We start from the raw sequence: 101,218 nt of genomic DNA, 5'->3' as shown, positions 1-101,218 counted from the left end.
GTGTGAGCGAAAGCCATGCGGGTTTTTTTCGTTCCGAATTAAGTTTTAACGGCGCTGTCCAATTCCGGAAAACGCCTGCAAAATTAGTTCAGGTGCTTCTTCATGAAGACGCTCAACGGATCGTCGCGATAATCTCCGTAGCGCTCGCACCGTTCATATCCGGCGCGCCCATAAAACCCCAGCGCGTCCGGCTGGGAGGGGCCCGTTTCCAGCATCAGCGTATCCAAACCAGCCTCCCGCGTGGACGCTTCCAGCAGCGCCAGCACCTTTCCTGCTACGCCGATTCCGCGCTGCGCCGGCGCCACGTACATCCGTTTTAACTCCGCATACTCGTCATACAGCACCACCGCGCCGCACCCGATCGCCGCACCGTCGACATCGCGGGCCACCGCAAAGCGCACGTTCGGCTGCTTCAATGAAGTCAGATCCAGGGCATAGCGGCTCTCGGCGGGATAAAGCGAGTCCTGATAGGCATCCAGGTCCGCGATCAGCTGGATCACTTCCGGCTGATCGGGCGTTTCGATGGCGATATTCATAGGCGGTCCTCAAGCGAATAATGGGAATTCAATTGTGCACTAGAATATCCGCATGCGTATCCTCATCATCGAAGACAATCCCGACATCGTCGCCAACCTCTACGGGTTTCTGGAACCCAAGGGCTACATCCTCGACTCGGCAGCCAACGGCTACGCCGGCCTGGCCCTGGCGGCCCAGAATTCCTACGACGTCGTGGTGCTCGACGTCATGCTGCCCGGACTGACGGGCCTGGACATCTGCCAGAAACTCCGCGGCGAACTCAACAGCGCCATTCCCGTGCTGATGCTGACCGCGCGCGACACCCTGCAGGACAAGGTCGCCGGCTTCGACAGCGGCGCCGACGATTACCTGGTCAAGCCATTTTCCCTGGTGGAACTCGACATCCGCCTCAAGGCCTTGCTGCGCCGTGCCAACGGCGCCGTCAGCGGCGCCACCATCCTGCGCGTCGGCGAGCTGAGCTTCAACACCGGCACCTACGAAGCCGCACGCGCCGGCGTACCGCTGGCCCTGACCAAAACCGGCTACACCATCCTCAAATGCCTGATGCGCGATTCGCCCAAGGTCGTGCCGCGCCACGTCATCGAGCACGCCATCTGGGGCGACGACCGGCCCGACAGCGACGCCTTGCGCACCCACATCCACGCCTTGCGCCAGGCCCTCGACAAACCCTTTCCCGCCGCCATGCTGCGTACCGTCCCCGGCCTCGGCTTCAAACTGGTGAACCCCGATGACACCGCGTGACTCCCTGCGCCACCGCATCGCGGTTGCCTACCTGCTGTTCGCGCTCGGGTCCTCGCTTTTCCTCGCGATAATCGCCATCGTGGCCGTCGAAGGAATTGAGGTCCACCTGGTCGACAACCGCCTGACGGAGGCCGCTGCCTGGGCGGCGCCACGCCATGCCGGCGGCTTGCCGGTCGCCATGCCCGCCGGCCTGAGCTTCTACCATGGCGCATCGATTCCGGTGCCACTGCGCAATCTCCCCGACGGCGTCGGCGAAGTACACGTCGACGGTATCGGCCTGCACGTGCTCGCTGGCAAAGATGCGAGCGGTAACTACGTCGTGGTCGATCACGAAAGCGACTACGAAAAGGTCGAACTGGTCGTCTATTCGATGTTCGGCGTCGGCTTCATCGGCATCATGCTGTTCTCGCTGTTTCTGGGTGGCTTCATCGGACGCCGCTTCGTCACCCCGATCACGACCCTGGCCAATGCCGTGCGCGAAAATTCCTCCGAATTGCCCCTGCTGGAACGCCACGACGAACTCGGCATCCTGGCGCGCGCCTTCGCCGCCCATACCAGCGAACTGCGCCTTTATCTTGAGCGCGAGCGCCTGTTCACGGGCGACGTGAGCCACGAACTGCGCACGCCGCTGACGGTGATCACCGGCGCCGCTGAAATCATCATGGCCCAGGCTGACGCCAACCCCGCCACCGCCGCCGCGGCCGAGCGCATCCTGCGCGCCGCCAACGAAGCGGCCGCCTGCGTCAATGTCCTGCTGACCCTGGCGCGCTCGCGCGACCGCATCGCCCATCCCGTCACCAGCATCGACCAGATCGCCCGCGCCGAAACCGAGCGCTCCCAGCCGCTGGTCGCGGGCCGGCCGGTGGCGCTGCGTTTCCTCGGCGGCCCGGCTTTCGCCATCGCCGCCCCGCCCGAACTGCTGGTGGCCGCCGTCGGTAACCTGATCCGCAACGCCTGCCAGTACACCACGCACGGCGAGGTGTCGGTCCGGCTCGGTGACGGCACGGTGCGGGTGGAAGACACCGGCCCCGGCTTGCCGCTCGCCGTGCGCGCCACCTTCGGCCAGGGGCAGGGCGCCGCGCCCGGCGCGGGATCGGCCGGTGCCGGCCTCGGCCTGGCCCTGGTGCGGCGCATCTGCGAGTATCTCGGCGCCACGCTTGCCTTCAGCGAACGCGAGGGCGGCGGCAGCGTCTTCGAGATCCGCTTCAATATGGCCTTAACGAAATCTTAACGCCCGGTTGACGCGGGCTTGATGTTCTCAACTGTATCTTCGGTCGCGTGTGCCGCCTTGCCGGGCGGCGCCTTCACCCTGGAGCATTTGTTGAAATTGAACACCGCACCGCGCATCCACGCTTCCTTGCTCATCCTGGGCGCCTCGATCTTCCTGCTCACTGCCTGTAACGGCAACTTCTGGCGCACCTTTTTCAGCGCCACCGGCGGTGTCAGCCTGTCGCACCTGCCGCTGCACCTGGCCAGCTTTCTCTTGCTGGTCTTCTTGTTCAATGCCTGCCTGAACCTCATCAGTTTCCGCTTCATCGTCAAACCGGTGCTGGTCGTCCTGTTCATGGCGACCTCGGCCACGTACTACTTCATGAACGAGTACGGCACCGCCATCGACAAGTCGATGATCCAGAACCTGCTCGAAACCGATGTCCACGAAGCGCTCGAACTGCTGAACTGGAAACTGCTGCTGACCATCACGGTGCTCGGAATTATCCCGTCGCTGCTGGTTTGCCGCGCCGACGTCCGCTTTTGCGCAGGCAAGCGCGGCCTGATGCTGCAGGCCGCCAATATCGGCGGCTCGCTGCTGATGGCGTCCGTGTTGCTGTTCCTGTTCTTCAAAAGCCTGGCGCCCGCCCTGCGCGAGCACCGCGAACTGCGCTATCTGCTGGCGCCCACCAATTACATCCAGGCCATCAATGGCTACATCAAGCAGCAGCGCGCCCAGGCGCTGGTGATGGCCCCGCTGGGCATGGACGCGACCAAACGCGTGGTGGGCAGCGGCAACCGCCAGCGCTCGGTGACCCTGATTGTCGTCGGCGAGACGGCGCGCGCCGCCAATTTTTCGCTCAACGGCTACGCCCGCGCCACCAATCCGAAACTGTCGGCACAGCCCGGCCTGCTCAATTTCACCGATGTGCAATCGTGCGGCACGGCCACGGCCGTCTCGGTGCCCTGCGTCTTTTCGGCCCTGGGACGCGAAAACTATTCCGACGACAAGGCCCACGCCCAGCAGGGCTTGCTCGATGTGCTCTCCCACGCCGGCTTCAGTGTCCTGTGGCGCGACAATAATTCCGGCTGCAAGGGCGCCTGCGACCGGGTTGACTACGAAGACTTGTCGAAACCTGAAACCGGCACACAAGCAAGCAAGCGCTGGTGCGTCGACGACGAATGCTTCGACGAACGCCTGCTCGATGGCTTGCCCGAGCTGATCCGCAAGGGGCGCCAGGACATGGTCATCGTGCTGCACCAGAAGGGCAGCCACGGCCCGGCCTACTGGAAACGCGCCCCGGCCGCCTTCCAGCGCTTCGGCCCGGTGTGCCAGACCAACCAGCTCGAATCGTGCTCGCGCGAATCGATCGTGGCCGCCTACGATAATTCGATCCTGTACACCGACCACTTCCTCAACCAGGCCATCGAATTGCTCAAGGCCAGCGCCGAAGAGGAACGGATCAACACGGCCATGCTCTACTTTTCCGACCACGGCGAATCGCTCGGCGAACACAATATGTACCTGCACGGCGCTCCGTACGTGATTTCCCCGGCCGAGCAGCGCGCAGTGCCGTTCATGCTGTGGCTGTCGGACGGTTTCCGCTCGCGCTTTCACATCGACCAGCGCTGCCTGGCGGCCCGCACCGGCCAGGCGTTCTCGCACGACAACGTGTTCCACTCGGTACTGGGCATGCACAGCATCGGCACCGCAGTCTACAATCCCGGCCTCGATATTTTCGGCCCGTGCACGCATGAGACATAATCGGCTGGGCTCGGCGCTTGCCCTGGCCGGGCGCCGCCATGCTCGGCCTGGGCTTCGCCCTCGGCTGGGTGCAGCAATTGCGCGGCGCTCACTTCCTCACCCACACCCTGTGGTCGATGTGGTGGACTTGCCTGATCGTCAGCATATTGTATGTGCTGCTGATCGACCGCCGGAGTGCGAATATTCAACTTTCTTGAATCCAGCGGGCGCCATTCTCCGTATAAGGCTGTGTGCCGCGCATGTTGCGCGTCCGTACCTACTGGGAGAACCCGATGAAACGCATTTCCGTTGGCATGATTGCCGTCCTGTTGTCGACCAGCTCTTTCGCCGCCGACCCGGCACCGATCGCCGTCCCGGCTGGCAACACGCTCGCCCTGACCGTGCTCGGCGCGGGCGACCTGGCCTACGAGTGCAAGGTCAAGGCCGGCACCCCCGGCGCCCACGAATGGGTCTTCGCCGGCCCCACCGCGGTCCTGTACGACAAGACCAGCAAGGCCGCGATCGGCAAATACTACGCCGGCCCGACCTGGGAAGCGAACGATGGCAGCAAGGTCGGCGGCAAGCAGCTCGGCGTGAGTCCGTCGGGCAATGCCGCGTCGATTCCATTGCAACTCGTGCAAGCCGCGCCAGCCACCGGCAGCGGCGCCATGACGGGCGTCACCTACATCCAGCGCATGAATACCAAGGGCGGCATTGCCCCGGCCGATGCTTGCGGCGCCGACAATCTGGGTGCGAAGAAAATGGTCAAGTACGAAGCGGACTACCTGTTCTACAAGACGTCCTGAGCGGCCAACCACGCGCGCAGGTCCGCCAGCGGGCGGGCCGCATCAAGCTCGTTGAAAATTTCGTGATACAAGTCGTCGTACACATGCAGCTGCGCCAGGCCGGGCGGCAAGTGCGCGGCGAACCGGCGCACCCCGGCCGGGTCGACCAGATGGTCGTCGCCGGCGGCCAGCAGCAGTGCCGGCACGGCCAGCTTGCCGGCGTTCGCCTGGCAATACGCGACTGAGCGCAGCATCGAGCGCATCAGGCGCGCACTGATTTTTCCGTGCACCAGCGGATCGGCTTCGTAAGCGGCCACGACCTTGGGATCGTGCGACAGCCAGCGCGGCGGCAGTCCGTTCGGCACCGCCAGCGACGGCGCGACCGCGTGCAGCACATCGAGCAACAGCATTTGCAGGCGCGACAGGCGCAGCCCCAGCGCAGGCGAGGACAGGATCAGCCCGCGCAGGGGCGACACGCCTGATAAGGCAAAGCGCGCCGCGAACAGTCCGCCCATGCTGTGGCCGAATAAAAAGGGAGGCAGGCGAAAGCGCGCGGCGAAATCGTCGATGACGATCTCGGCATCTTGCAGCAGCGGATCGCCGTTGATGACGTCGCCGCGTTTTCCTTGCGAGCGGCCATGGCCGCGGTGGTCGTAGCAGCGCACCGACAGGCCGCATTCGTTGAAGAAGGCGGCCAGGTGGCGATAGCGTCCGCTATGTTCGCCCAGGCCATGCATGATCACCACGCTGGCGCGCAGCGGCGACGCCGGCAGCAGATAATCGCTCACGAACAGCGTTGTGCCGTCGGCAGCAACGAGCTGGTGGCTGTGCTGCGCCACCAGCGCCGGCATTACACGCCCCAGACGACGTCGTGACCGCCGGCCTTGGCGGCGCGCAGCATTTCCACCAGGGGGTAGGCGCGCGTCGAGAAACTGACCGCCTGAATTTGTTCGTGGTCGGTATCGTCGCCATCTTCGTTGTGATGCGCGTGGACATCGCGCTCGACATCTTCCGACACCGAATGCTGGCGGCTCTCTTCGATTTCCTTTTCGAGAACCTGCAAGGCATGCGGCGCTTCCGCTGCCGTGATCACACCCCGGTCGACGTCTTTGTGGAGAAGGTCGAGGATGCGTTTTGCGTGTTCCTTGTACATCAGAACTTCTGATGCTGCTTTGGAGGTAAAGGTAATTAACATAGGAACTTTCTAATTATGCGTACGTAGTGAAACGATAACACGAACCGGCGCTATCGGTCGTGCCGCCTGGCCTCGCGTGCGCCATGTCAAACGGGTTTCTTGCGCAAAAAACGCGCCGTTGCCGCGAACGCGATCAGCAGCAGCACGTTCAGGGCGGCCCCGACCACGACCGGCGCTTGCCAGCCGGCCACGGTCAGGCCGTACGCCAGGATATAGCTCAGCGTGGCCCAGCCGGCCCCGGTCAGGATCTCGGCGATGGTGCACACCAGGTTGCCCTTGCTGCGGACCTTGAAGTCGCCGCGCAGCGCCGGCCGGCTGCACCATGCCACCACCATCGCACTGTTGAGCGCGCACAGGGTGCAGGTCAGCAGGATGGCCGCGGCCGCCGCCGGCTGGCGCAAGGCCAGCCAGCACAGCGGCAGCAAGGCCACGGCGATCGGCGGGATCACCACCGCGGCCAGCTTGGCGCGCCGGATGGTGCCCTGGCTGCAGGGCGCGCCGCGCAGCATGTCGGGCGCGTCTTCCGCCGAGATCACGATCCAGCTCAGCGAGGCGCTCAGCGCGCCGCACAGGAACGCCAGCGCCGCCGCCACCGCCGGCAGCGCCGCTGCGCGGCCGAACAGCAGCGGCATGAACAGGGGCAGCAGGTACATCAGCTGCAATCCCACCTGCGCGATCAGCTGCGGGTCGCGCCAGATCAGGCGCCACTCCTTGACGAGGATGGTACGCGTCAGCCCGCGCCCGAAGCGAAAGCGCAGCCCGCCCGGCGGCGCCTTGGCCACGCGCACCGCGCCGGCCGCCTGCTGCACCCCATGCACGAAAAAGCCGTGCGTCAGGCGCGCCGTCAGCCAGAACACGGCGCCGCCCACGCCTATCATCAGCAGCGCCGGCAGCGGCATGCCCAGCGCGGCCTTGGCCGGCAGCCAGGCGATGCTGTCCGCGCCCAGCGCCGCGCCATGGTCGAACAGCGGCAGCAGGCGCTTGACGAAGCGCTGCAAGGCCGGCCCGAGCGCGCTGTTGTACGCCTGCGCCAGCAAGAATATCGCGGCGCCCGACACCGCGCCGAGCAGCTGCGCCGTCACGCGCGTGCGGCGCACGCCCAGCGAGCGCACCAGCGCCAGCGTGAGCAGCATCGATACCGACGACGACACCAGCGCCATGCCCACGATGGCCGGATAGATGCCCAGCCAGCGCAACTGCCCCAGCGCCACGCCGGCATGCGCGAACGGCGTGAGGAAAAACAGGTACAGGGTGCAGCTGGTGGCGCTGATCGCCGCCAGGCGCACGGTGAACACGCTGCGCGACGGGATCGGCGACGACAGCAGCAGGTCCAGGTCGCGCCGCTCGAACAGCGCCGTGACGCTGGTGTTCAGGCCAGTCGACAGCATCATCGTAAACAGCCCGGCCATCGCCGCGCTGACCATCAGCAGCAGTTTGTGGGTCGGCGCGCCCGTGGGCAGCCTGGCTTCCATGAGCACCGTAAAGGCGAAGCCGTGCATCAGCAGCGCCAGAACGAGCCACACCGCGACCGTCTTCTTGTTCACGCCGGTGCGAACCGTATCCTTGCGCGCGCCCAGGATGTCGAACATGAACAGGCGCAGCTCGTGCCGCAGCAGCCACAGGGCGCTGCCGGCGCGCGCCATCAGCCTTTCCCCGTCAGGTGCAGGAACACGTCTTCCAGCGTGCCGCCCTGGGCCTGGCCGCGCAGCTGGTCGAGCGTGCCCTCGGCGATCAGGCGCCCGTGCTGGATGATGCCGATGCGCTGCGCCAGCCGCTCCGCCACTTCGAGGATATGGGTGGTGAGGATCACCGTGCCGCCGCCGTCCACGTGCGCCAGCAGCAGGTCCTTGACCTGGCGCGCGGCGGCCGCATCGAGCCCGGTGAGCGGCTCGTCGAGAATGAGCAGGCGCGGTTCATGAATCAGCGCCCCGGCCAGCGCCAGCTTTTGCTTCATCCCGCGCGAAAAGCCATCGGTCAGTTCATGCGCGTGCGGCGTCAGCTCGAGCCAGTCGAGCATGCGGCGCGCGCGCGGCTCGGCTTCATCGGCTTCGATGCCCCACAGGCCGGCCACAAATTCCAGGTACTCGGTCGGTTTCAGTTTGGCGTACAGCAGCGGGTCGTCCGGCAGGTACGCCATGGCGCGCTTGGCGCCGGCCGGATCGCGCGCCAGGTCGACGCCGAGCACCTCGATGCGGCCGGCGTCGGGCGCCAGCAGCCCGGCCACCATGCGCAAGGTGGTGGTCTTGCCGGCGCCATTCGGCCCGAGCAGGGCATACAGCTCGCCGCGCCGCACCGTCAGGTCCAGATTGTCGACCGCGGGACGGCCGAAATGCTTGACCAGACCAGTGAGCCGGAGTGCGTCGCCGTTATCGGTGCTCATGTACTTGGGGTCCCGGGTTGTGCGCGGTTGAGGAGGAAGAAGGCCAGCGCGCCGGCCTGCAGCAGCACCGCGACGGCGAGCGTGGCGCGGAACGCATCGGCGGCGAGCACGCCGTGCGCCTTGAACAGGTCGACCGCCACCCCGAAGCCCCACTGCGTGGCAAAGGCGCCGATGAATAGCTGCAGGTTGTAGGCCGAGTTGGCGCGCCCGGCCAGCGCGGCCGGAAATGCCAGCCCGACGTGCGACTGCACCAGGGTGGTGACCGGCACGCAGGCCGCCAGCAGCAGCCAGAGCAGCCAGGCCATCGGCGCGCTGGTGAACAGCATGGCCGCCTGCGCCAGCACCATGCCGCCGATCCCGATGCCGATGATGCGGTGCGTGTTCCAGCCGCGCGCCACCAGGCGCGGCGCGGCCCAGCCGAGCGCCAGGTAGGACAGCAGCAGTACCAGATTAAACGCGAACAGGATCTGGCCGGTCTGCTGCGCGCTCTTGCCCAGCACCGTCATCATCCACGGTCCGGCCCACAGGGTTTGCAGGGCGAAGAAAATGCCGTGATTGAGCAGGCCCGGCACGCCCATGCGCCAGAAATAGGCGCTGCCGAAAATGCGCCGGTAGCCGCCATCGGGCGCGGCGTCGCCTGTTGCGGCGCCGCCCTTGGCCGCGCCGTCGTCGAACTGGCGTTCGACCTCGCGCAGCAGGAAAAAGATCGCGCCGGCGACGGCCAGCAGCAGCGCCGCGACGACCCAGAAAATGCCGCGCCAGCCCAGCGCCGGCAGCGCCAGGGTCACCGGCACGGTGGCCGTGAGCGCGCCCGAGGTGCCGGCCACCAGCATCCAGCTGGCCAGCTGGCTCTGGCGCTCGAGCGGGAACCACTGGCGGTACGCCTTGAAGGCGGCCATCAGGCAGGCCGACACGCCGATGCCGATCAGGGCGCGCCCGGTCCACAGGCCGGCCAGCGAACTGCTCGACGCAAACACGGCAGCGCCCAGGGCGGCGCACAGCAGCAGGCTGGCCTCGGTGCGGCGGGCGCCGTATTTGTCGAGCCACACGCCGAGCGGCAGCTGCATGGCCCCGAAGCTGACGAAATAGGCCGACGACAGCAGCCCCAGGTCGGCGTTCGACAAGTGCATCTCCGCCACCAGGGCCGGCGCGATGACGGCGTTGACCGCCCGCAGCGCGTACGACAGCAGGTAGCCGAAGGCAAAGCACAGGAACACGCGCGCCGCGCGCGCACCGCTCAGGGGGACTGTCACGCGCTTACTGCAGCTTGAACGACGACATGAACATATCGACCTGTTCCTGCGAGATGTCCTTTTCCTTGCCCATCACGATGACCTGGTAAAAGCGCTTGTCGCGCGCTTCGAAATGGCCCACCAGGCGCATCGGCACGCCTTTCTGCACGCCGCTGGCGTCGATGTCGATGGCGCTGCTGCGCGCCGTGGCGCTGCCGGCGGCGGCCGAGGACTTGCCGCTTTTTTCGCTCTTGATGGTGGCGCCGATATTGCGCACCAGCGCCGTCTTCATGGCCGCCACCGCCGCTTCGGCCTTGTCGGCGTCGGGCGCCACGCCGCTGCCGACGGCGAACATGGTGCCGTCGACCTGGGCCGCCGTCATGGTCATCTTGACCTTCATGCCATCGAGGTCGACCTCGCGCGCATGGGTAGCCGGTTTGTCGGGGAACATCACGCGGAAGGGCGCGTCCTGGCTGCTGTAATCGCGCCAGTTGTATTGGGGACTGCACGCGGCCAGGGACAGGCTCGCGAGCAGGGAGAGCAGGAGGGGTTTGAGGTGGGAGGTTCGCATGCCTGAATGTTAGCAGGAATGCGCACCGCCTTGATCGCTACGGAGCCGTTTTGCTGGTGCGCAGCAGCGCGTACATATTGTCGCTGAACGGCGTGGTGTCGAGCGCGCTCATGCGCACCACGTCCAGGCCGGCGCGCGCGGCGATGGCGCGCAAGGTCTTGGGCGTGAAGTAGTTCACATGGTCGGGCCAGCGAAAGCCGCTCCAGCGCGGGCCGCGGATCATCCGGTTGTAGCAGGCGAAATTGGGCACCTTGACGATGATGGTGCCGTCCGCCTTGAGGCGCTTGCGGCAGTTTTCCAGCACTTCGAGCGGACTGGCTTCGTGTTCGAGATAGGAGGCCATGACGATGACGTCGAAATAGTCTTCGTCGAAGCGCAGCACGCCATCCTGGGCCGAGGCGTGCACGCAGCGCCCGCCGAGGGGCCGCAGCTTGTCGTCCGACAGGGTCGACAGCGCGCGCGAAATTTCCACCCCGTGCGGCGCCACGCGGCTGCGCAGGGCAGGCGGCAGGGAGGTCATCAGCGTTTGCAGCAGTTCGCCCCAGCCGCAGCCGACGTCGAGCACATTGATGCGCGCCGAGGGCGAGGCGGCGATCAGCTGGTTCAGGATGCCCAGCACCTTGTTGCGCTTCAGCACCTTGGCGCGGAAGCGCTTGAGCATGGTGCTGAAGGCGTAGCGGATCGGTTCGGCCTGCTTGCGCGCGGCCGATTCCTTGCTGAAGGTCACTTCGTAGGCGTAGGTTTCGCTCAGCTCTTCGTAGGCGGGCGGATTGGCCAGGAAAATGATGTCCGTTTCAGCGCATTGCTTGAGCACCCAGGGTGCCGGCGCGTAGTCCAGGTCGTGTTCGCGGCCTTGTGCGGCCAGTAAAGGAGAAATGCGCAACGGTGTGGCTTGAACCAAGGTAGGTCCCCCGACAGGGTTTGCTGGCCGCCATCGGATTGCGCGGCGGGTCCGTGGACGGCGCGGCGTTGGCGCTGGTGCCCGATATGCATACTACCATCACGAAATCTTCCGTGCATGCAATTTTGCAAACAGGTTTCGCACGATGCTTCTCGGCATTACTGGGCGGCTGCCCGATCCGCGATCTCGACGATGAATTGCGGGTCGAAGTGGACATTTTCGGTGCCGCCGGCGCGGTTTTTGTAGCCGCAGGGATTCGACACGACCCGGCACTTGCCCACCATGTAGTCGACCGGTTCGTGCATGTGGCCGTGCACCCACAGGTCGGCCTGGCTCACCAGCTCGTCGAGGCGCGATGCGTAGGCGGCCGAGAAGCGCGAGTGCCGGTACTCGTCCGGCACCGACTGCATCGATGGCGCCATGTGGGTGACGACCACGGTGGGGCCGGCGAACGGCTCGGCCAGCCGGGCGCGCAGCCAGGACGTCTGGACCGCGTGGAACTGGGCCGTGTCGGCGGCGCGCAGCTTGCGGTAGTTTTTCTGGGCCAGGCGGATGCGCTTGTAGTCGTTCATTACCGCTTCGGCTTCGCGCATGGCCGCCTGGCGGTCGTCGTCGCCGAACAGGCGGAAATCGGTCCACAGGGTGGCGCCCAAAAAGCGCACATTGCCGATGATTTTTTCGTCGCACGAGAGGAAATGCACATTGCCGGCCTCCATGCAGGCTTCGCGCAGTTCGCCTTGCACGCTGTCGAGATTGTGGCCGTAGCCTTCGTGGTTGCCGTGCACGTACAGCACCGGCAAACCGGCGAAATTGCGCGCGGCCCAGGCTACCGCCCTGGCTCCGGTATCGATATCGCCGGCCATGATGACGACATCGGGACGGCTCAGGGCCGGGTCGATGCGGGGCGCGTCGTCGCGCCAGAGTTCGTGATGCAGATCGGAAAGAATAAGCAGGCGCATGGACGGCACGATCGGGAGACGGGATATGCATACTAGCCTATCGGGCCGCTGGCTGAAACCTGGAACAGCCGCGGAGAGCCAAACACCGCTCCTCGAGGTACACAAACCTGCCGCTACTGGCCCTGAATTGGGGCGCCGGCAGACGCGTATCGATCCCCGCGGGCTGGCTGAAAAACGGGTTTTTTCGGTGCCCGCGCGGCGATCGTCGATAGCCGGGAAAAACCCGCCGCGCTGCAAAGGCGGATGTCGGAGGCAAGCCGAAAACAGCGCCGATAAATATGCCGCGACCCGCCGCAATGTCAGCCGCAAGCGCTGCCGTATTTACTTTTCGTCTAATCCGCCCGAATTAGGAGTTACTTAAAACGGTACTCGATGAATAAACAGGGTTTGCGCAGCGAAGTTAATTGCAACTTGGAAAACACCACCAACGTCGGGCAAAACCCGCGCAAATGTCGCCTACCTCGGGCTTTTTCTGATCGCAAAGGGGTGTTCTGATTGCCGGTTAATCCATGGCGGGTGGAAAATGACACAGGGTTGCGGCATCATTTGTTGTTTTCTAGATATATGTACAACATGAATAATTGACAGGAAACCGGGCGTGGTGGTTATATATGCAATCGATGATTTGAACACGACAAATCACACGAACGCGTCCGAGAGACGATTGCAAATATAATTAATCCATGACCGTTTTGCATCACGAGAGCAAAACGCGTTCATATACTTACAAAATGAGGAGCTTTGCAATGATGGTGGAGACAAGATTGTCGCGGTCGATTCGGCTGATGTTTATTGGTGGTATTGCCCTGAGCATGCAGATGGCAAATGCGCAGACCGCAGGCGACAGCATTCAGAAAGTGGAAATCACGGGTTCGAGCATCAAGCGCGCCGAAGCGGAAACCATTTCGGTGGTGCAGACGCTCAGCCGCAAGGACATCGAGCAAACCGGTAAAACGTCGATTGCCGAAGTCGTGCGCAGCATTTCCGCCGACAACAACGGCAGTATCAGCGGTTCCTTCACCAACGGCTTTGCCGGCAGCGCATCGGGCGTGTCCCTGCGCGGCCTGAGCGTGAGCTCGACCCTGGTGCTGATCAACGGCCGCCGCACCGCGCCGTACGGCTTTGGCGATGACGGCCAGCGCAGCTTCGTCGACTTGAATTCGATCCCGCTCGACGCGGTCGATCGCATCGACATCCTGAAAGACGGCGCCTCGGCCATTTACGGTTCCGACGCGATCGCCGGCGTGGTCAACGTGATCCTGCGCCAGAACTATGTTGGTAAAACCATTTCCGCCAGCGCCGGCACTTCCGGCGAGCGCGACGGCACCGTGACGAGCATGTCGGGCGCCATCGGCTTCGGCGACCTGGACAAGGATAAATTCAACGTCTTCGCGACCCTCGACGCGAAGCACCAGAAAGAAATCAAGCAGAACAGCCGCGAAAAATGGCTGGGCCAGGCGGATGCACGTCCATGGGGCGGCCGCGACCAGCGCAACGGCCACACCAGCGCCGGCAATGCGGGCGGCAGCAGCTTCCTCGGTACCCTGCGCCCACTGAACGCTGCCGGCGGTCCTGCCGGCGGTGTCAAGAACATGCCAGGCAGCTGCGATCCGATCAACCAGGATCCAACCGGCGGTACGGCGCATGACAACACCGGCGGTGGTTGCCTGTGGGATCCGCTCCAGTTCGCGACCATCCAGCCCGAAACCAAGAACCTGAACCTGTTCGTGCGCGGCACCCTGGCGCTGGGCGAAAACACCCGTGCCTACAGCGAAGTGGGCGTGTTCAAGTCGGAAGCGATTACCCGCACCACCCCGTCGGGCCTGACCGGCGCCGGCTTCGACCTGGTCAATGCACGCGTCAACAACACCAGCACCGGTCCGGACCAGCTGGTCATGCCGGCCAACCACCCCGACAACTTCCTCGGCGTTGCCGCACGTCCACGCTGGGTCGATGCATCGCGTCCACGCGCCTCGGACCTGGAATCGACGGTCACCCGCGTGCTCGCTGGCGTCAAGGGTAACATTGCCGATTGGGATTACGACACCGGCGTGCTGTACGCGGAAAGCAAGACCGACAAGACGCAAAACGGCTACTACCGTACCAGCGCGCTGCGCCAGGCGCTGAACAACGGTACCTTCCGCATCGGCAAAGGCGTCATCAACACCCCGGAAGTGCTGGCGCTGGTATCGCCAACCCTGAACAACTCGGGCGTGACGAAAAGCACCTCGTTCGACTTCAAGGCATCGCGCGAGCTGATGGAACTGCCGGGCGGCAAGATGGGCATCGCCGTCGGTGCTGAGTACCGCAAGGAAAAGACCGACAGCCAGTCGACCCCGTACACGGACATCAACGATATCGCTGGTCTCGGCTATTCGGCATCGAAGGGTTCGCGCGACGTGACCGCGCTGTACACCGAGCTGGCCGTGCCGGTCCTGAAATCGGTGGAACTGCAGTTTGCGCTGCGTACCGATGATTACTCCGATTACGGCCGTTCGACGACGCCGAAAGTGGGCTTCAAGTTCACCCCGACCTCGAACTTCGCCCTGCGCGGTACGTATGCGGAAGGCTTCCGTGCGCCAAGCGCCGCCGAAAACGGCGACAGCGCAGTGGCAGCGTTCACCAACATTGCGAACGATCCGATCCGTTGCCCGGTTACCAAGCTGGCCCTGGACTGCTCGACCCAATCGGTTGGCGCTATCACCATCGGCAACAAGAACATCAAACCGGAAGAGTCGAAGAGCTACAGCCTGGGCATGGTGCTCGAGCCGGTCAAGAACGTGAACCTGTCGCTCGATCTGTGGCAGATCGTGCGTACCGGCGAAATCAACGGTTCCGATCCTGGCGCTGTCGTCGACAACCCGGCCGGCTACCCTGATGCGCAAATCGTGCGCGGCGAAGCCACCACCAACTTCCCGAACCTGCCGGGCCAGATCCTGATGGTCAAGGCACCGTACCTGAACGCCGGTAAGACCAAAACCAACGGTGTCGACCTCGACCTGCGCGGCCGCATCAACATGGGTTCGAGCGGCAAGCTCAATTCCGGCATGACGGTCACCTACATGAAAGAGTTCACCCGTACCAATGCCGACGGCACGGTACTGGAGTTCGCTGGCACCCACGGCGACATCAACCTGTCCGGTAACGGCGGCACGCCGAAGACCAAGGTCCGCTTCACCCTGGGTTGGGAAAATGGTCCGTTCCAGCTGACCGGCAACGTCAACTACGTCAGCAGCATCAGCAACACCAACCAGGTTGGCGGCGAATGCCTGGACGTGGATGAAAACGACGTCGCCCTGCTGAACTGCCGCATCGCTTCGTTCACCACCATGGACACCTTCGGCAAATGGGCATTCTCGAAGAACTTCGAACTGACCGCGTCGATCAGCAACCTGTTCAACAAAAAAGCACCGCTGGACGTGCAGACTTACGGCCGCATCAACTACAACCCGTCGCTGCACCAGACGGGCGCGGTTGGCCGTTACTTCACGTTGGCAGGACGCTACACGTTCTAATAGTCAGTTAGTCGTACCGCAGCCGGATCGGCTGCCGTCCACTCTTCGGGGTCGGACGGCGGTTGCTCCGGCTGTTTTTTTTTCGCCCGCGAGTTCGCGCAATGAGCGCGATGCCGGATGGGCTGAACAGCAAGCTGAAAATCGTCTCGTTCGCGTGGCCAGTCAGGGCTTACCCGTACGTTACAATCCCTCAAAGTGAATCGGCAATCATCAGTATTTTCGCGGAGACATATGAATCAACCGGAAACGGTGGACAGCTTGTCCGCTTTGGCTAACACGGATCTACAAGGCGAATTTATCGCTACCCTGCATCCATCCAGCGCGACATTCGTCAATCCGTTCGTCCGCCAGGTTGGCCCAGCCGACATCATCGACAGAAATACGGTCTGTGGGACCGGTGAGGCGCAACATGGCGCATGAGCGCATCGCGTTTCCCATGCCGGCCTCGTGCGAGGTCGTGTTCGACGTCTTTCACTACCATCAGTGGCGTGCGCGCTGGGACAGCCTGGTGTCGCACACCGAGGTCGACGGCGGCGCGCCTTGTCCCTATGTCGGCGCGGTCAGCGAGAATGTCGGCGGCGGCCTGCTGCGCGCGCTGTCGATGCGCACCGAGTTCGTCAGTTACCAGCGCCCGCGCCTGGCGGCGGCGCGCATGCTCGGCACGTCGTTTCCTTTTTCCAAGTGGGCGGCCTCGATGAAACATGAGAGCGCTGCCGGCGGCGGCTCGGTCCTGATCTACACCTACAACATCGAAGCCGGTCCGCGCATGCTGCGCTGGCTGATCGAACCGGTGGTTCACCATGTATTCCGGCGCCAGACAGTCAAGCGCTTCGAGCGCATGCGTGCCTTCCTGGCCACTAACGCCAGCGAGGTGGAAGCGTGGCAGCGCGCCTGTCACGGCGCGGGCTCGACCGGTGCGCAGTAAGGCCTTTGTCCAGAGCGCTCGCTCAGGGTTCGCGCAAGCCGCGCCGTAACTGGATCGCTTCTGAAATGTGTTCGGCAAGAATGACTGGCGCATCGGCCAGGTCGGCGATGGTGCGCGCCACTTTCAGCACGCGGTGATACACGCGCGCCGACCAGTTCAGGTGCAGCATGGCCTTGCGCAGCAGCAGCTCGCCGGATTGGTCGAGGCGGCAATGGCGCTCCACTTCCCCCGTGATCAGCGCCTGGTTCGGCTTGCCCTGGCGCGCCAGCTGGCGCTGGTGGGCGAGCGCCACGCGCGCGGCGATGCTGCTGCTCGCTTCGCCATCGGCATCGGCCAGCAGGGTGTCCGGCTGCAGCGCCGCTACTTCGATCTGGATATCGATGCGGTCGAGCAGCGGCCCGGAAATCCGGCCCTGATAGCGCAGTACCGCGTCGCTGGTGCAATCGCATTTTCCGGACGGGTGGCCGAGAAAGCCGCAAGGGCAGGGGTTCATCGCGGCGATGAGCTGAAAGCGCGCCGGAAAATCGGACTGGCGCGCCGCGCGCGAAATCGTCACCCGGCCCGATTCCATCGGCTGGCGGAGCACTTCCAGCACGCGCCGGTCGAACTCGGGCAGCTCATCCAGAAACAGCACACCGCAATGCGCGAGCGAAATTTCGCCGGGGCGCGGCACCGCGCCGCCGCCCACCAGGGCCACGCCGGACGTGGTGTGATGCGGGCTGCGGAAGGGCCGCACCTTCCAGTTTTCCGCCGAAAAGCCCCCGGTGAGCGACTGCACCGCCGCCGATTCCAGCGCTTCCTGATCCGTCATCGGCGGCAGCAGGCCGGGAAAGCGCGACGCCAGCATGGTCTTGCCGGCGCCGGGCGGCCCGACCATCAGCACGCTGTGGGCGCCGGCCGCCGCCACTTCGAGCGCGCGCTTGCTCGAGCGCTGGCCTTTGACGTCGCAAAAATCCGGATAGTCGGGCAGGCGCGTGACCGCGCGCGGCTGATGGCGGCCGAGGCGGCAGGCGTCATCGCTGGCGCTCAAGTGGGCGCATACCTGCAGCAGGGTAGCGGCCGGGTAAATGACGGCGTCGGCCACCAGCGCCGCTTCGTCGGCATTGGCTTGCGGCAGGATGAAAGCGCGATGCGCGCCGGCTTCGCGCTGCATGGCGAAGGTGATCGCCAGTGCCCCACGGATCGGCCGCAGTTCGCCCGACAGCGACAGTTCACCGGCAAATTCATAGCGCCCCAGTTCCCGCGACGGAATCTGGCCCGAGGCGGCCAGGATGCCGATCGCGATCGGCAGGTCGAAGCGGCCCGATTCCTTGGGCAGGTCGGCCGGGGCCAGGTTGACGGTGATGCGGCGCGCCGGGATCTGGAACCCGGCATTTTGCAGCGCGGCCTGCACGCGGTCCTTCGATTCGCGCACTTCGGCGTCGGGCAGGCCGACGATGGTGAATTTGGGCAAGCCGTTCGCCAGATGCACTTCGACGCTGACGGCGCGCGCTTGCATGCCGGACAAGGCGCGGCTGCGTAACACGGCAAGGCTCATGGAATTCCTGATGAATGCGTGGAATTGCCGATGGTGCAGCCTGCCGTGCATGTTGCAGTTGATGCTAGCCAAAGGTGCGTGAGGCCGTGCTGGTTTGCGCCGCGCAGCCCGCCTGTCAATCAGCGCATGGCGTCAGCAAAGAGCGCTTGCCGGATGGTTTGTACCGCCCCCATTGCAGGTATTGGGAGATCCATCCTTAACAGCCAGCATTGAATCGGTCGCTTTGCGTGTCAGATGCGGCGCTTGTCAGATTGAACAGGCGCCGCGCCCGTTCACCGGCTTAGCTGAATGGTCCGTTCATTGGACTAGTAGCGCAGGATTGCCGCCACATTGCTGGCACCGGGCATGGACGCCTGGGGGATCACCAGCGTCTCCCCATCATGCAGCAATACCAGCTCGGTCACGTCGTTGAGCACGTCTCCCACCCTGGGGTCGTCAAAGTCATCGCTTTTGCATACCTGCATTGAGGCCACATCGATCCTTCCCGGGATCCTGGCCTCGGCGCTCACAAGGAGGGTGTCGACCCGGCCTTCAAGCGCGGCCGTGACTGTGTCATCGAGGGCTTGAGCGCCCAAGCCCTTGGCCTGCGCCACGTGGAAGGCGTCCACTGCCAAGGCGATTTCCTTCGCATATGCAGGCGCGATCGCTTGCCATGCTTTTTCGCGCAGCTGCTCGGCGGACAGTGCGCCCGGGTCGATGCTGACGCCGTCGGGGAGCAAATGGGGGTTCTTGCTGAGGCTGCGAAACTCGCCCTGGTATTGGGCCAGGCATACCAGCACCAGCGGCACGCCGGCTGGCTTGGAACAGTGCTCGGTAATGGCGTCGTCGACCACCCGGAAGAAGCGCAGCGTGTCGACCTCGACCTCATCTTTCTTGCTGCCATGCCCATGGCGCATGTCGCCGCCGCCGGCCGGCCCCATGCCGTAGGAGGACACCTTTTGATACGGTTCGGTCAGTTCCGAACCGAGCGCCGCTTCGACCGTGCGTGGTACGGGGGCGGGCAGGTCGACCTCCTCAAGCGTATCGCGGTTGCCTTCGTACAGCCTCACGTCTACGCGTGTCAGGCACAGTACCTGGAATCGGTCGGCCGTGTGCAACTGGCGCAGCAAAGGCTTGATATGCCAGGTGTCGGCCACGACAGTAAAGTCTTCCACGGGCCGCAGCAGGTGCAGGACGTGCGACTTTCCGGCTGCGCTCAGCACAACCAGCCCGTTTTGCGTGTGCTGCCAGAACTGCTTATCGTGCTCGAGCTTGCGAAACGGCGCCAGAAGTTCAGCACGTTGCTGCTCCGGAGCGTCGTTCAGCGATTTTTCCAGTTGCTCGACGAGGTGGCGGAAACGAAGCGGGTCGCCCGCATTGTCAGGGTGGTGGCGGTGGGTTTGCAGGTAAAGGGAGAGGCACGGCCCATCCTGCTGCTTCATCAGATCAAACAGCAGCTCGCGCGTAAGCATTTGCATGTCGTTCTCCTCATGTTTCTGGTTCTTCCGGGGGGCTATGGCGGATCGACGCATGGCGTTTCTCGGCGCCGCCGCTCTTGCCCAAGGTTGTCTTGATGGCACGGTGCAACTGACCAGCAGCTGCGGTGATGGCCTGTTCAATGGTCGGGGCGCGGCTTTCCACTGCCACCGGCTGCGAACCTTTGATCCGAGCCTCAAGCAGGCAGCGCTTGTCGTCCTCGCCTCCCCTGGGGCCGTTAACGTCGTTTAAATGCACCTCCACGCGCGTAATGGCGCTTGCCACGTGCTTAAGCTCTTGCTCCAGATCGGCCTGCACCCGCGCCAACAATGCTGGAGAGGCGACGATACGGTTATCGCTGTTGAGTTGGATTTGCATGATATTCCCCCCTGTCGTGGTGAGCGAAGATCGAGTCTATCAAAGAGCGCTTTTCGGCGATGCGCGGCAGGAATCGCAATGGTCCCTGGAAATGCTCGCACATTTGCTGTCGTCATTGATGGACCTCGGCCGGGCAATCAGTTGAAGAGGACGATGTTGTGGGCGCGTCCGCCGGCCCGGATGCAGGAGGCCCGGCGCACCGGGCCTCCTCTGCTTACTTCTCGCCGCCCTTGCGGGTGATGAACAGGCTGGCCACACAGCTTGCTGCAATGAGCACGGCCACGACGGTCAGCGACGCTTGCACCGGCACGTGATACCACGGCATGATCAGCATTTTCGTGCCGATGAAGGTCAGTACCATTGCCAGGCCATACTTGAGCAAGTGGAAGCGATCGGCCACATCGACCAGCAGGAAGTACAGTGCCCGCAGTCCCAGGATGGCAAACAGGTTCGACGTGAACACGATGAACGGATCGGTCGTAATGGCGAAAATCGCCGGAATCGAGTCGACCGCAAACACCAGGTCCGTCACTTCAATGAGCAGCAGCACCAGGAACAGCGGCGTGACGTAGCGCAGTCCATCCTTGGTGATGAAAAACCGCTCACTATGGTCACCCTCGGCGACACGCAAGTGTCGGCGTGCAAAGCGCAGTATCGGGTTGTTGGCCACGTCGGGCTCCTGGTCGACCGCGACCAGCATGCGCAGGCCGGTAAAGAGCAGGAACGCACCGAACAGATACAGGACCCAGCTGAACTCGCTGACCACCCACGCACCCGCGGAGATCATCACTGCGCGCATGACAATCGCGCCCAACACGCCGTAGATCAGGACGCGCCGCTGATACTGTTGCGGTACCTGAAACGCGGTAAAGATCAGCAGGAACACGAACACGTTATCCACCGACAGCGCTTTCTCGATCAGGTAGCCCGAGAAAAACTCCAATGCCTTTTGGTCCGCGATCTCCGTGCCTACCGTGCCCTTCAGGTACCACCACAGGCCGCCGTTAAACAGCATGGCCAGGCTGACCCACACCAGCGACCAGATGCCTGCCTCCTTCACGCTCACCTTGTGCGCCTTGTTGCCTCCGAAGACGAACAGGTCGAGGGCGAGCATGACGAGCACGAAGACGATAAAAGCTGCCCACATGGGGGCGCTTGCAATGGTTTCTAAACCGTTCATGGAATGCTCTCCGTTGTCCTTGGTGGCTTAGCTTGCCGCATCGTCATCGCGGTTGCGCATATCGTCGTCGGTGCCCATGTCCAACGGCCGGTTCGCCGGCAGGCGGGTGTGGGTAAAGTCACGCTTGCGCTCGACCTGTCGCACCACCGCGCGATCGGCGCGCTCCGCGGCGCGGTCGATGGCGCTGTAAAGATCGGCTTCCGTATCTTCGATAATAACTTCTTTGCCCCCGCCGAGCTGCACCTGAATCTTGCAGCGTTTGTCGATGCCGCCGCGCGGGCCGTTAATGTCGGATAGCGACACGGCAAGCTTGCGCATATGCTGGCCGGCCCAGCCCAAGGCGATGGCCAGGCGCTGCTCGGTGTACGAACGCAATGCCTCGGTGAGTACAAATCCGTTTGCCTGAATGGTGACGCGCATGATTTCCTCCTGTTGGGTTAGTGGATTCACTATAGTTCGTGGAAAAGCATCGTACAATTCGAATATAATGTGCTGTCAGATCGATTAAATCGATGTATTGAAGGCTCCCATGTCATCATTGAATTTCAAGCACCTGCGCTACTTCTGGATGGTGGCGAAAACCGGCAGCATCGCCAAGGCTGCAACGCAGCTGCATCTCACGCCACAGTCCATTTCCGGCCAGCTCTCCGAATTTGCCGACACGCTTGGCGTGGAGCTGTTCCGCCGCGTCGGACGCAACCTGGAACTGACCGAGACCGGGCGACGCATCCTGAGCTACGCCGAAGACATCTTCAGTACCGGCGATGAACTGCTCGACCTCGTGCGCGACAAGACCTTCACCACGACGATTACTTTCCGTGTCGGCTGCGCCGATTCGGTATCAAAACTGATTGCATGCCGGCTGGTGGAACCGGCCCTGAAACTGGGGGAACCGGTCAAGCTGATCTGCCGCGAAGGCAGGCTCGCCAGCCTGGTGGCGGACCTGGCGGTGCACCGGCTCGACCTCATCATTGCCGATCGGCCCATGCCGAGTCACCTCAGCGTACGCGGCTTCAATCACCTGCTCGGTGAAAGTGGCATGACCGTGTTTGCCACCGCGGCGCTGGCGAAGGAGCTCGGTGAAGGATTTCCGGCTTGCCTGAACGGCGCCCCCATGCTGTTGCCTGGCGAAGACTTCGCCATCCATCAGCGCGTCTTGCAGTGGCTGGAAAAGAGTCAGGTTCATCCGCGCGTGGTGGGTGAGTTCGATGACAGCGCGATGATCAAGGCCTTCGGCCAGTCCGGAGCGGGGGTGTTTTTTGCGCCGACCGTGATTGCCCGCCAGGTCAGCGATCAGTACCGGGTGGTGCCGCTCGGCCAGGTCGATTCGCTGGTCGAACAGGTGTATGCCATCACCACGGAACGCCGGATGAGCCATCCTGCCACGTTGGCAATCAGCACAATGGCGCGCAACACACTGTTTGCCTGAGCTGATGTCCGCGCCGTGTTTCGACGGCCTTGCCACCTGTTTCAGCCGGGCTGGCGCCGGTGCCCGCATGGGCTGGGAACCACGTAAAACAGCCCCCGCCGACTTAGCGCATACAATGTATCCATACACCCGCCCCGCATCAACGCGACCGGCGGCGTTCGCACATGCTTTCAGAGAACAGGAATATCGATGGATTTTGACGTAGCGGCATGGGAAAAAGAGATCGGCCGGCCAGTACCACCCCTCATGGCCAAATTCTTCACATGGCTCGCGCCCTATGAATATGGCGACCTTGGCTACTTCGAGCTGGCGCCGGAAAATCTTGCTGGCGGTACCGCCTGGGTAGGCATGGAGCACTGGGGCGCCAACACCTGGGGCTTCATCAGCCTGCCCGACGGCTCCCTGATCGGCCTGTGCGAAGCGGTGCAGCCGCCGGCCGTCGTGCATATCGGTTCCGAAGGCGAACTGAGAACCCTCTCCGAATCGTTCGAAGCTTTCCTGCTGGCCATCGACGCCGGTGAAACCGACACCGAGATCGATCTCGGCGACGACGAACTTGAACCGGAGCAGGTTGCTGCGCGCAAGGCATTCAAATCCTGGCTCAACAAGAGCAAGATCGCCGCGCCGGCCGTGAGCGGACAGTTCGACTTTTCCGCCTACGCCGCCGGCGATCCGCCCGAACGCCGCGCGCCGCCCACGCAGCAGGGCGCCGCGCCCGTCATGGACCCCGGCTACCTGAGCCACATCGACGGCATGGGCGAGCGCCTCAAGATGCTGTGCAGCCTGGTGGGCCGCACCGCCGCCGATCCCGAACTGTGCGCCGTCGCCGACCAGATCTTCGGCAAGGCGCCGCCCCAGTCCATCGGCAATGCCAAACACGACGACAGCATCTGGCTGACCGCGAAAAAGGCCGACGTCAGCTTTCTGTTCAGCCGCAAGGTGCTGAACCCGAACTACGCGCCAGTGCCGATCAGTAACAAGGCCATCTGCCCGTTCCTGGAAAGCGTGTTTCTCGGCGACGCCTACAGCGAGCCAGTCCTGTTCGGTTTGCATGGCGACGCACTGTGGGACGCCATTGCGCAGCGCCTGCCGCAACAGTACAAGGAAACCGTCGATGAGGACGGCGAAGTCGAAAAGGCGTGCACCTTGCCGCTCGATCCTGCGCGCGACACCGAACTGAGGCTGTGGATGAACAATGGCCGCACCAATGCCTGCGTGCAAATCGCGCAGGGACGTGAGCTCGCCCGGCCCGAAGCGGCCAAGCAGATCAACAGCGGCGCGGGCCTGTTCATGCAATGGGCGCTGGAAAACGGCTGGCTCGAACGCGCCATGTTCCCCGGGCAGGACGAGCTCATCGACTCCATGCGCCGCAGGGAAGCGCGCCCGTCGCAGCTGGTGCAACTGGCCCTGACGCGCGGTCTGTGGGATACGCACCTCACGGACGAGCCCGGCCTGCGCCAGTTTGCCTACATTTACTTCCACAACATGGACGGCATCTGGATCAATGCCGATCTGAAGACCATGTTCGGCAAGCGCCAGGGCCAGTACGGTCATGACGAACCGGTGCTCGACGACGATCCGGTCGAGATCTACGACGCCCTGTTCGCTCTCTTCACCAAGCAGTTTGCGAGCTGGAAGCAAGCCAATCCCCAGGAACTGGGCTAAGGTTCTTCGGACCGGACTGCAGCGGACCACGCTCACGGCAGCGCCGGTCGCGCTGCCGCGCTAACCGAGGTCCCACACCTCGACAGTCAGCGCCTGCGCTTGCACGCAGGCCGCAATCTTGTCCTGGGCAGTGTGACATTTCCGCTCCAGTTGGCGGCGGTGATGTCGGGCCACCCGGCCATGCCATGCAAGCGGCGGAGCTATGCTATTAATCTGATTATCTATGTCAATTGCCTATATTGACTTGGGTTAACACGATTGTTATATTCGTCCAAAAATTACATTTGGATAACTTTAAGCGTCGAGACACAGCGTGACCGTACACGGCTCCGGGCTGATCAATCTATCCATCCATCCCAACCGTTCTGCCGGAGTTCCGCATGCCCCCCGTCAATCATCGCCCCGCCTTGTCCATCCTGGCGCTGTCCATCGCGCTTTCCGCCTGCGGTGGATCATCATCGTCGAATAAAGTGGGGCCGGACGCGCGCGCCTCGGTGAATCTGCCGTCGGCTGCTCCGGTGGCCGCGCCAGTGCCGGCGGCTGTTCCCGACAGCGTGCCGGCCGCCGGCCCGCCGGAAGCGGCTCCTGCTTTGCCTGGCGCCGTTCCGGTGGCCGATGACAGTCCGGTTGGCGACCCCGTAGTCACCAAACCGGTCATGGTACCGACGCCGGCTGTGCTCATCCCTGTGCCGTTCACGCCGCCAGTCGTCACGCCGCCGGCGGTCACCCCGCCTGTCGTCAAGCCGCCGGTCGTCGTCACCCCGCCCGTCGTCGCTCCACCTGTGGTCACTCCGCCCGCGGTCACGCCCCCGGTCGCTACGCCGCCGGCTGTGGTCCCGGTCGCCGTGCCCGCTGCCTGGACCACGGGCGTGACCAGCTTCGTGCACCCCGGCATTGGCTACAACGCGGCCGACCTGGCGCAATACAAGGCGCACGTGCTCGCTGGCGAGGAGCCGTGGGCCAGCGGCTACCACCATCTCGGCGGGCGCACGCCCCTGAACTACGCGATGCTCGGCCCTTTCGCCATCGCCAACCGCAATTTCGACCTGAACCGCGGCGCCTTCGAGCGCGACATGCAGATGGCCTACAACCACGCCCTGATGTGGTACGTCTCGGGCAACAGCGCGCACGCGGAAAAGTCGATCTCGATCCTTGACGCCTGGGCCACCACCAACATCTCGCTCGATGGCGTCGAGGCGGCGCTGATGCTGGGCGACTATTCCGGCCGCGCCATCATCGCCGCCGATATCCTGCGCGGCCTGTATCCCGGCTGGACCGCCACCCACACGGCGCACATGAAGTCCTGGCTCGAGAATGTCTGGTGGCGCCGCCTGCAGGTCGGCGGCAGTTCCGCGATCGGCACCGCGCTCGGCAACGGCAGCCTGCTCAAGCCGTGCAACCAGGGCGGGCTGGCGCTCAAGGCCGCGCTGGCGGTGGCGGTATTCCTCGACAGCCCGCTCAAGTTCGACCAGGTCATCAACGCCTACCTCAGCGATCCGGGCGGACTCGACCAGATCATGTCGAATGGCGAGGTGGGCGATACCGGCCGCGACCAGGGCCACGCACACGGCCAGATCGCCACCTACGGCGCGATTGCCGAAACCGCCTGGAAGCAGGGCATCGACCTGTATTCGCTGCGCAACAACCGCTTGCTGGCGGCCGGCGAATACTATGCCAACTACAACCTCGGCAAGCCGTTCACCTTCAATCCGGTCTCGTGCGGCTACGGTTACTACACCCAGATCGGCGCGCAACCCCTCCAGACCATGCCGGCCAACCTGTTCGAGACCCTGTACACGCACTATGTGGTGCGCAAGGGCCTGAAGGCGCCGAATGTCACGCAATACCGCGAGCTGGCCAAATCGCGCGGCGAAGCCGGTCCGTACAGCGGTCCCTACTCGGGCCAGATTTATCGCCGCACCAACGACAGCTCGACCGCACGCGCTGTAACGTTCCCGTTCACCGCACCGGTGATGACGGCGGCGACCAGCTTCACCCAGGCCGACCTGGGCAAGGTCCAGACGCCGGGCAGCGCCACCAATACCGGCGCGAACTGGAAGATGACGGCCTCCGGCGCCGGTGCCGAGAAGGGCTATCACTTCGCGTACAAGGAGCTCAAGGGCGACGTCGAAGTCATCGCCACCGTCACCGATCCGGGGGCGCTGAGCACCGGCGTGGCCGGCATCATGATCCGCAGTTCGCTCGATGCACGTCCCGCCACGGCGGCCGCCCAGATTTACGTGGCGCCAGCCAGTTCCGGCAACGGCACGCATCTGTTCTGGCGCGTCGGCACGCAGCACTACGGCGGCTACCATGCGGCGCGCCGGTTCACGTCGGCGGTGGCGCCGATGTCGCTCAAGCTGGTGCGGCATGGTAATTTCGTCTACGCCTACCTGTCGAGCAATGGCGGGACCGACTGGTCGGCCATCGGCACCATCATTTATCCGGAGCTGTCCGATACCTTATATGTCGGCATTTTCACGGCCTCGGGCGATCCGGTGGCCACCACCACGGCCAGTTTCGAGAACGTGAAGACCGGATCGAAGCCCGGCAGCCTGGTGGCGCCACCCACCAAGGTCAGCGCCAGCGCGCGCAGCGGCGGTGTCGCGGTGCAGTGGGCGGCCAGCCCGTTGGCGCGCAGCTACGATGTGTTGCGCGCGACCAACTCAAGCGGGCCGTTCGAGCGGGTCGGCACCGAGCTGACCGGCACCAGTTTCGTCGACGCTGGCGCCACCGGCAATGCGGCCTACTTTTATGTGGTCAAGGCATCGACTTACAGCGGCCTGAGCGCGCCATCGGCGGTGGCGAGCGTGCAGGCGCGCTAGCGCAGGCAAAAAAAAAGCAGCCGGATCGTTTCCGGCTGCAAGTATCTGGTGCCGGTGTTCGAGGTCACCGGACTAACCTGTGGGAAATGCAGAGGCATGTCACCAACAGCGTCAGAATAATCCTCTCAGATGACCGGAGCATGACGTAAGGCGAACGGCAGCGCTTCGTGCAACGCTTCCTGCGGCGCGGCGCGGCGCGGCGCGGTGCGTTGCCGGCAGCGCCATGCGGATCGCTTCAGGTCAGGCTGATGGCGTCGAAACCCTGCGCTTCCGGCGGCCCCGCCAGCAGGGGCATGACCGCGACGATCGGCCCGCGGTAAAATTCGGGTGCGCCGGGCCGACTTGTGCTGGCGAGACGGGGGACGGCAACGCGTCTGCTGCCAGCCAGTTGCCAGCATGTCGATTTTCTCCCACACCGCAATCATTTTCATCGATAGGCATGCATGCACCTATTCCTGCTTGTAGCGGGATGTCTGTTTCCGTTGATCAGCTGGCTAACCCTGTTACTCAGCTATATCGTTGCACGCGGCGGTCGCAGCTCATCCGGTATATATATCCCCTTTGTCGGGCCAGCGCTGCTCAGCATCTGGCTGGTGCGGGTCGACGCTCCGCATTGGACGCTTCCACTCCCTTGGATTGCCGATATCGGCACCGTGTTCTTCCTTGTATGGCTACCACGCCTTGCCCGAGAAATTTGGCAAACCAGTCGATTTACGCGGCTCTACAAACTCACTGGCAGCGACGGAAATGAATCGGTCGTCATCTCGTTTCACCGGGGTGGGAATTACTTGCTACAGAAACATTGGTACCGTCCAGCTGGCGAGCCGGGGATGATCGCGATAGGCGAACCGGGCACTTTCTCAAGCCAGCAGGGCATCGTCAGCCTGTGCAGTCATACCGGACGCCAGCGCTATCTTGTGCCCGAAGGCGCAGTCCATGCCGTCACCGATGCAGGCGAAAGTGATGAGCTTCAACTTCAGGGCTGGCGGCTTTTGAAAACCACCGGCTGAGGGCAGGGCGCAAGCCAGGTGCCAACATCTTGAAGAACGGCGGTGCACGCGACGCTGCCAGCTGCAATGGCAATCGCGGCATGCATGTCGATCATGCTGCGAACGACTGCGCGCCGTGCAACGCGTCGCGTCGCCGGAAGCACCATAGGAACTGCTTTATGTCAGGCTGATGGCGTCGAAACCCTGCGCTTGCGGCGGCCCCGCCAGCAGGGGCATGACCGCGACGATCGGGCCGCGCAAGGCCGGGTCGCTGTCACCGGCGAGGCGGTCGGCTTCGGTTTCCCACAGGGTAATCGACATGCCTTTGCCGCTGGCCGGATCGGTCAGGAGAAAGGTTGACTTGAATCCTTGCAGCTGTTGAAGAACCGGCAGCACCGAATCGTTGTACAGCGCCACGATCTCGGCGAGTTTTTCCGGCTTGGCTTGAACATGGGTAACTCTTGCGAACATGATGTGCTCCTTGGGATGAAAAACGACCGGTACGGGCACCGCTGCGTCCGAACCATACAGTGTGTATGGTTGCACTATACACGATGTTTGGGCACTGCCGGGTTTGCTGGCGGTAAGCTATGATGCGAGCGCATCGCACCGCATGCCGCGGCGCCGTCCTTGGCGCCGGCGTCGTATTTTTTGGAGCCGCCATGCCATCCCCCCGTTCTCCCGGAAAAAATCGTTTATCGCGCGATACCTGGCTCGACTTCGGCCTGGCCGTGTTGCGCGACGACGGCCCGCAAGCCTTGAAGGCCGATCCGCTGTGCAAGCGCATGGGGGTGAGCAGGGGAAGTTTTTATTGGCATTTCGACAGCGCCGGCAGCTTTGCGCTGGCGGTGCTGGAGCGCTGGGAATCGATCGCCACCGACCAGATCATCCGCGCCATTGAAGAGGCTGCGGATGATGCGCTGGCGCGGCTGCGTCTTTTGTTGACGAATGTGGGCGAACTCGATATCGGCCTTTACCAGGCCATCAACACGCTCGGCGCGCAAGATCCGGGCGCGGCCCAGGTGCTGCGCCGGGTGCACGAGCGCCGGGTCGCGTTCGTGGCGAACTTGCTGGCCGGGCTTGGTTTCGACGCGGCCGAGGCAGCCACGCGGGCGCAACTGATCTACGCCTGGGCCATGGGCGAATTACTCACGCGCGAACCGGGGCGCAAAGCCTTTTCGGCAGCCCAGATCGATGCGGTCGAACGCTTGCTGATGCGGCGCTAGCGCCGCCGCAGGTTCAGACTCTGACTCAGACCTGCGGCTTGGTGGGCACCAGGCGTTCTTCGAGCTCGGTGACGCGCTGTTCCAGTGCTTCGAGCTTGGCGCGGGTCTTGGCCAGCACCTGCGCCTGGATATCGAATTCCTCGCGCGTGACCAGGTCGAGCTTGGAAAAGCCCTGGGTCATCATGCTCTTGACGTTCTTCTCGATATCCTTGGCCGGCGAACTCTCGATGGCCTGGTTGATCTTGCCCTGCAAGTCGTTGAAAAAGCTGTTCATGTCCATCGCAATCCTCGTGAAATCGGTGGCGCACCGCAGCGGTGCGCCAGGTGGGCCAGTTTGGTGCATTCGCGCCGGCCGCGACCGGAATCGCGGATCTTTTACTGTTTATTAACAGCAAGTTGGGGACGCCGGGCGCAAAAACAAGTTGCGGCCGGGCGCAATCGTAGCTGGCATGACTTCTGCTAATGGTTAAGCAGTGTGCATGCTCCAGGCTACATTTTAAACCCCAACCGCCGTCTCAGTTAAAAAACCATAAGGGAACCGTCATGAATAAGCTGTCTACTCCGTTGTCTCTCGCCGCTGCGCTGACCCTGGCGCTGGCAACCCTGGGAGCGCCGCTGGCCCAGGCTGCCGACGCGCCCGCGCCCGACAATGTGGTCAGCTTCAACGCTGCCCTGACCAGCGACTACCGCTACCGCGGCCTGTCGCAAACCCGCATGAAGCCGGCCGTGCAGGGCGGGGCCGACTACACCCACACGCCGAGCGGCGCCTACGCCGGCGTGTGGGCCTCGACCATCAAGTGGACCAAGGACCTGGGGGGCGATGGCGATGTCGAAATCGACCTGTACGGCGGCAAGAAGGGGGAAATCACCAAGGGCATCAGCTACGACGTGGGCGGCCTGTACTACGGCTACCCGTCCAACGGCTTGCATCCGAGCGCCAACACGTTCGAGCTGTACGGGCAGGTCGGCATGGGGCCGGTGTCCCTGAAGTACTCGCATTCGACCACCAATCTGTTCGGCACCACCGACAGCAAGGGCAGCGGCTACCTGGACCTGAGCGCCAATCTCGACCTGGCCACCGGCCTGGTGCTCAACCTGCACGTGGGACGCCAGCGCGTGGCCCACAACGATGCGCTCAGCTACAACGACGCCAAGATCGGCCTGACCAAGGACTTCGGTTTCGCCACGGTCGCGCTGGCCGTCATCAGCGCCAATACCGACATGTATATCAGCCCGGTCAACGGCAAGGACCTGGGCCGTTCCCGCGCCGTGTTGACCGTGTCAAAAACTTTCTAAGAGGCCAGCCATGAAAATGATCACCGCCATTATCAAACCCTTCAAGCTGGACGAAGTGCGCGAAGCGCTCTCGGCCATCAACGTGCAAGGGATTACCGTTACCGAAGTCAAGGGCTTCGGACGCCAGAAAGGCCATACCGAGCTGTATCGCGGCGCCGAGTACGTGGTCGACTTCCTGCCCAAGACCAAGATCGAGGCGGCCGTGGACGACGCCATCGTCGAACAGGCCATCGAAGCCATCGAAGGTGCCGCGCGCACCGGCAAGATTGGCGACGGCAAGATTTTTGTCTATAACCTGGAACAGGTGGTGCGTATCCGCACCGGCGAAACCGGTAACGAAGCACTTTAAGGTGAGGGGAACACTGATGAATAAAACGATAACAAAGTGGCTGGCCGGACTAGCGGTGCTATGCGCCATCGGCGGCGTCTTGCCGGCCTCGGCCCAGGATGCGCCCAAGCCGGATACGACCGCCGCGGTGGTTACACCGGTCGAGGCGCCCGCCACCACCGCGGTCGCGCCGGCCGCCAGCACGGCCAGTGCCGCCGACCCGGCCGCCGCCGCGCCGGCGCCGGTGCCGCATAAAGGCGACACTACCTGGATGTTCATTGCCACCGTGCTCGTGGTCTTGATGACGATTCCCGGGCTGGCGCTGTTTTACGGCGGCCTGGTGCGCACCAAGAACATGCTGTCGGTGCTGATGCAGGTATTCGTGGTGTTTGCGCTGATCATCGTGCTGTGGTGCATCTACGGCTACTCGCTGACCTTTACAGCAGGAAATGCCGTGATCGGCGGCTTCGACCGGGCTTTGCTGACCGGTATCTTCGACCCGGTCAAGGGCACCTTCGCCTACGCCGCCACCTTCAGCAAGGGCGTGGTCATTCCGGAGTTCATTTATGTCGCCTTCCAGGGCACGTTTGCCGCGATTACCTGCTGCCTGATCGTCGGCGCCTTTGCCGAGCGCATCAAGTTTGCCGCCGTGATCGCCTTCATGGTGCTGTGGTTCACCTTCGGCTACCTGCCGATCGCCCACATGGTCTGGTTCTGGACCGGTCCGGACGCCATCACCGATGCCGCCTCCCTGGCCACCGAAACCGCGAAAGCCGGCTGGCTGTTCCAAAAAGGTGCGCTCGATTTCGCCGGCGGCACCGTGGTGCACATCAATGCGGCAGTGGCCGGCCTGATGGGCGCCATCCTGATCGGCAAGCGCGTCGGCTACGGCCGCGAAGCCATGGCCCCGCACTCGCTGACCATGACCATGATCGGCGCCTCGCTGCTGTGGGCCGGCTGGTTCGGCTTTAACGCCGGCTCGGCACTGGAAGCGGGCGACATCGCCGCGCTGGCCTTCATCAACACCCTGCTGGCCACCGCCTGCGCCACCCTGTCGTGGGTGTTCGGCGAGTGGATCACCAAGGGCAAGCCATCGATGCTGGGCGCCGCCTCCGGCGCGGTAGCCGGCCTGGTGGCGATCACCCCGGCGGCCGGCTTCGTCGGCCCGATGGGCGGCTTGGTCATTGGTTTGCTGGCTGGTATTATCTGCCTGTGGGGAGTGAACGGCCTCAAGCGCCTGATCGGCGCCGACGACTCGCTCGACGTGTTCGGCGTGCACGGCCTGGGCGGTATCCTGGGTGCCTTGCTGACCGGCGTGTTTGCCGCGCCATCCTTGGGCGGCCAGGGCATTTTCGACTACGTTGCCAACAAGGCATCGGCGGAATACTCGATCGGCGGCCAGGTCATCACGCAGCTGACCGCGGTCGGCACCACGATCCTGTGGTCGGCGGTGGTGTCCTTCATTGCCTACAAACTGGTGGACCTGGTGATCGGTCTGCGCGTACCGGAAGAAGAAGAACGGGAAGGGCTCGACATCACGAGTCACGGCGAATCGGCCTACCATTCCTGATTCACATTTTTGCTCCGGCCCGCGCAAGCGGGTTGTTCCAGGCGCCCCGCGGGGCGCCTTTTTGCTTTCCGCGACGCCGCAGGACTTTAAAACGCCGGTTCCGCCCCGATTTGTGCAGTTCATCATTATCACCAAGCAGTCTTTAAGGACGTCTTACTCATGGTTCCCCACCTCGTCACAGCCCTCACTGGCCCGCTGCTCGACCTCGAAAAGAAAATCCTGGCGGCAACGCCGGCCATTGAGCGCTGGTTCCGGATGGAGTGGCAGGAACATACGCCGCCGTTCTATTGCTCGGTCGACCTGCGCAACGCCGGCTACAAGCTGGCCCCGGTCGATACCAACCTGTTTCCTGGTGGTTTTAACAATCTTGCCACCGAAATGCTGCCGCTGGCGGTGCAGGCCGCCATGGCTGCGATCGACAAGTATTGCCCGGATGCCCGCAACCTGCTGCTGGTGCCGGAAGGCCACACCCGCAATCCGCACTACCTGCAGAACGTGGCGCGCCTGATGCAGATTTTCCGCCAGACCGGGCTGCACGTGCGCCTGGGTTCCCTGTCGCCCGAGATCACCCAGCCCACGCCGCTGGCGCTGCCGGACGGGAACATGCTGGTGGTCGAGCCGCTGGTGAGGTCAAGCAACGGGCGCCGGGTGGGGCTGAAGGATTTCGATCCCTGCACCATTTTGCTGAATAACGATTTGTCGGCCGGTATTCCATCGATCCTGGAAAATATCCACGAGCAGTCGCTGCTGCCGCCGCTGCACGCCGGCTGGGCGCTGCGCAGGAAGAGCAATCACCTGGCCGCCTACGATGAAGTGGCCAAGAAGTTCGGCAAGCTGATCGATGTCGATCCGTGGATGGTCAACCCCTTCCACAGCAAATGCGGCGCGATCAATTTCGACGAAGACCAGGGCGCGGAATGCCTGGCCGACAATGTGACCATGCTGCTGGCCAAGATCCGCAAGAAGTACAAGGAATATGGGATCAAGGAGCAAAAGCCGTTCGTGATCCTGAAACCCGATGCCGGAACCTATGGCATGGGCATCCTCACCATCAAGGATGCCAGCGAAGTGCGCGAACTGACGCGCGCCCAGCGCCAGAAGATGTCGGTGATCAAGGATGGCGTGGAAATCAGCGACGTCATCATCCAGGAAGGCGTGCCGACCTTCGAGAACATCAAGGATGCGGTGGCCGAGCCGGTCGTGTACATGATCGACCGCTATGTGGTGGGCGGGTTCTACCGGATTCACGCCGAGCGCGGGATCGACCAGAACCTGAATGCACCGGGCTCGCAGTACGTGCCGTTGGCGTTTGCCCAGCAGCATGCCGTGCCGGACCTGAAAGCCAAGCCGGGAACGGCGGCGCCGAACCGCTTCTATGTGTATGGCGTGGTGGCACGGCTGGGGCTGATTGCGGCGTCGCTCGAGTTGGAGCGGACGGATCCGAATCCCGAAGTGTATTGAGGAAAGGGCGTCCCCTGGGGAGTGCATGCGTTCCCCAGGGGACGCATGCGCGCGCCCATCCAGACTCATCCCAAGCCAACATTGGCGTTTCCGGCTAAAATCAGTCATTACCCCCGAATGGAATCGCCCATGAAAATCGCTTTCCTCGCCGATCCGCTGTCCGGCTTCAAGACGTACAAGGATTCGACCTTCGCCATGATGCGCGAGGCGGCACGGCGCGGCCATGCGGTTTACGCCTTCGAGCAGCGCGACATGGCCCTGGAAGAAGGCGCGGTCAGTGCCGACATCGCCCAGATCACCCTGACCGGCGACGCCGACGACTGGTACCGCGCCGCGCCCAAGGCGGCGATGCGCCTGTCCGAGTTCGATGCCGTCATCCAGCGCAAGGACCCGCCGTTCGACATGGAGTACGTGTACGGCACCTACCTGCTCGAACTGGCCGAACAGCAGGGCGCGCGCATCTTCAACAAGCCGTCCGCGATCCGCGACCACAATGAAAAGCTGGCGATCGCCCAGTTCACCGAATTCACCTCGCCCACCCTGGTTACGTCGGATGCGGCGCGCCTGCGCGCCTTCCACGCCAGGCACGGCGACGTGATCTTCAAGCCGCTCGACGGCATGGGCGGGGCCGGCATCTTCCGCATCGGCGCCGACGGCATGAACTTGGGTTCGGTGATCGAAACGCTGACCCTCAATGGCGCGCAGACCATCATGGCGCAGCGCTACATCCCCGAGATCGTCAAAGGCGACAAGCGCATCCTCGTCATCGACGGCAAAGCGGTGCCGTTCGCGCTGGCGCGCATCCCGCAGGGGACTGAAATTCGCGGCAACCTGGCCGCCGGCGGCATCGGCGTGGCGCAGCCCCTGACCGCGCACGACCTCCACATCGCCGAAAGCATCGGCCCCTTGCTGGCCGAGCGCGGCCTGTTACTGGTAGGATTGGACGTGATCGGCGAGTGTCTGACCGAAGTCAATGTCACCAGCCCGACCTGCTTCCAGGAGATCTTCGACCAGGCGGGCTTCGACGTGGCGGCGATGTTCATCGACGCCGTCGAGCGGCGCAGCCAGGGAAAGTAAGGCAAACATATTATGGTAGGTATTCTGTTGATGACCCATGCGCCGCTCGGACAGGCGTTCATCGCCGCGGTGGCGCACGTGTTCCGCGGCCCCACCGAGCATTTCGAGGCGATCGACGTCACTGCCGACCAGGACCTGGCCGAGGTGAACGAACTGGCGCGCCAGGCGATCTGCCGCCTCGACGACGGCACCGGCGTGCTGGTGATCACCGATATCAAGGGCGGCACGCCGGCCAACTGCTGCAACTCGCTGGCCGACGCGGGGCGGGTTGAAGTCATCGCCGGCATCAGCCTGCCGATGCTGCTGCGCGCGATCACCTACCGGCGCGACACGCTCGACGTGGTGGTCGAAATGGCGCTGGCCGGCGCGCAGAGCGGTGCGGTACGGGTCGACAATCGTATCAGGGTAGGACCGGCGTAAAAAGCGATTGGGCGGTGGCTGCGGCCACCGGGTGTGCGAATGTGCAGGATCCGTGTGAAGAGACGACAAAAAAATGATTCAACAAGATCTGGAAATTATCAACAAGCTTGGTTTGCATGCGCGCGCCTCGGCCAAATTCACGCAGCTGGCCGCGAAGTTTTCGAGCGACGTCTGGCTCACGCGTAACGCGCGCCGCATCAATGCCAAGTCGATCATGGGCGTGATGATGCTGGCGGCCGGGAAGGGCGCCAAGGTCACCCTGGAAGCCGACGGCGCCGACGAAAAGGAATGTGTCGAGGCGCTCGCCGCGCTGATCAACGACAAGTTCGGCGAAGGCGAGTAATGCCGGTCGGACGCACCTCCAGCGTATCATCCATGGCATCGTTCACGCTGCACGGCATTCCTGTGTCGCGCGGGATCTCGATCGGCCGCGCGCACCTGCTCACGCCCGCCGCGCTCGACGTCAAGCATTACCTGGTGGCCGAAGAGCACCTGGAAGCGGAAGTGAAGCGCTTGCAGGATGCCCTGGCCGAAGTGCACCGCGGCCTGCAGGCGCTGTGGACCGACCTGCCCAAGGACGCGCCGACGGAACTGGGCGCGTTCATCGACGTGCACGCGCTGATTCTGTCGGACCCGATGATTTCGGAAGCGCCGCTCGATATCATCCGCACGCGCCACTACAACGCCGAGTGGGCGCTGGTGACGCAGATCGATGAATTGTCGGCGCAGTTCGACGAGATTGAAGACCCGTATCTGCGCGAGCGCAAGGCCGACATCCAGCAGGTGGCCGAGCGGGTGCTGAAGGTATTGATGGGCACCGCCCAGCTGGCGCCGGCGCCCGTGACGGACGAAGAATTCCAGCCGCAGATGATCGTCGTCGCGCACGACATTTCGCCGGCCGACATGCTGCAGTTCCGCGACCGCTCGTTCATCGGTTTCGTGACCGATGTGGGCGGGCAGAACTCGCATACGGCGATCGTGGCGCGCAGCCTCGATATTCCGGCGGCGGTCGGCATGTCGCAGGCGTCGCAATTGATCGAGCAGGATGACTGGGTGATCATCGACGGCGATGCCGGCGTTGTGATCTGCAATCCGAGCACGCTGGTGCTGGAGCAGTACCGCGCGCGCCAGGCGGCCATGCTCAAGGCGCGCAAGAAGCTCTCGAAGCTCAAGAAAACCCCGGCCATCACGCGCGACGGCACCGTCGTCACGCTGCTGGCCAACATCGAGCTGCCGGACGATTGCCCGCACGCGCTCGAATGCGGGGCCGAAGGCGTGGGCCTGTTCCGCTCCGAGTTCCTGTTCATGGGCCGCAGCGGGCAGGCGCACAAGATTCCGAGCGAGGACGAACAGTTCGAGCAGTACCGCAAGGCGGTGGTGGCGATGAAAGGGCGGCCGGTGACGATCCGCACGCTCGACATCGGCGCCGACAAGCCGCTCGACCAGACCGAGCACACCGCGCTCAATCCGGCGCTGGGACTGCGCGCGATCCGCTATTGCCTGGCCGAGCCGCAGCTGTTCCTGACGCAGTTGCGCGCGATCTTGCGGGCCTCCGCGTTCGGCAAGGTGCGCTTGCTCATTCCAATGCTGTCGCACGTGTTCGAGATCGACCAGTGCCTGGCGATGGTGGAGCAGGCCAAGGCGCAGCTGCGCGAGGCGGGGCAGAAGTACGATACGGCGATCGACGTGGGCGCGATGATCGAGATTCCGGCGGCGGCGCTGTCCTTGCCGATGTTCGTCAAGCGCATGAACTTCCTGTCGATCGGCACCAACGACCTGATTCAGTACACCTTGGCGATCGACCGGGTCGATTACGAAGTGGCGCACTTGTACGATCCGCTGCATCCGGCGATTTTGCAGCTCATTGCGATGACCATCATGGCCGGCAAGAAGGCGGGAATCGATGTGGCGGTGTGCGGCGAGATGGCGGGCGATGTGAAGTTGACGCGCCTGTTGCTGGGCATGGGGCTGCGCGAATTCTCGATGCATCCGGCGCAGCTGCTGTCGGTCAAGCAGGAGATCTTGAATTGCGACCTGACGACCATCACGCCGCAAACACGCAAGATCTTGCGCACCACCGAGCCGCATGCGATTGTGGAGGCGGTGCAGCAGTTGCAGGTGATTTGATCTTAATCGCAGTATCCTGTCACCACCAACCTCAATACCGTCGTTCCCGCCGAGAGCCGCCTTGGCGCGGGAACGACGACGTAGCGGTTTTAACTCATTTTTTCGAATCTCATGTCATCCATTGGAATAGTCTCCCCGCAAGCGATGCGCTTTGCCGAACCGCTGCGGTTGCAGGGCGGTGGTGCGCTGGCCGAGTACACCCTGGTGTACGAAACCTACGGCACCCTCAACGCCGACAAATCGAACGCGGTGCTGGTCTGCCACGCCCTGAACGCCTCCCACCACGTGGCCGGCACCTACGAGGGCGATCCGAAAAACACCGGCTGGTGGAACAATATGGTCGGTCCGGGCAAGCCGCTCGACACCGACCGCTTCTTCGTCATCGGCGTCAACAACCTCGGCTCCTGCTTCGGCTCCACCGGCCCGATGCACCTCAATCCGGCCACCGGCAAACCCTACGGCGCCTCCTTCCCGGTGGTGACGGTGGAAGACTGGGTGGCCGCGCAGGCGCGCCTGGCCGACGCCCTCGGCATCGTGCAGTTCGCCGCCGTCATGGGCGGCTCGCTCGGCGGCATGCAGGCGCTCGCGTGGAGCATCATGTTCCCCGACCGCCTGCGCCACTGCGTCGTGATCGCCTCCACCCCCAAGCTGTCGGCGCAGAACATCGCCTTCAACGACGTGGCGCGCCAGGCCATCCTGTCGGACCCGGATTACCGCGGCGGCGACTTCTACGCGCACGGCGTGGTGCCCAAGAACGGCCTGCGCGTGGCGCGCATGGTCGGTCACATCACCTACCTGTCGAACGACGACATGGCCGAAAAATTCGGCCGTAAACTCCGTAACGCCGCCGAAAACAACGACTACAAATTCGATTTCGGCATCGACTTCGAGATCGAGTCCTATTTGCGCTACCAGGGCGACAAGTTTTCGGAGTACTTCGACGCCAATACCTACCTCCTGATCACCAAGGCGCTCGATTATTTCGACCCGGCGCGCGAATTCGGCGGCTCGCTCACGCGCGCGCTGGCCGGCACCAGGGCCGAATTTTTCGTCGCCTCGTTCACCACCGACTGGCGCTTTTCGCCCGAGCGCTCGCGCGAGATCGTCGAGGCGCTGGTATGCAACCGGCGCCGCGTGACCTACGCCGAAATCGACGCCCCGCACGGCCACGACGCCTTCCTGCTGGAGGACCAGCGCTACATGAACATGGTGCGCGCCTACTACCAGCGCATCTGGGAAGCCATGCCGGTGAAAGGGCAAGCATGAATTTTGAAGACCTCTCCAGCCTGCGCCCCGACCTGGCGTTCATCGCGCACTGGGTGCCGGAGCAATCGCACGTGCTCGACGTGGGCTGCGGCGACGGCGCCATGCTGCGCTATCTCCAGAGCGGCAAGGGCTGCACCGGCTACGGCATCGAGATCGCCGACGAGTCGCTGCTGGCCAGCGCCCGGCGCGGCATCAACGTGATCCAGCAGGACATGGAAAAAGGCCTCGGCCTGTTTTCCGATAATTCCTTCGACACCGTCCTGTGCCTGTCGTCGCTGCAGATGATGCAGCACGTCGAGGCGCTGCTGCGCGATATCGTGCGGGTGGGCGCCGAAGCGATCGTCTCGTTCCCCAATTTCGCCTACTGGCCGCACCGCGTGGCGCTGCTTCGCGGCCGCATGCCGGTGTCCAAGTCGCTGCCGTACCAGTGGTACGACACCCCCAACGTGCGCTGCGCGACGATTTACGATTTCGAGGAACTTGCGCAAGAATGCGGCCTCGAAGTACTGGAGCGGGTTGCGCTGGCCGACGGCAAGCCGGTGTCCTTCCTGCCCAACCTGCGCGGCAGCCTGGCCGTGTTCCGGCTGCGCAAAAAGACGTAACCGGCGGCGTGAGCGGCCGTGAACCTTATCGTGTGCGACTCTACGGGATTTCCTGCGATGATGGTGTTATCAAATATATAGCAGGAATTGAAACATGCATAAGATTAAACCTATTCTCCTGGCCCTGACGCTCGGCGCCTGCACGGTCCTGGCCAGTGCCCAGCCGCTGCCGGAGCCGATCAAAGGCAAGACCGCGAAGGCCGCGGTGCAGGACGGCATCCAGGTGCGGCCGATGCCGCGCTACCGCGTGCTGGCCTCGGCCGAGAAAATGGACCAGCAGGCGGCGCAGCAATATACGCAGCTGATGGGCCAGGCCCAGCAAAAGGGGGCGCTGGTGCCGGACGACCATCCGCAGGTGGTGCGCCTGCGCACCATTGCCAAACGGATCATTCCGCACGCCACGCGCTGGAATCCCGAGGCCGCCAAATGGAAGTGGCAGGTCAATCTGCTGTCGTCCAAGCAAATCAACGCCTTTTGCATGCCGGGTGGACGCATCGCGTTTTTCAGCGGCATCCTCACCACCCTGAACCTGACCGACGATGAAGTGGCCGCCATCATGGGCCACGAAGTGTCGCATGCCCTGCGCGAACACGGGCGCGAGCAGATGGTCAAGTCGACCGCAACCAATGTCGGCGCACGGGTGGGCGGCGCGGTGCTGGCGGCGGTGCTCGGCATCGATCCCGGCATTACCGATACGGTGGCCCAGTATGGCGCGCAGTTCGCCTCGCTCAAGTTCTCGCGCGACGACGAACGCGAAGCCGACCTGATCGGCCTGGACCTGGCCGCGCGCGCCGGCTACGATCCGCGCGCCGGCATCATCCTGTGGCAAAAAATGGCAGCGGCGGGCGGCGGAGCGCCGCCGGCGTGGCTGTCGACCCACCCGGGCGGCAAGGAACGCATCGGCCAGATGGAAGCGCACATGAACGTGCTGCTGCCCCTGTATGCGCGCAGCAAGAACACCTCGGTCGCGCAATTGCCGCCGTACCGTAGCAGCGCGTCCAGGTAAATGGGACGGCAGGCCGACGCCAATGCGCTTGTTCCGCTGCCGGTCCGCGATGGTGTCGCACCGAGTTATTTATGGCTGGACGAACACCCGCTTGACGGCGCGCTGGCGTTTCTCACCAGCCATTTCGCCGAGGTGGGCGAGGCTGTCTGGCGCGACCGCATGGCGCGCGGCGAGGTGGTCGACGGCAGCGGCGCCGTGCTCGGCCCCGACAGTATTCTGCGGCGCGGCATGCGCATCTGGTATTACCGCGAGCTCAAGGCCGAGACGCCGATCCCCTTCGAGGAACAGATCCTGTTTCACGACGACCATCTGCTGGTGGTCGACAAGCCGCATTTCCTGCCGATGACACCGGGCGGGCGCTTCCTGCATGAAACCTTGCTGGTGCGGCTGAAGAACAAGACGGGCCTGGCCCAGCTGACCCCGATTCACCGGCTCGACCGCGAAACGGCCGGGGTGGTGATTTTTTCGCACCAGGAAGCGACCCGCGGCGCCTACCAGTCGCTGTTCCAGAAACGCAGCGTGCACAAGGTGTACGAGGCGCTGGCCGCGCCCTTGCCGGGCCTGACCTTTCCGCTGGTGCACCGCAGCCGCATGGTGGAGGGAAATCCGTTTTTCCGCATGCAGGAAGTCGACGGCGAGCCGAACTCGGAAAGCGTGATCGATGTGATCAGGCCGCAGGGTGACGCCATGCTGTACCGCCTGCAGCCGCATACGGGCCGCAAGCACCAGCTGCGGGTGCACATGGCCGCGCTGGGTGCGCCGATCGTCAACGACGCCTTTTATCCCGCCGCGCTGCCGTGCAAGGGCGACGACTTCGCCAACCCGCTCAAGCTGCTGGCGCGCAGCATCGGCTTCGACGATCCCTTGAGCGGCAAGGCGCGCCGGTTCGAGAGCCGGCGCACCCTGTAGCGGGGCGCTAGAGGCGGTAATCGATGATCAGCGGGGCGTGATCCGAAAACCGCTCATCCTTGTAGATGAACACTTCCTTGGCCTGCGCGGCGATGCCGGGGGTTGCAACGTGATAATCGATGCGCCACCCGACATTCTTGGCGTAGGCCTGGCCGCGGTTGCTCCACCAGGTGTATTGCTCGGGGCGCTTGTCGATGCCGCGGTGCACGTCCACAAAGCCGACTTCATCGAACACCCGCGTCAGCCAGGCGCGCTCTTCCGGCAGGAATCCCGAGTTCTTCTTGTTGCCTTTGAAATTTTTCAGGTCGATTTCATTGTGGGCAATATTCCAGTCGCCGCAGATGACCACTTCGCGGCCTTCGGCGCGCAATTCCAGCAGATGCGGCAGGAACAGTTCCATGAAGCGGAACTTGGCTTCCTGGCGTTCCGGCGACGAGGAACCGGACGGGCAATAGACTGAAATGATGGTCAGGTTGCCGAAATCGCAACGCACATAGCGGCCTTCGGCATCGAATTCCGGGCTGCCGAAGCCGGTGCGCACGGCGTCGGGCTTGGTCCGGCTGTAGATACCGGTGCCGGAGTAGCCTTTTTTCTCGGCGTAATGGAAATGGCCGTGATAGCCGCCCGGCATCAGGAATTCCTCGGTCATGTCGGGCAACTGCGCCTTGAGCTCCTGGACGCAGATGAAATCGGCGGTCTGGGTGGCCATCCAGTTGAAGAAGCCCTTCTTGTGGGCGGAGCGGATCCCGTTCAGGTTCGCGGAAATAATTTTTGGCATGGTTCCAGGGGGTGTGGAGGGTGGCGTAAAATAGCGCCACTTTTCTATATGAACAAATGAGGTCGTCGTGAATAATTTGCGCCAACAGTTTATCGCGTTTTCGGTGTCGGCGGGCGTGTTGCGCTTCGGCGAGTTCACCACCAAGGCTGGCCGCCTGTCGCCGTATTTCTTCAACGCCGGTCTGTTCCATGACGGTGCCACCCTGGCCCAGCTGGCGCAGTTTTACGCGCAGACCCTGATCGATTCGGGGATCGAGTTCGACATGCTGTTCGGGCCGGCGTACAAGGGCATCACCCTGGCGTCCGCCACCGCGGTGGCGCTGGCGGGCAAGGGGCACAACACCTCGTTCGCCTACAACCGCAAGGAAGCCAAGGACCATGGCGAGGGCGGCACCATTGTCGGCGCCAAGCTGGCGGGCAAGGTCGTCATTATCGACGATGTGATTTCGGCGGGGACGTCGGTGCGCGAATCGGTCGACATGATCCGCGCCGCCGGGGCCGAGCCGTGCGCCGTGCTGATCGCGCTCGACCGCATGGAGCGTTCGGGCAAGGATGGCGAATTGTCGCCGAGTTCGGCGGTGCAGCAGGTCAGCCAGGAGTTCAATATTCCGGTGGTGTCGATCGGGAACCTGGAGGATTTGTTTACTTACCTGAACGCAGCCGGAGCCGATCCGGAGATGGCGCGGTTCAAGGACGCGGTGGCAGCGTACCGGACGCGCTACGGGGTGTAACACAGCGGCGCCGTGAGCACGCGCATTAGCCCGGCTGGTCTGCGGCATGCTCGCGTGCGGGCGGCGATGCTGCTGTATTGCGGATCTTGCACGTGAATATATAGCCGCGTTCGAACTCCTCATCGAAATAGCGATCTTTTCTTATTTTCACCATGCCGTGCTCGACGTCGTACGCTTCCAGAAGGTCTTCCAGCTCCTCGTCGTCCGTGTCGACGATCGCTACTCTGGCAATCAGGACGCGTTCGGAGTCGTCACAGACAGCGTAGTATTTGTCGACGATGTACTTGATTGCGTTCGGATGTTCATCTCGATCGGACCAGGTCGACGAGACGACCAGATTCCAGGATTCGGTGGGGGACCATCGTTTAAGCAGCCCAAAAAAAGTCAGTTCGCCCTTTTCTTCGGATATGTCGCGTTCGATGACTGCTAGTTTGTCCAGTAAGCCCTTCAGTTTGTCGCTCATAAATTCCTCACAAGGAACGATGCGGCGGCCACGCGTGCACGCGCTATCTCTTCAGTGACGCAACCTGATGCGCGATAGCGGTCCTCTGGCGACCACTCTGAAATGTTGGACCAGTAGTAATCATATTTAGTTCGGACTTTTTTATGAAGGCCGGTCAGGTCGAGCAATGTTTCAAGATGGTGAGTGCGAAGTGAGGTATATTTTTCGAACTCTTTGCGCGTTTCGGGATATCCCTTCCAATCCAAGTGGACGCAAATCCTCGCCTTCAGGATCAGCTCGACGGCGTACCCGCTAAGGTAGGATGATCCGTCGAATTGTCGTGCGATAAGGAGAGCGGTGGCCTCGCCCAGACGCGTGCGGGCAAGCGTTTCAAGATCGGCGACGGTGAGCATGATGGGTGACCAGCAGGATGAGGACTACCCAGTCTGACGGGAAAAACGAACGCTTCTCTGCGCGTTCTCAATCGCGCTCAGCTCTGCGGTAACTTCGGCGCAGTGCCGGCCACGCCCGCCAGTGCCTGCTCGCGGCAGACCCGGTCCACCGTTTTCAGCAGCACCGGCATGCGGTGCGGCCCGTGCATGGCCGCGATGTGTTCCCTGGCCTCGGCCAGCTCAAGCCCGATGCAGGTGATGAACAGCGGCTTGATGCTGTCGCCGCGCAGCAGCTTGTAATCGTCGCCAATGCCCGCGAACGAGGTTTTCGCCACGCCGATGACCTTGGTTTTCCCATCCAGCGCATCGTACAGATACTTGCCCAGGCCGGCATGCGCATGCCCGTCGAGGAACACAAAGCCATCGATGACAATGTACTCCGGAAGCTGGTCGAGTTCGCCGACCAGGGCCAGGATGCACGGCAGCTCGCGCTTGTAGAATTCCCCCGGAACATACTCGCCGACGCCGGCCTGCTTTTTGCAGATAGTCGCCGCTGGCGTCAAGGCATCCCAGCGCTCGAACAGCAGGCCCGCGGCATAGCCGCAATCGGCATCGTATTGCACGTCCACTGCACATATCATCAGGCATTTCTCCTTGGCGAAACGAAGCCGGCCGTCAATATTGCTTAACCGAGGTCTGACCCCGGTTGAGCAACATTGACGGCCGGTATGGATGCGAACTATGTCGCAGAGCCTACGGCAGGTATCAGCCCGCCAGTTTTTTCTTGAGCAGCTCGGTCAGCTCGGCCGGGTTGGCCTTGCCTTTGGATGCCTTCATGGCCTGGCCGATCAGCGCGTTGATAGCCGCTTCCTTGCCGGCGCGGTATTGCTCGACCGATTTGGCGTTGGCCGCCAGCACGTCGTCGACGATCTTTTCCAGCGCGCCGCTGTCGGAGATGGTCACCAGATCTTTTTCCTTGATGACCACGTCGGCGATGTTTTCATCGTTCGACTTGGCTTCCCACATGCCCGCAAACACTTCCTTGGCGCTCTTGGTGGAAATCGTGCCGTCGGCGATGCGCTTGATCATCAGCGCCAGTTGCGATGCTTCCACCGGCGAATCGGCAATGTCGACGTTTTCGCGGTTCAGGGTCGACGCCACGTCGCCCATCAGCCAGTTGGCCGCGGTCTTGGCTTGTTCCTTGCCGGTTTTTGCGACCACCGCTTCGAAGTACGCAGCCATCTGTTTCGATGAGGTCAGGAACAGGCTGTCGTATTCCGGCAAGCCGTAGTCGCCCGCGAAGCGCGCCCGCATCGCGGCCGGCAGTTCCGGCATGTCGGCCTTGATGCGCGCGACCCACTCGTCGGAAATGAGCAGCGGCGGCAGGTCCGGATCGGGGAAGTAGCGGTAATCCTGCGCATCTTCCTTGGTGCGCATCGAGCGCGTTTCCTTCTTGTCCGGGTCCCACAGGCGCGTGGCTTGCTGCACTTTGCCGCCATCTTCGATCAGGTCGATCTGGCGCCGCACTTCATAGGCGATCGCTTCTTCCATGAAACGGAAGGAGTTCAGGTTCTTGATCTCGCAGCGCGTGCCCAGTTCGGTCGTGCCAACCGGACGCACCGAGACGTTGACGTCGCAGCGGAACGAGCCTTCCTGCATGTTGCCGTCGCACACGCCCAGCCACACGACCAGGGTATGCAGTGCCTTGGCATACGCCACGGCCTCGGCCGCGCTGCGCATTTCCGGCTCGGACACGATTTCCAGCAGCGGCGTGCCGGCGCGGTTCAGGTCGATGCCGGTCATGCCTGCGTAATCTTCGTGCAGCGACTTGCCGGCGTCTTCTTCCAGGTGGGCGCGCGTCAGGTTGACGGTTTTGGTCTGGAACTGGCCATCTTTTTCGAAGCCGAAGGTGAGCTGGCCGCCGATGACGACCGGATCGGCGAACTGGCTGATCTGGTAGCCCTTGGGCAAATCCGGGTAAAAGTAGTTTTTGCGCGCAAACACCGACTCCGGCGCGATTTTCGCGTCGACCGCCAGGCCGAAACGGATCGCGCGTTCGACCGCGCCGCGGTTCATCACCGGCAGCACGCCCGGCAACGCCAGGTCGACCGGGCTGGCCTGGGTGTTCGGCTCGGCGCCGAACTGGATCGAACTGCCGCTGAAAATCTTGGAGTTGGTCGTGAGCTGCACGTGGTTCTCAAGACCGATGACGACTTCCCATTGCATAGTGTTCTCTTTTCTTGTCAGGTTGCCGGTGCGCACACGGTGCGCACCCGGCGAAATCAGATGCCGGCCGGCGCGCGGGTGTGCCAGTCGGTGGCCAACTGGTACTGGTGGGCAATATTGAGCAGCTTCGCTTCGGCAAAGTAATTGCCGATGATTTGCAGGCCCACCGGGCGCTTGCTGTTCTTGTCGCCCTGGCCGAAGCCGCACGGGACCGACATGCCGGGCAGCCCGGCCAGGCTGGTCGAAAGTGTAAAGATATCGGCCAGGTAGTTGGCCACCGGGTCGTTGGTCTTGTCGCCCAGGTCCCAGGCGACGGTCGGCGCGACCGGGCCCATGATGACGTCGCAGGTGTTGCCCAGCGCGGCCTGGAAGTCGTCGGCGATCAGGCGCCGGATCTTCTGGGCTTGCAGGTAGTAAGCGTCGTAATAGCCATGGCACAGCACGTAGGTGCCGACCAGGATGCGGCGCTGCACTTCGGGACCGAAGCCTTCGGCGCGCGACTTGCGGTACATGTCTTCGAGGTTCTTGTATTCGCTGGCGCGGTGGCCGTAGCGCACGCCGTCGAAGCGCGACAGGTTCGACGACGCTTCGGCCGGGGCGATCACGTAATAAACAGGAATCGAGAGCGCCGTTTTCGGCAGCGAAATGTCAACCAGGGTTGCACCCAGTTTCACAAATTCGTCGAGCGCGGCGCGCACTGCCTGTTCGACGTCGGCCGCCAAGCCTTCGCCGAAATATTCTTTTGGCAAGCCGATGCGCAAGCCCTTGAGCGGTGCGTTCAGGTCGCGCGTGAAGTCTTCGCGCACATTGCCCTGTTCGGGGCTCAAGCTGGTCGAGTCGCGCGGGTCGAACCCGACCATCTCGTTGAGGAGCATGGCGCAGTCTTCGGCGCTCTGGGCGATCGGGCCGCCCTGGTCGAGCGAGGACGCGAACGCGATCATGCCGAAGCGCGATACGCGCCCGTAGGTCGGCTTGATGCCGGTCACGCCGCAAAACGCGGCTGGCTGGCGGATCGAGCCGCCGGTATCGGTGGCGGTGGCGGCCGGCGCCAGGCGCGCGGCAATCGCCGCGGCCGAGCCGCCCGAGGAGCCGCCCGGCACGGCCAGCGTGTCCCACGGATTCTTGACGGCGCCGAAGGCCGAGTTTTCGTTCGACGAGCCCATCGCGAATTCGTCGCAATTGAGCTTGCCGAGGGTGACCATGCCGGCGTGGTTGAATTTGTCGACCACGGTGGCGTCGAACGGGCTGGTGTAGTTGGCCAGCATCTTCGAGCCGGCCGTCGAACGCCAGCCCTTGGTGACGAAAATATCCTTGTGCGCGATCGGAATGCCGGTCAGCGGGCCGGCATTGCCGGAGGCGAGGCGCACGTCGGCGGCGCGGGCTTGTTCAAGCGACAAGGCTTCGTCGACTTGCAGGAAGGCGTTCAGGTCGCTCGCTTTGGCGCGCTGCAGGAAGTGGGTGGTCAGCTCGGTGGCTGAAACCTGTTTCGCGTGCAGGAGCGCGGACAGCTGTTGAATGGTTTTAGTATGCATGGCGGATGCTCGGCTGACGTAATGACTCGGTAAAGGACGCGCTGGGCGCGCCGCGCGGACGACGAGGGCGGGGACCGTTATTCGATCACTTGCGGCACCAGATACAGGCCGTCCTGGGTCTTCGGGGCCGGCGCCTGGTAGGCTTCACGGGCGTTTTCCTCGGTCACGACGTCGTCGCGCAGGCGCAGCGGCAGCTTGCCCAGGATGGCCGCGAGCGGGTGCGACAGCGGCTCCACGCCGCTCGTGTCGACTTCCTTCATCTGCTCGGCCAGGGCGAAAATGCCGTTCAGTTCCGCCAGCGCGATGTCGGCGTGGGCCTCGTCCATCTCGAGTTTGGACAGATAGGCGATTCGATTTACATCTGATAGTGTCAGGGACATGAAATTTGCGCGGCGCGGGCCGCGTTCAAAATGTGGTGGACGAATAGTGAAGTTTCGATAACAGAGCGCTAAAGCCGATAAAAGCTTCCTAAAGGCCCTGATTTCACAGGGGGAATACGCGCGCAAAACACCGGTTTTTCAGCGATTAACGCGCAAATTATAAGGTAGAATGGCGGGCTAATGCGTTGTCGGCGCCGAATAGGAGTGGCCGCAGCATGCAAACGGCCGTGCCGGTGCGGGAAGGTAGCGCGCGGCGGCTGTTTATTTCGTAGCGTTTTTCTACTCTTTTTAATGCTTACGCGCAGCCCGTTGCGCATCAGGACACTCATGTTTGGTTTTTTACGCAGCTACTTTTCCAGCGATCTGGCCATTGACCTCGGTACGGCGAACACCCTGATTTATGTGCGCGGCGAGGGCATCGTCCTGGACGAACCTTCCGTCGTTGCGATCCGCCAGGAAGGCGGCCCGAACGGCAAAAAGACGATCCAGGCAGTCGGCAAGCAGGCCAAGCAAATGCTCGGCAAGGTCCCGGGCAATATCGAGGCGATCCGCCCGATGAAAGACGGCGTGATCGCCGACTTCACCGTCACCGAGCAGATGCTCAAGCAGTTCATCCGCATGGTCCACAATACCAAGGTCTTCCGTCCTTCCCCCCGCATCATCATCTGCGTTCCCTGCGGTTCCACCCAGGTCGAGCGGCGCGCGATCCGCGAATCGGCGCTCGGCGCCGGCGCTTCCCAAGTCTACCTGATCGAAGAACCGATGGCAGCGGCCATCGGCGCCGGCCTGCCGGTGTCGGAAGCGACCGGCTCGATGGTGGTCGACATCGGCGGCGGCACCACCGAAGTGGGCATCATTTCGCTGGGCGGCATGGTCTACAAGGGCTCGGTACGGGTGGGCGGCGACAAGTTCGACGAAGCCATCGTCAACTACATCCGCCGCAACTACGGCATGCTGATCGGCGAACAGACGGCCGAAGCGATCAAGAAGGCCATCGGTTCGGCCTTCCCCGGTTCGGAAGTGAAGGAAATGGAAGTGAAGGGCCGCAATCTGTCCGAAGGCATCCCGCGTTCGTTTACCATTTCGTCGAACGAGATTCTCGAAGCGCTGACCGACCCGCTCAACAACATCGTCTCGGCCGTCAAGAACGCGCTCGAGCAGACCCCGCCGGAACTGGGCGCCGACATTGCCGAAAAAGGCATGATGCTCACCGGCGGCGGCGCCCTGCTGCGCGATCTCGACCGCCTGCTGATGGAAGAAACCGGCCTGCCGGTGCTGGTGGCCGAAGACCCGCTGACCTGCGTGGTGCGCGGCTCCGGCATGGCGCTCGAGCGGATGGACAAGCTGGGTTCGATTTTCTCGTACGAGTAAGTCCGAGCCCGTCGCGCGTCGCGTTAGCACGTAGCGAGCCGCGCCCGCGCCGGCTTGCACTGCCGGCGCAGCCGGCGTACCGTTCAGATCTTCGGCTTGCAATGCGTTGTACAACCCGGACAGACCAGGTTGGACAATGTGTGCAAGCCGCAGGTCTGACCCCGTGCCGCACCGGGACAGGTTGTTAGCACCGATTATTGGATTTCATGGAATACAGTCCTCCGCCACTTTTCAAGCAAGGCGCCCCAGCCCGGGTCAAGGTGACGGTTTTCGCGTTTATTTCGATCGCCCTCCTGATGGTCGACGCCCGCCTCCATGCGCTGGCCACGGTGCGCCAGGTGGCCGGCACCGTCCTGTATCCGCTGCAAATGGCGGCCCTGATGCCGCGCGATGCGCTGGCCGACATGGGCAGCTACTTCTCTTCCATTTCCTCGCTCAAGCAGGAAGTGCGCGACCTTCAGGTCGCCCAGGTCGCCGTCGCCGAAAAACTCCAGCAAGCCCAGCTCCAGAGCGCGGAAAACGCCCAGTTGCGCAAACTGATGGGCGCGCGCGAGCATGTGCCGGTCAAGACCATGCTCAGCGAGATCCTGTACGACGCGCGCGACAGTTCCAGCCGCAAGATCGTGCTCGACCGCGGCAGCCAGAACGGCGTGGCGCTCGGCCAGCCGGTGATCGATAACGCCGGCGTGGTCGGCCAGGTCACGCGCGTATTCCCGTTCACCGCCGAAGTGACCCTGCTGACCGACCGCGAACAGGCCATACCCGTGCAGGTGCTCAGAAATGGCTTGCGCAGCGTGGCCTACGGGCGCGGCCAGTCCGGCACGCTCGACCTGCGCTTCGTGGCGCCGAACGCCGACATCCAGGTCGGCGACGTGCTAATTACCTCGGGCATGGACGGGGTGTACCCGGCCGGCCTGGCCGTGGCCAAGGTCACCAAGGTCGAGAACAGCGCCGCCGGCGCCTTTGGCGGCGTGGTGTGCCAGCCGCTGGCCGGCATCGACCGCAACCGCCATGTGCTGATCCTGACCACGCTGCCGCAAGTGCCGGCCCGCCCGCCTGAAGAGCCGCCGGTGCCGTCCAGGAAGAACCTTCCCAAGATGACACCGATCAAAGAGGGCGCCGTCCCGATTGCCGCCGACGCGCCGAAAGCGCCGGCGCCGGTGGCGCCCGCCGCCAGGACGCCGGCCACGCCGTCGCGCGCGCCCGCCACGCCGGCTCCCGCGCCGGCCGGCGCGGCGCGTCCGGTGAGCGCCGCGGCCGTGCCGCCAGCGGCCGCACCCGCGCCCGTGCCGCCAGCGGCCGCACCCGCGCCCGCACCCAAGGAAGCGACCCGATGAACCGCCCGCATTACATCCTGCTGCCCGTCAGTCCGCTGTTCATTACCTTCAGCCTGACCTGCGCCTTCATGCTCAATCTGCTGCCCTGGGGGCACTGGATCGGCGCGCCCGACTTCGTGGCGCTGGTCCTGGTGTTCTGGGGCATCCACCAGCCGCGCAAGGTCGGCATCGGCGTCGCCTTTTTCATGGGCCTGCTGATGGACGTGCACGACGCCACCCTGCTCGGCGAGAACGCGCTGGCCTACACGCTGCTGTCCTACCTGGCCATCATGATTCACCGGCGCGTGCTCTGGTTTCCGGTACTGACCCAGGCGCTGCACGTGTTTCCGCTGCTGCTGGCCACCCAGGCCATCCAGGTCATCGTGCGCGTGATCGTCTCGGGCAAATTCCCCGGCTGGATGTACTTCATCGAGAGCGTGGTGGGCATCGCACTGTGGCCCGTGATTACCTGGATGCTGCTGGCGCCCCAGCGGCGCGCCGTCGACCGCGACCATACGCGCCCGATCTGATGGTGCGGCTGCGTCATGACTGAATTAACCAATAACGACCGCGAAATCCACCTGTTTCGCCTGCGCGTGGTGGCGCTGATCGCGCTCGTCTTCGTCTGCTTCGGCGTGCTGGTGGCGCGCCTGGTGTTCCTGCAGGTGGTCAAGCACGACGATTTCGCGGCGCTGGCCGAAGACAACCGCATCGCCATCGTGCCGATCGTGCCCAACCGCGGCCTGATCGTCGACCGCAAGGGCGTGGTCCTGGCGCGCAACTACTCGGCCTACACGCTCGAAATCACCCAGTCCAAGCTGCGCGCCACGCTCGACTCGGTGATCGACGAATTGTCGACCCTGATCGAGATCGAGCCCAAGGACCGCAAGCGCTTCAAATCCCTGCTGGCCGAGTCCAAGAATTTCGAGAGCGTGCCGCTGCGCACCCGCCTGACCGACGACGAAGTGGCGCGTTTCGCGGCCCAGCGCTTCCGCTTTCCCGGGGTCGAGGTGCAGGCGCGCCTGTTCCGCCAGTACCCGCTGGGTGAAACCGCCTCGCACGTGATCGGCTACATCGGCCGCATCAACCAGAAGGAAGCCAGGGAGCTCGAAGACCGGCCCGACAGCGCGAACTACAACGGCACCGACCATATCGGCAAGGAAGGGCTGGAAAAGAGCTACGAAGCGCAGCTGCACGGACGCACCGGCTACCAGAAGATCATCCGCACCGCCAGCGGGCGCGCGGTCAGCATCCTGTCGCGCACGGAAGCGACCGCCGGCAGCAACCTGATTCTGTCGATCGACATCGAACTGCAAAAGATCATCGAAGAAGCCTTCGGCGAATACCGCGGCGCGCTGGTCGCCATCGAACCGGAAACGGGCGACATCCTGGCCTACGTGTCGCGTCCCGGGTTCGACCCGAACCTGTTCGTCGACGGCATCGATACCCAGAGCTGGAACGAACTCAATACCTCGCTCGACCGCCCGCTGATGAACCGCCCGCTGCAGGGCACCTATCCGCCCGGGTCGACCTTCAAGCCCTTCATGGCGCTGGCCGCGCTGGAACTGGGCAAGCGCACGCAGGGCCACACGATTTCCGACGCCGGCTATTTCACCCTGGGCGGGCACACCTGGAAGGACGACAAGGTGGGCGGGCACGGCATGGTCAGCCTGACCGATTCGATCATCGTCTCCTGCAATACCTATTATTACCAGCTCGGCAACGACCTCGGGATCGACGCCATCCACGACTTCATGAAGCCGTTCGGTTTCGGCCAGAAGACCGGGATCGACCTGGAGAACGAAAAAATCGGGGTGCTGCCGTCGAAGGACTGGAAGCGCGCGCGCTTCGCCAAAAACAAATTGATGCAGGCCTGGGTCGGCGGCGACACCGTCAACATCGCCATCGGGCAGGGCTTCAACAGCTACACCATGCTGCAGCTGTCGCACGCGGTGGCCACCCTGGCCAACGACGGCGTGGTGATGAAGCCGCACCTGGTCAAGATCGTCGAAGACAGCACGACGCGCGCGCGCACCCTGACGGTGCCGAAGGAAAGTGGCCGTATCCCGCTGCGCCAGGAGAACATCGACTTCATCAAGCGCGCCATGGTCGGCGTGTCCGAACGCGGCACCGGCAAGACCGTGTTCGCCAATGCCGGTTACGTTTCGGCCGGCAAGACCGGCACCTCGCAGGCGGTGGGCCTGCGCCGCGGCGAAAAGTACAATGCCAAGAACATCAACGAACGCCTGCGCGACAATTCGCTGTACGTCACCTTCGCCCCGGCCGACAAGCCGCGCATCGCGCTGGCGCTGATCGTCGAAAACGCGGGCTTCGGCGCCGCGGTGGCGGCCCCGATCGCGCGCAAGGCGCTCGACTACTACCTGCTGGGCAAGCGCCCGGCCGGCAAGGATGGCGCCAAGGTACCCAAGGAAGACGTGGAATTGCTGCCGCTCGAAGAACTCAAGACCGATACGGCCACCGAAATGCCATACAAGCCGGGGGCCGAAACGCCCGCGCCAAAGGACTGACGCCATGCGCATCAACGAACGACGCTCGCTGTGGCGGCGCGCCAAACCTTACCTGCTGGTGTTCGACGCGCCGCTGGCCATGGTCATCTTCCTGCTGTTCGGCACCAGCCTGATCACCATGTACTCGGCCGGCGCCGACTTCCCCGGCCGCATCGAAGGCCAGTTGCGCAACATGATGATCGCATTCGTGGTCATGTGGCTGGCGGCCCAGGTGCCGCCGCAAACCCTGATGCGCCTGGCCGTGCCGATCTATACGATCGGCGTGACCTTGCTGATCGCGGTATTTCTGTTCGGTATCATCAAGAAGGGGGCGCGCCGCTGGCTGCACATCGGCTTCGATATCCAGCCGTCCGAGATCATGAAAATCGCCATGCCGCTGATGCTGGCCTGGTACTTTCACCAGAAAGCGGGGCTGGTGCGCTGGCATTCGTTCATCATCGCCACCGTGCTGCTGGCCATCCCCGTCGGCCTGATCCAGCTGCAGCCCGACCTGGGCACCTCGCTGCTGGTGCTGGCGTCGGGCGTGTACGTGATCTTTTTGGCTGGCCTGTCGTGGAAGGCGCTGCTCGGCCTGTTCGTGGCCGGCGCCGCCAGCCTGCCGGTGGCGTGGTCGCTGATGCATGACTACCAGCGCCAAAGGGTAATCACCCTGGTCGATCCGTACGCCGACCCGCTCGGCAAAGGCTTCCACATCATCCAGTCGACCATCGCGATCGGCTCGGGCGGGGTAAGCGGCAAGGGCTGGATGAAAGGCACGCAGACGCACCTCGAATTCATCCCCGAGCGCACCACCGATTTCGTTTTCTCGGTCTTCGCGGAAGAATTCGGGCTGATCGGCTTCATGGGCCTGCTGCTCCTGTACCTGCTGCTGATCGGGCGCGGCCTGATGATCGCGGCCAACGCACCGACCCTGTTCGCGCGTCTGCTGGCCGGCGCGATCACGATGATCTTCTTTACGTACGCTTTTGTGAACATCGGCATGGTCAGCGGCATCTTGCCGGTGGTGGGCGTGCCGCTGCCGTTCATGAGCTACGGCGGGACCGCTTTTGTGACCCTCGGACTGGGGGCAGGTATACTGATGAGTATCCAGCGGCATCGCAAGCTGGTGCAAACCTGACCCTGGAGACACGATGGCGGTAACACGAACGCTTCCACCTTCCATTGCGCTGAGCGCACTGGCCTTGCTGCTGACCGCCTGCGCTACCGACCCGGAAGGCCACCGGCGCATGCTGCCGATGCCGGCCCCGGGAACCCCGGCGGCCAAACACGGCGATGTCGGCAAGGACCTGCCGCGCATGCCGCGTGCCGGTTCCGGGCGCGGCGGCTACTACCAGGATGACGGCCCGGGCGACAATCCGCCGGCCAACCTGCTCGACGTGCCCGACGCCGTCGTCAAGGACGAACCGTATGCGCGCTACGCCAACCGGCCCTACGTCGTCTTCGGCAAGACCTACACGCCGATGTTGCACGAGCAGCCATTCCGGCAGCGCGGCGTGGCGACCTGGTACGGCAAAAAATTCCATGGCCAGAAAACCTCGTCGGGGGAACTGTACGACATGTACAAGATGACGGCGGCCCATCCGACCCTGCCGATTCCCTCGTACGCGCGCATTACCAGCCTCGATAGCGGCAAGCAGGTGGTGGTGCGGATCAACGACCGCGGCCCCTTTCACTCGAGCCGCGTGGTCGACGTGTCGTACACGGCGGCGCTCAAACTCGGCCTGCTCGGCAGGGGCAGCCACACGGTGGAAGTGGAACGGCTGCTGCCCAACGCGCAGGAGCGCATCGCCACCATCAGGCGCCTGGCGCCGGAGCCGGAAGGGGAAGTGAGCACGATGGCGGTGGACATGCCGCCGCCGGGCGAAAGCAGCGCGGTCACGGTGACGGCTCCGGCCTTGGCCCCCGCCTTGGCGTCAGCGCCTGTGGCGGCGCCGCCGGCAGGGATGACGCAGCCGGGGTTTTACCTGCAGCTGGGCGCTTTTGCCCGCGCCGACAAGGCGGCCGATGTGCGCGCGCAGATCGCGGCCATGGGCGGAGCGCTGTCCGCCGTCGAAGTGGTGCAGGGCGGCGCGCTGCACCGCCTGTTCAGCGGGCCGTTCCCGAGCCGGGCCGACGCCATGCAGGCGCTGCGCGATCTGCCGTCGACCCTGCGCCTGAAACCGATCGTCGTACAGCGCTGACCTGGCCCGGGTGCGCCGGCGTCATTTGCAGCTGCGCGATTCCTGATCCGGAAAGCGCGCCACGATCGCATCGACCTTGGCCTTGGCGGCCGGTTCCAGCGCGCGGAAGCGATACGCCATTTTGGTCGCCTGGCTGGTGCGTCCGGCCACCTTGGCGCCGACCACGCCCTGCCTGGTGAGCGTTGCCAGCAGCGTCTGGGCCGATGTCTCCGACTTGAACACACCGAGCGAAATCGCGTACTTCATCGGGCTGTTATCGTTCATGATGAAATAACTGGTGACGCCGAGTTCCTTCAGTTCGGCCGCCTTGCGGTCGGCCGCCTCCTTGCTGCCCGGCGAAGGGATGAACACGATATGGCTGGTGACCTCGGGGACGGCGACGTTTTCGCGCGTCTGGCGCTGGCCCAGCGCCAGCGGCGAGAGCATGGCTTCGAAGCGGCGCGCTTCCGGCGGCGCGAAATTTCCAACCAGTGTGCAGGCGACCAGGTCCGGCTTCGGCTCCGGCTTGGGTTCCGGCTTCGGCTCGGCGGGCGCCGGCACCGCGGCGGCGGGCTTGGTCATGACCAGCACCGGCGTTGGCGGGGCGACCACCGGCTCGGGTTCGGCCGCCGCTTCCGTTTCCGGCGATGGCAGCGGGCGCGCGGCGACCAGCTTGATGTTCTCGGTGGCGAGCTGGTTGCGCATGCGGCCCGGCTCGCGCTCGTTTTCCCTGAAGTTGCCGAGCATGCCCTGGCCGTACGCGAACAGCACGGCATTGATGGCAAGGAGGGTCCAAAATATGAATTTCAACACGGGCTATCCTGGAGTGGCGAAGACGTGACGGTGGAATGAAGGCCGATCAGGACGATATTATCGACGATCCGGTGATCGATCGGGAGCCTGAGCACGGGGCCGATGTACTGGGCCGCGCCGCCCGAGACGATGCAGGCGGTGGCGCCATGCAGGGCGCAGGCGCGTTCGATGGCGCCGGCCTGCGCCGACAGGCAGCCCGACAAAATGGCGTCGGCGGTATTGTCGGCAAAGCCGGCCGGCAGGGTGGCGCCAGGCGCAACCTCGGGCAGCTGCGCCGTATTGCGCGCCAGCGAGGTGGCCATCAGGCCCAGGCCGGGCAGGATCATCCCGCCCAAAAACACCCCGTCCGCGCTGACCGCATCGATGGTGGTGGCGGTGCCGCAGGTGGCGACGATGAGCGCCTGGCCGGGCGCCAGCGAACGCGCGCCAAGCGCCGCGGCGAAACGGTCGCAGCCAAGCTGGGATGGATTGCGGTAAGCGTTGCGCATGCCGGCCAGCTGCGCAACCGAGGCGAACCAGCTGATCGCGGTGCTCGGAATCATCAGCTGCAGCTGGTCGCGCAGCTTGCTGCCGGCGACGTTCGACACCAGCGCGCGGCTGACGCCGTGCTGCGCCCAGCTGGCCGGCAGGTGATTCAGGTCGGCGAGGGCGACGGCGCCGCTGGCGATCCAGATGCCGGGCGCGGCGCCGTCCTCGGCCAGCGCCCACTTGATGCGCGTATTGCCGGCGTCGATCAGCAGCAGCATCTCAGTGCTCCCGCACGCGCAGCGACACGTCGCCGGCGACGATGGCGATGCGCCCGCCCGCCGTGTCGAGCAGCAGGCGCGCGCCGTCGTCGACGCCGGCGGCCACGCCTTCATGCAGGGTGATTGCGCGGTCGATGATGGCCACCGGCAGGCCATGGTAAGCATGCAGGCGGTTCCAGCGCGCGCAGAAGGGCGCAAAGCCGCCGTGCGCGAACTGGCCGAGGTTGGCCGCCAGCACGCCGAGCAGCTGCGCCATGAGCGCATTGCGGTCCATCTGCGCCAGCCACGGGGCGGCCGCCACGCTGCGGCCGATGCGCTGTTCCATTTCGTCGGGCATGAGCAGATTGAGGCCGACGCCGATCACCGCCCACACGCCGCCGCCGGGTGCGGCCTGGGTTTCGATCAGCACGCCGGCCAGCTTGGCGCCGTCGCGCAGCACATCGTTGGGCCACTTGAGCTGGACCGGCACGCCGAGCGCGCCGAGGGCGTCGGCCAGCGCCACGCCGACGGCCAGCGGCAGGCCGGCCAGCTCGCGCAGCGGTCCGGCAAAATGCCAGGCCAGCGAAAACGTCAGGGCAGAGCCGGGCGCCGACAGCCAGCTGCGTCCGGCGCGGCCGCGCCCGGCCGTCTGGTGCACGGCCACGCGCAGCACCGGGCGCGAAAGGCCGGCGGCGCGCGCCAGCAGGTCGGCGTTGGTCGATCCGGTTTCGGCCACGACTTCGATATCGATGCCTGCCTGGTCCAGCGCACGGTAGTGGCGTGCGAGCGCGGCGGCGTCCATTCCCAAACTGGAAGGGGCGGCGAGGGCGTCGTTCATGGCGTTTCCTCGGGTGCCTTGCGTGCCGCGCGTGCCTTGCGGGGCGCGTTCACGAAAGCCAGGTCGTACAGGGTATCGGGCAACAGCCGCAGCAGCTTGGCCACCACCCCCATCTGCCACGGGATCACGCGGTAGCTGGTGCCCGCGCCGATGGTGCGCGCGGCCCTGGCGGCAAAGCGCTCGGGCGACATCAGGAAGGGCATCGGATAAGCGTTATGTCTGGTCATGGGGGTATCGATGTAGCCGGGCGCGATGGTCACCACCTTGACGCCGTGCGGCTTGAGTTCGAGCCGCAGCGCCTCGCAATAGCAGCGCAGCGCCGCCTTGGACGCGCTGTAGGCGCCGGCGCCGGGCAGGCCGCGCACGCCGGCCACGCTGCCGATGCCGACCAGGCGGCACGGCGTGGCCTGGGCCTTCATGGTAGCGATGAAGGGCGCGAAGGTGGCCACGGTGGCGTTGACGTTGGTGGCGAAGATGGCGTCGAACACCGGCATGTCTTCGGCATATTCGGTCAGGGTGCCGGCCGACATGCCGGCGCAGGCGATGACGATGTCGGCGCCGCCGAGGCGTTCGATGAAGTCAAGGGCGGCCGCTGCCAGCGCGGCGCGGTCGGTGACGTCGAGCGCGTACACCACATGGCGTTCGGGATTCGGCAATTGCGCGCGCAGGGCGTCGAGCGCGTCGCGGCGGCGCGCCACCAGGCCGACGGTCGCGCCGCGCGCGGCGTACTCGCGCGCCAGCGCCGCACCGAGCCCGCTCGACGCGCCGGTGATGAACACGCGGTTCATTGGGCGCGCGCCGGCATGGTTATTTCTTTTCCGCTGCCGCTTTGGCGACCAGGTGATCCATCACTTGCAGCGCCATTTCCTGTTGCTGCGCCGCGGTGGCGGCGGATGCGCTGGCACCGGCCAGGTTGGGCGAGGTCATGTATTTGCCGCCGATGGCCAGCTGCGGCCACTCTTTGATCTTGTACGACGCGACCATGCCGTTGGCGCGCGATAGCTTGGCCTGGATGCCGAAGGAGCGGTAGGCATCGATGAATCTGGCGCGGTCGATGCCGACACTGGCGGCCCAGTCGAACACCTGTTCATCGTTGCCGAAGCGCTGGTGCTGCTCGTGCATCGCGGCGAATACCTTGGCGTGGTATTGCGGCACCAGGTCCATCGACTCGAGCGTGTAGTACAGGCGCTGCTGCGGCACCACGGCCGGCGTGTGGCCGAGGTGGACGCGCTTGAAGACGATCTTCTCGCCCTGCTTTTTCACCCACTCGGCCAGTGCCGGCTCGAAGCTGGCGCAGTGAGGGCAAGCGTAGGCAAAAAACTCGGTGACTTCGACTTTCTGGCCGGCGTCGGTGTTTTGCGCTTCGGCCAGCGTTACGTAGTCGGTGCCGCTGACGGGCGCCTCGGGCGAGGCCGTGGCGTGGGTGCCGGCGCCGCACAGGGCCAGCGCGAGCATGATTTTGAAAAGAGTGGGCATGCGGGTTTTCCGTAGTGTCGTGGTTATTTCTGGTTGCGCACGATGGCGACGTCGATGCCGGCGTCGACCAGTTTGGCGCGCGCCTTGTTCATCGCTTCGACCTGGCCGTAAGGGCCGATGCGCACCCGGTGCAGCACCCCGCTGTCGTTGGCGCGCTCGCTGATGACGGCCTCGAAGCCGAGCAGGGCGAGCTTGGCACGCGTGTTCTCGGCGTCGGCCACTTCGCGGAAGGCACCGGCCTGCAGGTAATAGGTGATCTTTTCCTCGGCCGGTTCGGCCGCCGCGGTCGGGGTCACATTCTGGGCGGAGGGCGCGGCGGCCACCTGGGTTGGGGCAGGTGCCGGTGCCGGCTTCTCCGGCTTTTCCTTCATGTTGGCGATGGCCGCGCCGAGCGGATCGGCTTCGGCCGGGGTGGTGGCCTTGGGCTTGTCGGTGATCTGCTTGTTGGCGGCGCGCGCCGCTTCCTTGTTCCCGTACAGCGGCTTGTTCGGATCGGCCGCCTGGCCGGCGGTCGGCTCGCCCATCTTGCCGGCCTTGCCGGTTTTATCGGTAAAGGGCGTGGCGCCCTTGGTGATTGCCAGTGCGACCGCGACAGCGATCACCAGGCCCACGATCAGGCCGATGACGATGCCGGTGAGGGTATTGCCTTGCTGGTGCTTGAGCGGTAGTTGGAGCCGAAGGCGGGAATCGCGTGTCATTGGAGCTTTCAATCGAAGAAGCGGTTACATTTTTTCCGGCGCCGACACGCCGATCAGGGCCAGGCCGTTGCGCAGCACCTGGCGCGTGGCGACCATCAGCGCCAGGCGCGCCAGCTTGAGGGCCTCGTCGTCGACCAGCACGCGTTCGGCAAAGTAGAAGCTGTGCAGGTTGGCCGCCAGGTCGCGCAGGTAGAACGCCACCTGGTGCGGACCGAGCTCGGTCTGGGCGCGCGCCAGCATTTCCGGGTAGGCGGCCAGGGTCGCCAGCAAGGTCATCTCGGTCGGTGCGGTGAGCGGCGCCAGATCGGCCGAGGCCAGGGACGACAGCTCGCCCGTGAACTGTTCGAGCATGCGGCAGATGCGGGCGTGCGCGTACTGCACGTAATACACCGGGTTCTCGTCCGACGTTTTCAGGGCGACGTCGACGTCGAACACGAATTCGGTATCGGCCTTGCGCGAGATGAGGAAGAAGCGCACCGCGTCGCGGCCCCGGGCGATGTCGCCGTCGCCCGACCATTCGATCAGGTCGCGCACCGTCACGTAGGAGCCGGCGCGCTTGGAGATCTTGACCTCGGCGCCGTCTTTCATGACGGTGACCATCTTGTGCAGCACGTAGTCCGGGTAGCCCTGCGGGATATCGAGGCCGACCGCCTGCAGGCCGGCGCGCACGCGCGCGATGGTGCCGTGGTGGTCGCTGCCCTGGATGTTGATGGCCTGGGTGAAGCCGCGCTGCCATTTGACGATGTGGTACGCCACGTCCGGCACGAAGTAGGTGAAGCCGCCTTCGGACTTGCGCATCACGCGGTCCTTGTCGTCGCCGTAGTCGGTGGTGCGCAGCCACAGCGCGCCATCGAGCTCATAGGTCTTGCCGGCCTTGATCAGGGCGTCGACGGCTTTTTCCACCTTGCCGTCGGCGTACAGGGACGACTCGAGGTAGTAGTTATCGAACTTCACGCCGAAAGCTTGCAGGTCGATATCCTGCTCGTTGCGCAGGTAAGTGACGGCGAACGGGCGGATCGAATCGAGATCGTCGACGTTGCCGCTGGCGGTGGCGGGCAAGCCGTCGCTGGCCGAGACGGTTTTGCCGGCCAGGTAATCGGCGGCGATATCGGCGATGTAGTCGCCGTTGTAGGCCGACTCGGGCCATTCGGCGTCGTCCGGCTTGAAGCCGCGCGCACGCGCCTGGACCGAATTGGCCAGGGTGGCGATCTGCACGCCGGCGTCGTTGTAATAGAACTCGCGGGTGACGGCGTAGCCTTGCGAATCGAACAGCGCGGCCAATGCGTCGCCCAGCGCGGCCTGGCGGCCGTGGCCGACGTGCAGCGGGCCGGTCGGATTGGCCGAGACGAATTCGAGGATGACTTTCTTGCCGGCGCCGGCCTCGCTGCGGCCGTAAGCCTGGCCTTCGGCGAGGATGGTCTTGACGACCGACTGCTTGGCGGCGGCGGCCACGCGCAGGTTGATGAAGCCGGGGCCGGCGATATCGGCGCTGTCGACGAGGCTCTTGCCGGCCGGGTTATCGAGCAGGGCGGTGACGATTTTCTGGGCCAGTTCGCGCGGATTCATCTTGAGCTGCTTGGCCAGCTGCATGGCGATATTGCAGGCGATGTCGCCGTGCGACGGATCGCGCGGGCGCTCGAGGACGACGGATGGCGTGATGCCGGTACCGTCGAGGACAGGAGCGAGGGCGGCCTGGAACAGGGCGACGATTTCTTGTTTTTGTGAGGCGAGCATGAGCGGTGATCTGTAGAGTAGTCGAGCGGTGGCAGTGCCACGGGCAATAGTAGCTCAATTATACTGGTTTGCCGCCCCTCTGAGTCCGCCCTTGCAGCCATCGGCCACGTCCCCTTCCCACCCAAATATTTCCTAACCGGGGTCAGACCTCCGATTAGAAACAAAAAACATTTCGAATCGGAGGTCTGACCCCGGTTAGGAAACGTTGTTGAGCGCGACGGGGTGTTGTAAAGCCGGCCGCTTGCCCCGCTTTTGTAAGGTTGGACGTTGGAAGAATGTGTTGTCATAAAGGATCGTTTAAGCCTGTGCGGGGGCTAACCCGGTACAATTGCACCTTTATAAAGTAGCGCTAAGCCGACCCGACCATGACTAACAAGCGTCCGACGCTCTCCATCAAACCCGCCGCAGCCAAAGCGGACAAGCCGGCAGCGCCGCGCATGCGCGCCAGTTTCGAGGTCAAGCCCGTGCTGCAGCCCGGCTATCGACCCGATCTGAAGCCCGATTCGCTCGCGCTGTGCCTGCTCGGCGCGGCCAATGCCGTGGCCCAGGTGCGCGGCGGCGCAGCCCTGCCGCAGGCGCTGCTGACCGCGTTCGGCGTGACCGCCGCCGCGCCCCAGGCGCGCGGGGCAATCCAGGATATCGCGTACCGCACCATGCGCCAGCTCGGCCGCAGCGAGACGCTGCTCGGCCTGATGACGTCGAAAGCGCCCGAGCCGCCGATGCTGGCCAGCCTGCTGTGCTGCGCCCTGACCCTGATCGATACCCCGGATGGCGCCGAGCCGCCGTATGAAGTATTTACCGTCGTCGACCAGGCCGTCACGGTGGCCAGTTCGCACCCCGACATGGCACACGCCAAGGGCATGGTCAACGCCGTGCTGCGCCGCTTCCTGCGCGAACGCGAGGAGTTGCTCAAGACGGCGCTGATGCAGCCGGTGGCGCAATGGAATTATCCGCAGTGGTGGATCGACGCCGCCAAGGCCGCCTATCCCGCCAACTGGCAAGCCATCCTCGCGGCCGGCAACGCCCAGCCGCCGTTGACCTTGCGCGTGAACGTGCGCAAGACCACGGTCGAGGCATGCATACACTTGCTGGCCGACGCCGGCATGGCGGCCACGCAAATCGGGCCGTCCGCCGTGCGTCTCGAGAAGGCCCTGGGCGTGGCCCTGATTCCCGGTTTCGACGACGGCCTGGCCTCGGTGCAGGACGCCGGCGCGCAGCTGGCCGCGCCGCTGCTCGATGTGCAGGACGGCATGCGCGTGCTGGACGCCTGCGCCGCCCCCGGCGGCAAGACGTGCCACCTGCTGGAACTGGCACAGCTGGACCTGACCGCGCTCGATTCGGACCCCAAGCGCCTCGAGCGCGTGGGCGAAAACCTGGAGCGCCTCGGTTTGAGCGCGACGCTCAAAGCGTTCGAGGCGCAGACCAGCGTGTGGTGGGACGGCCAGCAGTTCGACCGCATCCTGGCCGACGTGCCGTGCACGGCGTCGGGCATCGTGCGGCGCCACCCCGACATCCGCTGGCTGCGGCGCAAGGGCGATGCACTCCAACTTGCAACACTTTCGGCCAAAATTCTCGACAACCTTTGGCAGATGCTGCGCCCGAATGGTAAATTGCTGTTCGTGACATGTTCGCTCTGGCCCCAGGAATCGGAGGCGCAGGCCGCCGCATTCGCGGTGCGCCACAATGCGACCCGCCTCGCCGCGCCGGGACAGTTGCTTCCGACCGGTACCGCCGTGCAGGATCATGACGGATTGTTCTACGCCCTGTTTCAAAAAAACGCGACGTAACGGGTCCTTCGACTATGCGAACTTTTAAGACTCTGGCCCCCCTGTGACATTACGATTTTTCCGCCTTCTCGCCTGCCAGCTGCTGCTGATGTTCGCGTCCGTATGCGCGTACGTGCCGGCATGGGCGGCGGGAGTGGTGGACGTCACGCATGCGCATATCGAATCGACCGACGAGGGCTACCGCCTGGCGGCCAGCTATGCGTTCGAGCTCAACGAGGGGCTGGAAGACGCCATCAAGCATGGCGTGCAGCTGTACTTCACCACCGAAATCGAACTGACCCGCCCGCGCTGGTACTGGTATGACGACAAGGCGGTGTCGGCGCGCCAGACCATCCGGATCTGGTACAACGTGCTCACGCGCCAGTACCACGTGTCGGTCCTGGGCAGCATGGCGCAGAGTTTTCTCACCCTGGAAGACGCGATGGTGCTGATCCGCCGCCCCAGCCGCTGGGTGATCGCGCCGAAAGGGGCGCTCAAGCGCGGCGAGACCTACAACGTCACCCTGCGCATGTTCATGGACCGCGAACTGCTGCCCAAGCCGATGCAGGTCAATGCGCTGAACAATTCCGACTGGCGCCTGGCTTCCAAGAACAAAACCTTCCCCTACACGGCGGAATAAGCGGTGAATCAAGCCTTGCGCTATGCAGTGATCGTCGGCGCCGCCGTCGTCAGCATCCTGCTGTTCCTGCTCGCCTCGGCATCCGACAATTCCGGCTTCTTCGACCGTTACTACACCTGGCTGCTCGGCCTGAACGCGGCGGTGGCCGGCGCGCTGCTGGTGTTCGTGGTGGTGGCGCTGGCGCGCCTGTATTCGCGCTACAAGAGCGGCAAGTTCGGCTCGCGCCTGATGGCGCGCCTGGTGATCCTGTTCGCCGGCATCGGCATCCTGCCCGGCCTGGTCATCTTCCTGGTGTCGGTGCAGTTCGTGTCCAATTCGATCGAGTCGTGGTTCAACGTGAAGATCGAGGATGCGCTCGAATCGGGCGTGAGCCTGGGCGTGGCCGCGCTCGACCAGGCGCGCAGCGAACTGGGCGCCGTCGGCGAGATCAGCGCGGCCACCATCGCCGGCCAGGATGTGGTGGCGTCGCACGATATCCTCACCCGCCTGGTGCAGGAACAGGAGGGCATGCTCAGCGCGGTCGTCATCGGCCAGGATGGCAGGATGATCACCAGCGCGGTCATGGGACGGCGCGACCTGAAAGCCGATCTGCCCACGCCGGCCATGCTGCTGCAGGCGGTGATGCCGGGCGGGTATTCGGTGGCCGAGGGCGGGGTGGAGCGCGATTTCAAGGATGTCAACGGCAACCACGGCCTGCCGGCCAATGCGCTCGACGGCGCCACCAGCCTGCGCCTGCGCGTGGTGCTGGCCATTCCCGAGCCGCCGGGCGCGGCGCCGCGCTTCCTGCAGCTGATGCAGGCGGTGCCGGTCAAGCTGGCGCTCAACGCCGAGGTGCTGCGCAACGCCTACAGCGAGTACCAGGAGCGCTACGTGGCGCGCACCGGCCTGCGCAAGATGTATATCGAGACGCTGACCCTGACACTGCTGCTGGCGATTTTCGGGGCGATCGCGAGCGCCTTCGTGATCGCCGGTAAACTGGCGCAGCCGCTGCTGGTGCTGGCCGAGGGCACGCGCGCGGTGGCCGAGGGCGACCTGTCGCCGCGCCCGATCGTGGCCACCTCCGACGAACTGGGCACGCTCACGCAATCGTTCAACACCATGACCGGCCAGCTGTTCGAGGCGCGCAGCGCGGTCGAGCGCAACCGCGCCGCCCTGCAGAGCGCCAAGGCGCACCTGGAGTCGGTGCTGGAAAATATGTCGGCCGGCGTGATCGTGCTGGACGCCGATTCGAAACTGGTCAGTTCCAACGAGGCGGTCGAGCGCATCCTGCAGCACGACGTGGCCGGCCACATGGGCATGGCGCTGGCCGCCATCGACGGGCTGGAAATGTTCGCGCAAGCCATCGCCAAGGCGTTTTCGACCCAGAGCGCGCAGAGCGCGGCCGGTTCGCCGCGCAAGCAGACCCACTGGCAGCAGCAGATCGAAATCCCGCGCCGGCTCGGCACCAGCGACGACCATGACATCACCCTGCTGGCGCGCGGCTCGCGCCTGCCGGTGGGCGCCGGCAGCGGCTACATCGTGGTGTTCGACGATATTTCGGATGTGATCTCGGCGCAGCGCTCGATGGCCTGGGGCGAAGTGGCGCGGCGCCTGGCGCACGAGATCAAAAATCCGCTCACGCCGATCCAGCTGTCGGCCGAGCGCATGCAGATGAAGCTCGAAGCGCGCCTGCAAGGGAGCGACCGCGACCTGCTCAACAAGGGCACGGCGACCATCGTCAACCAGGTCGACGCCATGAAGCGCATGGTCGATGACTTCCGCGACTATGCCAAGGCGCCGCCGGCGGTGCTCGACAAGCTCGATCTGAATGCCCTGGTCGGCGAAATCCTGCATATGTACCTATCCGGCGACGAAAGCGATATTATTCATGCTGAGCTTGCCGATAACCTGCCGGCGGTCATGGGCGATGCGACCCAATTGCGCCAGGTGATCCACAATCTGCTGCAAAATGCCCAGGATGCGATGAGCGAGCGCGGTCCTGACGCGGCAGCGGCGCGCATCGATATCACGACCGAGGCGATTCATTACCAGGGGGCGAACGGGGCCGGAACCGCGGTGCGCCTGTCGATTGTCGATAACGGGCCGGGATTCGCCCCTAAAATCCTGTCGCGCGCATTCGAGCCGTATGTCACCTCGAAGGTGCGCGGGACCGGGCTGGGACTGCCGATGGTGAAGAAAATCGTCGATGAACACGGCGGTAAGATCGAGATACAGAACCGCAGTGACGGAACTGGCGCGTCGGTGTTGATTTTACTGTTAAAGTTAGCACCGGCCAGCGTTGTGGCGTAAGCGTTGAACTAAGAATAAAATCGCGGCTGTGAGCGGTATGCGCTGCATGCCATTGGAGCGGGCAAAAAGAGGAAGGCAAACACATGGCAAACATTCTCGTAGTTGATGATGAAATGGGCATCCGCGAGTTACTCTCGGAAATTTTGGGCGATGAAGGCCATGCGATCACGCTCGCCGAAAACGCGCAGCAGGCCCGTGACGCGCGCGCGGCGGGGGCACCGGACCTGGTGCTTCTGGATATCTGGATGCCCGATACCGACGGCGTCACCCTGCTCAAGGAGTGGCAGCGCGACGGCTTGCTGACCATGCCGGTCATCATGATGTCGGGACACGCGACCATCGATACCGCGGTCGAGGCAACCCGGATCGGCGCGCTCAACTTCCTCGAGAAGCCGATCGCGCTGCAAAAACTGCTCAAGGCGGTGCAGCAGGGCCTCACGCGGGCCCAGGAAGTGGTGCGCGCGCCGGTGATCGCGCCGCGCCCGATGCTCACGCCCCAGCCCGAGGAAAGCCCGTTGACGGCGTCGGCCATGTTTTCGGCGCAAACCCCGCAATCGGCCATCGCGCCGCGCATGGGCGGCTTGCCGAACGGGGAAGGGCATGGCTTCAACCTCAGTTTCGACCTGCCGCTGCGCGAGGCGCGCGACGCCTTCGAACGCATGTATTTTGAGCATCATTTGGGACGCGAGGGCGGCAGCATGACCCGCGTGGCCGAAAAAACCGGGCTCGAACGCACCCACCTGTACCGCAAGCTCAAGCAACTCGGCGTCGAGCCGGGCAAGCTGGCTAAAAAGAACGGATGACCGCAGCGCCTGCGCGCAGGGCTGCCCTGACCCTGGTCACGGGCGGCTCGGCGCCGCAGCGCGAGGCCGCCATCGCGGCGCGCCTTGCCGCGTCCTCCGCGGCCGGCCTGTGCGCCGTGCTGCTCGAAGGGTTGCCATCCGGCCAATCCCTGCTATCCCCCTCCCACGACCTGCAAGTGCACCGGATCGCGCCCGGCTGCCTTTGCTGCACCGGCAATCTCGTTTTACGTGTAACATTAAATCGGATCCTGCGTCTGCGCCCCGACTGGCTGTTCATCGGGCTGGCCGCCACGGACCACCTTGATCAGTTGAGATCGTGGCTGCAAGACTCGCCATACGATCAGCTGTTGGAACTGACAGCGGACCTGCACACTTGAAATCGGTCCGCATAGCCCCACCTGCCCTGATGAGCACAGTGGAACGTCTGATCGAGCGAAGGAGCAATAATGAACATGATCTACAACAGTGAACAGTACAGCGTGGTCGAGTTCGGCGTCGATCACAATCTCGAAGCCTTGCGCTTCGGCGGATATGAAATCGTCGACAAATCCGGACGCCGTGAAGCATTTATCGGCGGCAAACTTGCGCAATCATTCAGGCGCGACGTCAACAACCTGATCGCCAGCGAACCCACCATGGAAGAAATCGATGATTTCCTCGGTTCGTATGACTCGCTGATGAGCCAACCGGTGTTGTTGCACTAATATTTGGCAGGTGCTGGGGCAGTAGCTGGCGGTCGCGCTACCGCGGCGCTGTTACCGGCAAAAATCAGTTCCCGCGCCAGGCAGGCTGTCTTGCGCGGGAATGCAAGAACAGGGCGCAAGGCCTCGGACTGCCATCCGACATGGTATTCTGGCGTCATGTGCCAACTCCTCGGAATGAACTGCAATGTCCCTACTGACATTGTTTTTAGCTTTACCGGCTTCGCCATGCGCGGCGGCCGCACCGATACCCACCACGATGGCTGGGGCATCGCCTTTTTCGAGGGTGCCGGCGTGCGCCACTTCGTCGATCACCAGGCTGCCGTCGAGTCGCCCGTCGCCGAACTGATCAAGCGCTATCCCATCAAGTCGAAAAACGTCATTGCCCATATTCGCAAGGCAACCCAGGGTCATGTGGCGCTGGAAAACTGCCATCCCTTCGTGCGCGAATTGTGGGGCCGCTACTGGGTGTTTGCCCACAATGGCGACCTCAAGGAGTTTGCCCCGACCCTGAACGGTCCGTATCGCCCGGTCGGCAGCACCGACAGCGAAAAAGCCTTCTGTTTCCTGCTGCAGGAATTGCGCAACCGCTTCGGCGACACGCCGCCGGCCTTGTCCTTGCTGCGCGCGGCCCTCAAGGAACTGGTGGCCGCCGTTGCCGTGCATGGCACGTTCAACCTGATGCTGTCGGACGGCTCGGCCCTGTTCGTCCACTGCTCGACCAAGCTGCATTACGTGGTGCGCCAGCATCCCTTTGTCACGGCCAGCCTGTCCGACGAAGATGTGAGTGTTGATTTTTCTCAAGTCACCACGCCGGAAGATCGGGTAGCGATTATCGTCACCGAACCCTTGACCACCAACGAAAAATGGACCGCCTTCGCGCCCGGCGAATTCAAAGTGTTTGTGGATGGGATGTCAATACAAGAGCGTTAAGTATTTCCTCCACGCACTGGTATTAATTAGGTTACATTACCGGCTGTTATTATCCATATTTACAGGACAGATGAGCCACGACGCCGACCTCATGGCGCAGCAGATGCCAGTGCGGGATTTTTATCTGGGGCGCCAGCCAATCCTCGACCGTCAGCAAGGGCTGTACGCTTACGAAATGCTTTTTCGCAACGCTCCAGGCGAAACGGCCCAGATCGACAGCGATGTGGCCGCCACCGCCACGGTCATTGCCCACACCGCCCAGCTGGGGCTGGAAAAAGTCATAGGCGACGCGCTCGGCTTTCTGAATGTGGATGCCGAAGTGCTGATGAGCGACATTTTCGTGTTCCTGCCGCGCGAGCGGGTGGTGCTGGAAATCGTCGAGAGCATGGTGGTCACCACATCGGTGCTCGACCGCATTGCCGACCTGAGCGCGCATGGCTTCCGCTTTGCGCTTGACGACGTTCGCGTCGACGCCCCCGACGTGCAACTGCTGTTGCCGATGGTCGAGTACGTCAAGCTCGACGTGCGCGCCCTGCCGCTGTCGTCGCTGACGACCCTGGCGCCACGCTTCAAGCGCCAGCACAAGAAGCTGATCGCCGAAAAGGTCGAAACGCGCGAGGAATTCGATGCCTGCCTCGATCTGGGCTTTGACTATTTCCAGGGTTATTATTTCGCCAGGCCGGCCGTGATCAGCGGGCGCAAGCTGTCGCCGTCGCAGCTGACCGTCCTTGAACTGATGAGCCTGGTCACCTCGGATGCCGAGAATATCGAGATCGAACGTGCCGTCAAGCGCGACGTGACCTTGGCCTTCAATTTGCTGCGGCTGGTCAACACCCCGGCGATCGGCATGCGCCACCGCATCGATTCGATCAGCCAGGCGGTGACCATCCTCGGGCGCCGCCAGTTGCAGCGCTGGCTGCAGATCATGCTGTACGCCGAACCGACGCGCCGCGGCAGCAGCATGTCGCCCCTGCTGCTGCTGGCCACCACGCGCGGCCGCCTGCTCGAACTGCTGGCGCAACGCTTGCGCCCGGGCCAGCGCAACGTGGCCGAAATCGCCTTCACGGTCGGCATCATGTCGCTCATGGATGCCCTGTTCGGCATGCCGATGACGGTCATCGTCGAGCAGATTCCCGTCATCGACGAGGTGGCGCACGCGCTGCTGCAGCGCACGGGCTTTTTCGGCGACCTGCTGCACCTGGCCGAGTGCATCGAGCGCATGGAAGAATCCGACGACCAGGTGCTGCCCGCATTGCGCGAACTGGCTATTTCCAGCGAAGAACTGATCGAACTGGAAGTAGCGGCCTTCGAGTGGAGCGACAAGGTGGTGCGTTTCGCCATTTAGCGCCATTTGCGCCTGTTGCGGCAGATGCAGCTTTCATCTGCCGCAACAGGCTTGCAAGCGCGGGCCGGGCCCCGGTTAGGTGCCGCCCGCCCATTGCTTGTGCAGGTCGGGATCGCTGCGCAACTCCCACAAGGCCAGGATGACGACGGCGATGCCCACGATGAGGCTGTTGCTCATCATGGGCCCGCGGTCGGCCACGGCCGGAATCCATGGCGAGACGGCCACCCACACGCCCGCGAGCAGGTTGACGACGACCGCCCAGACGTAGGTTTTGTACAGGTCGAACGCGGCGAGCACGGCGATGACCGCGCCCGCGATCCAGGCATTCATGGCCTGCGGGGTGTCGGCGGGGTAGGCCAGCACCCAGGGTGAAACGAACAGCCAGAGACCGAGCAGCAGGATCGCCTGATCCTGCCACCGCCTGGCGGAGCGTTGGATTTTCATATTGCCTCCTGAACGCGATGTGCGGCGCGGAAAAGCATGACCGGGGAGATGCGCCGATACTCCCCGGCTGACAGGGAGTTAGGCAGGAAAAACGGGGAAAAGTTCACGCCATGTCGTTTCCGCCACCGGCAGAAACGACTTCCCGCGCCAAGGCGGCCCCCGGCGGGGGCGACGACGGTGGAGGACGCTGCGCTTTACGACAAATTCGGCGCCAGCCAGCGTTCCAGGTCTTCTTTCGGCACGCCACGGCGCTTGACCATATCGTTCAACTGGTCTTCGCCGATCTTTCCGACCACGAAATACTTCGCTTCCGGATGGGCGAAATAGAATCCCGATACCGCCGCGCCCGGGAACATGGCGAACGACTCGGTCAGTTCCATGCCGATTTCCTGCGCCTGCAATACCTTGAACATATCGGCTTTCACCGTATGCTCCGGACACGCCGGATAACCGGGCGCCGGACGAATACCGGCATAGCGCTCGGCGATCATGTCTTCATTCGACAGATTCTCGCCCACCGCATAACCCCACAGATCGGTGCGCACCCGTTCGTGCATATATTCGGCGAACGCTTCGGCCAGGCGGTCGGCCAGCGACTTGAGCATGATCGACGAATAATCGTCGTGCGCATCTTCAAAGCGCTTTTCGTACTTTTCAATTCCCAGCCCGCTGGTCACCGCAAACATGCCGATATAATCCTTGATGCCCGACGCCTTTGGCGCGATAAAATCGGCCAGGCACTGGTTCGGCCGCTGCACGCCATCGACCAGCGGCTTGACGCCCTGCTGGCGCAAGCCGTAATACGTGAATGCCACGGTGGCGCGCGTGTCGTCGGTATAGACCTCGATATCGTCGTCGTTCACGCTATTGGCCGGCAGCAGCGAAATGACGCCATTGGCGCTCAGCCAGCGTCCTTCGATGATTTTCTTGAGCAGCGCCTGGCCTTCCTCGAAGACCTTCGACGCCGCTTCGCCGACCACCTCGTCGGTCAGGATCGCGGGGAAGGGGCCGGCCAGGTCCCAGGTCTGGAAGAACGGACCCCAGTCGATATACCTGGCCAGCGTGCCCAGGTCGACGTTCTTGAATTCGCGCCGCCCGATGAATTTCGGCCGCACCGGCTCGAACGCCAGCGCCATCTTGTTGGCGCGCGCGGCGCCAAGGGGCAAGATCGGCAGCGCCTTCTTGTTGGCGTGCTGCGCGCGGATGCGCACATAATCCTGGGCGATGTCTTCGATGTACTGGTCGCGGCTTTCCGGCGTGAGCAGCGACTGCGCCACCGACACCGAACGCGATGCGTCCGGCACGTACACCACCGGGCCCTCGTAATTGTGGGCGATCTTCACCGCCGTGTGGGCGCGGCTGGTGGTGGCGCCGCCGATCAGGAGCGGGATCTTGAGCATGCGGAAGTGCGGGTCGCGCTGCATTTCCTTGGCCACGTGCGCCATTTCTTCCAACGACGGCGTGATCAGGCCCGACAGGCCGATCATGTCGGCGTTTTCGACCTTGGCGCGCGCCAGGATCTCGGAGCAGGGGACCATGACGCCCATGTTCACGACCTCGAAGTTATTACACTGCAGGACCACCGAGACGATGTTCTTGCCGATGTCGTGCACGTCGCCCTTGACGGTGGCGATGACGATCTTGCCCTTCGGTTTGGCGACGATGCCGGTGCGTTTTTCTTCCAGCAGTTTTTCTTCTTCGATGAAGGGAATCAGGTGGGCCACGGCCTGCTTCATCACGCGCGCCGACTTGACCACCTGCGGCAGGAACATTTTGCCTTGTCCGAACAGGTCGCCGACCACGTTCATGCCGTCCATCAGCGGGCCTTCGATCACGTGGATCGGGCGGCCGCCGTTGTGCAGCAGTTCCTGGCGCGCTTCTTCGGTGTCTTCGACGATCCACTGGGTGATGCCGTGCACCAGCGCGTGCGAGAGGCGCTGCTGCACCGTGCCTTCGCGCCAGGCCAGGGTCTGCACGTCCTGCTTGTCGCCGGCTTTCAGGGTGCCGGCAATCTCGATCATGCGTTCGGTCGAATCGATCCGGCGGTTGAGCACCACGTCTTCGACGCGCTCGCGCAATTCAGGGGCGATGTCGTCGTACACGCCCATCATGCCGGCGTTGACGATCCCCATGGTCATGCCGGCCTTGATGGCGTGGTACAGGAACACGGTGTGGATCGCTTCGCGCGCCGGGTCGTTGCCGCGGAAGCTGAACGACACGTTCGAGACGCCGCCCGAAATTTTCGCGTGCGGCAGGTTATCCTTGATCCAGCGCGTGGCGTTGATGAAGTCGACCGCGTAGTTATTGTGTTCTTCGATGCCAGTGGCAATCGCGAAGATGTTCGGGTCGAAGATGATGTCTTCCGGCGGGAAGCCCACCTGCTCGGTGAGCACCTTGTAGGCGCGCGCGCAGATGTCGGTCTTGCGCGCGAAGGTGTCGGCCTGGCCCTGTTCGTCGAAGGCCATCACGATCACGGCGGCGCCGTAGCGGCGGCACAGGCGCGCCTGGCGGATGAATTCTTCCTCGCCTTCCTTCATCGAGATGGAATTGACGATGGCCTTGCCCTGCACGCATTTGAGGCCCGCTTCGATCACCGACCACTTGGACGAGTCGATCATGATCGGCACGCGCGAAATGTCCGGCTCGGAGGCGATCAGGTTCAGGAAGCGTTCCATCGCCGCCTTCGAGTCGAGCATCGCCTCGTCCATGTTGATGTCGATGACCTGGGCGCCGTTTTCCACCTGCTGGCGCGCCACCGACAGCGCTTCGTCGTACTGCTCATTCAAAATCATGCGCGCGAAGGCTTTCGAGCCGGTCACGTTGGTGCGCTCGCCGACGTTCACAAAAAGAGAGTTCTCGTCGATGGTGAACGGTTCCAGGCCCGACAGGCGCTGCGCCACCGGAATTTCCGGGATCGCGCGCGGGCTGGTCGTGGCCAGCATGTCGGCAATCGCCTTGATGTGGTCGGGCGTGGTGCCGCAGCAGCCGCCGGCGATGTTGATAAAGCCGCTGTCGGCGAATTCGCGCAGCAGCGACGAGGTGTCAAGCGGCAGTTCATCGAAGCCGGTGTCGCTCATCGGGTTGGGCAGGCCGGCGTTCGGGTAGATGCACACAAAGGTGTCGGCGATCTGCGACAGTTCTTCGGCGTAGGGGCGCATCAGGGCCGCGCCCAGGGCGCAGTTCAGGCCAATGGTGAGCGGCTTGGCGTGGCGTACCGAGTTCCAGAAGGCGGGCACGGTCTGGCCCGACAAGATGCGCCCCGAGGCGTCGGTGACGGTCCCGGAAATCATGATCGGCAGGCGTTCGATGGCCGGGTGTTCGGTGAAATACAGGTCGATCGCGAACAGCGCCGCCTTGCAGTTGAGGGTGTCGAAGATGGTTTCGACCAGCAGCACGTCGGAGCCGCCTTCGACCAAGCCACCCACCTGCTGGTGGTAGGCGGCGACCAGCTGGTCGAACGTCACGTTGCGCGCGGCCGGGTCGTTGACGTCGGGCGAGATCGAGGCCGTTTTCGGGGTCGGTCCGAGCGCGCCGGCGACGAAACGCGGCTTGTCCGGGGTGCTGTACTTGTCGCAGGCGGCGCGTGCCAGCCTGGCGGCGGCCACGTTCATCTCGTAGGCCAGGTGGCCCATGTGATAGTCGTCCTGGGCGATGGTGGTGGCGCCGAAGGTGTTCGTTTCGATCAGGTCGGCGCCGGCGGCCAGGTAGCGCTCGTGGATTTCCTGGATGATGTGCGGCTGGGTCAGGGTCAGCAATTCATTGTTGCCCTTGACGAACAGCTCGCGCGCGCCGCTCCCGGCCGGGGCGGCAAAATCGGCAAAGCGCCCGCCTGGTCCGCCGCGGTAGGCCGCTTCATCGAGTTTGTACTGCTGGATGATGGTGCCCATCGCGCCATCGAGAATCATGATCCGGCGCGACAGGATGTCGCGCAGCCGGGTTTCAGTCTTGGACATGGCGGGATGGGCGGTAGTCATGGGTGTGCTTTCGTTGGGCGGGTCAGGAGCCGGCCGGGACCGGGTCTAAAATTATACGTCATCGTGCCCTTTTGGTTTTCCGGAGGCTTAATGATCAGTTCGCTTTGTATCGTTTTGTATTTAAATACCGGCTTGATACAAGATGATACAAAATGTAGCGTGTCTGCAATCTTTGCGTTACATGGGCAAACGACAATCGCTCCGATGACGCCGCAGTGCGTCTTTACGGGGAATACATAAATGAACGATGATTTTCAAACCAGCTGGTCCGAGCCAGTATCCATGCAGCAGGGTGACGCCAGCACCGTGCAGCGCCCGCCAGTTGCCGCACCGCTCAAGCAGATCGTCACGATCCGCCTCGACGTCGACATGCTCAAATGGTTCAAGGCCGCGGGTCCCGGCTACCAGACCCGCATCAACCAGATCCTGCGTGAACATATGGAAGCGCAGCAGGCTGAGCGCGACGCGGCTCAGTAAGCTGGCGCAAGGGCTCAGTCGAGGCTGAGCCCTTCCAGAGGGAATCCCTTGAGAAACTCGGCCGCAGGCAGACGCTTGCCGCCGGGTTTTTGCAGTTCCGTCAGGCGCAGGGTGCCGTGTTTGCAGGCGACCACGATGCCGTGCTGGGCATCGGCGGCCAGGATCTGGCCGGGAGCGGCGTCGCTGCCGGCGTCGAGCGCTTCGGCGCCCCAGATCTTGATGATCACGCCATTGACCTCGGCGTGGGCGCCGGGGAAGGGGTTGAAGGCGCGGACCTTGCGGCCCAGTTCGGCCGAGGACAGGGAAAAGTCGAGTGCGGCTTCCTCCTTGCTGATCTTGGCCGCGTAGGTCACGCCCGCGTCGGGCTGGGGCACCGGGTGCAGGGTGCCGGCCGCGCGCGCGCGCAGGGCGTCCACGATCATGCGTGCGCCCAGGGCCGCCAGGGTGTCGTGCAGGCTGGCGGTGGTGTCGCCCGGCAGGATCGGCACCCGTTCCATGAGCAGCATGGGGCCGGTGTCGAGGCCTTCTTCCATTTCCATGATGGTCACGCCGGTTTCAAGGTCGCCCGTTTCGATGGCGCGGTGGATCGGCGCGGCGCCGCGCCAGCGCGGCAGCAGGGAGCCATGGATGTTGATGCAGGGCTTGATGTCGAGGGTGCTGCGCGGCAGGATCAGGCCGTAGGCGGCAACCACCATCACGTCGTAGTCGGTGGCCAGCAGGCGCGCGTGGGCCGCGGCGGCCTGGGCGGCGCGTTCCGGGTCCTTGCTGTCGAGGCGCAGGGAAAGCGGCTGCAGGACCTCGATGTCGTGGGCCAGGGCGAATTGCTTGACGGCGGAGGCATGCAGCTGCATGCCGCGGCCGGCGGGGCGGTCGGGCTGGGTCAGGACGAGTGGAATCTCGAAGCCGGCAACATGGAGGGCCTGGAGGGCGACGGCGGCGAACTCCGGCGTGCCGGCAAAGATGATTTTCATGGGATTCCTGGGTTAAAACAGTTCAAAGTACAAAGCGACTGTATGTGGAGCGCAACGCTATAACAGGCGGTAACGCTAAAAACCGGCAGCAAGGCTAACACCGGCAGCAACGCTAAAAACTGGCAGTAACGCTAAAAGCCGTCGTTCCCGCGAAGGCGGGAACGACGGCTTTAAATGTGACGGGCGGCGCGCGCCGTGCGACGGCGGGTGACTAACGGTCTGTCAACTGGTACTGACAGCGTACCGCCCGCTGCCGGCAGCCTGCAATCAGTGCCGGCGGCCCGATGCCCGCAGCGCCGCTTCGCGTTCCATCCCGCGCTCTTCCTTGAGCATCTTGGCCTTGATCCGGTTGCGCTTGAGCGGCGACAGGTATTCCACGAACACCTTGCCCATCAAATGGTCCATTTCGTGCTGGATGCACACCGCCATCAAGCCATCCGCGCTCAGCTCGAACGGCTTGCCTTCGGCATCGAGCGCGCTGACCTTGATCTGGGCAGGGCGCTCCACACCGTCGTAAATGCCTGGCACCGACAGGCAGCCTTCATCGTAAACTTGCTTCTCGGCGCTTGCCCAGACGATCTTGGGATTGATGAACACGCGCAGGTCGTCCTTGGTCTCGGACGTATCGACGATGATCAGTTGCTCGTGCACGTCAACCTGGCTCGCGGCCAGGCCCACGCCGGGCGCGTCGTACATGGTCTCGGCCATGTCGGCCACCAGTCTGGTGATGCGCTCGCCGAATTCGGTGACCGGCTTGGCAACCTTGTGGAGGCGCGCGTCAGGGTAGCGGAGAATATTCAGTATTGCCATAGGTCTAGTAATTTCGATAACAATTCGGTGATAATTTCAAGTGCTCATACGCATAAGAATTCTAAAACACAACAAAAACACAACAGACCCACAACCGGGTTGAGCATGGTTTTTCTTGCTAGTTCAAGGATTTATGTGCAGAATTTGATCCAGTTCGGCAAGCCTTATCATCGATATCGTCGATAGGGTAGCGTTAAATCGCGCTGTCTCTTGCGCTGTGGCTGGCAAGGTGACGTGTCCAGCTAGCAATTCCGTGTTAATGCCGCACTTTACGGACATCTCAATGAAAAATTTTAGCACAGTCGGCGTCCGCGTAGCGGTTGTGGCGCTTTTTGCGGGACTGCTCGCAGCCCCGACCCAAGCGGCCACCTGCGAATTCCGGCCCAATGCCCCTGACCAGCATCTGGTGGTCAAGGGCGACACCTTGTGGGATATTTCCGGCAAGTTTCTGGAGCACCCATGGTGCTGGCCCCAGGTATGGGGACTGAACAAGGAAGAGATCCGCAACCCGCACTGGATTTATCCGGGGCAGGTGATCTACTTCGACCGCAAAAACAACCGCTTGTCGCTGTCCCGTCCGGGTAGCGGCGATGGCTCGGGCAGCGCCAATGGCGTGCTGCGCCTGTCGCCCCAGGTGCGTACCGAAGGTTTGGGCAAGGATGCGATCCAGGCCATTCCGTCGGGCGTGATCGAGCCGTTCCTGTCGCAGCCGCTGATCGTCGACGCCGACGAGCTCAAGGGCTCGCCGCGCATCGCCGCGGCCCAGGAAGGCCATGTCTACCTCGGCAAGGACGACAAGATTTACGTTCGCGGCAACCTCAAGGGCGGCAGCTCGTTCCAGGTGTTCCGTCCGGGCACTCCGCTGAAAGATCCGGAAAACGGCAAGCTGGTCGCTTATGAAGCGGTGTACCTGGGCACGGCCAAGCTGTTTGCCGAAGCCAAGCCGGGCGTCGACGTGCACACCTTCGTGGTGGCCACGTCCAAGCAGGAAATCGGCGTGGGCGACCTCTTGATTCCGGCGCCGCCGACCGTCATGCGCAACTACATGCCGCACCCGCCCGATCAAAAGGTCGAAGCGCGCGTCATGGGCGTATATTCGGGCGTGACCCATGCCGGCCAGAACCAGGTGGTCAGCATTAACCGCGGCACGCTTGACGGCGTCGATGTCGGCACCGTTCTCCAGTTGTACAATCTGGGCAAACGTGTGGTCGACCCGGGTGCCAAGAAAACGGGCATCCTTCGTACCACGAAACCGACGATCAAGCTGCCTGACGAACAGTCCGGCACCCTGTTCATCTTCCGCACGTTCAAGCGCGTCTCGTACGGCTTGATCATGCAGGTAACCGAGCCGGTGGAAGTCGGCGACGTGGCCAGATCACCGGAGTAAAACCGCCGTGCAAGACACGGACCCCGCCAACCCCGCCAGCCAGGCCGAACGCCTGGCTGCCTGGGTACGCCTGGAGCAGACCCCGGGCGTGGGGCCCGGTACGGCGCAGCGCCTGCTTTCCCGCTTCGGCACCCCGCAGTCCATCTTTTCCGCTTCCCATCTTGCCTTGCGCGAGCTGGTCTCCGACAGCGTTGCGCGCGCCCTGTGCGACCCCATGCCGCACGCCTGCGCCGCCTACCTCGACACCGTGCGCGACTGGCTGGCCCAGCCCGGTCACCATCTTCTCACGCCCGACCATCCCGATTTCCCGCCGCTGCTGCGCGCACTGGCCATGCCGCCCCTGCTGCTGTACGCCGCCGGCCGCGCCGAGCTGCTGTCGGCGCCGGCGGTGGCCGTGGTCGGCAGCCGCAATGCCACCGGGCAGGGCGCGGCCAATGCGCGCGCCTTCGCCAGTGCGCTCAGCGGCGCCGGCCTGACCATCGTGTCCGGGCTGGCGCTGGGCATCGATGCCGCCGCCCACGATGGCGGCTTGCGCGGTTCGGGTTCGACCGTGGCCGTGACCGGCACCGGGGCCGACCGCATCTATCCGCGCCGCAATGAAGCCTTGGCCAGGCGCATCGCCGAAGAGGGGTGCATCGTCAGTGAGTACCCACTCGGCACCGGTCCTTCGCCCGGCAACTTCCCGCGCCGCAACCGCCTGATCAGCGGCATGTGCTGCGCCGTGCTGGTGGTCGAGGCCGCCGCCGGCTCGGGTTCGCTGATCACCGCCAGGCTGGCGGCCGAGCAGGGGCGCGACGTGTTCGCCATTCCCGGTTCGATCCATTCTCCGCTGTCGAAGGGGTGCCATAGCCTGATCCGCGACGGCGCCACCCTGGTCGACTGCGTCGACGACATCCTGATTCCACTGCGGGTGGCGCCGCTGGCCACCCTGGACGTGGCGGCGCCGGCGACAGCCATCCGCGACGCCGGCCAGCTGGCGCTGCTCGACGCGCTGGAGTACGAACCGAGCGGCGCCGATGCGCTGGCCGCGCTGACCGGCAGCGACCCGGGCACGCTGGCGGGCCAGCTGCTGGCACTGGAACTTGCCGGTCATCTCGAACGATTGCCGGGCGGATTGTTCCAGCGCGTAAAGCGGTAAGCAAGCGCGCAAGGGGCGCACGGACGGGGCTTGTGCCCAAGCGAGCTTAACTGATAGAGTAGAGCCATGTTCGATATCCTTGTCTACCTTTACGAGACGTACTACCGCCCCGATGCCTGCCCCGAGCCGGCCGCGCTGGCGCGTAAACTGTCCGCTGTCGGTTTCGACGATGTCGAGATCTCGGAAGCGCTCGTGTGGCTGACCGACCTGACCGAAATGGCGGGCGACGAGACCAATCTGTCGTTCACCTCCAGCGGCACCCGCTTTTACGTGCAGCAAGAATACGATGCGCTCGGCAGTGCCGCGGTCGGCTTCATCCAGTTCCTCGAAAGCGCGAGCGTGCTCAGCCCTGTGCAGCGCGAAATCGTCATCGAGCGCGCATTGGCGCTGGAAGAGTCGCCGGTGGGCCTGGGCAAGCTCAAGATTATCGTGCTGATGCTGCTGTGGAGCCAGGGCAAGGAACCGGACGCGCTGATGTTCGACGACCTGTTCGGCTCCGACGACGAGCAGGCTCCCCGCCTGCTGCATTGAGTCCGGCCCGCGCCGCCCGTATCAAGCCGGTGGCGCGCCCGTTTTCCCTTCCACGCAACGCTTTTCCCCCACTGCCGGCAAGATTGTGGCCTTTGGCATGCAGTGGCTACTTGCGGATTTCCCGACAACCCGCTTATCATTGGCCGCTCTATCGGTTTGTTACAATTTCGATATCAGGCTGGCAAAATGCTGTCTGCTGCGGTCAAGCATGTATGATGCGCGGGCCGAACCACTTAATATAGTACGACGAGAAAACCTATGACCAAAACCCTCATCATCGCCGAGAAGCCCTCCGTCGCGAACGATATCGCCAAGACGCTGGGCGGCTTCACCAAGCACGATGAGTACTTCGAATCGGACGAATATGTCCTGTCGTCGGCCGTCGGCCACCTGCTGGAAATCGCGGTGCCGGAAGAGCACGACGTCAAGCGCGGCAAGTGGAGCTTCGCCCACCTGCCCATGATTCCCCCGTATTTCGCGCTCAACCCGATCGCCAAGACCGAGGCACGCCTGAAGGTGCTCAACAAGCTGATCAAGCGCAAGGATGTCACCCAGCTCATCAACGCATGCGATGCCGGGCGCGAGGGCGAGCTGATTTTCCGCCTGATCGCGCAGAACGCCAAGGCCAAGCAGCCGATCAAGCGCCTGTGGCTGCAATCGATGACGCCGGGTGCGATCCGCGACGGCTTCACGCAACTGCGCAGCGACGAAGAAATGCTGCCGCTGGCCGACGCCGCGCGCTGCCGTTCGGAAGCGGACTGGCTGATCGGCATCAACGGCACCCGCGCCATGACCGCCTTCAACTCGAAGGAAGGCGGCTTCTACCTGACCACCGTGGGCCGCGTGCAGACGCCGACCCTGTCGATCGTGGTCGAGCGCGAAGACAAGATCAAGAAATTCATCTCGCGCGATTACTGGGAAGTGCGCGCCGAGTTCGTGTGCGCCGCCGGCGTGTACGAAGGGCGCTGGCTCGACCAGGCCTTCAAGAAGGACGAGAACGACCCCGAGAAGCGCCCCGAGCGCCTGTGGAGCAAGGCAGCGGCCGACAGCATCGCCATGGCCTGCAAGGGCCGCCAGGGCAATGTAACGGAAGAATCGAAGCCGACCACCTCGATGGCGCCGGCCCTGTTCGACCTGACCAGCCTGCAGCGCGAAGCCAACGGCCGTTTCGGCTTTTCGGCCAAGAACACGCTCGGCCTGGCCCAGGCGCTGTACGAAAAGCACAAGGTATTGACGTACCCGCGTACCGATTCGCGCCATCTGCCGGAAGACTATGTCAGCACCGTCAAGGACACCATGGTGAGCCTGGCGGAAAACAATAACTACCACCAGTTCGCCAAGCAGATCACCGACAAGGGCTGGGTCAAGCCGAACAAGCGCATCTTCGACAACACCAAGATCTCGGATCACTTCGCGATCATCCCGACCACGCTGGCGCCGAAGAATCTGTCGGAGCCGGAACAGAAGCTGTACGACCTGGTCACGCGCCGCTTCATGGCCGTGTTCTTCCCGCCTGCGGAATTCCAGGTCACCACCCGCTTTACCGAAGTGTCCGGCCACCAGTTCAAGACTGAAGGCAAGGTCATGACCAATCCGGGCTGGCTGGCGATCTACGGCAAGGAAGCGTCGACCGACAGCGACAAGGACGACAACACCGGCGGCAACCTGGTTCCCGTGGCCAAGGGCGAAAAAGTGCAGACCGAAAAAGTCAGCCCGAACGCCCTGGTCACCAAGCCGCCCGCACGCTACTCGGAAGCGACCTTGCTGTCGGCCATGGAAGGCGCCGGCAAGCTGATCGACGACGATGAACTGCGCGACGCCATGGCCGGCAAGGGCCTGGGCACGCCAGCGACGCGCGCGGCCATCATCGAAGGCTTGCTGGGCGAGCGCTACCTGCTGCGCGAAGGGCGTGAACTGATTCCGACCGCCAAGGCATCGCAACTGATGACCTTGCTGCGCGGCCTCGGCGTGAACGAACTGACCGCGCCGGAACTGACGGGCGAATGGGAATACAAGCTGTCGCAAATGGAGAAGGGCAAGATTTCGCGTGATGAGTTCATGCGTGAAATTGCCCAGATGACGCAGATCATCGTCAAGCGCGCCAAGGAATACAACAACGACACCATTCCCGGCGACTACGCCACCCTGCACACGCCGTGCCCGAACTGCGGTGGCGTGGTCAAGGAAAACTATCGCCGTTTCGCCTGCACCAAGTGCGAATTCAACATGAGCAAGACGCCTGGCAGCCGCCAGTTCGAGATTGCCGAAGTTGAAGAGTTGCTGGAAAAACGCACGATCGGCCCGATGCAGGGCTTCCGCTCGAAGATGGGGCGTCCGTTTGCCGCGATTCTGCGCATCGTGCGCGATGAAGACATCAAGAATTGCAAGCTGGAGTTCGATTTCGGCCAGAACGATGAAGGCGGCGAAGATGGCGAAGGCGTCGACTTCACCGGCCAGACCGCGCTCGGACCGTGCCCGAAATGCGCCGCCGGCGTGTTCGAGATGGGCCTGGCGTATGTGTGCGAGCACAGCGTGGCCAAGCCGAAGACGTGCGATTTCCGCAGCGGCCGCATCATCTTGCAGCAGGAAATTTTGCCTGAGCAAATGGTCAAGCTGCTCAACGATGGCAAGACCGATCTGATGCCGGGCTTTGTATCGCAGCGTACGCGCCGTCCGTTCAAGGCTTTCCTGGTCAAGGGCAAGGATGGCAAGATCAGCTTCGAGTTCGAGGAGCGCAAGGCGAAAGCACCGGCCAAGGGCAAGGCTGCGGCGGTAGCCGATCCCGAGGGCGACGAGGCGGCACCGGCCACGGCGAAGAAAGCCGCACCGGCCAAGAAAGCGGCGGCCAAGAAGGCGCCTGCCAAGAAGGCTGCAGCCAAGAAACCGGCAGCGAAGAAAGCCGCTGTCAAGAAAGCTGTCGCGGAAGAATAATCCGCTGTACCGCTTGGTGCCAGGTCTGGCATGCGGACACGGGCCCGTCTGTAGAAACCGCATTGCGGCTTTTATGGCCGGGCCCGTGTTCGTTTGTCAGGCCTGGCACCCATCATCATGTTGGAGACGCAATTCATAAACGTCGATTTGAGCCTTCTTGAACGCTGGCTGACTGGCTGGAGCCTGGCCCGCGGAGTGCCGCTTCCCAGGCACCACGGGGGAGGATTGGCAGTGGACGTCGGTTGGCCCGACCAGTTGCGCCGTCACGTCTTTGTGGATGCAGGTGAAGCGCTTCAAGAATGTGCATCCCGCATCCACGAGCCCTTCGTCTATCTGAAGGCAGCGGTCGATCCCGATCACATGCGCCGCGCGCTTCCCGACCGCTGGACGATCGAAGCTCCCCACTATCTCATGTGCCGGTCGACGCCGATATCCGCATCAGCCGCACCGCCAGCAGGCTACACGGCCAGAATGGAAGAGGAAAATGGAGCATCCCTTATCCGCCTGCTTGACGCGGCGGGGCAGACGGCGGCAATAGGGCGCGTGGCGCTGAACAAAGGAACCGCCGTATTCGACCGCATCGAAACCGTCGAGTCTCATCGCAGAAAGGGCCTTGCCCGCGCGCTGATGATCGCGCTCGACGCCGTGGCCGAACAAGCCGGAACGACAGAGCGCCTGCTTGTCGCCACCGAGGCCGGACGCGCGCTGTACCTCTCCCTGGGCTGGCGCGTGCTGGCACCGTATTCCACGGCCGTGCTTCCGGCCCCATCGCTGTAGCGGCTGGCGTTTCAGACCGACCGTGCTCGCATTCGACGCCGATTTCGCCTCCCTCGTCGCAGCATGGCTTTGTTCCGCGCCAAGGCCGTGCTTGACGAGTTGATCGCCGGTTTGCCGCCGCGGTCGTCCCATCGGTTGCAGCACGTTGGATAGACTTCATTTGGAAGGTTCGCTGTCTGCGCTCAAAATTCTAAAATTTGCATCTACTTCTCCAGTAAGTGCAACCTGAACGGCCAAATTCCACTGTTCTATAACTGCCAAGTCCACGGGGTCCCCATTGGCGAGCAATGACATTCCACCTAAAAGGCTGCCAATCTCATCTGACCCAGTAAGCTTAAATTCTTCCTCTAAGAAAGCAAACATGGCGAGGTATGCTTGTTGGCTGGTGAGAAACGTCATAAATACTCCAGTTATACGCGTTAACGGTATGCATTGTCTTTTTGATTGAGCACGTGCGTTGTGTCATTTGCAGCTAATGTGAGCCGGAAACGGCGCTGAGTGCGAGCACGCCCATTTTCAAACGGGTGCTGTCACACATAGCCTCACATCATGGGCACTCGCCCGCAAACGATTGACGCTCGCGCAGCGTTTCCAGTTCGCGCGCCAGGTTCTCTCGCGCGCGCTCGTTGTACAGGTCCGCGAAATACCCATTCGGGTACAGCGTGCCTGCTTTGGCCTGCGCTTGAAAGTGCACCAGGATGCGTTCGCGGCCGGCGAGATAATCCGCCTCCTCGACGTGCTTGTACTCGGCCCGCACCGAGCGCGCATAACCGTCGTAGACATCCGCGGCCTGGCCCAGGATCGCCAGGTCCACGCCCTGCATCACATCCTGCAGGGCATGCCGTGATGCCACCGGCGCCAGATGTTCGGTGGCGCGAATCAGGCTGGCCACCTCAATCGCCACTGCGCCGCTGTCGAGGCTTGAGGCAAGCCACAGTTGCGCGCTCTGTTCCTCATTCGATCCCTTCCCCGTGCCGCCGCCATATACCGCGTCATGGAACCAGAAGGCTTTTTTGAGCGTCGCCATCTGCGCCGCGCTGGCGCCGGCGTTGGCCGCCCACACGGTGATTTCGGTCAGCCCGTGCACCAGATGATCGAGGTTGTGATACGGCCGCTGGCAAGAGCCGTAGGCGCTCTCGCTGGTCAGCCGCGCGAACCAGGCCGCGGCGTTGGCGTCGTCGCCTGGCCACAGGCTGTCCCAGTCCTTGCGCAGCCAGTCGAGAATCCACGCGGCGTAGGCCGGCGCTGGCATGAACTGGCGCGTGGTCCAGTGCCAGCCGACCGGTCCCTGCAAACCGCGCACGAAACTCGAACTGACCGACCCCAGATCGCGCGGCGGCATCACGAACAGCGTTTTCGCGCCGTGCAGCACATCGACATTGGCTTGCTGGATCAGGTTTTCGTAATCGAAGTCGGATGTGTTGCGGATGCCGCGGATCAGGAAATCGATGCCCAGCCGCTTGGCCGCGCGCGCCGTGTAGTCGCCGCGCACCAGCACCACGCTGACATTGGTCCAGCCTTGCGCGGCCACGCTGCGTTCGACGATGTCCTTGCGCGAGGCGGCATTGAACTGCGGCTTCTTGAACGGGTTTTCAGAGATCAGCACAACGACTTCGTCGGCCAGTTCGCGCGCTTCACCGATCACCCACAGATGGCCATTGGTGATCGGGTCGAGCGTGCCGGAGAATGCGATTTTTTTCAAGGTTCAGCTCCACAGGTCGGTGTATCGGTGATGCAGTTGCAAGGTGAGGGCGCGCACGTCGTCCAGCGTACCGTCGTTTTCCACCACGTCGTCGGCGCGCGCCAGATAATCGGCGCGCGGCAGCTGCATGGCGATGATGCTGGCCACCTGCGCGCCGCTCCAGTCGGGATTGCGCAGGGCGATGCGCGCCGACCGGTTCTGGTCGGACGTATCGACCACCAGCACGCGCGCCGCGGGCAGCGCCTGGTCCATCGCCAGCGCCGACTCCCACACCACATACGGCGCCGGCTGGCGGCGCGTCCAGTCGTTTGCCAGCGCCAGCACGGCCGGGCGCAGGATGCGCTTCAATGTTTCATTGGCGGCCGGGTCCAGCGCGAACACGCTGCGCAATGTGCCGCGCGCCAGGCTGCCATCGGGCGCCATCGCATGCGGAAAAGCACGCGCGATCTGCATCGTGGCCGGATGCGCCGGGTCCTGGTGCACCGTGCGCGCCAGCGCATCGGCGTCGATGCACGGCACGCCAAGCGCTTCAAAGGCGCGCGCGAAGGTCGACTTGCCGCTGCCGATCCCGCCGGTCAGCACCAATACCTTGGGGGGAGTGAAACTCATCTTGTGGCCCGTTTAATTGTTTGGTTGCTCATCCAATATTGTCAGGTTAGCGAAAGGCGCGAGGGAAAACAAGTATAATTTGGTCAACCAACCAATTTAAGTGATCCACGCATGTCGAGAAAGCCCAATTCGGAGCAGCGCCGCGCGCAGATCGTGCAAGCCTTGCTCGACACGATGGCCGAACATGGCTACGAAAAGGCCACCATAGTGCTCATTGCCCGGCGCGCGGACCTCACGCCCGGCCTGCTGCACTATCATTTTCACAGCAAAGCCGATATCTTGCTGGCGCTGGTCAAGGCGCTCGCTGCGGCGGCGCAGCAGCGCTACCTTGCGTTGGCGCAGAACGCGCTTGACGCCGACCAGCGTTTGAAAGCCTACATCGACGCGCGTCTTGGTTTGGGGGAGGGCGCCGATCCGGGCGCGGTCGCGGCCTGGGTGGTAATCGGTGCGGAAGCGGTGCGCCAGCCCGAGGTACGGGCGGCCTACCAGCACGCGGTCGATACCGAAATGGCGCTGCTGCGCGAGCTGCTCTCGGCCAGCCTGGCCGCGCAGGGGAAAAGCACGGCCAACGTGCATGCGCTGGCCGCGGCCCTGCTGGCCATGATGGAAGGGACCTTCCAGCTGGCCAGCGCGGCGCCGGCGAGCATGCCGATGGGGTATGCGGCGCCGATGGCCACGCAACTGGTGCGCCGCTTTATCGACGCCGAGCCGCCGGCCTAGTCGTCGCTGGCGCTCACGCGCCAGCCGCTTCCGGCTCCTGGCGGCAGCGTCGCCGCATCGCCCTTGGCGATGCTGAACTGCGCCGTGCCGCCGGGATGGCCGTGCGCCCACGCCATCCACTCGGCGCCGGTGATCAGCCAGGCCAGCGCGCCATCGTCGCGCTCCAATCGCTGCGCGTGTACCGGGCCGGCATCGATGCGCAGCCACTGCTCGCGATAGCTGCCGTCGATGCCGGTTTCTTCGACCTTGCCGGCGCCGTCAAAGCGCATGGTGCCTGCGTCGATACCGGGGCCGAGCGCGGGGAAGGCGATCTCGGGACGCCATTCGCAGCGCGCGCCTTCCACCACGGTGGCGCCGGCAAAGCCGCGCGAATCGATGTGCCAGCGCGCCGACTGGAACCACAGCACCAGTGTCGTGGTATCGCTGCTGCCGTTGCTGCGCCAGATGCCCTCGCGCCGCCACAGGCCGATGTACTCGCGCGGCACCGTCATGTCAGGTCGGCCTTGTCGAAATAAATGGTGCCGATAATGCGGGCACCAATCAGCTGGCGCGCCAGGGCGGCGGCCGTCGTCTCTTCAAGTGCTTTTTTCGGCACTTCGACTGGATCGGTGGGCGCGTCGGGGCGTGTGCTGAACGCGACGATATGGTCGAAGTCGGGGCGGCTGTCGATCTGCTTGACCAGGAAGCGCGTGGCGCCGCTGCCCACCTGCAGGTAGCGTGCCGTGGTGCTGGCCGCGAAGCGGGGCAGCAGGGGTCGGAACTGCAGCACCTTGTCGACCACGATCGACGCCCCTTTGTGCCGGGTAACGCCGCCGCGCTCGAAGTGGCCCTGCACCAGGTCGGCCTTGAAGGCGCGCAGCGGGTTGGCGCTGTCCGGCGCCAGCCGGTCCAGTTCAAAATTTTCCGGAGCGATGGTCCACAGCGCCGTCTTGCCATCGAGCCGGCGCCGCAGCGCCGCATCCTGCGCCTTGTCGGCCAAGTGGATTTGCAGGATCACCTGGCGGTCGTGCGGCGCATGCATCATCGGCAGATGCGAGGCATACAGGCCATCGGCGCCGCCGAACAAGACCATGCCATGCTGGCCGTAGCTCGGTTCGTGGCGCGATGCGGCGGCGCGTCCGAGGCCGGCCAGCAGCGCCACGGCGCCAACCCCGCGCAGTACGAGTCGGCGCCCGTTCATGCGTGCGATCCGCTCAATGGCAGGGTAAGGCGGAAGGCCGCACCCTGGTTCGGCGCGCTGTCGACATCGAGCGTGCCGTCGTGCGATTCGGCCAACTGGCGCGCGATGTACAGGCCCAGGCCGAGGCCCTCGCGCACGTCCTTGGTGCCGGCCCGCTCGAACGGCGCGAAGATGCGCAGCTGGTCTTCCGGCGCGATGCCCACCCCTTGGTCGCGCACCACGATGCTGGCGTATCCGCCGCGCGCTTCCAGGCTGATTTTCACGGGCTTGCTGCCGCCGTAGCGCAGCGCGTTGGTGAGCAGGTTGATGATGATCTGCTCGACCCTGAACTCGTCCCACACGCCCGCCACAGGCTCCGGCGCATGCAGTTCGATGGTGCCGCCGGCCGCCTCGGTGCGCTGGGCCAGGTCGCTGACGATGCGCGCCAGCAGGGCCGACAGCTCGGTTTCGGCCGGGCGGATCGACAGCTTGCCGCTGCGGATGCGCGAAACGTCCACCATGTCGTTGATCAGGCGGATCATGCTCTGGATCTGGCGGCCGTCGCGCGCCACCATCTTGCGCATGTTCTCTTCGTTGAAGACGGCCATATTGCCTTTATCGAGCTGCATGCCGCGCAACTGGGTTTCCAGGAACAGGGTGTTGAGCGGCGTGCGCAGTTCGTGCGCGACCATCGACATGAAGTCGTCGCGCATCTTCACCGAGCGTTCCAGTTCGACCTGGGTGGCGCGCAGCTCGCGCCGGCTCTCTTCCAGTTCGGCCACCTGGCGCTTGACTTCATTGCGCTGCTGGCACAGGGCCACGAACACATTGACCTTGCTCTTGACGGCCGCGATGTCGAGCGGCTTGTAGAGGAAGTCGACGGCACCCGTCTCGTAGCCCTTGAAGGCGTAATTGAGCTCGCGCCCGGCCGCGCTGACGAACACGATCGGCACGTTGCGCGTGCGCTCGGTGCCGCGCATCAGTTCCGCCAGTTCGATGCCGTCCATCCCGGGCATCATGACGTCGAGGATGGCCAGCGCGAAGTCGTGTTCGAGCAGCAGCGACAGCGCCGCCTCGCCCGAACTGGCCTGGTAGACGATGCGGTCTTCCTGTTCGATGATCTTGCTCAGCGCGAGCAGGTTCTCGGGCAGGTCGTCAACGATCAGGAGCTTGATTTTTTGTTGGTCGCTCTTCATTGGATCTCCTTCATCGCGGCCATGAGCGCGCGGATGGCTGGCACCGGCAGCACGGCATCGGGCGCGCGCAGCCGGATCGCCGCCGATGGCATGGTCGCAATCTCGGCGTCGAGCGGGTCCTGCACCACGGTCAGGCCGCCGCAGGCGGCGATGCGCGCCATGCCGGCGGCGCCATCGGCGCTGGCGCCGGTGAGCAGGATGCCGACCAGGCGCTTGCCGTAGGCGTCGGCGGCCGATTCCATCAGCAGGTCGATGGCCGGGCGCGAGAAATGCACCGGGTCTTCCTGGCTCAGCGAAAAACTCAGGTCGCGTTCGATCGACAGGTGGTAGCCGGGCGGGGCGAAGTAGACGGTGCCCGGCGCCAGGCTCATCTTGTCGTCGGCCTGGCGCACCGGCATCGCCAGGCGCTGCTGGAAGACTTCGGCCAGGCGGCTGTCGCGGTCGTCCGGCAGGTGCAGCACCACGGTCACCGAAAAGCCGAAGCTGCGGGGCAGCACAGGCAGGATGCGCAGCAGGGCGTCGATGCCGCCGGCCGAGGCGCCGATCACCACGGCGTCGATCCTGCGCCGGGCCAGCAGCGCGTCATGGACGGCGTTCATGGCGCCACCTTGCGAAACACGCGCTCGGCCTTGACCAGCGGCTCGAAAGCGTCCGCGTGCGCCGAAAAATCGAGGCTCTCCTTGCTGCCCAGGCCAAGAAAGCCGCGATGGCACAGCGACTCGTGGAACAGCCCAAGCGCGCGGTCCTGCAGCTTGCGGTTAAAGTAGATCATCACGTTGCGGCAGCTGATTAAGTGGGTTTCGGAGAACACGCTGTCGGTCGCCAGGCTATGGTCGGCGAAGATCACATTGTCCACCAGGCTGCGGTCGAACAGGGCGCCGTCGTAGGCGGCCGTGTAGTAGTCGGAAAACGCGGCGCGTCCGCCGGCCATCTGGTAGCTGGCGGTGTAGGCGCGCATGCGCTCGAGCGCGAACACGCCCTTGCGCGCGCGGTCGAGCGAATGCGGGTTGATGTCGGTGGCGTAGATGATCGAGCGCTCCAGCAGCCCTTCTTCCTTCAGCAGGATCGCCATCGAGTAGATTTCCTCGCCCGTGCTGCAGCCGGCGATCCAGATCTTCAGCGAGGGATAAGTGGAGAGGTGCGGCATCACGTGCTCGCGCAGCGCCTGGAAATAGGCGGGGTCGCGGAACATCTCGCTGGTCGGAATCGTCAGGTACTGCAGCAGCTGCATGAACGCGTCCGGGTCGTGCAGCACGCGCGACTGCAGTTCGGAGATGCTGGCGCAATCCATCTGGTGCAGCGCGTGCAGCACGCGGCGCTTTTGCGAGGCACCCGAATAATCGCGGAAGTCGTAGCTGTATTTCAGGTAGATCGCTTCCATCAGCAGGCGCAGCTCGATGGTGATGCTGTCCGGTGCATCCATCAGAGCCGCTCCATGCTCGGCAGCCAGACGCGCAGCAGGGAGTACAGGCGGTCAAGGTCGATCGGCTTGGCCAGGTAGTCCGACGCGCCGGCTTTCATGCACTGTTCCTGGTCGTCCTTCATGGCCTTGGCCGTGATGGCGATCACCGGCAGCTTGGCGAAGCGCGGGTCGGCGCGCAGGCGGCGCGTCGCTTCCAGGCCATCCATCCCGGGCATCATCACATCCATCAGCACCAGGTCCATATCGGGGATCTGGTCGAGCCGTTCGAGTGCCTCGAAGCCGTTGCGGCCCACTTCGACCGTGATGCCTTTCTGTTCCAGCGCGCTGGTGAGCGAGAAGATGTTGCGCACGTCGTCGTCCACCAGCAGGATGCGGCGGCCATCGAACACGCGGTCGCGGCTGCGCACCGTTTTGAGCATGCTCTGGCGCTCGGCCGACATCTGCGACTCGACCTTGTGCAGGAACAGGGTGACTTCGTCGAGCAGGCGCTCGGGCGAACGCGCGCCCTTGATGATGATCGAGCGCGAGTACTTCAGCAGCTCGGCTTCCTCCGCGCGCGTCAGGTTGCGGCCGGTGTAGACGATCACCGGCGGGAACGAGGCGATTTCCTCGGCCGCCATCTTGCGCAGCAGTTCGTGGCCCTGCATGTCGGGCAGTTTCAGGTCGATGATCATGCAGTCGTAGACGCCGGCCTGCAGCAGCGCAAAGGCTTCGCCGCCGGTGGCCACCGCGGTGATCTCGACGTCGGCGTCGTCGATCAGATGGACCACGCTCTGGCGCTGGCGCTCGTCGTCTTCGACCAGCAGCACGCGTTTGAGCTTCTGGGTGAATTTGCCTTCGAGCGTGCGGAATACCTCCTTGAGGCGGTCGCGCGTGGCCGGCTTGATCACGTAACCGATCGCGCCCAGTTGCAGCGCGGCCTCGGCGCGGTCGTTGGCCGAGACGATGTGCACCGGGATGTGGCGCGCGCGCGGATTGTCCTTGAGCTTTTGCAGCACGTCCAGGCCAGAGCCGTCGGGCAGGCCCAGGTCGAGCAGGATGGCGTCGGGCAGGAAGTCGTCTGCGGCCTGCAGGCCGTCGGCGGCGCTGTGCGCCACCAGGCAGCGGTATTGCATTTCATGCGCCAGGTCGAACAGGATGCGGGCGAACGAGACATCGTCTTCGATCACCAGCACGGTGCGCCCGCCGGCGACGGCGCGCTCGCGGTCATCGGCGAAGACCGGGGTGCGCAGGGCCAATGCCGGCGCCGCCGGCGGCGCCAGGGCGGCGCGCGGACCTGGCGCGGCGGTGTCGGGCAGGCCCGCGATCCCGGCCGGAAGGGTGGGCGGCAGCAGCAGGGTGAAGGTGCTGCCCTTGCCGGGCGAGCTGGCAATCGCGATCGAGCCGCCCAGCAGGGCCGCCAGGTCGCGCGAGATCGACAGGCCCAGGCCGGTGCCGCCGTAGCGCCGGCTGGTGGTGCCATCGGCCTGGCGGAACGCCTCGAAGATGATCGCGTGCTGGTCGGGCGCGATGCCGATGCCCGAATCGCGCACGACGAAGGCCAGCATGCCGTCCGGGCGCACTTCGATGGTCAGCGATACCTGGCCGGCATCGGTGAACTTGATCGCATTCGACAGCAGGTTCTTGAGAATCTGCTGCAGGCGCTGGCCGTCGCTGTGCAGCGTGAGCGGAGCGCCCGCCTCGACGGCGGCGGTAAAGGTGAGCTGCTTCTGGCCGGCCAGCGGCCCGAAGGTGTGGTTCATGGTGTCGGTCAGCTCGGACAGGGCGATGTCTTCGGGCGCCAGTTCGAGCTTGCCCGCTTCGACCTTGGAAATGTCGAGGATATCGTTGATCAGGTTGAGCAGGTCGTTGCCGGCCGCGTAGATGGTGTTGGCGAACTGGATCTGCTCCGGTTCGAGATTGCCCCTGGCGTTCTCGGACAGCAGCTTGGACAGGATCAGGGAGCTGTTGAGGGGCGTACGCAGTTCGTGCGACATATTGGCCAGGAACTCGGACTTGTACTTGCTGGCGCGCTGCAGGTCGAGCGCGCGCTCTTCCAGCTCGTGCTGGATGACGCCCAGGGCGCTGTTCTTTTCATCGAGCGCGTTGGCCTGTTCGGCCAGGCGTTCGTTGGTCTGCTCCAGCTCCGCCTTCTGGTTTTCGAGGATGGTCTGCGATTCTTCCAGCACGCGCGACTGCTCTTCGAGTTCCTCGTTGGCGGTGCGCAGTTCTTCCTGCTGCACCTGGAGTTCTTCGTTGAGCTGCTGGGTCTCGGCCAGCGCATCTTGCAGGCGGCGGCGCGCCAGGGCCGCTTCGATGGCGCGGCCGATGTTCGGTGCGACCAGTTCCAGAAATTCCAGGTCGCGCTTGCGCGGCTCGTTCAGGAAGCCCAATTCGATGACACCATTGGCCACGCCGTCATTGTCGACCGGGATCAGGACCAGGTGGCGCGGGCTGCCGCTGCCGATGCCGGAGCTGACCTTCAGATAGTGGTCGGGCAGGTTGCCCAACACGATCGCGCGTTTGGACAGCAACGCCTGGCCGACCAGGGTGTCGGCGCCGTTGTAGCTGACCTCGCGCTGGAGTTCTTCCTTGCTCATGCCGTAACCGGCGACGCGGCGCAGGCTGCCGTCTTCGTCGCGTGCGTACAGGGCGGCGACGGCCGCGCCGCTGTATTCGGCCATGAAGTCGAGGGAGGCGCGGCCAAGGCTGGACAGGCTGTTGTGGCCGATGCTGCGTTCGGCCAGCCGGGTCTGGCCACTGCGCAGCCATGCCTGGCGTTCCAGCGCTTCGCCGTGGGTACGGTGCTGGTCGATGGCGTCGCCGAATACCTCCGACAGGCGCATCAGCTCGCGGCGGCCGAAGTAGGCCAGCAGGCCGGACAGCACCAGGCTGACCAGCAGGTACAGGCCGACGCCCCAGCGCGTGACGCTCTGGGCGGACTCGTTACGCTGTTGCAGCAGGCGCTGCTCGACCGCGAGAAAATCGTTGAACGTCTTCCGGATTTCGTCGAAAGCGACCCTGCCGCGCCCGCTGCGCACCAGCGTGATGACATCGTTATTGGCGCGCCGCAGCGCGATGGCGCTGTTGGCGTACTCGGTCCACTGGTCCTGCATGGCCATGATCTGGCGCAGGCGCTCGACCTGGGGCGGATTGTCCGCCACCATCTTGGTCAGCGTTTCCATGGTCGAGGCGGTTTTTGCCCTGGACAGGGTGTAGGGGGCGAGGAAGGCTTCGTCGTTGCTCAGCAAATAGCCGCGCAGGCCGGATTCCTGGTCGACCGACAGCTTGGCCGCTTCATTGGCGTGGCCGATGACCTTTTCGCTGTGTTCCACCATGCTCAGTACCGACAGCAGGTAGGTGATGACGGCGACGAAAATGAGCGCGCTGCCCACGCCAATTGCCAGCGGCAACGCGACGTTGCGGGCGAGGATGCGGCGAAAGCCGGTCTGGTCCATCGTTTTGACGCTGGGCATGCGATCTTCCACGTAAAAGGTGGAAGTTTATACGAAAAGAAATATTTGCCGCGCAAGATTCGGGGTGGACCCGGTACAAGTGTTAGGAGGCTGCCGCCACGCGTGCCTCCCGCCCCAGGCAGCGCGCTACTGCTCCACCTCGATCATATTGTCCCCCGGCTTGCGGTCGATCAGCTTGTTGTCCGGATCGATGCCGGCCTTGTACGGTCGCGCCCCAACCACCATGGTCACGCTGACGGTATTGCTGTCGACGATGCGCCGTTGGCGCAGCAGCGGCTTGCCATCCTTGTCGTCGACGCCGAACTCGATCACGTCTTTCAAAGGCGCTTCCGTCTCGTCGCCAAGTTTGCCGGCGCGCAGCTTGAGCGCGCTGGCGCGCAGAGTCACCTCGTACTTGCCGTCCGCGCGCCTGGTCGCGCTGGCGGACGTGGCGCGGTTCTCGTACAGCACGATGTGCTCGAACAGGTCGTCGATCAGGTAGGCATGCTCGGGCGGCGTGGCGCGGCGCAGCGCGTCGGTCAGCGCCAGCACGCTCGGATACGGCGCGCCGTGGAAGGCGTGATGCGTCAGCAGCTCGTGCAGCACGGCGTTGATCTTGTCTTCGCCCAGCACGTCCTGCAGCCAGTACATGGCCAGCGCGCCCTTGCGGTAGTGGATGTAATCCTGGTTTTCATTGTGCGCCAGCGGCAGCTCGTACTTGGTTTCCAGCGCCCGTCCCATCAGATACTTTTCCAGGTTGTAGCGCAGGAAGCGGCGCATGCGCTCGGGGCCGACCTGCTGCTTCATCACCATCAGCGCCGCATATTCGGACAAGGTTTCGCTCAGCACCGTGCTGCCGCGCGTGTTCGAGCCCACCAGCTGGTGGCCCCACCACTGGTGCGCCACTTCGTGCGCCGCCACGTAGAAGGGGTAATCGATATCCTTGGGATTGTTGTCGTCGACCCGCGCGATGAAACCGATGCTTTCGGAAAACGGCACCGTGCCCGGGAACGATTGCGCAAACGCGCCGTAGCGCGGGAACTCGACCACGCGCAGCACCTTGTGCTGGTAGGGGCTGAAATGCTTCGAGTTGTATTCCAGGGCGGCCTTGACCCCGCGGATCATGCGCTCGACGTTGACGTCGTGGCCCGGATGGTAATACACGTCGATCGTCACATCCTGCCAGCGGTCGTGCCGCACTTCGTAGCGGGCCGACTGGAAGGCATAGAAATTCAGGATCGGCTTGTCCATGCGGTAATGGAAGTAGCGCCGTCCGGCCGACATCCATTCCTTTTCCAGGGTGCCGGGGGCAATCGCCACCTGGTCCGGGCTGGTGCTGATGACGGCGTTGAAGCTGATCCAGTCGGCGTCCACGCCGAGCGAGTTATTCGCCAGCCCGGCCGGGTCGCTCGGCGAGCGCATCGGCGCGTGCGGCGCCAGGCCGTGGCGCTTGCGGTCGCGGTCGTTTTCCAGTTCGAGCGCCGGCTGGTAGCCGATGCGCGGCAACTGGCCATTGTTGAAGAAGGTGCCGTTGCTCAGTACCGGGGTGTCCGACTCCAGCCCGAGCACGCCGCGCGCCTCGAATTCCACGTCGAATTCGAGCGGCATGCGCTGTCCCGGCAGCAAAGGCGTGCTCAGCTTGTAGGCATGGAAGCCGCGTTCGCGGTCGCTGATCAGGGGCGTGATTTTCTGGCCGAAGCGCACTTTCAGGCTGGTGGCCAGACGGTCCTGGCTGATGAACACCTGGGTGACCGGCGCCGTGCCCTTGTTGTCGAGCTGGTAGACGCCGGTGACGGTCAGGCGGCGCTGTTCGGGCACGATCGCCACTTTCAGGTCGACGCCGGTGATGCGCGGCTGCGCCAGCGCCGCGTATTTCTTGTAGCGCAGCTCGTACTCGGCGCGCGTGTTGTCTTTCTGCCACGCGGTCTGGTAGTCGCCTTCGATGTGCAGGCTGTAATACAGGATGGCGCCGCTGCCTGCGAAGATCGCCAGCCCGGCCGCGAAGGTGGCCAGCACCGGCAGGCTCAGGTTGCGGCGCGCCAGCTGGATGCGGCTGCCCAGTTCGGCGTTGCAGCCGCGCGGCCAGAACACCAGCGAGGCGACCATCAGCATCAGCGCCGCGCCGCCCCAGTACAGCTCGAACCAGCGTTCGCGCACCAGGAAGTGGCCGTAGCCGTTCATGTCGGAATACATGAAGGACGGCGAGGTGCCGTACAGCAGCATCGGATGGTCGAGGCCGAGCGAACTGAAGGTGAGCGTGGCGAAGTAGTACAAGATCATCGCGAAGTACGCCAGGTACTTGTGGTTGATCAGCGCCTGCAGCGCGATCGCCAGCACCGCCAGCAGCGCGTACTGGGGCAGATGGATCAGGAACAGGGTTTGCAGGTACAGGCCGACGTCGATGGCGAAGTAGCCGCGGAACAGCTGGATCAGCATGCCGGCGATCATCACCAGTACCAGCATCAGCACTTGCAGGCCGATCAGGGCGAACAGCTTGGCCAGCATCGGCAGCCAGCTCGGCAGCGGCAGGGCGTCGAGCATCTGGGCCACCCGCGCCTCGCGTTCGCGCCACACCAGTTCGCCCGCGTAAAAGGTGGTCACGACCAGCATGAACAGCGCGAAGGCCTCGCTGATCAGTTCCAGCACCTGGTAGGTGACCGGATAGGTATTGGTGCCGTACATGGAGCCGAGGTTGAGCGAGGCGCCGAACACGGCCAGCACGCCGGCCAGGGCGATCACGGCGAAGTAGACATCCTTGACCGATTCGCGCAGGTTGAGCCAGCTCGACCTGAGCAGCAGCAGGGCCAGGCTGCGCTGCAGGAAGTCCGGCGTTTCCTGCGAGGCAATGGCGCTGTGCGAGAGGCGCTGCGCGACTTCTCCCTCGGCGCGTCCGGGCGGGCGGCTGCCGGCCGTGGCGGTGAACTGGAAGCGCCAGTAGCCGAGCAGCAGCACCACCAGCGCGAAGCCGCACCACAGGGCGCGGTTGTACAGGACCACGCCCTCGAAGGCAATCGCGCGGCTGTTGCGCTCGGCGATGGTCCAGTATTCGGTGATGCGGATCAGGGCGGTGGTGCCGAAGGGATCGATCAGCGCGGCCAGGGTTTTGTAGTCGAGGTCGCGCGCCAGCGAGGGCGCGACGATGTAGCCGATCATCATCACCACGCTGGCCACGTACACCGGCAGCATGCGCCGGGTCAGGGCCGCCAGCACGAAGAAGATCGCGCCGAAAATGAAGATGTTGGGGAGAATCACGAACAGGTAGGGCCGCAGGTACATCCAGGCCCCGGACGGGCCCAGGCGGTCGGCTTCGATGCCGGGGATGTAGGTGCCCAGCCAGGCGCCCAGCACGATGCTGGAAAACACCACCGCCAGGGTCAGCGCGGCCCCGAGAAAGCGCCCGAACACGTAGTCGTGCTTGGCGATCGGCGCGCTGAAGAAGAAATGGTGCATGTCGTATTCAAAATCCTGCTGCACCGAGCGCCCCATCATGGCGGCCATCACGACCACGCCCAGGCAGCCGAGGAAGGCCGCGGTCAGCGCGATCGAGCGCGGGGAGTTGATGAACAGGCGCCCCCCGAAAGTGACGTAGGCATCCTTGAACACGCCGCCGGCGGCAGCCATCCACAGCATCGCCAGCGCGAAGAACATGCCGAAGTAGACCCAGGTCGATAGCAGCTTGAGCCGCTGGCGCGCTTCAAACAGGGCGATTGCCAACATGGACGCCACCTTCAACAGTTGCTGGCCGCGACGTGGCGTCCGGCGATGGTGGCGAAGTAGACATCCTCGAGGTCGCCGGCGGCCGGCTCGAAGCCATCGCCTGGATCTTGCTCGGAGTACACGTGAATCAGGGTGCGGCCGGTCAGCAGGCGGGTCGAGATCACCGCGTGTTCTTTCTGGAAATGGGCCAGCTCGTGCTTGGCGACGAAACGCGCCCAGATATGGCCGTCGATATCGTCGATCAGCCTTTGCGGCTCGCCGCACAGCAGCACGTGGCCTTTGTTGATGATCGCCATGTTGGCGCACAGATCGGAGACGTCCGACACGATGTGGGTCGACAGCAGCACGGTCTTGTCGTCGCCGATGTCGGAGAGCAGGTTGTGGAAGCGCACCCGTTCCTGCGGGTCGAGGCCGGCGGTCGGTTCATCGACGATGATCAGCTGCGGGTCGCCCAGCAGGGCCTGGGCAATGCCGAAGCGCTGGCGCATGCCGCCCGAAAAGGTGCCGAGGCGCTGGTTGCGCACTTCAAACAGATTGGTTTGCTGCAGCAGGCCGTCGACCACTTCGCGGCGCCGGCCGCGGTGCGACAAGCCCTTGAGCACGGCAAAATGGTCGAGCAGTTCGTAGGCCGTGACCTTGGGATACAGGCCGAAGTCCTGGGGCAGGTAGCCGAGCAGGCGGCGGATATCGTCCTTGTCGTCGAGCACGTCGAGGTCGCCGAAGAAGACCGAACCGGCGTCGCACTCCTGCAAGGTGGCGAGGGTGCGCATCAGGGTCGACTTGCCCGCCCCGTTCGGGCCGAGCAGGCCGAACATCCCGCTGGGGATGGTGAGGGTAACTTTATCCAAGGCAACTACGCCATTGGCGTAGGTCTTGGATAAATTCCTGATGCGTAATTCCATGCCTGACTCCTGATACGGTCGCTGTACGTACGCCTGGCGGGTAGCTGAGCGCACTTTCTAGAGTTGCATTGTATAAAATTTGACCGCGCCACGGCCGCCCGTTGCGACGCACCGCAATTTGATGGGCTCAGATTGCACAAATGGGGGAGTGGATGAGTGGGGTTTGGCCATCAAGAACCGTCTTGTCCGCCACTGGCAGGAAAGACGGTCGCGGGGTTTGCGGACACAATGACACCTTTGCCGCTTAACTCCGAAACAACACATCTTCCCGGTTGAACCACCACCGGCACCACGCCAGCAAGGCCCCCGCGATCAGCGTGGTGGAGAGCAAAATGGCCGAAAACATGCGGTAATCCATGGTCCCCTTCACCAGTTCCTTCATCGCCAGCGACACATTGGTCAGCGGCACCATCGACCAGAACCAGTTCAGCTCCACCCCCGGCAGCATGGCCACGACAATCGGCACGATCAGCAGCATCATCAGCGGCGAAATCATGCCCGAGGCCTCCTTGTAGCTCTTGGCGTAGATCGAAATCGACAGCAGGATCGAGGCGAAGATGGCGGCCGTCGGCACCAGCATCAGCGCCACCATGGCCAGGTCGCGTGCGCCGATCGCGCGCACCATCTGCGCCAGGCCGCCTTCGAGCGAGCCGCCGAACAAGGCCAGCAGCAAACCCATGCTGGCCACCATCAGCAGCGCCGAGGTCAGGCCCACGGTAAACAACACCAGGAACTTGGCCAGCACCAGCGAGGTGCGCGCAATCGGCGCCAGCAGCAAGGTTTCGAGCGTGCCGCGCTCCTTCTCGCCGGCGCCCAGGTCGATGGCCGGGTACATTGCCGCCATCAGGCACACCATCAGCAAGATGTAGGGCAAAAAGCCCCCCACCAGCGCGCCCATGCGCTCGCGCGTGCCGGCGGTCGACAGTTCTTCCAGCTCGATCGGATTGAGGGCAAAGCGCAGCTCGGCGCGGCTCATGTTCATGGCCGACAGGGCCTGCTCGCGCAGCGCCCCGTTGTGCGCCTCGATCACGGCCGCCACCCGCTTGTGGGTCATGTCGAGTGCCACCGCGCTGTTGTAGTGCAGGGTCACCCTGGCCTGGCGGTGCGCCGCCATGGCCTCCTCGAAACCGGCGGGTATCACGATGGCAAAGGTGATGCGGTCGTTATCGATGGCGGCCTTGATCGCGTCCTCGTTGGCCAGCGGCACCTCGCGCAAGCCTTTTTCGCGCGCGAAGCGCTCGCTCAGCCCGGGCGCATTGTCCTTGCCGAACAGGGCGTAGCTCAGTTCCTTGTGCTGGGCTTTCTTGAAAATGGTCGACGACAGGTAGCCCAGGCCGCCGAAGATCATCGGCATGGCGACGATCGGCAGCAGCAGGGTAAAGATGAAGGTCTTGCGGTCGCGCAGCAGTTCCAGCAATTCCTTGAAGTACACGGTCCACATGGTTCAGCCCTCCTGCTTGATGACGTGCACGAAGGCGTCGTACAGGTCGTGGCTGCCGCCGAGCTCGCGCAGCTCGGCGACGCTGCCGTTGAAGGCGCTGCGGCCGCGGTTGATGATGCAGACCCGGTCGCACAGCTTGTCGACCTCGTGCAGGTGGTGGGTGGAAAAAATCAGGGGAATGCGCAGGGCCTTGTAGCTGGCGATGAACTCGAGCAGCACGCGCGCCGACATCACGTCCAGCCCGGTGGTCGGTTCATCCAGGATCACCACCTGCGGCTCGTGCACCACCGTGCGGGCAATCGCGCACTTCTGCTTCATGCCGGTCGACAGGTCGTCGGCGCGCTTGTGGGCGTAGGCGTGCATGTCGAGCTGCTCGAACAGCGCGTCGCAGCGCTGCTTGAGGCGGGCCGGGGCCATGCCGTGCAGGCGCCCGAAATACTCGACGTTCTCGCGCGCGCTCAGGCGCCCGTACAGGCCGGTCGAGCCGGACAGGAAGCCGACCCGCTGGCGCGCCCGGATCGGTTCGGCCACGATATCGATATCGTCGATGAAGGCGCTGCCCGCGTCCGGGCGCAGCGCGGTCGACAGGATGCGCAGGGTGGTGGTCTTGCCGGCCCCGTTCGGGCCCAAGAGGCCCAGCACTTCGCCGGGCGCGCAGGAGAAACTGACATCGCGCACCGCATGGAACCAGCCATCGCTTTCGCGCACGTCGCGCTGGCGGGCACGCCGCTCCTTGTGTACCGTCGCGGCGAAGCGCTTGGCCAGGTGTTTCACCTCGATCATCGGGTTCCTTCTCTCAAAGCGAGAGGGTAGCACGCACAAATTCACGGCCGCAAGCACGGCAGGCCGCCACATCGGGCCGGAAATGTGGATAATGGGTCCATGGACAGTGCCATCAAAGAAAAAGTACTCGCCGTCGCCGCCAGCGGGCGCAATGCGGCCGAATGGACCGCGTATTTCCGCGTCACCCTCGGCCTGTACTACCTGGCCGGGCTGATGACGTCCGACACCATCGATTTCAAGAAGGTCGACCGCGCGTTCAACCAGTTCATCTACCATACCATCGGCAAGGGCCACACGATCACCAGCGTGCTGCAGTTCATGAGCGGGGCGAAAGTGGTGCCGGTGGTGTCCGCGCCGCGCTTCATTGCCGCGTTTTCCGAGCACTGTCCGGACGTGCCGTCCGACACCATTCCATTTTTGCTGCAGCTGAACCTGGGCGTGGCGAAAAACATCTCCGGCATCGATGTCGCCGGTCCGCTGCTCGACTGGATCGAGCGCCAGACCGCCCCAGCCACGGCCGGGGCGGGCGACCCGCCCGGGCCGGACGTCCTATAATGGCGTTTTATCGCTACCGGGACGGCGCGTATGCCAGCACAACGATCCATCAATCCACTCGACCAGCTGATCGTCAGCATGG

The 101,218-nt window shown here is 64.0% G+C and carries 96 protein-coding genes (1 of these 96 cut by a window edge); 49 read left to right on the top strand and 47 right to left on the bottom strand.

The annotated features are described in order from the left end of the window. Window positions 1–83 precede the first annotated feature (83 nt). Entirely contained in the window at window positions 84–536 is a 453-nt protein-coding gene (locus RBA41_RS11300) for a GNAT family N-acetyltransferase (RefSeq protein ID WP_306623813.1), read from the bottom strand. A 52-nt stretch (window positions 537–588) separates the two neighbouring features. Here RBA41_RS11300 and RBA41_RS11295 point away from each other — a divergent pair, with 52 nt between their 5' ends. The 5 genes from RBA41_RS11295 to RBA41_RS11275 all read left to right on the top strand — a co-directional run bounded on the left by RBA41_RS11295 (window position 589) and on the right by RBA41_RS11275 (window position 5,037). Further along, on the top strand, window positions 589–1,278 hold the full coding sequence (locus RBA41_RS11295; RefSeq protein WP_306623811.1) for a response regulator transcription factor: 690 nt from the start codon (window positions 589–591) through the stop codon (window positions 1,276–1,278). Beyond that, window positions 1,265–2,509: a sensor histidine kinase gene (locus RBA41_RS11290; protein ID WP_306623809.1), complete on the top strand. Its 1,245-nt coding sequence runs from the start codon at window positions 1,265–1,267 to the stop codon at window positions 2,507–2,509. Before RBA41_RS11295 ends, RBA41_RS11290 begins: the two co-directional genes overlap by 14 nt. Before the next feature lie 90 nt (window positions 2,510–2,599). Then, window positions 2,600–4,252 (top strand): phosphoethanolamine transferase, encoded by a 1,653-nt coding sequence (locus RBA41_RS11285; protein ID WP_306623807.1) that lies wholly within the window; start codon window positions 2,600–2,602, stop codon window positions 4,250–4,252. 38 nt (window positions 4,253–4,290) lie between these two features. After that, entirely contained in the window at window positions 4,291–4,449 is a 159-nt protein-coding gene (locus RBA41_RS11280; protein WP_374709539.1) for a hypothetical protein, read from the top strand. A 75-nt stretch (window positions 4,450–4,524) separates the two neighbouring features. Next, on the top strand, window positions 4,525–5,037 hold the full coding sequence (locus tag RBA41_RS11275) for a DUF3455 domain-containing protein (RefSeq protein WP_306623805.1): 513 nt from the start codon (window positions 4,525–4,527) through the stop codon (window positions 5,035–5,037). On the opposite strand, the gene RBA41_RS11270 is transcribed toward RBA41_RS11275, so the two are convergent. From RBA41_RS11270 to RBA41_RS11235, 8 genes are all read right to left on the bottom strand, one after another. Beyond that, the gene (locus RBA41_RS11270; RefSeq protein ID WP_306623803.1) at window positions 5,022–5,867 is read right to left on the bottom strand and encodes an alpha/beta hydrolase; all 846 of its coding nucleotides are present in this window, start codon (window positions 5,865–5,867) and stop codon (window positions 5,022–5,024) included. The genes RBA41_RS11275 and RBA41_RS11270 overlap by 16 nt on opposite strands. After that, window positions 5,867–6,211, bottom strand: a complete 345-nt coding sequence (locus tag RBA41_RS11265; protein ID WP_306623800.1) for a DUF1840 domain-containing protein — start codon at window positions 6,209–6,211, stop codon at window positions 5,867–5,869. Before RBA41_RS11265 ends, RBA41_RS11270 begins: the two co-directional genes overlap by 1 nt. Before the next feature lie 86 nt (window positions 6,212–6,297). Then, entirely contained in the window at window positions 6,298–7,854 is a 1,557-nt protein-coding gene (locus RBA41_RS11260) for an ABC transporter permease (RefSeq protein WP_306623797.1), read from the bottom strand. Continuing rightward, complete coding sequence (locus RBA41_RS11255) at window positions 7,854–8,591, bottom strand: ABC transporter ATP-binding protein (RefSeq protein WP_306623795.1); 738 nt, start codon at window positions 8,589–8,591, stop codon at window positions 7,854–7,856. The genes RBA41_RS11260 and RBA41_RS11255 overlap by 1 nt, the downstream gene beginning before the upstream one ends. Then, the gene (locus RBA41_RS11250; RefSeq protein WP_306623793.1) at window positions 8,588–9,844 is read right to left on the bottom strand and encodes an MFS transporter; all 1,257 of its coding nucleotides are present in this window, start codon (window positions 9,842–9,844) and stop codon (window positions 8,588–8,590) included. The genes RBA41_RS11255 and RBA41_RS11250 overlap by 4 nt, the downstream gene beginning before the upstream one ends. A 4-nt stretch (window positions 9,845–9,848) precedes the next feature. Continuing rightward, on the bottom strand, window positions 9,849–10,394 hold the full coding sequence (locus RBA41_RS11245; protein WP_306623791.1) for a hypothetical protein: 546 nt from the start codon (window positions 10,392–10,394) through the stop codon (window positions 9,849–9,851). Between the two features lie 37 nt (window positions 10,395–10,431). Beyond that, window positions 10,432–11,295, bottom strand: a complete 864-nt coding sequence (locus RBA41_RS11240; protein WP_306623789.1) for a class I SAM-dependent methyltransferase — start codon at window positions 11,293–11,295, stop codon at window positions 10,432–10,434. A 158-nt stretch (window positions 11,296–11,453) separates the two neighbouring features. Further along, window positions 11,454–12,254, bottom strand: a complete 801-nt coding sequence (locus RBA41_RS11235) for a metallophosphoesterase (RefSeq protein WP_306623787.1) — start codon at window positions 12,252–12,254, stop codon at window positions 11,454–11,456. Between the two features lie 818 nt (window positions 12,255–13,072). On the opposite strand from RBA41_RS11235, the gene RBA41_RS11230 reads away from it, so the two are divergent. The 3 genes from RBA41_RS11230 to RBA41_RS11220 all read left to right on the top strand — a co-directional run bounded on the left by RBA41_RS11230 (window position 13,073) and on the right by RBA41_RS11220 (window position 16,694). After that, window positions 13,073–15,769: a TonB-dependent receptor gene (locus RBA41_RS11230; protein ID WP_306623785.1), complete on the top strand. Its 2,697-nt coding sequence runs from the start codon at window positions 13,073–13,075 to the stop codon at window positions 15,767–15,769. 231 nt (window positions 15,770–16,000) lie between these two features. Beyond that, entirely contained in the window at window positions 16,001–16,189 is a 189-nt protein-coding gene (locus RBA41_RS11225) for a hypothetical protein (protein WP_306623783.1), read from the top strand. After that, on the top strand, window positions 16,179–16,694 hold the full coding sequence (locus tag RBA41_RS11220; RefSeq protein WP_306623781.1) for an SRPBCC family protein: 516 nt from the start codon (window positions 16,179–16,181) through the stop codon (window positions 16,692–16,694). Before RBA41_RS11225 ends, RBA41_RS11220 begins: the two co-directional genes overlap by 11 nt. A gap of 22 nt (window positions 16,695–16,716) precedes the next feature. On the opposite strand, the gene RBA41_RS11215 is transcribed toward RBA41_RS11220, so the two are convergent. The 5 genes from RBA41_RS11215 to RBA41_RS11195 form a co-directional block, all read right to left on the bottom strand. Beyond that, a complete protein-coding gene (locus RBA41_RS11215) occupies window positions 16,717–18,231 on the bottom strand; it encodes a YifB family Mg chelatase-like AAA ATPase (RefSeq protein WP_306623778.1) in 1,515 nt (504 codons plus the stop codon). 305 nt (window positions 18,232–18,536) lie between these two features. Then, the gene (locus RBA41_RS11210) at window positions 18,537–19,688 is read right to left on the bottom strand and encodes a baeRF3 domain-containing protein (protein WP_306623777.1); all 1,152 of its coding nucleotides are present in this window, start codon (window positions 19,686–19,688) and stop codon (window positions 18,537–18,539) included. Between the two features lie 10 nt (window positions 19,689–19,698). Further along, window positions 19,699–20,064 carry an HPF/RaiA family ribosome-associated protein gene (locus RBA41_RS11205; protein ID WP_306623774.1) on the bottom strand — a complete coding sequence of 122 codons (366 nt, stop codon included), beginning with the start codon at window positions 20,062–20,064 and terminating at the stop codon, window positions 19,699–19,701. A gap of 214 nt (window positions 20,065–20,278) precedes the next feature. Beyond that, a complete protein-coding gene (locus RBA41_RS11200) occupies window positions 20,279–21,244 on the bottom strand; it encodes a TerC family protein (RefSeq protein WP_306623772.1) in 966 nt (321 codons plus the stop codon). A gap of 27 nt (window positions 21,245–21,271) precedes the next feature. Then, the gene (locus RBA41_RS11195) at window positions 21,272–21,664 is read right to left on the bottom strand and encodes an HPF/RaiA family ribosome-associated protein (protein WP_306623770.1); all 393 of its coding nucleotides are present in this window, start codon (window positions 21,662–21,664) and stop codon (window positions 21,272–21,274) included. Between the two features lie 109 nt (window positions 21,665–21,773). Between RBA41_RS11195 and nhaR the strand changes: the two genes are divergently transcribed. The 4 genes from nhaR (at window position 21,774) to RBA41_RS11175 (ending at window position 28,173) form a co-directional block, all read left to right on the top strand. Then, window positions 21,774–22,673, top strand: a complete 900-nt coding sequence (gene nhaR / locus RBA41_RS11190) for a transcriptional activator NhaR (protein WP_306623769.1) — start codon at window positions 21,774–21,776, stop codon at window positions 22,671–22,673. Window positions 22,674–22,862: 189 nt separating this feature from the next. Further along, on the top strand, window positions 22,863–24,338 hold the full coding sequence (locus tag RBA41_RS11185; RefSeq protein ID WP_306623767.1) for a DUF7832 domain-containing protein: 1,476 nt from the start codon (window positions 22,863–22,865) through the stop codon (window positions 24,336–24,338). Window positions 24,339–24,718: 380 nt separating this feature from the next. Continuing rightward, entirely contained in the window at window positions 24,719–27,163 is a 2,445-nt protein-coding gene (locus RBA41_RS11180; RefSeq protein ID WP_306623765.1) for an alginate lyase family protein, read from the top strand. 443 nt (window positions 27,164–27,606) lie between these two features. Next, the gene (locus RBA41_RS11175; protein WP_157778363.1) at window positions 27,607–28,173 is read left to right on the top strand and encodes a hypothetical protein; all 567 of its coding nucleotides are present in this window, start codon (window positions 27,607–27,609) and stop codon (window positions 28,171–28,173) included. A 156-nt stretch (window positions 28,174–28,329) separates the two neighbouring features. Here the strand turns inward: RBA41_RS11175 and RBA41_RS11170 are convergent, their stop codons facing one another. After that, entirely contained in the window at window positions 28,330–28,623 is a 294-nt protein-coding gene (locus RBA41_RS11170; RefSeq protein ID WP_306623764.1) for an antibiotic biosynthesis monooxygenase family protein, read from the bottom strand. Between the two features lie 191 nt (window positions 28,624–28,814). On the opposite strand from RBA41_RS11170, the gene RBA41_RS11165 reads away from it, so the two are divergent. Further along, on the top strand, window positions 28,815–29,378 hold the full coding sequence (locus tag RBA41_RS11165; RefSeq protein ID WP_306623763.1) for a TetR/AcrR family transcriptional regulator: 564 nt from the start codon (window positions 28,815–28,817) through the stop codon (window positions 29,376–29,378). 25 nt (window positions 29,379–29,403) lie between these two features. On the opposite strand, the gene RBA41_RS11160 is transcribed toward RBA41_RS11165, so the two are convergent. Then, window positions 29,404–29,658: an accessory factor UbiK family protein gene (locus tag RBA41_RS11160; RefSeq protein WP_099874213.1), complete on the bottom strand. Its 255-nt coding sequence runs from the start codon at window positions 29,656–29,658 to the stop codon at window positions 29,404–29,406. A gap of 263 nt (window positions 29,659–29,921) precedes the next feature. Here RBA41_RS11160 and RBA41_RS11155 point away from each other — a divergent pair, with 263 nt between their 5' ends. From RBA41_RS11155 to RBA41_RS11100, 12 genes are all read left to right on the top strand, one after another. Continuing rightward, window positions 29,922–30,674, top strand: coding sequence for a TorF family putative porin (locus RBA41_RS11155; protein ID WP_306623761.1), 753 nt, complete (start codon window positions 29,922–29,924; stop codon window positions 30,672–30,674). Window positions 30,675–30,684: 10 nt separating this feature from the next. Then, complete coding sequence (locus RBA41_RS11150) at window positions 30,685–31,023, top strand: P-II family nitrogen regulator (RefSeq protein ID WP_054266216.1); 339 nt, start codon at window positions 30,685–30,687, stop codon at window positions 31,021–31,023. Between the two features lie 16 nt (window positions 31,024–31,039). Next, window positions 31,040–32,572, top strand: coding sequence for an ammonium transporter (locus tag RBA41_RS11145; protein ID WP_306623759.1), 1,533 nt, complete (start codon window positions 31,040–31,042; stop codon window positions 32,570–32,572). Between the two features lie 159 nt (window positions 32,573–32,731). After that, window positions 32,732–34,033 carry a glutamate--cysteine ligase gene (gshA, locus tag RBA41_RS11140; RefSeq protein ID WP_306623757.1) on the top strand — a complete coding sequence of 434 codons (1,302 nt, stop codon included), beginning with the start codon at window positions 32,732–32,734 and terminating at the stop codon, window positions 34,031–34,033. Between the two features lie 129 nt (window positions 34,034–34,162). Further along, window positions 34,163–35,110 (top strand): glutathione synthase, encoded by a 948-nt coding sequence (gene gshB, locus RBA41_RS11135; protein ID WP_306623754.1) that lies wholly within the window; start codon window positions 34,163–34,165, stop codon window positions 35,108–35,110. 12 nt (window positions 35,111–35,122) lie between these two features. Next, window positions 35,123–35,530: a PTS sugar transporter subunit IIA gene (locus RBA41_RS11130; RefSeq protein WP_099874218.1), complete on the top strand. Its 408-nt coding sequence runs from the start codon at window positions 35,123–35,125 to the stop codon at window positions 35,528–35,530. 73 nt (window positions 35,531–35,603) lie between these two features. Then, on the top strand, window positions 35,604–35,873 hold the full coding sequence (locus RBA41_RS11125) for an HPr family phosphocarrier protein (protein WP_099874219.1): 270 nt from the start codon (window positions 35,604–35,606) through the stop codon (window positions 35,871–35,873). A 32-nt stretch (window positions 35,874–35,905) separates the two neighbouring features. Beyond that, window positions 35,906–37,657, top strand: coding sequence for a phosphoenolpyruvate--protein phosphotransferase (gene ptsP / locus RBA41_RS11120; protein WP_306623752.1), 1,752 nt, complete (start codon window positions 35,906–35,908; stop codon window positions 37,655–37,657). A gap of 144 nt (window positions 37,658–37,801) precedes the next feature. Then, a complete protein-coding gene (gene metX, locus RBA41_RS11115) occupies window positions 37,802–38,923 on the top strand; it encodes a homoserine O-succinyltransferase MetX (protein ID WP_374709541.1) in 1,122 nt (373 codons plus the stop codon). Then, entirely contained in the window at window positions 38,920–39,525 is a 606-nt protein-coding gene (metW, locus tag RBA41_RS11110; protein WP_306623747.1) for a methionine biosynthesis protein MetW, read from the top strand. The genes metX and metW overlap by 4 nt, the downstream gene beginning before the upstream one ends. Before the next feature lie 94 nt (window positions 39,526–39,619). Further along, the gene (locus RBA41_RS11105; RefSeq protein WP_306623745.1) at window positions 39,620–40,531 is read left to right on the top strand and encodes a M48 family metallopeptidase; all 912 of its coding nucleotides are present in this window, start codon (window positions 39,620–39,622) and stop codon (window positions 40,529–40,531) included. Then, complete coding sequence (locus tag RBA41_RS11100; RefSeq protein ID WP_306623742.1) at window positions 40,532–41,440, top strand: RluA family pseudouridine synthase; 909 nt, start codon at window positions 40,532–40,534, stop codon at window positions 41,438–41,440. A gap of 7 nt (window positions 41,441–41,447) precedes the next feature. Here RBA41_RS11100 and RBA41_RS11095 read toward each other — a convergent pair whose 3' ends face one another. Further along, the gene (locus RBA41_RS11095; RefSeq protein ID WP_306623740.1) at window positions 41,448–42,218 is read right to left on the bottom strand and encodes an exodeoxyribonuclease III; all 771 of its coding nucleotides are present in this window, start codon (window positions 42,216–42,218) and stop codon (window positions 41,448–41,450) included. A gap of 67 nt (window positions 42,219–42,285) precedes the next feature. Between RBA41_RS11095 and pyrE the strand changes: the two genes are divergently transcribed. Next, a complete protein-coding gene (gene pyrE / locus RBA41_RS11090) occupies window positions 42,286–42,948 on the top strand; it encodes an orotate phosphoribosyltransferase (protein WP_306623737.1) in 663 nt (220 codons plus the stop codon). A 25-nt stretch (window positions 42,949–42,973) separates the two neighbouring features. Here pyrE and RBA41_RS11085 read toward each other — a convergent pair whose 3' ends face one another. The 6 genes from RBA41_RS11085 to gatC all read right to left on the bottom strand — a co-directional run bounded on the left by RBA41_RS11085 (window position 42,974) and on the right by gatC (window position 47,920). Beyond that, window positions 42,974–43,411: a hypothetical protein gene (locus tag RBA41_RS11085; RefSeq protein WP_306623736.1), complete on the bottom strand. Its 438-nt coding sequence runs from the start codon at window positions 43,409–43,411 to the stop codon at window positions 42,974–42,976. Continuing rightward, complete coding sequence (locus tag RBA41_RS11080) at window positions 43,408–43,803, bottom strand: hypothetical protein (protein WP_306623734.1); 396 nt, start codon at window positions 43,801–43,803, stop codon at window positions 43,408–43,410. The genes RBA41_RS11085 and RBA41_RS11080 overlap by 4 nt, the downstream gene beginning before the upstream one ends. A gap of 77 nt (window positions 43,804–43,880) precedes the next feature. Then, entirely contained in the window at window positions 43,881–44,423 is a 543-nt protein-coding gene (locus RBA41_RS11075) for an endonuclease V (RefSeq protein WP_306623732.1), read from the bottom strand. A 124-nt stretch (window positions 44,424–44,547) separates the two neighbouring features. After that, window positions 44,548–46,008 (bottom strand): Asp-tRNA(Asn)/Glu-tRNA(Gln) amidotransferase subunit GatB, encoded by a 1,461-nt coding sequence (gene gatB, locus RBA41_RS11070; RefSeq protein ID WP_306623730.1) that lies wholly within the window; start codon window positions 46,006–46,008, stop codon window positions 44,548–44,550. 56 nt (window positions 46,009–46,064) lie between these two features. Beyond that, window positions 46,065–47,540 carry an Asp-tRNA(Asn)/Glu-tRNA(Gln) amidotransferase subunit GatA gene (gene gatA / locus RBA41_RS11065; RefSeq protein ID WP_306623729.1) on the bottom strand — a complete coding sequence of 492 codons (1,476 nt, stop codon included), beginning with the start codon at window positions 47,538–47,540 and terminating at the stop codon, window positions 46,065–46,067. A 77-nt stretch (window positions 47,541–47,617) separates the two neighbouring features. Next, window positions 47,618–47,920 carry an Asp-tRNA(Asn)/Glu-tRNA(Gln) amidotransferase subunit GatC gene (gatC, locus tag RBA41_RS11060; protein ID WP_306623727.1) on the bottom strand — a complete coding sequence of 101 codons (303 nt, stop codon included), beginning with the start codon at window positions 47,918–47,920 and terminating at the stop codon, window positions 47,618–47,620. A gap of 327 nt (window positions 47,921–48,247) precedes the next feature. Here gatC and RBA41_RS11055 point away from each other — a divergent pair, with 327 nt between their 5' ends. The 6 genes from RBA41_RS11055 (at window position 48,248) to RBA41_RS11030 (ending at window position 55,315) form a co-directional block, all read left to right on the top strand. Further along, window positions 48,248–49,291: a rod shape-determining protein gene (locus RBA41_RS11055; protein ID WP_099874231.1), complete on the top strand. Its 1,044-nt coding sequence runs from the start codon at window positions 48,248–48,250 to the stop codon at window positions 49,289–49,291. 206 nt (window positions 49,292–49,497) lie between these two features. Further along, complete coding sequence (mreC, locus tag RBA41_RS11050; protein WP_306623725.1) at window positions 49,498–50,628, top strand: rod shape-determining protein MreC; 1,131 nt, start codon at window positions 49,498–49,500, stop codon at window positions 50,626–50,628. Continuing rightward, a complete protein-coding gene (gene mreD, locus RBA41_RS11045) occupies window positions 50,625–51,137 on the top strand; it encodes a rod shape-determining protein MreD (RefSeq protein WP_099874233.1) in 513 nt (170 codons plus the stop codon). Before mreC ends, mreD begins: the two co-directional genes overlap by 4 nt. 15 nt (window positions 51,138–51,152) lie before the next feature. After that, complete coding sequence (mrdA, locus tag RBA41_RS11040) at window positions 51,153–53,135, top strand: penicillin-binding protein 2 (protein ID WP_306623724.1); 1,983 nt, start codon at window positions 51,153–51,155, stop codon at window positions 53,133–53,135. A gap of 4 nt (window positions 53,136–53,139) precedes the next feature. Further along, window positions 53,140–54,252 (top strand): rod shape-determining protein RodA, encoded by a 1,113-nt coding sequence (gene rodA / locus RBA41_RS11035; protein WP_306623723.1) that lies wholly within the window; start codon window positions 53,140–53,142, stop codon window positions 54,250–54,252. Window positions 54,253–54,265: 13 nt separating this feature from the next. Then, window positions 54,266–55,315: a septal ring lytic transglycosylase RlpA family protein gene (locus RBA41_RS11030; protein WP_306623722.1), complete on the top strand. Its 1,050-nt coding sequence runs from the start codon at window positions 54,266–54,268 to the stop codon at window positions 55,313–55,315. A 21-nt stretch (window positions 55,316–55,336) separates the two neighbouring features. Here the strand turns inward: RBA41_RS11030 and RBA41_RS11025 are convergent, their stop codons facing one another. From RBA41_RS11025 to argS, 7 genes are read right to left on the bottom strand one after another with little or no spacing between them, the layout of a single operon-like run. Then, the gene (locus tag RBA41_RS11025) at window positions 55,337–56,107 is read right to left on the bottom strand and encodes an SPOR domain-containing protein (protein ID WP_306623721.1); all 771 of its coding nucleotides are present in this window, start codon (window positions 56,105–56,107) and stop codon (window positions 55,337–55,339) included. Further along, window positions 56,101–56,853 (bottom strand): type III pantothenate kinase, encoded by a 753-nt coding sequence (locus tag RBA41_RS11020; protein ID WP_306623719.1) that lies wholly within the window; start codon window positions 56,851–56,853, stop codon window positions 56,101–56,103. Before RBA41_RS11020 ends, RBA41_RS11025 begins: the two co-directional genes overlap by 7 nt. Before the next feature lies 1 nt (window position 56,854). Further along, the gene (locus RBA41_RS11015; protein WP_306623718.1) at window positions 56,855–57,670 is read right to left on the bottom strand and encodes a biotin--[acetyl-CoA-carboxylase] ligase; all 816 of its coding nucleotides are present in this window, start codon (window positions 57,668–57,670) and stop codon (window positions 56,855–56,857) included. After that, entirely contained in the window at window positions 57,667–58,458 is a 792-nt protein-coding gene (locus RBA41_RS11010; RefSeq protein WP_306623716.1) for an SDR family oxidoreductase, read from the bottom strand. The genes RBA41_RS11015 and RBA41_RS11010 overlap by 4 nt, the downstream gene beginning before the upstream one ends. 19 nt (window positions 58,459–58,477) lie before the next feature. Next, on the bottom strand, window positions 58,478–59,146 hold the full coding sequence (locus tag RBA41_RS11005; protein ID WP_306623715.1) for a thiol:disulfide interchange protein DsbA/DsbL: 669 nt from the start codon (window positions 59,144–59,146) through the stop codon (window positions 58,478–58,480). Between the two features lie 23 nt (window positions 59,147–59,169). Next, window positions 59,170–59,844, bottom strand: a complete 675-nt coding sequence (locus RBA41_RS11000; RefSeq protein ID WP_306623714.1) for an SPOR domain-containing protein — start codon at window positions 59,842–59,844, stop codon at window positions 59,170–59,172. Between the two features lie 24 nt (window positions 59,845–59,868). Then, the gene (gene argS, locus RBA41_RS10995; protein WP_306623713.1) at window positions 59,869–61,578 is read right to left on the bottom strand and encodes an arginine--tRNA ligase; all 1,710 of its coding nucleotides are present in this window, start codon (window positions 61,576–61,578) and stop codon (window positions 59,869–59,871) included. A gap of 365 nt (window positions 61,579–61,943) precedes the next feature. Here argS and rsmB point away from each other — a divergent pair, with 365 nt between their 5' ends. From rsmB to RBA41_RS10955, 8 genes are all read left to right on the top strand, one after another. Further along, the gene (gene rsmB / locus RBA41_RS10990) at window positions 61,944–63,365 is read left to right on the top strand and encodes a 16S rRNA (cytosine(967)-C(5))-methyltransferase RsmB (RefSeq protein ID WP_306623711.1); all 1,422 of its coding nucleotides are present in this window, start codon (window positions 61,944–61,946) and stop codon (window positions 63,363–63,365) included. Between the two features lie 43 nt (window positions 63,366–63,408). Further along, window positions 63,409–63,984, top strand: a complete 576-nt coding sequence (locus RBA41_RS10985; RefSeq protein ID WP_306623710.1) for a DUF4390 domain-containing protein — start codon at window positions 63,409–63,411, stop codon at window positions 63,982–63,984. A gap of 3 nt (window positions 63,985–63,987) precedes the next feature. Beyond that, entirely contained in the window at window positions 63,988–66,273 is a 2,286-nt protein-coding gene (locus RBA41_RS10980; protein ID WP_306623709.1) for a sensor histidine kinase, read from the top strand. 83 nt (window positions 66,274–66,356) lie between these two features. Further along, a complete protein-coding gene (locus RBA41_RS10975; RefSeq protein ID WP_099874245.1) occupies window positions 66,357–67,076 on the top strand; it encodes a response regulator in 720 nt (239 codons plus the stop codon). Beyond that, a complete protein-coding gene (locus RBA41_RS10970; RefSeq protein WP_306623708.1) occupies window positions 67,073–67,453 on the top strand; it encodes a P-loop NTPase family protein in 381 nt (126 codons plus the stop codon). The genes RBA41_RS10975 and RBA41_RS10970 overlap by 4 nt, the downstream gene beginning before the upstream one ends. Window positions 67,454–67,522: 69 nt before the next feature. Further along, window positions 67,523–67,780, top strand: coding sequence for a BTH_I0359 family protein (locus RBA41_RS10965; RefSeq protein WP_054266260.1), 258 nt, complete (start codon window positions 67,523–67,525; stop codon window positions 67,778–67,780). A gap of 156 nt (window positions 67,781–67,936) precedes the next feature. Continuing rightward, window positions 67,937–68,710, top strand: a complete 774-nt coding sequence (locus RBA41_RS10960; RefSeq protein ID WP_306623707.1) for a class II glutamine amidotransferase — start codon at window positions 67,937–67,939, stop codon at window positions 68,708–68,710. Window positions 68,711–68,780: 70 nt separating this feature from the next. Then, on the top strand, window positions 68,781–70,055 hold the full coding sequence (locus RBA41_RS10955; protein WP_306623706.1) for an EAL and HDOD domain-containing protein: 1,275 nt from the start codon (window positions 68,781–68,783) through the stop codon (window positions 70,053–70,055). Between the two features lie 75 nt (window positions 70,056–70,130). Here the strand turns inward: RBA41_RS10955 and RBA41_RS10950 are convergent, their stop codons facing one another. Together RBA41_RS10950 and metH are read right to left on the bottom strand one after the other, a co-directional pair. Beyond that, on the bottom strand, window positions 70,131–70,499 hold the full coding sequence (locus RBA41_RS10950) for an SPW repeat protein (RefSeq protein ID WP_306623705.1): 369 nt from the start codon (window positions 70,497–70,499) through the stop codon (window positions 70,131–70,133). Window positions 70,500–70,693: 194 nt separating this feature from the next. Beyond that, window positions 70,694–74,452: a methionine synthase gene (gene metH / locus RBA41_RS10945; protein ID WP_306623829.1), complete on the bottom strand. Its 3,759-nt coding sequence runs from the start codon at window positions 74,450–74,452 to the stop codon at window positions 70,694–70,696. Between the two features lie 261 nt (window positions 74,453–74,713). Between metH and RBA41_RS10940 the strand changes: the two genes are divergently transcribed. Continuing rightward, window positions 74,714–74,950, top strand: a complete 237-nt coding sequence (locus tag RBA41_RS10940; protein WP_306623704.1) for a BrnA antitoxin family protein — start codon at window positions 74,714–74,716, stop codon at window positions 74,948–74,950. Window positions 74,951–74,964: 14 nt separating this feature from the next. Here the strand turns inward: RBA41_RS10940 and fmt are convergent, their stop codons facing one another. Both fmt and def read right to left on the bottom strand, forming a co-directional pair. Then, a complete protein-coding gene (gene fmt / locus RBA41_RS10935; RefSeq protein ID WP_306623703.1) occupies window positions 74,965–75,921 on the bottom strand; it encodes a methionyl-tRNA formyltransferase in 957 nt (318 codons plus the stop codon). Window positions 75,922–76,188: 267 nt separating this feature from the next. Beyond that, window positions 76,189–76,731: a peptide deformylase gene (def, locus tag RBA41_RS10930; RefSeq protein ID WP_306623702.1), complete on the bottom strand. Its 543-nt coding sequence runs from the start codon at window positions 76,729–76,731 to the stop codon at window positions 76,189–76,191. A 283-nt stretch (window positions 76,732–77,014) separates the two neighbouring features. Between def and RBA41_RS10925 the strand changes: the two genes are divergently transcribed. From RBA41_RS10925 to RBA41_RS10905, 5 genes are all read left to right on the top strand, one after another. After that, window positions 77,015–78,118, top strand: a complete 1,104-nt coding sequence (locus RBA41_RS10925) for a LysM peptidoglycan-binding domain-containing protein (protein WP_306623701.1) — start codon at window positions 77,015–77,017, stop codon at window positions 78,116–78,118. A 7-nt stretch (window positions 78,119–78,125) separates the two neighbouring features. Further along, the gene (gene dprA / locus RBA41_RS10920) at window positions 78,126–79,256 is read left to right on the top strand and encodes a DNA-processing protein DprA (RefSeq protein ID WP_306623700.1); all 1,131 of its coding nucleotides are present in this window, start codon (window positions 78,126–78,128) and stop codon (window positions 79,254–79,256) included. Between the two features lie 66 nt (window positions 79,257–79,322). Beyond that, entirely contained in the window at window positions 79,323–79,787 is a 465-nt protein-coding gene (locus RBA41_RS10915) for a Smg family protein (RefSeq protein WP_099874256.1), read from the top strand. A gap of 258 nt (window positions 79,788–80,045) precedes the next feature. After that, the gene (locus RBA41_RS10910) at window positions 80,046–82,718 is read left to right on the top strand and encodes a DNA topoisomerase III (RefSeq protein WP_306623699.1); all 2,673 of its coding nucleotides are present in this window, start codon (window positions 80,046–80,048) and stop codon (window positions 82,716–82,718) included. A 117-nt stretch (window positions 82,719–82,835) separates the two neighbouring features. Then, entirely contained in the window at window positions 82,836–83,495 is a 660-nt protein-coding gene (locus tag RBA41_RS10905; RefSeq protein ID WP_306623696.1) for a GNAT family N-acetyltransferase, read from the top strand. Window positions 83,496–83,651: 156 nt separating this feature from the next. On the opposite strand, the gene RBA41_RS10900 is transcribed toward RBA41_RS10905, so the two are convergent. From RBA41_RS10900 to coaE, 3 genes are all read right to left on the bottom strand, one after another. Beyond that, window positions 83,652–83,894 carry a hypothetical protein gene (locus tag RBA41_RS10900; RefSeq protein ID WP_306623695.1) on the bottom strand — a complete coding sequence of 81 codons (243 nt, stop codon included), beginning with the start codon at window positions 83,892–83,894 and terminating at the stop codon, window positions 83,652–83,654. A 148-nt stretch (window positions 83,895–84,042) separates the two neighbouring features. Then, a complete protein-coding gene (gene coaD / locus RBA41_RS10895) occupies window positions 84,043–85,197 on the bottom strand; it encodes a pantetheine-phosphate adenylyltransferase (RefSeq protein ID WP_306623693.1) in 1,155 nt (384 codons plus the stop codon). A 3-nt stretch (window positions 85,198–85,200) separates the two neighbouring features. After that, window positions 85,201–85,806: a dephospho-CoA kinase gene (coaE, locus tag RBA41_RS10890; RefSeq protein ID WP_306623692.1), complete on the bottom strand. Its 606-nt coding sequence runs from the start codon at window positions 85,804–85,806 to the stop codon at window positions 85,201–85,203. Between the two features lie 111 nt (window positions 85,807–85,917). Between coaE and RBA41_RS10885 the strand changes: the two genes are divergently transcribed. After that, entirely contained in the window at window positions 85,918–86,526 is a 609-nt protein-coding gene (locus tag RBA41_RS10885; protein WP_306623691.1) for a TetR/AcrR family transcriptional regulator, read from the top strand. On the opposite strand, the gene RBA41_RS10880 is transcribed toward RBA41_RS10885, so the two are convergent. From RBA41_RS10880 to RBA41_RS10835, 10 genes are all read right to left on the bottom strand, one after another. Next, window positions 86,523–87,017, bottom strand: a complete 495-nt coding sequence (locus RBA41_RS10880; RefSeq protein ID WP_306623690.1) for a hypothetical protein — start codon at window positions 87,015–87,017, stop codon at window positions 86,523–86,525. The two genes, RBA41_RS10885 and RBA41_RS10880, sit on opposite strands and share 4 nt — an antisense overlap. Beyond that, a complete protein-coding gene (locus RBA41_RS10875) occupies window positions 87,014–87,706 on the bottom strand; it encodes a hypothetical protein (RefSeq protein WP_306623689.1) in 693 nt (230 codons plus the stop codon). Before RBA41_RS10875 ends, RBA41_RS10880 begins: the two co-directional genes overlap by 4 nt. After that, window positions 87,703–88,881 (bottom strand): hybrid sensor histidine kinase/response regulator, encoded by a 1,179-nt coding sequence (locus RBA41_RS10870; RefSeq protein ID WP_306623688.1) that lies wholly within the window; start codon window positions 88,879–88,881, stop codon window positions 87,703–87,705. The genes RBA41_RS10875 and RBA41_RS10870 overlap by 4 nt, the downstream gene beginning before the upstream one ends. Then, window positions 88,878–89,480: a chemotaxis protein CheB gene (locus tag RBA41_RS10865; protein ID WP_306623687.1), complete on the bottom strand. Its 603-nt coding sequence runs from the start codon at window positions 89,478–89,480 to the stop codon at window positions 88,878–88,880. The genes RBA41_RS10870 and RBA41_RS10865 overlap by 4 nt, the downstream gene beginning before the upstream one ends. Next, window positions 89,477–90,304, bottom strand: a complete 828-nt coding sequence (locus RBA41_RS10860) for a CheR family methyltransferase (protein WP_306623686.1) — start codon at window positions 90,302–90,304, stop codon at window positions 89,477–89,479. Before RBA41_RS10860 ends, RBA41_RS10865 begins: the two co-directional genes overlap by 4 nt. Next, window positions 90,304–93,759, bottom strand: coding sequence for a response regulator (locus RBA41_RS10855; RefSeq protein WP_306623685.1), 3,456 nt, complete (start codon window positions 93,757–93,759; stop codon window positions 90,304–90,306). The genes RBA41_RS10860 and RBA41_RS10855 overlap by 1 nt, the downstream gene beginning before the upstream one ends. A gap of 126 nt (window positions 93,760–93,885) precedes the next feature. After that, the gene (locus RBA41_RS10850; protein ID WP_306623684.1) at window positions 93,886–97,455 is read right to left on the bottom strand and encodes an ABC transporter permease/M1 family aminopeptidase; all 3,570 of its coding nucleotides are present in this window, start codon (window positions 97,453–97,455) and stop codon (window positions 93,886–93,888) included. Between the two features lie 11 nt (window positions 97,456–97,466). Beyond that, a complete protein-coding gene (locus RBA41_RS10845) occupies window positions 97,467–98,357 on the bottom strand; it encodes an ABC transporter ATP-binding protein (protein ID WP_306623683.1) in 891 nt (296 codons plus the stop codon). 244 nt (window positions 98,358–98,601) lie between these two features. Beyond that, complete coding sequence (locus RBA41_RS10840; protein WP_306623681.1) at window positions 98,602–99,798, bottom strand: ABC transporter permease; 1,197 nt, start codon at window positions 99,796–99,798, stop codon at window positions 98,602–98,604. Window positions 99,799–99,801: 3 nt separating this feature from the next. Continuing rightward, the gene (locus RBA41_RS10835; RefSeq protein ID WP_306623679.1) at window positions 99,802–100,581 is read right to left on the bottom strand and encodes an ABC transporter ATP-binding protein; all 780 of its coding nucleotides are present in this window, start codon (window positions 100,579–100,581) and stop codon (window positions 99,802–99,804) included. 99 nt (window positions 100,582–100,680) lie between these two features. Between RBA41_RS10835 and RBA41_RS10830 the strand changes: the two genes are divergently transcribed. Both RBA41_RS10830 and coq7 read left to right on the top strand, forming a co-directional pair. Next, a complete protein-coding gene (locus RBA41_RS10830; protein WP_306623677.1) occupies window positions 100,681–101,136 on the top strand; it encodes a hypothetical protein in 456 nt (151 codons plus the stop codon). Between the two features lie 30 nt (window positions 101,137–101,166). Further along, on the top strand, window positions 101,167–101,218 hold the 5' portion of the coding sequence (gene coq7, locus RBA41_RS10825) for a 2-polyprenyl-3-methyl-6-methoxy-1,4-benzoquinone monooxygenase (protein WP_306623676.1). 593 nt of this gene lie beyond the right edge of the window; 52 of the gene's 645 nt are visible here — the first part of the coding sequence; it begins with the start codon at window positions 101,167–101,169; the stop codon falls past the right edge of the window.

Origin of the sequence: Massilia scottii, from assembly GCF_030846495.1 — a bacterium.
Lineage (GTDB): Bacteria > Pseudomonadota > Gammaproteobacteria > Burkholderiales > Burkholderiaceae_D > Telluria_A > Telluria_A violaceinigra.
This window is presented reverse-complemented; position numbering and strand designations above follow the sequence as displayed.

Bases quoted from the DNA above. Each gene is read 5' to 3' on its own strand.
- RBA41_RS11100 (WP_306623742.1), top strand. From the start codon at position 40,532: ATGGGACGGCAGGCCGACGCCAATGCGCTTGTTCCGCTGCCGGTCCGC.
- RBA41_RS10875 (WP_306623689.1), bottom strand. From the start codon at position 87,706: ATGAACGGGCGCCGACTCGTACTGCGCGGGGTTGGCGCCGTGGCGCTG.
- RBA41_RS11175 (WP_157778363.1), top strand. From the start codon at position 27,607: ATGCACCTATTCCTGCTTGTAGCGGGATGTCTGTTTCCGTTGATCAGC.
- RBA41_RS11280 (WP_374709539.1), top strand. From the start codon at position 4,291: ATGCTCGGCCTGGGCTTCGCCCTCGGCTGGGTGCAGCAATTGCGCGGC.
- RBA41_RS10915 (WP_099874256.1), top strand. From the start codon at position 79,323: ATGTTCGATATCCTTGTCTACCTTTACGAGACGTACTACCGCCCCGAT.
- RBA41_RS10835 (WP_306623679.1), bottom strand. From the start codon at position 100,581: ATGATCGAGGTGAAACACCTGGCCAAGCGCTTCGCCGCGACGGTACAC.
- RBA41_RS10880 (WP_306623690.1), bottom strand. From the start codon at position 87,017: ATGACGGTGCCGCGCGAGTACATCGGCCTGTGGCGGCGCGAGGGCATC.
- RBA41_RS11290 (WP_306623809.1), top strand. From the start codon at position 1,265: ATGACACCGCGTGACTCCCTGCGCCACCGCATCGCGGTTGCCTACCTG.
- RBA41_RS10885 (WP_306623691.1), top strand. From the start codon at position 85,918: ATGTCGAGAAAGCCCAATTCGGAGCAGCGCCGCGCGCAGATCGTGCAA.
- RBA41_RS10975 (WP_099874245.1), top strand. From the start codon at position 66,357: ATGGCAAACATTCTCGTAGTTGATGATGAAATGGGCATCCGCGAGTTA.
- coaE (WP_306623692.1), bottom strand. From the start codon at position 85,806: ATGAGTTTCACTCCCCCCAAGGTATTGGTGCTGACCGGCGGGATCGGC.
- RBA41_RS11245 (WP_306623791.1), bottom strand. From the start codon at position 10,394: ATGCGAACCTCCCACCTCAAACCCCTCCTGCTCTCCCTGCTCGCGAGC.
- gshB (WP_306623754.1), top strand. From the start codon at position 34,163: ATGAAAATCGCTTTCCTCGCCGATCCGCTGTCCGGCTTCAAGACGTAC.
- RBA41_RS10965 (WP_054266260.1), top strand. From the start codon at position 67,523: ATGAACATGATCTACAACAGTGAACAGTACAGCGTGGTCGAGTTCGGC.
- RBA41_RS11220 (WP_306623781.1), top strand. From the start codon at position 16,179: ATGGCGCATGAGCGCATCGCGTTTCCCATGCCGGCCTCGTGCGAGGTC.
- RBA41_RS11210 (WP_306623777.1), bottom strand. From the start codon at position 19,688: ATGCAAATGCTTACGCGCGAGCTGCTGTTTGATCTGATGAAGCAGCAG.
- RBA41_RS11205 (WP_306623774.1), bottom strand. From the start codon at position 20,064: ATGCAAATCCAACTCAACAGCGATAACCGTATCGTCGCCTCTCCAGCA.
- RBA41_RS10925 (WP_306623701.1), top strand. From the start codon at position 77,015: ATGAAAAATTTTAGCACAGTCGGCGTCCGCGTAGCGGTTGTGGCGCTT.
- RBA41_RS10955 (WP_306623706.1), top strand. From the start codon at position 68,781: ATGAGCCACGACGCCGACCTCATGGCGCAGCAGATGCCAGTGCGGGAT.
- RBA41_RS11130 (WP_099874218.1), top strand. From the start codon at position 35,123: ATGGTAGGTATTCTGTTGATGACCCATGCGCCGCTCGGACAGGCGTTC.
- RBA41_RS10850 (WP_306623684.1), bottom strand. From the start codon at position 97,455: ATGTTGGCAATCGCCCTGTTTGAAGCGCGCCAGCGGCTCAAGCTGCTA.
- def (WP_306623702.1), bottom strand. From the start codon at position 76,731: ATGGCAATACTGAATATTCTCCGCTACCCTGACGCGCGCCTCCACAAG.
- RBA41_RS11195 (WP_306623770.1), bottom strand. From the start codon at position 21,664: ATGCGCGTCACCATTCAGGCAAACGGATTTGTACTCACCGAGGCATTG.
- RBA41_RS11275 (WP_306623805.1), top strand. From the start codon at position 4,525: ATGAAACGCATTTCCGTTGGCATGATTGCCGTCCTGTTGTCGACCAGC.
- RBA41_RS11125 (WP_099874219.1), top strand. From the start codon at position 35,604: ATGATTCAACAAGATCTGGAAATTATCAACAAGCTTGGTTTGCATGCG.
- gatB (WP_306623730.1), bottom strand. From the start codon at position 46,008: ATGCAATGGGAAGTCGTCATCGGTCTTGAGAACCACGTGCAGCTCACG.
- RBA41_RS11085 (WP_306623736.1), bottom strand. From the start codon at position 43,411: ATGAGCGACAAACTGAAGGGCTTACTGGACAAACTAGCAGTCATCGAA.
- RBA41_RS11180 (WP_306623765.1), top strand. From the start codon at position 24,719: ATGCCCCCCGTCAATCATCGCCCCGCCTTGTCCATCCTGGCGCTGTCC.
- RBA41_RS10870 (WP_306623688.1), bottom strand. From the start codon at position 88,881: ATGAAGAGCGACCAACAAAAAATCAAGCTCCTGATCGTTGACGACCTG.
- mreD (WP_099874233.1), top strand. From the start codon at position 50,625: ATGAACCGCCCGCATTACATCCTGCTGCCCGTCAGTCCGCTGTTCATT.
- RBA41_RS11075 (WP_306623732.1), bottom strand. From the start codon at position 44,423: ATGATATGTGCAGTGGACGTGCAATACGATGCCGATTGCGGCTATGCC.
- rsmB (WP_306623711.1), top strand. From the start codon at position 61,944: ATGACTAACAAGCGTCCGACGCTCTCCATCAAACCCGCCGCAGCCAAA.
- RBA41_RS10905 (WP_306623696.1), top strand. From the start codon at position 82,836: ATGTTGGAGACGCAATTCATAAACGTCGATTTGAGCCTTCTTGAACGC.
- mreC (WP_306623725.1), top strand. From the start codon at position 49,498: ATGGAATACAGTCCTCCGCCACTTTTCAAGCAAGGCGCCCCAGCCCGG.
- RBA41_RS10970 (WP_306623708.1), top strand. From the start codon at position 67,073: ATGACCGCAGCGCCTGCGCGCAGGGCTGCCCTGACCCTGGTCACGGGC.
- RBA41_RS11055 (WP_099874231.1), top strand. From the start codon at position 48,248: ATGTTTGGTTTTTTACGCAGCTACTTTTCCAGCGATCTGGCCATTGAC.
- RBA41_RS10950 (WP_306623705.1), bottom strand. From the start codon at position 70,499: ATGAAAATCCAACGCTCCGCCAGGCGGTGGCAGGATCAGGCGATCCTG.
- RBA41_RS11295 (WP_306623811.1), top strand. From the start codon at position 589: ATGCGTATCCTCATCATCGAAGACAATCCCGACATCGTCGCCAACCTC.
- nhaR (WP_306623769.1), top strand. From the start codon at position 21,774: ATGTCATCATTGAATTTCAAGCACCTGCGCTACTTCTGGATGGTGGCG.
- RBA41_RS11170 (WP_306623764.1), bottom strand. From the start codon at position 28,623: ATGTTCGCAAGAGTTACCCATGTTCAAGCCAAGCCGGAAAAACTCGCC.
- RBA41_RS10830 (WP_306623677.1), top strand. From the start codon at position 100,681: ATGGACAGTGCCATCAAAGAAAAAGTACTCGCCGTCGCCGCCAGCGGG.
- RBA41_RS11020 (WP_306623719.1), bottom strand. From the start codon at position 56,853: ATGCTGCTGCTGATCGACGCCGGCAATACGCGCATCAAGTGGGCGCTG.
- RBA41_RS11265 (WP_306623800.1), bottom strand. From the start codon at position 6,211: ATGTTAATTACCTTTACCTCCAAAGCAGCATCAGAAGTTCTGATGTAC.
- gshA (WP_306623757.1), top strand. From the start codon at position 32,732: ATGGTTCCCCACCTCGTCACAGCCCTCACTGGCCCGCTGCTCGACCTC.
- RBA41_RS11095 (WP_306623740.1), bottom strand. From the start codon at position 42,218: ATGCCAAAAATTATTTCCGCGAACCTGAACGGGATCCGCTCCGCCCAC.
- RBA41_RS10860 (WP_306623686.1), bottom strand. From the start codon at position 90,304: ATGGATGCACCGGACAGCATCACCATCGAGCTGCGCCTGCTGATGGAA.
- RBA41_RS11030 (WP_306623722.1), top strand. From the start codon at position 54,266: ATGGCGGTAACACGAACGCTTCCACCTTCCATTGCGCTGAGCGCACTG.
- metH (WP_306623829.1), bottom strand. From the start codon at position 74,452: ATGTCCAAGACTGAAACCCGGCTGCGCGACATCCTGTCGCGCCGGATC.
- RBA41_RS10900 (WP_306623695.1), bottom strand. From the start codon at position 83,894: ATGACGTTTCTCACCAGCCAACAAGCATACCTCGCCATGTTTGCTTTC.
- RBA41_RS10940 (WP_306623704.1), top strand. From the start codon at position 74,714: ATGAACGATGATTTTCAAACCAGCTGGTCCGAGCCAGTATCCATGCAG.
- RBA41_RS11080 (WP_306623734.1), bottom strand. From the start codon at position 43,803: ATGCTCACCGTCGCCGATCTTGAAACGCTTGCCCGCACGCGTCTGGGC.
- RBA41_RS11015 (WP_306623718.1), bottom strand. From the start codon at position 57,670: ATGAACGACGCCCTCGCCGCCCCTTCCAGTTTGGGAATGGACGCCGCC.
- mrdA (WP_306623724.1), top strand. From the start codon at position 51,153: ATGACTGAATTAACCAATAACGACCGCGAAATCCACCTGTTTCGCCTG.
- RBA41_RS11270 (WP_306623803.1), bottom strand. From the start codon at position 5,867: ATGCCGGCGCTGGTGGCGCAGCACAGCCACCAGCTCGTTGCTGCCGAC.
- RBA41_RS10910 (WP_306623699.1), top strand. From the start codon at position 80,046: ATGACCAAAACCCTCATCATCGCCGAGAAGCCCTCCGTCGCGAACGAT.
- RBA41_RS10960 (WP_306623707.1), top strand. From the start codon at position 67,937: ATGTGCCAACTCCTCGGAATGAACTGCAATGTCCCTACTGACATTGTT.
- RBA41_RS11005 (WP_306623715.1), bottom strand. From the start codon at position 59,146: ATGCCCACTCTTTTCAAAATCATGCTCGCGCTGGCCCTGTGCGGCGCC.
- gatA (WP_306623729.1), bottom strand. From the start codon at position 47,540: ATGCATACTAAAACCATTCAACAGCTGTCCGCGCTCCTGCACGCGAAA.
- RBA41_RS10845 (WP_306623683.1), bottom strand. From the start codon at position 98,357: ATGGAATTACGCATCAGGAATTTATCCAAGACCTACGCCAATGGCGTA.
- RBA41_RS11230 (WP_306623785.1), top strand. From the start codon at position 13,073: ATGGCAAATGCGCAGACCGCAGGCGACAGCATTCAGAAAGTGGAAATC.
- RBA41_RS11185 (WP_306623767.1), top strand. From the start codon at position 22,863: ATGGATTTTGACGTAGCGGCATGGGAAAAAGAGATCGGCCGGCCAGTA.
- RBA41_RS11155 (WP_306623761.1), top strand. From the start codon at position 29,922: ATGAATAAGCTGTCTACTCCGTTGTCTCTCGCCGCTGCGCTGACCCTG.
- RBA41_RS11200 (WP_306623772.1), bottom strand. From the start codon at position 21,244: ATGAACGGTTTAGAAACCATTGCAAGCGCCCCCATGTGGGCAGCTTTT.
- argS (WP_306623713.1), bottom strand. From the start codon at position 61,578: ATGCTCGCCTCACAAAAACAAGAAATCGTCGCCCTGTTCCAGGCCGCC.
- RBA41_RS11000 (WP_306623714.1), bottom strand. From the start codon at position 59,844: ATGACACGCGATTCCCGCCTTCGGCTCCAACTACCGCTCAAGCACCAG.
- RBA41_RS11215 (WP_306623778.1), bottom strand. From the start codon at position 18,231: ATGAGCCTTGCCGTGTTACGCAGCCGCGCCTTGTCCGGCATGCAAGCG.
- RBA41_RS11300 (WP_306623813.1), bottom strand. From the start codon at position 536: ATGAATATCGCCATCGAAACGCCCGATCAGCCGGAAGTGATCCAGCTG.
- RBA41_RS11105 (WP_306623745.1), top strand. From the start codon at position 39,620: ATGCATAAGATTAAACCTATTCTCCTGGCCCTGACGCTCGGCGCCTGC.
- RBA41_RS11255 (WP_306623795.1), bottom strand. From the start codon at position 8,591: ATGAGCACCGATAACGGCGACGCACTCCGGCTCACTGGTCTGGTCAAG.
- gatC (WP_306623727.1), bottom strand. From the start codon at position 47,920: ATGTCCCTGACACTATCAGATGTAAATCGAATCGCCTATCTGTCCAAA.
- RBA41_RS11165 (WP_306623763.1), top strand. From the start codon at position 28,815: ATGCCATCCCCCCGTTCTCCCGGAAAAAATCGTTTATCGCGCGATACC.
- RBA41_RS11160 (WP_099874213.1), bottom strand. From the start codon at position 29,658: ATGGACATGAACAGCTTTTTCAACGACTTGCAGGGCAAGATCAACCAG.
- metW (WP_306623747.1), top strand. From the start codon at position 38,920: ATGAATTTTGAAGACCTCTCCAGCCTGCGCCCCGACCTGGCGTTCATC.
- RBA41_RS11260 (WP_306623797.1), bottom strand. From the start codon at position 7,854: ATGGCGCGCGCCGGCAGCGCCCTGTGGCTGCTGCGGCACGAGCTGCGC.
- RBA41_RS11235 (WP_306623787.1), bottom strand. From the start codon at position 12,254: ATGCGCCTGCTTATTCTTTCCGATCTGCATCACGAACTCTGGCGCGAC.
- rodA (WP_306623723.1), top strand. From the start codon at position 53,140: ATGCGCATCAACGAACGACGCTCGCTGTGGCGGCGCGCCAAACCTTAC.
- fmt (WP_306623703.1), bottom strand. From the start codon at position 75,921: ATGAAAATCATCTTTGCCGGCACGCCGGAGTTCGCCGCCGTCGCCCTC.
- RBA41_RS10865 (WP_306623687.1), bottom strand. From the start codon at position 89,480: ATGAACGCCGTCCATGACGCGCTGCTGGCCCGGCGCAGGATCGACGCC.
- RBA41_RS11010 (WP_306623716.1), bottom strand. From the start codon at position 58,458: ATGAACCGCGTGTTCATCACCGGCGCGTCGAGCGGGCTCGGTGCGGCG.
- RBA41_RS11145 (WP_306623759.1), top strand. From the start codon at position 31,040: ATGAATAAAACGATAACAAAGTGGCTGGCCGGACTAGCGGTGCTATGC.
- RBA41_RS10840 (WP_306623681.1), bottom strand. From the start codon at position 99,798: ATGTGGACCGTGTACTTCAAGGAATTGCTGGAACTGCTGCGCGACCGC.
- RBA41_RS11225 (WP_306623783.1), top strand. From the start codon at position 16,001: ATGAATCAACCGGAAACGGTGGACAGCTTGTCCGCTTTGGCTAACACG.
- RBA41_RS10855 (WP_306623685.1), bottom strand. From the start codon at position 93,759: ATGCCCAGCGTCAAAACGATGGACCAGACCGGCTTTCGCCGCATCCTC.
- RBA41_RS11150 (WP_054266216.1), top strand. From the start codon at position 30,685: ATGAAAATGATCACCGCCATTATCAAACCCTTCAAGCTGGACGAAGTG.
- metX (WP_374709541.1), top strand. From the start codon at position 37,802: ATGCGCTTTGCCGAACCGCTGCGGTTGCAGGGCGGTGGTGCGCTGGCC.
- ptsP (WP_306623752.1), top strand. From the start codon at position 35,906: ATGGCATCGTTCACGCTGCACGGCATTCCTGTGTCGCGCGGGATCTCG.